Origin of the sequence: Alistipes sp. An54 (assembly GCF_002159375.1) — a bacterium.
Classification (GTDB): Bacteria; Bacteroidota; Bacteroidia; order Bacteroidales; family Rikenellaceae; genus Alistipes; species Alistipes megaguti.
The window spans coordinates 1-115,343 of sequence record NZ_NFIA01000006.1; the positions used below are offsets into that span (position 1 = coordinate 1).

110 protein-coding genes, 1 tRNA gene and 1 other RNA gene (1 of these 112 running past the window's edge) are annotated in these 115,343 nt (G+C 56.5%); 56 read left to right on the forward strand and 56 right to left on the reverse strand.

What is annotated here, in order from left to right:
* Positions 1-962, reverse strand: a 962-nt coding sequence (locus B5G09_RS06940) for a SusC/RagA family TonB-linked outer membrane protein (protein WP_241147603.1), incomplete at its 3' end; no start/stop codon positions are given.
* Between the two features lie 308 nt (positions 963-1,270).
* A complete protein-coding gene (locus B5G09_RS06945) occupies positions 1,271-2,236 on the reverse strand; it encodes a FecR family protein (RefSeq protein ID WP_087404757.1) in 966 nt (321 codons plus the stop codon).
* 238 nt (positions 2,237-2,474) lie between these two features.
* On the opposite strand from B5G09_RS06945, the gene B5G09_RS06950 reads away from it, so the two are divergent.
* Positions 2,475-3,056, forward strand: coding sequence for an RNA polymerase sigma-70 factor (locus B5G09_RS06950; RefSeq protein ID WP_087404610.1), 582 nt, complete (start codon positions 2,475-2,477; stop codon positions 3,054-3,056).
* Positions 3,057-3,063: 7 nt separating this feature from the next.
* Here B5G09_RS06950 and mobB read toward each other — a convergent pair whose 3' ends face one another.
* On the reverse strand, positions 3,064-4,299 hold the full coding sequence (gene mobB, locus B5G09_RS06955) for a conjugal transfer protein MobB (RefSeq protein ID WP_087404611.1): 1,236 nt from the start codon (positions 4,297-4,299) through the stop codon (positions 3,064-3,066).
* Positions 4,284-4,694 carry a mobilization protein gene (locus B5G09_RS06960; protein WP_087404758.1) on the reverse strand — a complete coding sequence of 137 codons (411 nt, stop codon included), beginning with the start codon at positions 4,692-4,694 and terminating at the stop codon, positions 4,284-4,286. Before B5G09_RS06960 ends, mobB begins: the two co-directional genes overlap by 16 nt.
* A gap of 1,180 nt (positions 4,695-5,874) precedes the next feature.
* Between B5G09_RS06960 and B5G09_RS06975 the strand changes: the two genes are divergently transcribed.
* The 21 genes from B5G09_RS06975 (at position 5,875) to traN (ending at position 27,563) form a co-directional block, all read left to right on the forward strand.
* A complete protein-coding gene (locus tag B5G09_RS06975) occupies positions 5,875-6,978 on the forward strand; it encodes a DUF3575 domain-containing protein (protein WP_087404613.1) in 1,104 nt (367 codons plus the stop codon).
* 16 nt (positions 6,979-6,994) lie between these two features.
* Complete coding sequence (locus B5G09_RS06980) at positions 6,995-7,882, forward strand: FimB/Mfa2 family fimbrial subunit (RefSeq protein WP_087404614.1); 888 nt, start codon at positions 6,995-6,997, stop codon at positions 7,880-7,882.
* Positions 7,883-7,902: 20 nt separating this feature from the next.
* On the forward strand, positions 7,903-8,787 hold the full coding sequence (locus tag B5G09_RS06985) for a fimbrillin family protein (RefSeq protein WP_087404615.1): 885 nt from the start codon (positions 7,903-7,905) through the stop codon (positions 8,785-8,787).
* A gap of 27 nt (positions 8,788-8,814) precedes the next feature.
* A complete protein-coding gene (locus B5G09_RS06990) occupies positions 8,815-10,419 on the forward strand; it encodes a fimbrillin family protein (protein ID WP_087404616.1) in 1,605 nt (534 codons plus the stop codon).
* Positions 10,420-10,441: 22 nt separating this feature from the next.
* Positions 10,442-12,229, forward strand: coding sequence for a fimbrillin family protein (locus B5G09_RS06995; protein WP_087309044.1), 1,788 nt, complete (start codon positions 10,442-10,444; stop codon positions 12,227-12,229).
* A 733-nt stretch (positions 12,230-12,962) separates the two neighbouring features.
* A complete protein-coding gene (locus B5G09_RS07000) occupies positions 12,963-13,724 on the forward strand; it encodes a ParA family protein (protein ID WP_087309042.1) in 762 nt (253 codons plus the stop codon).
* A 2-nt stretch (positions 13,725-13,726) separates the two neighbouring features.
* Positions 13,727-14,152: a DUF3408 domain-containing protein gene (locus B5G09_RS07005; protein WP_087404617.1), complete on the forward strand. Its 426-nt coding sequence runs from the start codon at positions 13,727-13,729 to the stop codon at positions 14,150-14,152.
* A 2-nt stretch (positions 14,153-14,154) separates the two neighbouring features.
* Positions 14,155-14,685, forward strand: coding sequence for a DUF3408 domain-containing protein (locus tag B5G09_RS07010; protein ID WP_087404618.1), 531 nt, complete (start codon positions 14,155-14,157; stop codon positions 14,683-14,685).
* A gap of 290 nt (positions 14,686-14,975) precedes the next feature.
* Positions 14,976-15,218, forward strand: a complete 243-nt coding sequence (locus B5G09_RS07015; RefSeq protein WP_087404619.1) for a hypothetical protein — start codon at positions 14,976-14,978, stop codon at positions 15,216-15,218.
* 158 nt (positions 15,219-15,376) lie between these two features.
* Entirely contained in the window at positions 15,377-15,673 is a 297-nt protein-coding gene (locus B5G09_RS07020) for a DUF4134 domain-containing protein (protein ID WP_087309038.1), read from the forward strand.
* A 1-nt stretch (position 15,674) separates the two neighbouring features.
* Positions 15,675-16,004, forward strand: coding sequence for a DUF4133 domain-containing protein (locus B5G09_RS07025; RefSeq protein ID WP_087404620.1), 330 nt, complete (start codon positions 15,675-15,677; stop codon positions 16,002-16,004).
* Positions 16,005-16,008: 4 nt separating this feature from the next.
* Positions 16,009-18,408, forward strand: a complete 2,400-nt coding sequence (locus B5G09_RS07030; protein WP_087404621.1) for a TraG family conjugative transposon ATPase — start codon at positions 16,009-16,011, stop codon at positions 18,406-18,408.
* A gap of 547 nt (positions 18,409-18,955) precedes the next feature.
* Entirely contained in the window at positions 18,956-20,779 is a 1,824-nt protein-coding gene (locus B5G09_RS07040) for a reverse transcriptase domain-containing protein (RefSeq protein WP_087404622.1), read from the forward strand.
* A 237-nt stretch (positions 20,780-21,016) separates the two neighbouring features.
* The gene (locus B5G09_RS07045) at positions 21,017-21,397 is read left to right on the forward strand and encodes a hypothetical protein (protein ID WP_087404623.1); all 381 of its coding nucleotides are present in this window, start codon (positions 21,017-21,019) and stop codon (positions 21,395-21,397) included.
* A complete protein-coding gene (locus B5G09_RS07050; RefSeq protein WP_087404624.1) occupies positions 21,394-21,846 on the forward strand; it encodes a hypothetical protein in 453 nt (150 codons plus the stop codon). Before B5G09_RS07045 ends, B5G09_RS07050 begins: the two co-directional genes overlap by 4 nt.
* Entirely contained in the window at positions 21,843-22,904 is a 1,062-nt protein-coding gene (locus B5G09_RS07055) for a hypothetical protein (protein ID WP_087404625.1), read from the forward strand. The genes B5G09_RS07050 and B5G09_RS07055 overlap by 4 nt, the downstream gene beginning before the upstream one ends.
* 25 nt (positions 22,905-22,929) lie before the next feature.
* Positions 22,930-23,559 (forward strand): DUF4141 domain-containing protein, encoded by a 630-nt coding sequence (locus B5G09_RS07060; RefSeq protein WP_087404626.1) that lies wholly within the window; start codon positions 22,930-22,932, stop codon positions 23,557-23,559.
* A 2-nt stretch (positions 23,560-23,561) separates the two neighbouring features.
* Complete coding sequence (gene traJ, locus B5G09_RS07065; RefSeq protein WP_087404627.1) at positions 23,562-24,617, forward strand: conjugative transposon protein TraJ; 1,056 nt, start codon at positions 23,562-23,564, stop codon at positions 24,615-24,617.
* 7 nt (positions 24,618-24,624) lie between these two features.
* Positions 24,625-25,248, forward strand: coding sequence for a conjugative transposon protein TraK (gene traK, locus B5G09_RS07070; protein ID WP_087404628.1), 624 nt, complete (start codon positions 24,625-24,627; stop codon positions 25,246-25,248).
* 210 nt (positions 25,249-25,458) lie between these two features.
* On the forward strand, positions 25,459-26,661 hold the full coding sequence (gene traM, locus B5G09_RS07080) for a conjugative transposon protein TraM (protein WP_087404630.1): 1,203 nt from the start codon (positions 25,459-25,461) through the stop codon (positions 26,659-26,661).
* Between the two features lie 11 nt (positions 26,662-26,672).
* A complete protein-coding gene (traN, locus tag B5G09_RS07085) occupies positions 26,673-27,563 on the forward strand; it encodes a conjugative transposon protein TraN (RefSeq protein ID WP_087404631.1) in 891 nt (296 codons plus the stop codon).
* A gap of 59 nt (positions 27,564-27,622) precedes the next feature.
* On the opposite strand, the gene B5G09_RS07090 is transcribed toward traN, so the two are convergent.
* The 7 genes from B5G09_RS07090 to B5G09_RS07120 all read right to left on the reverse strand — a co-directional run bounded on the left by B5G09_RS07090 (position 27,623) and on the right by B5G09_RS07120 (position 32,632).
* A complete protein-coding gene (locus tag B5G09_RS07090) occupies positions 27,623-27,940 on the reverse strand; it encodes a type II toxin-antitoxin system RelE/ParE family toxin (RefSeq protein WP_087309025.1) in 318 nt (105 codons plus the stop codon).
* Positions 27,933-28,178, reverse strand: a complete 246-nt coding sequence (locus B5G09_RS07095; RefSeq protein WP_087309024.1) for a type II toxin-antitoxin system ParD family antitoxin — start codon at positions 28,176-28,178, stop codon at positions 27,933-27,935. Before B5G09_RS07095 ends, B5G09_RS07090 begins: the two co-directional genes overlap by 8 nt.
* A 69-nt stretch (positions 28,179-28,247) precedes the next feature.
* Positions 28,248-28,592 carry a hypothetical protein gene (locus tag B5G09_RS13885; RefSeq protein WP_143256497.1) on the reverse strand — a complete coding sequence of 115 codons (345 nt, stop codon included), beginning with the start codon at positions 28,590-28,592 and terminating at the stop codon, positions 28,248-28,250.
* Between the two features lie 5 nt (positions 28,593-28,597).
* A complete protein-coding gene (locus tag B5G09_RS07105) occupies positions 28,598-28,888 on the reverse strand; it encodes a DUF4120 family protein (protein WP_087404759.1) in 291 nt (96 codons plus the stop codon).
* 11 nt (positions 28,889-28,899) lie between these two features.
* Positions 28,900-29,508, reverse strand: coding sequence for a hypothetical protein (locus B5G09_RS07110; protein WP_087404633.1), 609 nt, complete (start codon positions 29,506-29,508; stop codon positions 28,900-28,902).
* Between the two features lie 63 nt (positions 29,509-29,571).
* The gene (locus tag B5G09_RS07115; protein WP_087404634.1) at positions 29,572-30,564 is read right to left on the reverse strand and encodes a zincin-like metallopeptidase domain-containing protein; all 993 of its coding nucleotides are present in this window, start codon (positions 30,562-30,564) and stop codon (positions 29,572-29,574) included.
* A 76-nt stretch (positions 30,565-30,640) separates the two neighbouring features.
* Positions 30,641-32,632: a ParB/RepB/Spo0J family partition protein gene (locus B5G09_RS07120; protein WP_087404635.1), complete on the reverse strand. Its 1,992-nt coding sequence runs from the start codon at positions 32,630-32,632 to the stop codon at positions 30,641-30,643.
* Positions 32,633-32,702: 70 nt separating this feature from the next.
* Here B5G09_RS07120 and B5G09_RS07125 point away from each other — a divergent pair, with 70 nt between their 5' ends.
* Positions 32,703-32,927 carry a hypothetical protein gene (locus B5G09_RS07125; RefSeq protein ID WP_087404636.1) on the forward strand — a complete coding sequence of 75 codons (225 nt, stop codon included), beginning with the start codon at positions 32,703-32,705 and terminating at the stop codon, positions 32,925-32,927.
* Here the strand turns inward: B5G09_RS07125 and B5G09_RS07130 are convergent.
* The 4 genes from B5G09_RS07130 to B5G09_RS07150 all read right to left on the reverse strand — a co-directional run bounded on the left by B5G09_RS07130 (position 32,914) and on the right by B5G09_RS07150 (position 37,150).
* Positions 32,914-33,390 carry a hypothetical protein gene (locus B5G09_RS07130; protein ID WP_087404637.1) on the reverse strand — a complete coding sequence of 159 codons (477 nt, stop codon included), beginning with the start codon at positions 33,388-33,390 and terminating at the stop codon, positions 32,914-32,916. The genes B5G09_RS07125 and B5G09_RS07130 overlap by 14 nt on opposite strands.
* 541 nt (positions 33,391-33,931) lie before the next feature.
* Positions 33,932-34,849 (reverse strand): hypothetical protein, encoded by a 918-nt coding sequence (locus B5G09_RS13890; RefSeq protein WP_143256498.1) that lies wholly within the window; start codon positions 34,847-34,849, stop codon positions 33,932-33,934.
* A gap of 236 nt (positions 34,850-35,085) precedes the next feature.
* The gene (locus tag B5G09_RS07145) at positions 35,086-35,913 is read right to left on the reverse strand and encodes a restriction endonuclease (protein WP_087404639.1); all 828 of its coding nucleotides are present in this window, start codon (positions 35,911-35,913) and stop codon (positions 35,086-35,088) included.
* 112 nt (positions 35,914-36,025) lie between these two features.
* A complete protein-coding gene (locus tag B5G09_RS07150; RefSeq protein WP_087404640.1) occupies positions 36,026-37,150 on the reverse strand; it encodes an ATP-binding protein in 1,125 nt (374 codons plus the stop codon).
* Between the two features lie 183 nt (positions 37,151-37,333).
* Here B5G09_RS07150 and B5G09_RS07155 point away from each other — a divergent pair, with 183 nt between their 5' ends.
* From B5G09_RS07155 to B5G09_RS07165, 3 genes are all read left to right on the forward strand, one after another.
* Positions 37,334-37,702: a hypothetical protein gene (locus B5G09_RS07155; RefSeq protein ID WP_087404641.1), complete on the forward strand. Its 369-nt coding sequence runs from the start codon at positions 37,334-37,336 to the stop codon at positions 37,700-37,702.
* A 46-nt stretch (positions 37,703-37,748) separates the two neighbouring features.
* Positions 37,749-37,967, forward strand: a complete 219-nt coding sequence (tnpB, locus tag B5G09_RS07160) for an IS66 family insertion sequence element accessory protein TnpB (RefSeq protein WP_241147607.1) — start codon at positions 37,749-37,751, stop codon at positions 37,965-37,967.
* 165 nt (positions 37,968-38,132) lie between these two features.
* Positions 38,133-39,041 (forward strand): IS66 family transposase, encoded by a 909-nt coding sequence (locus tag B5G09_RS07165; protein WP_087404642.1) that lies wholly within the window; start codon positions 38,133-38,135, stop codon positions 39,039-39,041.
* Between the two features lie 271 nt (positions 39,042-39,312).
* On the opposite strand, the gene B5G09_RS07170 is transcribed toward B5G09_RS07165, so the two are convergent.
* The 8 genes from B5G09_RS07170 to B5G09_RS14090 all read right to left on the reverse strand — a co-directional run bounded on the left by B5G09_RS07170 (position 39,313) and on the right by B5G09_RS14090 (position 48,017).
* Positions 39,313-40,149, reverse strand: coding sequence for a TolC family protein (locus tag B5G09_RS07170; protein WP_087404643.1), 837 nt, complete (start codon positions 40,147-40,149; stop codon positions 39,313-39,315).
* Positions 40,128-40,676 carry a TolC family protein gene (locus B5G09_RS07175; protein WP_087404644.1) on the reverse strand — a complete coding sequence of 183 codons (549 nt, stop codon included), beginning with the start codon at positions 40,674-40,676 and terminating at the stop codon, positions 40,128-40,130. Before B5G09_RS07175 ends, B5G09_RS07170 begins: the two co-directional genes overlap by 22 nt.
* Before the next feature lie 4 nt (positions 40,677-40,680).
* Complete coding sequence (locus B5G09_RS07180) at positions 40,681-41,994, reverse strand: HlyD family efflux transporter periplasmic adaptor subunit (protein ID WP_162608251.1); 1,314 nt, start codon at positions 41,992-41,994, stop codon at positions 40,681-40,683.
* Between the two features lie 19 nt (positions 41,995-42,013).
* The gene (locus B5G09_RS07185) at positions 42,014-43,195 is read right to left on the reverse strand and encodes a TlpA disulfide reductase family protein (RefSeq protein ID WP_087404646.1); all 1,182 of its coding nucleotides are present in this window, start codon (positions 43,193-43,195) and stop codon (positions 42,014-42,016) included.
* Positions 43,196-43,260: 65 nt separating this feature from the next.
* Positions 43,261-44,265: an erythromycin esterase family protein gene (locus B5G09_RS07190; protein WP_087404647.1), complete on the reverse strand. Its 1,005-nt coding sequence runs from the start codon at positions 44,263-44,265 to the stop codon at positions 43,261-43,263.
* Between the two features lie 108 nt (positions 44,266-44,373).
* On the reverse strand, positions 44,374-45,633 hold the full coding sequence (locus B5G09_RS07195; protein WP_162608252.1) for an erythromycin esterase family protein: 1,260 nt from the start codon (positions 45,631-45,633) through the stop codon (positions 44,374-44,376).
* A 702-nt stretch (positions 45,634-46,335) separates the two neighbouring features.
* Positions 46,336-46,926, reverse strand: a complete 591-nt coding sequence (locus tag B5G09_RS14085) for a S41 family peptidase (protein WP_162608253.1) — start codon at positions 46,924-46,926, stop codon at positions 46,336-46,338.
* The gene (locus B5G09_RS14090) at positions 46,818-48,017 is read right to left on the reverse strand and encodes a hypothetical protein (RefSeq protein ID WP_162608254.1); all 1,200 of its coding nucleotides are present in this window, start codon (positions 48,015-48,017) and stop codon (positions 46,818-46,820) included. The genes B5G09_RS14085 and B5G09_RS14090 overlap by 109 nt, the downstream gene beginning before the upstream one ends.
* 517 nt (positions 48,018-48,534) lie before the next feature.
* Here B5G09_RS14090 and B5G09_RS07215 point away from each other — a divergent pair.
* The gene (locus tag B5G09_RS07215) at positions 48,535-49,200 is read left to right on the forward strand and encodes a TetR/AcrR family transcriptional regulator (protein WP_239403283.1); all 666 of its coding nucleotides are present in this window, start codon (positions 48,535-48,537) and stop codon (positions 49,198-49,200) included.
* A gap of 269 nt (positions 49,201-49,469) precedes the next feature.
* Here B5G09_RS07215 and B5G09_RS07220 read toward each other — a convergent pair whose 3' ends face one another.
* Positions 49,470-50,072, reverse strand: a complete 603-nt coding sequence (locus B5G09_RS07220) for a sigma-70 family RNA polymerase sigma factor (RefSeq protein ID WP_087311081.1) — start codon at positions 50,070-50,072, stop codon at positions 49,470-49,472.
* A gap of 235 nt (positions 50,073-50,307) precedes the next feature.
* Here B5G09_RS07220 and B5G09_RS07225 point away from each other — a divergent pair, with 235 nt between their 5' ends.
* From B5G09_RS07225 to B5G09_RS07250, 7 genes are all read left to right on the forward strand, one after another.
* Positions 50,308-51,246 (forward strand): FecR domain-containing protein, encoded by a 939-nt coding sequence (locus tag B5G09_RS07225; RefSeq protein ID WP_087404650.1) that lies wholly within the window; start codon positions 50,308-50,310, stop codon positions 51,244-51,246.
* Between the two features lie 320 nt (positions 51,247-51,566).
* Entirely contained in the window at positions 51,567-54,773 is a 3,207-nt protein-coding gene (locus B5G09_RS07230) for a TonB-dependent receptor (RefSeq protein ID WP_241147608.1), read from the forward strand.
* Between the two features lie 12 nt (positions 54,774-54,785).
* On the forward strand, positions 54,786-56,351 hold the full coding sequence (locus tag B5G09_RS07235; RefSeq protein ID WP_087404652.1) for a SusD/RagB family nutrient-binding outer membrane lipoprotein: 1,566 nt from the start codon (positions 54,786-54,788) through the stop codon (positions 56,349-56,351).
* Between the two features lie 7 nt (positions 56,352-56,358).
* Positions 56,359-57,294: a glycoside hydrolase family 18 gene (locus tag B5G09_RS07240; RefSeq protein WP_087404653.1), complete on the forward strand. Its 936-nt coding sequence runs from the start codon at positions 56,359-56,361 to the stop codon at positions 57,292-57,294.
* Between the two features lie 7 nt (positions 57,295-57,301).
* Complete coding sequence (locus tag B5G09_RS14335) at positions 57,302-57,634, forward strand: DUF1735 domain-containing protein (RefSeq protein WP_262481262.1); 333 nt, start codon at positions 57,302-57,304, stop codon at positions 57,632-57,634.
* On the forward strand, positions 57,631-58,614 hold the full coding sequence (locus B5G09_RS14340) for a DUF1735 and LamG domain-containing protein (protein WP_262481263.1): 984 nt from the start codon (positions 57,631-57,633) through the stop codon (positions 58,612-58,614). Before B5G09_RS14335 ends, B5G09_RS14340 begins: the two co-directional genes overlap by 4 nt.
* Positions 58,615-58,631: 17 nt before the next feature.
* A complete protein-coding gene (locus tag B5G09_RS07250; protein WP_206384424.1) occupies positions 58,632-60,227 on the forward strand; it encodes a DUF1735 domain-containing protein in 1,596 nt (531 codons plus the stop codon).
* Positions 60,228-60,470: 243 nt separating this feature from the next.
* Here B5G09_RS07250 and B5G09_RS07255 read toward each other — a convergent pair.
* The 4 genes from B5G09_RS07255 to B5G09_RS07270 form a co-directional block, all read right to left on the reverse strand.
* Positions 60,471-60,544: transfer RNA gene (locus B5G09_RS07255), tRNA-Asp, on the reverse strand.
* A 55-nt stretch (positions 60,545-60,599) separates the two neighbouring features.
* Entirely contained in the window at positions 60,600-61,136 is a 537-nt protein-coding gene (locus tag B5G09_RS07260; RefSeq protein WP_087404655.1) for an RsmD family RNA methyltransferase, read from the reverse strand.
* Positions 61,127-61,693 (reverse strand): hypothetical protein, encoded by a 567-nt coding sequence (locus tag B5G09_RS07265; protein ID WP_241147604.1) that lies wholly within the window; start codon positions 61,691-61,693, stop codon positions 61,127-61,129. Before B5G09_RS07265 ends, B5G09_RS07260 begins: the two co-directional genes overlap by 10 nt.
* 22 nt (positions 61,694-61,715) lie before the next feature.
* Positions 61,716-62,351, reverse strand: coding sequence for a hypothetical protein (locus tag B5G09_RS07270; RefSeq protein WP_087310386.1), 636 nt, complete (start codon positions 62,349-62,351; stop codon positions 61,716-61,718).
* A 46-nt stretch (positions 62,352-62,397) separates the two neighbouring features.
* Here B5G09_RS07270 and B5G09_RS07275 point away from each other — a divergent pair, with 46 nt between their 5' ends.
* From B5G09_RS07275 to mutS, 3 genes are all read left to right on the forward strand, one after another.
* Complete coding sequence (locus B5G09_RS07275) at positions 62,398-63,813, forward strand: AAA family ATPase (protein WP_087404657.1); 1,416 nt, start codon at positions 62,398-62,400, stop codon at positions 63,811-63,813.
* Positions 63,806-64,381, forward strand: a complete 576-nt coding sequence (locus B5G09_RS07280; protein ID WP_087404658.1) for a uracil-DNA glycosylase family protein — start codon at positions 63,806-63,808, stop codon at positions 64,379-64,381. The genes B5G09_RS07275 and B5G09_RS07280 overlap by 8 nt, the downstream gene beginning before the upstream one ends.
* Positions 64,382-64,659: 278 nt before the next feature.
* Complete coding sequence (mutS, locus tag B5G09_RS07285) at positions 64,660-67,293, forward strand: DNA mismatch repair protein MutS (protein ID WP_087404659.1); 2,634 nt, start codon at positions 64,660-64,662, stop codon at positions 67,291-67,293.
* Positions 67,294-67,441: 148 nt separating this feature from the next.
* Here the strand turns inward: mutS and B5G09_RS07290 are convergent, their stop codons facing one another.
* From B5G09_RS07290 to B5G09_RS07310, 5 genes are all read right to left on the reverse strand, one after another.
* Positions 67,442-68,074, reverse strand: coding sequence for a lysine exporter LysO family protein (locus B5G09_RS07290; RefSeq protein WP_087310380.1), 633 nt, complete (start codon positions 68,072-68,074; stop codon positions 67,442-67,444).
* Complete coding sequence (locus tag B5G09_RS07295) at positions 68,071-68,349, reverse strand: LysO family transporter (RefSeq protein ID WP_087404660.1); 279 nt, start codon at positions 68,347-68,349, stop codon at positions 68,071-68,073. Before B5G09_RS07295 ends, B5G09_RS07290 begins: the two co-directional genes overlap by 4 nt.
* A 478-nt stretch (positions 68,350-68,827) precedes the next feature.
* On the reverse strand, positions 68,828-69,451 hold the full coding sequence (gene udk / locus B5G09_RS07300; protein WP_087404661.1) for a uridine kinase: 624 nt from the start codon (positions 69,449-69,451) through the stop codon (positions 68,828-68,830).
* Between the two features lie 93 nt (positions 69,452-69,544).
* On the reverse strand, positions 69,545-71,500 hold the full coding sequence (gene gyrB, locus B5G09_RS07305; RefSeq protein ID WP_087310374.1) for a DNA topoisomerase (ATP-hydrolyzing) subunit B: 1,956 nt from the start codon (positions 71,498-71,500) through the stop codon (positions 69,545-69,547).
* Positions 71,501-71,581: 81 nt separating this feature from the next.
* Entirely contained in the window at positions 71,582-72,319 is a 738-nt protein-coding gene (locus B5G09_RS07310; RefSeq protein ID WP_087310372.1) for an ATP-binding cassette domain-containing protein, read from the reverse strand.
* A 130-nt stretch (positions 72,320-72,449) separates the two neighbouring features.
* Between B5G09_RS07310 and ssrA the strand changes: the two genes are divergently transcribed.
* The 4 genes from ssrA (at position 72,450) to B5G09_RS07325 (ending at position 74,849) form a co-directional block, all read left to right on the forward strand.
* Positions 72,450-72,852: a transfer-messenger RNA gene (gene ssrA, locus B5G09_RS07315) on the forward strand.
* A 32-nt stretch (positions 72,853-72,884) separates the two neighbouring features.
* Entirely contained in the window at positions 72,885-73,097 is a 213-nt protein-coding gene (locus tag B5G09_RS13895) for a hypothetical protein (protein WP_143256499.1), read from the forward strand.
* Positions 73,098-73,139: 42 nt separating this feature from the next.
* Positions 73,140-74,384 (forward strand): formate-dependent phosphoribosylglycinamide formyltransferase, encoded by a 1,245-nt coding sequence (purT, locus tag B5G09_RS07320; RefSeq protein ID WP_262481264.1) that lies wholly within the window; start codon positions 73,140-73,142, stop codon positions 74,382-74,384.
* A gap of 24 nt (positions 74,385-74,408) precedes the next feature.
* Entirely contained in the window at positions 74,409-74,849 is a 441-nt protein-coding gene (locus B5G09_RS07325; RefSeq protein WP_087404663.1) for a peptidylprolyl isomerase, read from the forward strand.
* Between the two features lie 73 nt (positions 74,850-74,922).
* On the opposite strand, the gene B5G09_RS07330 is transcribed toward B5G09_RS07325, so the two are convergent.
* The 6 genes from B5G09_RS07330 to feoB form a co-directional block, all read right to left on the reverse strand.
* Positions 74,923-75,462, reverse strand: coding sequence for a hypothetical protein (locus tag B5G09_RS07330; protein WP_206384425.1), 540 nt, complete (start codon positions 75,460-75,462; stop codon positions 74,923-74,925).
* Positions 75,463-75,928: 466 nt separating this feature from the next.
* Positions 75,929-77,116, reverse strand: a complete 1,188-nt coding sequence (locus tag B5G09_RS07335; RefSeq protein WP_087310363.1) for an aminotransferase class I/II-fold pyridoxal phosphate-dependent enzyme — start codon at positions 77,114-77,116, stop codon at positions 75,929-75,931.
* Positions 77,117-77,275: 159 nt separating this feature from the next.
* Positions 77,276-77,974, reverse strand: a complete 699-nt coding sequence (locus B5G09_RS07340) for an LrgB family protein (RefSeq protein WP_087404665.1) — start codon at positions 77,972-77,974, stop codon at positions 77,276-77,278.
* A complete protein-coding gene (locus B5G09_RS07345; protein ID WP_087310359.1) occupies positions 77,967-78,338 on the reverse strand; it encodes a CidA/LrgA family protein in 372 nt (123 codons plus the stop codon). Before B5G09_RS07345 ends, B5G09_RS07340 begins: the two co-directional genes overlap by 8 nt.
* Before the next feature lie 146 nt (positions 78,339-78,484).
* Positions 78,485-78,646, reverse strand: a complete 162-nt coding sequence (locus B5G09_RS13900; protein ID WP_122120888.1) for a FeoB-associated Cys-rich membrane protein — start codon at positions 78,644-78,646, stop codon at positions 78,485-78,487.
* 6 nt (positions 78,647-78,652) lie between these two features.
* The gene (gene feoB / locus B5G09_RS07350; RefSeq protein ID WP_087404666.1) at positions 78,653-81,223 is read right to left on the reverse strand and encodes a ferrous iron transport protein B; all 2,571 of its coding nucleotides are present in this window, start codon (positions 81,221-81,223) and stop codon (positions 78,653-78,655) included.
* A 335-nt stretch (positions 81,224-81,558) separates the two neighbouring features.
* Between feoB and B5G09_RS07355 the strand changes: the two genes are divergently transcribed.
* Entirely contained in the window at positions 81,559-81,732 is a 174-nt protein-coding gene (locus B5G09_RS07355) for a histone H1 (protein ID WP_087310355.1), read from the forward strand.
* 126 nt (positions 81,733-81,858) lie between these two features.
* On the opposite strand, the gene B5G09_RS07360 is transcribed toward B5G09_RS07355, so the two are convergent.
* The 3 genes from B5G09_RS07360 to B5G09_RS07370 are packed head-to-tail and all read right to left on the reverse strand — an operon-like array spanning position 81,859 to position 85,314.
* Complete coding sequence (locus B5G09_RS07360; RefSeq protein WP_087404667.1) at positions 81,859-83,571, reverse strand: phosphoethanolamine transferase; 1,713 nt, start codon at positions 83,569-83,571, stop codon at positions 81,859-81,861.
* An 18-nt stretch (positions 83,572-83,589) separates the two neighbouring features.
* Positions 83,590-84,792, reverse strand: a complete 1,203-nt coding sequence (locus B5G09_RS07365; RefSeq protein WP_087310351.1) for a BamA/TamA family outer membrane protein — start codon at positions 84,790-84,792, stop codon at positions 83,590-83,592.
* A gap of 3 nt (positions 84,793-84,795) precedes the next feature.
* On the reverse strand, positions 84,796-85,314 hold the full coding sequence (locus B5G09_RS07370; RefSeq protein WP_087404668.1) for a hypothetical protein: 519 nt from the start codon (positions 85,312-85,314) through the stop codon (positions 84,796-84,798).
* Between the two features lie 402 nt (positions 85,315-85,716).
* Here B5G09_RS07370 and B5G09_RS07375 point away from each other — a divergent pair, with 402 nt between their 5' ends.
* Positions 85,717-86,196, forward strand: coding sequence for a low molecular weight protein-tyrosine-phosphatase (locus B5G09_RS07375; RefSeq protein ID WP_087310409.1), 480 nt, complete (start codon positions 85,717-85,719; stop codon positions 86,194-86,196).
* Between the two features lie 58 nt (positions 86,197-86,254).
* On the opposite strand, the gene B5G09_RS07380 is transcribed toward B5G09_RS07375, so the two are convergent.
* Both B5G09_RS07380 and fabG read right to left on the reverse strand, forming a co-directional pair.
* Complete coding sequence (locus B5G09_RS07380) at positions 86,255-87,133, reverse strand: PorV/PorQ family protein (protein WP_087404669.1); 879 nt, start codon at positions 87,131-87,133, stop codon at positions 86,255-86,257.
* 337 nt (positions 87,134-87,470) lie between these two features.
* Positions 87,471-88,217, reverse strand: a complete 747-nt coding sequence (gene fabG / locus B5G09_RS07385; RefSeq protein WP_087404670.1) for a 3-oxoacyl-[acyl-carrier-protein] reductase — start codon at positions 88,215-88,217, stop codon at positions 87,471-87,473.
* A gap of 145 nt (positions 88,218-88,362) precedes the next feature.
* Between fabG and B5G09_RS07390 the strand changes: the two genes are divergently transcribed.
* From B5G09_RS07390 to B5G09_RS07400, 3 genes are read left to right on the forward strand one after another with little or no spacing between them, the layout of a single operon-like run.
* The gene (locus B5G09_RS07390; protein WP_087404671.1) at positions 88,363-89,007 is read left to right on the forward strand and encodes a hypothetical protein; all 645 of its coding nucleotides are present in this window, start codon (positions 88,363-88,365) and stop codon (positions 89,005-89,007) included.
* A 16-nt stretch (positions 89,008-89,023) separates the two neighbouring features.
* A complete protein-coding gene (glyA, locus tag B5G09_RS07395; protein ID WP_087310341.1) occupies positions 89,024-90,304 on the forward strand; it encodes a serine hydroxymethyltransferase in 1,281 nt (426 codons plus the stop codon).
* On the forward strand, positions 90,294-90,992 hold the full coding sequence (locus tag B5G09_RS07400) for a DUF2461 domain-containing protein (protein ID WP_343285479.1): 699 nt from the start codon (positions 90,294-90,296) through the stop codon (positions 90,990-90,992). Before glyA ends, B5G09_RS07400 begins: the two co-directional genes overlap by 11 nt.
* A gap of 277 nt (positions 90,993-91,269) precedes the next feature.
* On the opposite strand, the gene glmS is transcribed toward B5G09_RS07400, so the two are convergent.
* The 3 genes from glmS to glmM form a co-directional block, all read right to left on the reverse strand.
* A complete protein-coding gene (gene glmS, locus B5G09_RS07405) occupies positions 91,270-93,114 on the reverse strand; it encodes a glutamine--fructose-6-phosphate transaminase (isomerizing) (RefSeq protein ID WP_087404673.1) in 1,845 nt (614 codons plus the stop codon).
* Between the two features lie 285 nt (positions 93,115-93,399).
* Positions 93,400-94,767 carry a dipeptidase gene (locus B5G09_RS07410; protein ID WP_087404674.1) on the reverse strand — a complete coding sequence of 456 codons (1,368 nt, stop codon included), beginning with the start codon at positions 94,765-94,767 and terminating at the stop codon, positions 93,400-93,402.
* A gap of 63 nt (positions 94,768-94,830) precedes the next feature.
* The gene (gene glmM / locus B5G09_RS07415) at positions 94,831-96,225 is read right to left on the reverse strand and encodes a phosphoglucosamine mutase (RefSeq protein ID WP_087404675.1); all 1,395 of its coding nucleotides are present in this window, start codon (positions 96,223-96,225) and stop codon (positions 94,831-94,833) included.
* Positions 96,226-96,339: 114 nt separating this feature from the next.
* On the opposite strand from glmM, the gene B5G09_RS07420 reads away from it, so the two are divergent.
* The 8 genes from B5G09_RS07420 to B5G09_RS07455 all read left to right on the forward strand — a co-directional run bounded on the left by B5G09_RS07420 (position 96,340) and on the right by B5G09_RS07455 (position 103,505).
* Positions 96,340-97,218: a nucleoside phosphorylase gene (locus B5G09_RS07420; RefSeq protein ID WP_087404676.1), complete on the forward strand. Its 879-nt coding sequence runs from the start codon at positions 96,340-96,342 to the stop codon at positions 97,216-97,218.
* 78 nt (positions 97,219-97,296) lie between these two features.
* Positions 97,297-98,421 (forward strand): DNA polymerase III subunit beta, encoded by a 1,125-nt coding sequence (gene dnaN, locus B5G09_RS07425; protein ID WP_087404677.1) that lies wholly within the window; start codon positions 97,297-97,299, stop codon positions 98,419-98,421.
* An 11-nt stretch (positions 98,422-98,432) separates the two neighbouring features.
* Positions 98,433-99,206 (forward strand): 3'-5' exonuclease, encoded by a 774-nt coding sequence (locus tag B5G09_RS07430; protein WP_087404678.1) that lies wholly within the window; start codon positions 98,433-98,435, stop codon positions 99,204-99,206.
* 3 nt (positions 99,207-99,209) lie between these two features.
* Positions 99,210-101,012: a LysM peptidoglycan-binding domain-containing protein gene (locus B5G09_RS07435; protein WP_087404679.1), complete on the forward strand. Its 1,803-nt coding sequence runs from the start codon at positions 99,210-99,212 to the stop codon at positions 101,010-101,012.
* A gap of 2 nt (positions 101,013-101,014) precedes the next feature.
* Positions 101,015-101,665 (forward strand): redox-sensing transcriptional repressor Rex, encoded by a 651-nt coding sequence (locus B5G09_RS07440; protein WP_087310319.1) that lies wholly within the window; start codon positions 101,015-101,017, stop codon positions 101,663-101,665.
* A 1-nt stretch (position 101,666) separates the two neighbouring features.
* Positions 101,667-102,275, forward strand: a complete 609-nt coding sequence (locus B5G09_RS07445; RefSeq protein ID WP_087404680.1) for an FAD synthase — start codon at positions 101,667-101,669, stop codon at positions 102,273-102,275.
* A gap of 22 nt (positions 102,276-102,297) precedes the next feature.
* A complete protein-coding gene (locus tag B5G09_RS07450; RefSeq protein WP_087310315.1) occupies positions 102,298-102,720 on the forward strand; it encodes a thioesterase family protein in 423 nt (140 codons plus the stop codon).
* A 137-nt stretch (positions 102,721-102,857) separates the two neighbouring features.
* Complete coding sequence (locus B5G09_RS07455) at positions 102,858-103,505, forward strand: CatB-related O-acetyltransferase (RefSeq protein WP_087404681.1); 648 nt, start codon at positions 102,858-102,860, stop codon at positions 103,503-103,505.
* A gap of 108 nt (positions 103,506-103,613) precedes the next feature.
* On the opposite strand, the gene htpG is transcribed toward B5G09_RS07455, so the two are convergent.
* Positions 103,614-105,674, reverse strand: a complete 2,061-nt coding sequence (htpG, locus tag B5G09_RS07460) for a molecular chaperone HtpG (protein ID WP_087404682.1) — start codon at positions 105,672-105,674, stop codon at positions 103,614-103,616.
* 187 nt (positions 105,675-105,861) lie between these two features.
* On the opposite strand from htpG, the gene B5G09_RS07465 reads away from it, so the two are divergent.
* The gene (locus B5G09_RS07465) at positions 105,862-106,380 is read left to right on the forward strand and encodes a nitroreductase family protein (protein WP_087310309.1); all 519 of its coding nucleotides are present in this window, start codon (positions 105,862-105,864) and stop codon (positions 106,378-106,380) included.
* 96 nt (positions 106,381-106,476) lie between these two features.
* Here B5G09_RS07465 and B5G09_RS07470 read toward each other — a convergent pair whose 3' ends face one another.
* Genes B5G09_RS07470 through dnaE form a run of 3 tightly spaced genes read right to left on the reverse strand, consistent with a single transcriptional unit; the run spans position 106,477 to position 111,639 of the window.
* A complete protein-coding gene (locus B5G09_RS07470; RefSeq protein WP_087404683.1) occupies positions 106,477-107,481 on the reverse strand; it encodes an aldose 1-epimerase in 1,005 nt (334 codons plus the stop codon).
* A 4-nt stretch (positions 107,482-107,485) separates the two neighbouring features.
* The gene (trxA, locus tag B5G09_RS07475; protein WP_087310305.1) at positions 107,486-107,800 is read right to left on the reverse strand and encodes a thioredoxin; all 315 of its coding nucleotides are present in this window, start codon (positions 107,798-107,800) and stop codon (positions 107,486-107,488) included.
* Between the two features lie 20 nt (positions 107,801-107,820).
* The gene (gene dnaE / locus B5G09_RS07480) at positions 107,821-111,639 is read right to left on the reverse strand and encodes a DNA polymerase III subunit alpha (protein ID WP_087404684.1); all 3,819 of its coding nucleotides are present in this window, start codon (positions 111,637-111,639) and stop codon (positions 107,821-107,823) included.
* 117 nt (positions 111,640-111,756) lie between these two features.
* On the opposite strand from dnaE, the gene B5G09_RS07485 reads away from it, so the two are divergent.
* Positions 111,757-111,966, forward strand: coding sequence for a DUF2007 domain-containing protein (locus tag B5G09_RS07485; RefSeq protein ID WP_087310301.1), 210 nt, complete (start codon positions 111,757-111,759; stop codon positions 111,964-111,966).
* Positions 111,967-112,146: 180 nt separating this feature from the next.
* Here the strand turns inward: B5G09_RS07485 and B5G09_RS07490 are convergent, their stop codons facing one another.
* From B5G09_RS07490 to B5G09_RS07510, 5 genes are all read right to left on the reverse strand, one after another.
* A complete protein-coding gene (locus tag B5G09_RS07490) occupies positions 112,147-112,785 on the reverse strand; it encodes an energy transducer TonB (RefSeq protein WP_241147605.1) in 639 nt (212 codons plus the stop codon).
* Between the two features lie 135 nt (positions 112,786-112,920).
* Positions 112,921-113,670, reverse strand: a complete 750-nt coding sequence (locus B5G09_RS07495; RefSeq protein ID WP_087404686.1) for a shikimate dehydrogenase — start codon at positions 113,668-113,670, stop codon at positions 112,921-112,923.
* Complete coding sequence (locus tag B5G09_RS07500) at positions 113,670-114,611, reverse strand: DUF368 domain-containing protein (protein ID WP_087310296.1); 942 nt, start codon at positions 114,609-114,611, stop codon at positions 113,670-113,672. The genes B5G09_RS07495 and B5G09_RS07500 overlap by 1 nt, the downstream gene beginning before the upstream one ends.
* Before the next feature lie 252 nt (positions 114,612-114,863).
* Positions 114,864-115,160, reverse strand: a complete 297-nt coding sequence (locus B5G09_RS07505) for a DUF3276 family protein (RefSeq protein ID WP_087310294.1) — start codon at positions 115,158-115,160, stop codon at positions 114,864-114,866.
* A 94-nt stretch (positions 115,161-115,254) separates the two neighbouring features.
* Positions 115,255-115,343: the final stretch of a S41 family peptidase gene (locus B5G09_RS07510; protein ID WP_087404687.1), read on the reverse strand. Its footprint extends 1,516 nt past the window's final position; only the last 89 of its 1,605 coding nucleotides appear in the window; the start codon falls outside the window, past its right edge — the gene reads right to left on this strand; it ends in the stop codon at positions 115,255-115,257.

The following is a 115,343-nucleotide window of genomic DNA, read 5'->3' on the forward strand; positions in this document are numbered from 1 at the left end:
TCCGGCAGCACAAAGGGATTCAGGAACTCCGTGTTGCTCGTAAGGGTCACCTTCAGCGCTCCGGCCTCGCCCTTCTTCGTCGTGATCATCACGGCGCCGTTCGCCGCCTCCGAACCGTACAGGGCCGCAGCCGCAGCGCCCGTCAGCACCGAGATTGACTCGATATCCTCCGGGTTGATGTCGGCGATCGACTCCGTAGCACCGCGCGAATCGAACTCCGTGCCGCCTCCGCCGCCGAAGTTGTACATCGGAATACCGTCGATGACATACAGCGCGTTCGACGACTGCGAGATGGACTTGTTACCGCGCAGAACCACCTTCGTGGCACCGCCCACGCCCGACGACGAGGCGTTGATGGTCACGCCCGCCACCTTACCCGAGAGCGAATTCATGAAGTTGGCATCCTTGACCAGCGTGATGTCCGAAGCCTCGACCTGCTGGACATTGTACGAGAGGGCCTTCTCCTGACGCTTGATGCCGAGGGCCGTCACCACGACCGACTCAATCTCCGAGGTCGATTCCCGGAGCGTCACCGCGAACGACGTCCGCGTACCGACCGGCACCGCGGCCGTTTCGTAGCCCAGATAGCTCACCTCGAAGGTCTGCGCGGCGGCCGGAGCGGGAACCTCCAGCGTGAAGCGCCCCTCGGCATCGGTCGAAACACCCAGCGTGGTGCCCCGCACGATGACCGAGGCGCCGATAATCGGCTGCCCCTTGGCATCGGTCACGCGGCCCGAGACCGTCACCGGACGCTCTTTCGAGGTATTTGCACGCCGGAACAACAGAATATTGGTTCCTTCGACCGTATAGGAGATATCCGTTCCGCGGACCATCTCATCGAGGGCTTTCTTCAGGGGTTCGTTCTCAACATGGACCGAGACCGGGAGATTGGTATTCACATCGTCATCGATGCCGAACAGATAGCGGGTCTGACGTTCGATGGCACTGATGACCTGTTCCATTTTCACCCCATTTCCCCGAATGGTAACCCGCACATTCTGTGCATGAAGGGAGGATAGAGGGAACAGCAGGGCCGGAACGAACAAAAGAATAGACAGACGGATTTGCTGAATAATCTTTTTATTCATACTTTTGTGTGTTAAGGTTCAAGTAAAAATCGGTTAGTATTTTGATTGAACTGCGGCCTGCGGGTGGTGCAACACCTGCAGGTTTTTTATGTCAATCAAAAAATTGGAGGAATCTGGTTCTATATAAGTTTCATAGGCTGTTCAGTTTTGGCATTTGACATAAATGAATAAATTACGCTATCTTATTTGATAATGATCTTATTTTCGAGATCGTTGTATTCATAGGTAAAATCCGACGAGCGCTGCAGAATGCGAAGGATGTGGTCCAAGCCTTCCGAGGTGCGGATTTTCAGCCGTTTGTACCTGACATCGGGCAACTTAGTTCTTTGAATCTCGATTTCGACGTCGAAATACCTCCTTAATTTGTCAATAATCTGCTCAAAATTGTCGCCTCCGAACGAAATAATACCATCGGTCCAAAGATAGTCGTCCCGGTCATTCAGTTCTCCAAGGTACAAGTGCCCGTTCCGCAGGTTGACGATCGTGTTGGGCTCCATCAGAATTTCCTCATCGTTTATTTTGTTCCGAACAGCGACGCTGCCCTCAAACAATGCAGTCGAAAATTCCTGCGTATCCTTGTCTGCTATCACGTTGAAGTGCGTACCACGTACCTCGACATCGCAGGCATAGGTCTCAACAATGAAAGGTTGCGATGCATCGTGCGCAACCTCAAACATAGCTTCACCCTCCAGTCGGACGCGACGCTCTTTCCCGATGAAAAGCGCTGGATAGGAAATTTTACTTTTTGAGTTAAGCTCAACGGTAGTGCCATCATGCAACGTCAAACGGACATGTTGACCGACCGGAGATTCAATTGTAGTTGGGGTCCCGAGCATTTGTGTCAATTGGGACGTGAAGAATAGATAACATCCTCCAATAACGAGTAGCAGAGAAGCCGCAATTCCCATGGTTTGGCGGATTGCCCGTGAATGGGTGATTCGATACCATAGATTGGTATCAGCTTCGGGAACGGAGTCCGGTTCAGTCATAATACTGATGATGAACTTTTCATGAACCTCGTTCATGTATTTTTGGTGTTCCTCGGGATTGGCATCCAGCCAGGCGGCAATCCGGTCAGTTTCGTCGTTCGTGGTCTCACCGAGGAAAAACTTGAACAGCAAAGTGTCTGATATCTCAATCTTATTCATCATACCGATTCTTTTGCAAACTATCTTTTTAAGGCTTTAATTTATTAATCCCCTCTATTATTAAATATCCACGAGCAGGGTGAATTCGTACCCTATTACACAAATAAATATTTTTATTAAATTATAGATTTTTCTTAATTTTATAACACACTGATTACTATATAAATATATAAACATTTCACTTGGTCGTTTTTTAATATTTTTTTTCTATCTTTGCTCTACAAGCAGAGGGAGAAGTATGCAAGAAATTGTATCGGAGAAATTGACGCAAGAATCATTCGAACAATCTTTTCATCGGTATGAAAAGAAATTGTGTCGAATCGCATACTCTTACCTGCGCGATCAAGATGCAGCACGAGACGCTGTGAACGAAATTTTTACGGCTGCATGGCGCCATCGTGAGTATATCGAAATCAAAACATTCGAAGCATATTTATACCAGTCGGTAAAAAACGAGTGCCTGAAATATCGACGGAACAAGGAACTTAAAAAGGCAGTGTACGATAAAATTCTGATGAAGGAGCGGTGCGTAATGGATTACTATACGCGTACCATCGAATGCTGTAACCCAAACGAATTGTTCTGTGAAGAGATTATGGAGATATGCCGCAAACAAATTGCCCGTATGCCTGAACTACGGCGTCAGATTCTTACGGCGAACAAGTTCGAGGGTATGAGTTACAAGGAAATAGCGGATAGGAACGGAATCACAACAACACGAGTCGACAATGAACTGCGCAAGGCATTAAATACCTTACGGCTTTCCTTGAAAGATTACCTGACGATTCTTGTCTTTTTATTTCTAAACATAAAGCATTAAAAGAGCGTTACCTTCGTAACGCTCTTTTCTTTTTTCTTCTTTTAAGTTGCTGTTGTTGTTCTTCGTAGGCTTGCACGTCCGCCAATTCCGTAATTGCATCCAACGGATGAATAGATGGCCCCGGCCGAAAAGATTCTTTTGAGGAAGACCTCTCCTGTTCCGAGGATTCCCGAGAAACTTCCCTACCCGTCTCTTCGGTATGGAACTGCTGTTCGAAGGCGTTGGCCGCGAAGCTCCACCCCAACAGGGAGCCGTTGGCTACGATTCCCTGCTCATGGTCGATAAAGGTTACACCATAGACCCGTCCTGCAGCATTGAGGCGGAATACTGCATCAACGCCCTTGTCGTGCAGCCGCTCACAGAACTCCGCCCGGTTTGAGTACCGCGCCATGCCATCCGCAATCTTTTCCCGCAACCCGTCAAGTGCTCCGGGCTCTTTCAAGGCTGTTTTCGAACGCTCGTAGTAGCGTTGCAGAGCCTCATATCCGACATCTTTCCCAATCCGGCTCGACTTGAACGGCGTTCCGATGCCATAACCGTCGTCAGTCAGCGCGCCGTAAATCATTCCGGCATAATCACGTCCTTCGATGGTTCCGGTCCGTTCCTCGGCCGAGACATTGAAGGCTTCAAGCAGCGTCCGCCACTCGCCAAAAGAGGCGCACCGGTAATGCCGCAGGCACGACCTTACGGTGGAGGAGACCTGTTGCTTGACATCGCCCTTCTGATAATCCACCTTGCGCAATCCCTCCCGGTCCTGCAGCTCCTGGCCTTTGATGCTCGGGTGAAGTCCGTATTTTCGCTCGAGGTCCCGCAGGATCGACATCGAACGATCATACTCGTGCGAGTCGGAGATCTTCCGGCCCGTCGAATCGACCCTTAATGAGACAATGTGCAGATGTTCACGCGCAATGTCGCCGTGTTTGAAGACAATGTAGGGTTGTTCGCCGTAGCCCATCCGCTCCATGTATTCGTGGGCGATCTCGCCCAGTTGCTCATCGGTCAGACGGTCCTCGGGCGAGAGGTTTAGCGAGACGTGGAAAACCGTGTTGGTCGTTCGCCGGTTAGCCTGGAGAAAGGGTTCGAAGCTGGCCATGCACCGTTCGTGGCTCATGCGACCAGCGGTATCGAACGGATTAAGCATCCGATTCCAGAAGAGCACCTCGGCCTGCCCCCGGTTAACCTTCTCCTCGTTGTAGCGGACAGCTCCGCCGACGGTTGCTCCCGTCCTTATATTCGCAACCATCCTTCGGCCTGTTTGGTAAGATTCAGAATCTCGATACTCAACGCTTTCAACTCGCGGGTATGCTGTTCCAACGCAGCGATCTGGCGGGGAATCGAGACATTGGAGAAGTGGCTGTTGATGGCTTTGACTACCTGATTATAGTTGTTCCCGACGCGCTGAAACTGGAAGTAAAGGTCATTGAGTCGTGTCAGAAACTCCACCTTTGAAGGGTCACGGCGGATGACTTCGAAGCGCTCGGCAAAGAGTCGTTTGACGATGAACCGGCTGCGATTGTGCTCCAATCCGGCGGCTGCAAGCATCTGCCGGAAGCGGATCTCCTGCTCCTCGTTGAGACGGAACGAGTATTTGTAACTCGGAGTTTGAGATTGGGGGTTGTGTTTTCGCTGACGAGTCATTCGATGGAAGATTTGGGGTTCGACTTGGGAGAACACCGCCCGCCTCGCAGAGCGAGCGTTTTTGTCGGACAAACCGCCGGTTGTCGGACAAAAACACAGCTCGCTCCCGTCAGGCGACGGGTACAGTTCCGGCATTCGCAGAGGACAATTCCTCTCTCGAAAAAGCATCTCCGAAACAAAAAATCTCGGGCGGATTCTCTGCTGCAATATTACGAGGATCTTCAGGGATTAAAAAGCGTCCTTGTCGGCCATGCGAGGCCTCCGAAGGACATCGGGAATCAACCCCCGAAAACTGCATTACCTTGCGGGCAAACGTCCAACAATCCATCCATGAAACTGCTATTGTATTTGTTCATTGATCCTGCTTTTCAGGATTTCGGGAACAGCTTCCGTCATCTGTTCCTTCACGATGAAATGCTTCCCTTTGTTCGTGCCGGACCTTATTCCTGAATTCACGAACTCGGGAGTTCGTGCGTGAACGCACTCTTGAACATACTTGTTAAATCGCGCCTTCCTGAAGAAACAAACTATGGAAAACACACCTGTAAGCATTGCCGTATGCAATCAAAAAGGCGGCGTCGGAAAGAACATTATGTCTTGAAAATCATATCAATACCTTGCATATTCTCACCGTTTGGGAGGAATCCTTCGTTTGTATGATCTTTTTCGGGAATCTTCTACTGTGATGCTCCGGCACCCCGGGCAGAACATCTCCGAAATCGCTGAGGCCGCGGGCTTCGTCTCGCCCAGCCATTTCACACGGATCTTCAAGGCTCGGGAGGGCGTTTCACCCTCCAACTGGCGCAAGACACAGGGCGGAGAGAGCTCCCTTTCGTAACTCCGACCGGCCTCTGACGGCCTCGAATTTTTGCCTAAACAACAATTTTTCTTGCCTAAACAACAAAATCCGCGGCCGAGATTTTCCAGTTTCGTTTTTTCTGTTAATTTTGTTCTCGAACTCTTCGGTCCGAAGCCATGCTTCCCTTCAAGCAAAATCCCCTTGCTGTACGTTCGCCCTTCGGAAGCGAAAGGGTGACGTGCGTCCGGATCCGAATCTCCCCCCCCCCACAAAAAAATCATAACTGACGCCTCCGCGTCAACTCCGCCATGCCCGAATCCCCTCGATCCGGGCCGGGGGTGTTTTGTCCCTGCAGCAACCCGAACAAATCTTTTGAAAACCATGAATAGATTGCTGACCCTATTGTTTGCGTTGGGCCTCCTCGCGGGTCCGACCTTCGGCCAGACGGCAGACAACCCCTCCGACCCTGCCCCGGCCGAGTATACCTTCCGCTTCGTGGCGGGTGACGACATGTTCTACATCCCGTGGAACGGCAACGGCGAAGAGCTCGACCGCCTGCTCGCCTGCATCGCGCAAAACAAGGCCGCCATCACGGAGGGCTCGGTTCCCGTTCTGGTCGACGGCTACTGCACCTCGCAGCCCTCGGAGGCCGAAAACCTCGCCTTGGCCAAGACGCGTTCGAACCGCGTGAAAACGGAGATGATCCTGCGTGGCGGGCTCACCGAGGCCTGCTTCCGGACGCAGAACCATGCCGACAAAGGCAACTTCGTCACCGTGCGCCTCGTCATCCCCGCCACTCCGTCGGAGGCCGAGCTTGCAGCCCGCCGCGCTGCCGAGGAGGCCGAAGCCGAGCGTCTGGAGGCTGCGAAGCGCGCCGAAGAAGAGCGCCTTGCTGCCGAACGAGCCGCCGAAGAGGCACACCGGGCCGCCAACCAAACCGAGACGGTCCCGCCCGTGTTGGAGGAGGCCCGAGCCGAAGAGCCCGAGAAGACCGAGTGCTGCGCCATGGGCCTCTCCCTGCGTGCCAACCTGCTGCGCTGGGCCACCCTGACACCCGATTTAGGACTTGAATGGCGCATCTGCCCGTCGTGGGGCATTGCCGTAAACGGCTCGTGGACTTCATGGAGCTGGAGCGACAAAGACCGCCGCTATGCACTCTGGGAAGTGGCTCCGGAAGTGCGTTACTACATGGGCGAGAAGAAAGCCTGGTATCTGGGTGCGATGTTCAAGGCCGGACAGTTCAACTACAAGCTCTCCGAAACAGGCAAGCAGGGCGACCTGATGGGTGGCGGCATCACTGCCGGCTACCGGCTGCGGCTGAACAAGGCATTAGATCTTGATTTCAACCTCGGCTTGGGCTACCTGAATGCCGACTATGAGAAATATGAAGTCATCGACGGTGTGCGCGTGCGCCGTGGCAACGAGACAAAGGACTGGTGGGGCCCCATCAATGCCGGTGTGACATTGGTATGGAAGTTATTCTAACTCGGAGGAATCGAATATGAAAGCAAGACAATATATAAATATGATGGGAATGGCAGCCGCCGTGCTGCTCTCTTCCTGCGTGAAGGACACGCTTTATGACACGCCGCATCCCGACTACGGGAAGATTGCGGTGACAGCCGACTGGTCGGCCCGCGGTGAGGGCATCGACATACCTGCCACATGGACGGTCACCATGGGTGACTATACGGGTACGGAGACTTCCGCCACCCATGCCCCCGACCATCTGTTTGCTCCGGGAAGCTACACCCTTGCGGTGTGGAACCCGGCTGAAGGAATCACGGTAAGCGGTACCACCGCCACCATTGCCGCAGCCACGGGAAACCGGGCAGGCACGGATGCCTTTGTGAACAATGCTCCGGGATGGTTCTTCACCTATACGGAACAGGTGAGCATCGAAAAAGACAAGGACTATCCGCTGACCGCCGCGATGAAGCAGCAGGTACGCGAGCTGACGCTTGTCGTCGAGCCGACAGGTGATGCCGCCGGACGCATCACGGAGATTGTTGCCCATCTGACGGGTGCAGCCGGAACACTCGACTTCGCAACCGATACCTACGGAGCCGCTTCGAACGTCGTGCTGCCCTTCACCAAGATAACCGAAGGTGATGATGCCGGCAAGTGGAAAGCCACGGTGCGGCTGCTGGGTGTGACCGGCACGGAACAGCTGCTGACGGGCGAAATCCGCTATGCTGACGGCAACCCGACCCCCACCACGCTGAAAAGCGACCTTACGGAAGCTCTCGCGGCCTTCAACACCGGAAAGGGCGAATCGCTGACCCTCGGCGGAACGCTGGTTGAGACTCCCGAAGGCATGGAAGTGGACGGAGCCGGAATTACCGGCTGGGAAGAAGTGAAAGGTGATGATGTAAACGCCGATTTGTAACTAATAAAATGACAGATATAATGAAGACAAGATTTTTTGCACTTGCGGCGCTCGCCCTCGCACTGGCAGCCTGCAATAACGACAACGAGAACCTGAACGATGATTCCGTGGCCGCAGTGATTAACGCTGAAATCTCAGATGCCGTATCCACCCGCGCCAGCGGAACCGCCTGGGCGGAACGTGACGAGATAGGCATCTCCGAAAGCCGCTTCGGCTACACCAACGTGCCATACCGGTGGGAAAGCGGGAAGTTCACACCGACAGGAACCATTATCTTCTTCCAAGATGATGACCCGACCACCTTCTCCGCCTACTATCCTTACGATGCGGACGGTGGGACACTGACCGCCACCACCGATGCCACGGCGCAGCAGAACCAGCCCGCCATGGACTTCCTCTATGCCACCGGTGCCACTGCCAGTACGCACAATCCTGAAGTGAACTTTACCGACGACACTGATGCAGGCGGCAAGGACTGTTCCTTCCACCACTGCATGAGTCAGATTACGCTCACCTTCAAGGCAGGAAGCGGCGTGGACTTCAATACCGTCAAACCCACCGGCTACACACTCTCCGGACTGGTGCTGGAGGGCAGCTTCGACACCACCACCGGCACGGCAGAAACGGATGCGAACGCACAGACAGCCGACCTTACAATGGAACTGGACGGCGTACTCACCTCGTCGGTCATCCTCTTCCCGCAGTCAACGACAAGTATCGAACTGAGCGTGAACTACAACAGCCAGCCCTACACCGCCACGCTCACCATTCCCGAAGGCACACTGAAGGCAGGCAACAACTACACCTACACCGTCACCGTCCGCAACAAGGACTTAACCGTCAGCTCAGCCACTATCAGCGACTGGAACCCGGTGAACGGCGGCAATGTGAACGCAGACCTTTAAGTATATCATTCCTAAAAGACTAAGAATATGAACAACAGACTTCCATTGCATATACTGTCCGCAGCAACCGTCCTGCTTTTTGCAGCGACTGCCTGCACACAGGACGAACTGGCCGACGACAACCGTCTGCCCGAAGGCGAATATCCCGTAGTCATCCGTGCCACCGGACTGTCCGTAGAGGCAACTCCGCAGGCAGCCCCATCCACCCGTGCCACCGTGGACGGCGACTGGCAGGGCGTACAGACCGTGGCACTCAAGATGGGCGACGCGGTAAAGGAATACACCGTAACGGCTACGGATGCCGACGGATACAAGAGCGCCACGCTCTCATGCGAGAACGACCCGCACTACTGGACCAGCCGCGACCCGATTACCGTATCGGCATGGTGGCCCCTCGATGATACAGACATCACACGGATGCCTGCCGTGAAGGTGGCGGCTGACCAAAGCAAGTTGGCAGACTTCCAGAACAGCGACTTTATCTCTGCTGAAAACCAGACGGTAAAATTTGACGACCCGAAACTCACCTTTACCCACCGCACGGCACGCGTGGCAATCGAACTGAAACCCGGTACGGGATTCACGAGTGTGGACGGTGCCACGGTGAGCCTCGTGAGCTTGTCCGCCGATAACGGCAACCCGACCGCCATCCAGACCTACCACGCAAGCGGCAACAACTACGAGGCACTGACCGCCCCGCAGACCGTTGCGAAAGGCGAGCCGTTCATCCGCGTGGAACTTGGCGGCGGCAACTTCTACTTCCGCCCGCAGAACGACGTCGTGCTGGAGGCGGGCAACCGCTATACCTACACCGTCAAGGTGAACGCCACCGGCCTGACGCTGGCAGGCTGTGAAATCGGCAAATGGGACGACGGCGGCGGCGAGAGCGGCGCAGCCGAGGATTTGGGCTACAACTACGACACCACCACCAAGACCTACACGGTCTATAACGCAGACGGCCTGCTGGCATGGGCGGAAGCCGCAAAGAGTGATCTCAGCTTCAACTGCACCCTGACTGCCGACATCGACCTGACGGGCAAGAAGTGGACACCGATAGGTAAAGGCACCACTTCTGAATCCGGTTACCAAGGCACCTTCGACGGACAGGGACACCGCATCACGGGGCTGGCCATCACTACGGACAATCCGCAGGGTGAGAGTGCTGCGTTGTTCGGCGGTATCGGCGGCAACGGCGAGGTGAAGAACCTGCAACTGGTGGATGTGGACTACGATGTGCGGCAAAACGGTGTGGCCGGTGGCATAGCGTGGAGCAACTTCGGCACCCTCACCGCCTGCTCCGTAACGGGAGATATTTCTGCAACAGGAGGATATGTCGGCGGCATTGCGTCTTCCAACTTCGGTAGCATTATTGGCTGTTGGTTCGATGGAAATTTAACGTCAGGCATTGGTAATGGCGGAATCGCTGCTCTCAACTATAGCACCATCACCGCCTGCTATTATGGTCAGAATGGGTATCCCGGAGTAGCAATTAACGATGGCACCGATGATACGCATCGAATAGACTCCGGCGACTCCTGGCAGCCAGCCGTCGATGGCATGAACGCCGCCCTCACCGGCAACGACTGGGCACTCGGTACCGACGGTCTGCCCGTACTGCAAAAGAAACAATAACAACCCCTAAACAACACGCATCATGAAACGAACAACCATTCATATATCCGCAGCCCTCGCCCTGCTGCTCGGCTTTGCCGCCTGCACGCAGGACGAAGCGGGCTTCCTGCCGGAAGGGGCGGAAGGCACACCCGTCGTCTTCACCGCCACGGGGCTGAACCCCGCCGCGACAGCCACCGCCGGTACCCGTGCCCCGGTGGACGGGAACTGGGAGGGCGTGCAGAGCGTGGCAGTCCTGATGGACGGCACGGTGAAGGCGTACGACGTGACGCCCTCCACCTCCGACAACACCGGCGCCACGCTGACCTCCACCGACCCGCACTACTGGACCAACCACGATAACATCACCGTCACGGCGTGGTGGCCCTACACCGCTGGCGAGACAACCCCGCCTGCCGTGAAGGTAGCTGCCGACCAAAGTGCCCGGAAAGACTTCGAGGGCAGCGACCTCATCGTAGCCGAGGAACAGACGGTGAGCTACGGCAACCCCACACTCCGCTTCACCCACGGCACGGCACGGGTCACCGTCGTTCTGACGGACTATACCGAGGAGCAGATGTTCGTGCGGCTGACAGGCCTCTCCACCGAGAATGGAAACCCGGCTGTAATCGCCCCGTATGACAAGGGCGGTGACACCTACACCGCCCTCGTCGCCCCGCAGACGGTGGCAACGGGCACAGCCTTCATCACCTGCAAATTCACCAATGGCAAGGTCTTCGTCTATAAGATGAAGAACGATACCGACTGGCAGGCGGGCAAGGAATATACCTACACCGTCTCCCTCGCCGCGGCATACCCCGGCTATACAGACGACGGCAACGGCAACTACACCGTGACCTCCGCCGAGGGTCTGAAGAACATCGCCGAATTAGTGAACGGAGGTAAGACCGACATTAACATTACCCTCGACAAAAACATTGACCTCACAGGCAAAGAGTGGACGCCGATAGGCACTGAAAGCCAATCTTACACCGGCACCTTCGACGGCGGCAACCATACCATCACGGGGCTGACCATCAATCAGTCGGCAACGAGTAACGTAGGGCTGTTCGCCTCCATCGCCGAAGGCGGCACGGTGAAGAACCTGACGCTGAAGGATGTGAATATAACAGCCGATTCCAATGCAGGTGCCATAGCGGGAGAGAATAGGGGTACCATTGAGAATTGCTCGGTATCGGGCAGCGTGACAAGTTCGTCAAATAATAGCTATGTAGGCGGCATAACAGGATGGAATTACAGAGGAACCATCACTGACTGCCACTCTTCCGCCACGGTGGAAGGCAAGGCCTATGTCGGCGGTATAGCAGGACAAAGCGATGCCACTATCACCGCCTGCTACTCCACGGGCAGCGTCACCGCGACAAAGAACAATACTACGGGTTATTCCTTTGCCGGAGGCGTGGTGGGATACAATAACGGAGCTGTCCTTATCGCCTGCTATGCTACAGGCTCTGTCTCCGGAGGAGGCGACTTTGTAGGCGGCGTGGTGGGAAGCAATGAGAATGGCACCCTCACCGCCTGCTATCACGCTACGGGCAAGGTCTCCGGAGCATCAGGAAGCACAGGCGGCGTGGTGGGGCGAAATCTCCAGAACATCGGTTTTACCACTATCGTCACCGCCTGCTACTGGGGAGACAACGGCCAGGAACAAGGCATCGGTTACAATCAGGCAGGTACCGGCGAAACCACGATGGTTACGGACGGCGACTGGCAGAATGCCGTTACACAGATGAACGCCGCCCTGCAAAGTGCAGGCTCAGAGTGGCAGTACGAACTCACCGGAGCATTGCCAACATTGAAGAAACAGTAAACTGTCGGGCGGGAAAAGTTCCGCCCGTAACGAAAGATAACTGAAGTATAACCCCAAAAGAAAAGAACTCCCATTCCGGGCGGGAGTATTGTGCCCGGTAACATCATACAGACACCGCAGCCCGCTACCGTAAGGTCAGTGGGCTGCATTTCTTACACCTGCGCACCCCAATAGCGGCAGTTGCTTTTTTCTGAAAAAACGATTACTTTTAGGTCGTAAAAGAGCACAAGGCAAGTAAGATGTAATTCGATGCGATTGTGAAGACGCCTAATCGGTGGACAACGTTTTGCAATCGCGTATCCTGCTGATAATCTTTCCGGTGTGGGCGAATGTTCATTTCCCCTACGGACAATTCCTCTTCTGAAAAAGCATCTCCGAAACGAAAAATCACGGGTGGATTCTCCGCTGCAATATTACGAGGATCTTCAGGGATTAAAAAGTGCGGTTGTCGGCCATGAGAGGCCTCCGGAGGACATCGGGAATCAACCCCCGAAAACTGCATTACCTTGCAGGCAAACGTCCAACAATCCATCCATGAAACTGCTATTGTATTTGTTCATTGATCCTGTTTTTCAGGATTGCGGGAACAGCTTCCGTCATCTGTTCCTTCGCGATGAGATGCTTCCCTTTGTTCGTGCCGGACCTTATTCCTGAATTCACGAACTCGGGAGTTCGTGCGTGAACGCACTCTTGAACAAACTTGTTAAATCGCGCCTTCCTGAAGAAACAAACTATGGAAAACACACCTGTAAGCATTGCCGTATGCAATCAAAAAGGCGGAGTCGGAAAATCAACCTTCACCGTTCTGCTTGCCAGTCATCTCCACTATACCTTGCAGCGGGACGTGCTGGTGGTCGACTGCGACTATCCCCAATGGTCGATCTACAATCAACGCTCCCGCGAGTTGGAGATCCTCAATTTGAGCGATTATTACAAACTGATGGTCGCCCGTCAGTTCAAGGGAACCGATCGGAAATTCTGGCCTATCGTCAGCAGCACGCCTTCCGATGCCCTTGAGAAGACGGCGCGACAACTGCAAAGCGATTATCATCCGCAGATTATCCTCTACGATTTGCCCGGAACAGTCAATACCGAAGGGGTGCTGCAGATCCTCTCCTCGCTGGAAGCCCTTTTCATCCCGATCAAGGCAGACAAGGTCGTGCTGGAGAGTTCGCTCTCCTTTGCCCGTAGTCTTTATAACGGCATGGTTTGTAATGACCATCTCCGTCTGCGCAGCCTTCACCTCTTTTGGACGATGGTCGATCGCCGCGAGCGAACCCCGCTCTATGAACGCTATGAGGCGATCATCCGTCAGCTTCATCTGCCTGTTCTGAAGACACAGATTCCCTACCGGTCAAAATTCAACAAGGAACTTTTGGCTGACGGCACGGGAATCGGACGTTCGACGCTGCTAGCTCCGGAACGGACCTTTGCCCGCGAAGCGCAGATCGAGAACCTTGCGGTCGAGATTCTTTCGATTCTTCAAATTTCATGAATATGGCCCGCAAGAACAAAGTGGAAGTCGACGAAGAGGCCATGCGCCGAATGATCGCGGGGTTGGTTCCGCAAACCGTGGATGTAGTGCAACCGGAGCAACCCCCGGATGAACCGCCTGCGGAAACCTCGCCACCCACCTCCGAAGAGCGCACTACGGGGCATTCAACCGAATCGCGCCGACGGAGGACGGTGGTCGTCCCCGAATTCGAGCCGACCTTCATGTCGCTGTTGGATATACATATTCGGGGAGCCCTCTATGTCAGTCTCGAGACCAAGCGCAAGATTCTCGAGGTCGTCAAAAAGATCGGAGGCGAGCGCATGACCGCCACCTCCTATGTTGAACAAATTCTGCGGCAGCATCTCGACCTCTACAAGGAGGAGATCAACCGCATCTACAAGGAACGAAGTACCAAAGATCTTTTATAGCCATGAACACATTTCATTTTTCAACCGATTGGGCAACATCTCTGCTCATCCTTGCAAGTATCCTTCTTCTTATCCTGTGTTTCATTCTCTTCTTCGTTAGACGAAAACGGGAGAAGACCCAGCCGAAGGAAAATCCCGCGTCGGAATCAGTCGTTAGGGATCAAGAAGAGGCCCCGGGTTCCATCGAACAGAGCGAGAAGATTCCGGACGAAGAACCTGTCCAGATTGTTCTCACCGAGAAGGTCGCCCGAGTGGAAGAGATAATACCTTTGCCTCCTGTCTCCATAAAACGAGGCGCTGTCAAGCCCGATTTCCGAAAAACCTTCCTGCATCCTACGCCCTTCCAACGACGAGGCAGCGTCTATCTCAGTCTGGAGACCAAGCGACGGATTCACAGTGTCGTTCAACGGATTGGCAAAGGGAATCTGACCGTTACGGATTATGTCGAGAACATCATGAGACATCATCTTGATCTCTATCGGGACGACATCAACCGCATCAATCGAGCCCGGAATTTCAAGGATCTGGTGTAAAGATGGGCTTCCCGAGTTCCCTTCTCGAACGAATTGCTCGATGGTTTCGGCCGTGGCTTCCGCAGCGGTGGAGAAAGTCCGCAGAATCCCGGGCTGACGGGTCGAACGACAAGGTCGATTCGGAGCAGGCCGCCGAGCCTCGCCGGAGAGAAACACCGCTGCTGATAATTCCGAAACACTATGCTGTTACCGGCCATCCGCGGCCTCGGAAGGCCATCCCGGCACCTGCGGAATCAAAGCCCGAAGATGCTGCTACATTTGTTCCGCCCCCGGCTGAAAAGCCGGCCTCGATGCTGGGCTGGGGCGAGCTGATCCTCCAGGGTCCGATCCGTGAGAACGGCGAGACCGTAGAGCCGCGGGAGCCCCGGCCGCCGCTGCAACTTCCGTCCCTGCAGAGCAACGGCGAGCTGCACGATCCGGAGGTACAGGCGCTGCTCCGGAGCGCCGAAGCGGGGGAGCGTGTCCTTGCGCCGGATGTTACGGAGGAGGAGCGTCGCGAGATTGAGAATTTTGACCTGCGAAACTATGTATGACCCTCAAAAAAAGAATGCACAATGAACTGGAATCGGGATTACGGCTAACGTCCGAATGATTTGCTGCGGGAAGCAACCGTTTGCTTCCGTCCGGTCGCAGACTGCCTCAAAAGGCGGGCTGCGGCCTTTTTCACACCCATAACCAAACCGCAAAACCGATGAAAAAAAGCGCAATCTTCTTGATACTGATGCTCCCCGCATCGCTTGCCTCCTTCGCACAGGGCAACGGCATGGCCGGAATCAGCGAGGCGACCAACATGGTCACCTCCTATTTCGACCCGCTCACCAAACTGATCTTCGCCGTGGCCGCCGTGCTGGGACTGGTGGGCGGTGTCCGCGTCTACTCGAAGTTCAACAGCGGCGATCCCGACGCCTCGAAGTCCGCCACGGCGCTCTTCCTCTCGTGCGTCTTTCTGGTTATCGTCGGCACCGTCTTACGCTCCTTCTTCCTCTGACATGGCACAGTACACCATCCACAAGGGTGTCGACCGACCCGTCGAGTTCCAGGGGCTGACCTCGCACTATCTGATCCTCTTTGTTGCCGGGCTGCTGGGCATCTTCCTGCTCTTTGTCATCCTCTACGCCGGAGGGGTTCCGCAGGGCATCTGCATCCTCTTCGCCGTCGCGGGCGGCAGCGGCCTCACCTGGGCGACCTTCTATCTGAACCGCCACTTCGGACCTCACGGTCTGATGAAGCTCCTCGCCCTGCGGCAGCATCCGCGCCGCATCATCCACCGCCGGAGTGTGCGCCGCCTGCTCGAACGTCGAACCTTACCCAAACGCTGATACCATGCGAGGAACCCTGAAAACTTCGACCCTCGAGTCGAAATTCCCGCTGCTGGCCGTCGAAGGGAACTGCATCCTCTCGAAGTTCGCCGACGTGACGGCCGCCTTCCGCGTGACGCTCCCGGAGCTCTTCACCCTGACGGCCGAGGAATACGAGGCGCTGCACGCCACCTGGGTCAAGGCGCTGAAGGTCCTCCCGGACCACACCGTCGTCCACAAGCAGGACCTCTTCATCGAGGAACGTTACGAAACACCCGATCCCGAGGCAGAGCGCACGTTTCTCTCCCGGGCCTATGAACGTCACTTCAACGAACGCCCCTTTCTGCGCCACACCTGCCACCTCTTCATCACGAAGAGCACCCCCGACCGGCTGCGGCAGACGAGTGCCGCCTCCGTGCTGTGCCGGGGCTTCATCATCCCGCAGGAGATTCGCGACGGGGAGGCCGTGACCCGTTTTCTGGAGAGTGTCGCCCAGATGGAGCGCATCCTGAACGATTCGGGGCTGCTGCGGGTCGACCGCCTCACAGAGGCGGAGATCGTCGGCACGGATTCCGATGCGGGGCTGCTGGCCCGCTACTTTGCACTCTCGGACGAGCGGCAGGCAGCGGTCAACGAGGACATCCGCCTCGACCCGGGCATGATGCGCATCGGAGACAAGCTGCTCTCGATGCACACGCTCTCCGATCTGGATCTCCTGCCGCAGAGCGTCGCGACGGACTTCCGCTACGAGCGCCTTTCGACCGACCGTTCGGAGTGCCGGCTCTCGTTCGCGGCCCCCGCGGGGCTGCTGCTCGGATGCTCGCACATCTACAACCAGTATCTCTTTCTGGACAACCACGACGAGACCCTCAAGCGGCTCGAAGCCCGGACCCGCAATATGAACTCACTGGCGAACTACTCGCGCGGCAACGCCCTGAACAAGGAGTGGATCGACCTCTACCTGAACGAAGCCCATTCGCAGGGGCTGCGCTCCGTACGATGCCACTGCAACGTCGTGGTCTGGGCCGAGAGCGAGACGGAGCTCAAGCGGCTGCGCAACGACGTGGGGTCGCAGCTCGCCACGATGGGCTGCACGCCCCACCACAACACGGTGGACGTGCCGGTGCTCTTCTGGGCCGCCATCCCCGGCAACGAGGCCGACTTTCCCGCCGAGGAGAGCTTTCTGACCTTTCTCGAACAGGGGGTCTGCCTCTTCAACGGCGAAACGAACTACCGCTCGTCGCTCTCGCCCTTCGGCATCAAGATGGCCGACCGGCTCACGGGAGTGCCGCTCCATCTGGACATCTCGGATCTCCCGATGAAGCGCGGCATCACCACCAACCGCAACAAGTTCATCCTGGGGCCCTCGGGCAGCGGGAAGTCCTTCTTCACGAACCACATGGTCCGCCAGTATTACGAACAGGGGGCCCATATCCTGCTCGTCGATACGGGAAACTCCTACGAGGGGCTCTGCTCGCTGATCCACCGCACGACGCGGGGACGCGACGGCATCTACTTCACCTATACCGAGCAGGAGCCCATCGCCTTCAACCCCTTCTACGTCGAGGACGGGGTCTACGACATCGAGAAGCGCGAGTCGATCAAGACCCTGCTGCTGACGCTCTGGAAACGCGAATCCGAGGTGCCGACGCGCGCGGAGGAGGTGGCTCTGTCGAACGCCGTGAACCTCTACCTCTCGAAGCTCAAGACGGACGATTCGATCCAGCCCTCGTTCAACACCTTCTACGAGTTTCTCACCTCGGACTACCGGCGGCTGCTGGAACAGAAGCACGTCTGCGAAAAGGATTTCGACCTGGCGAATCTGCTCAACGTGCTGGAACCCTACTACCGGGGCGGCGAGTACGACTACCTGCTCAACTCCGACCGGCAGCTGGATCTGCTCTCGAAGCGCTTCATCGTCTTCGAGCTGGACAACATCTCTTCGAACCGCACGCTGCTTCCCGTGGTGACAATCATCATCATGGAGGTCTTCATCAACAAGATGCGACGGCTGAAGGGCATCCGCAAGATGATTCTGATCGAAGAGTGCTGGAAGGCCCTCACCTCGGCCAACATGTCGACCTACATCCGCTATCTCTACAAGACGGTGCGCAAGTATTTCGGCGAGGCGGTCGTCGTCACGCAGGAGGTCGACGACATCATCTCCTCACCGATCGTCAAGGAGTCGATCATCAACAATGCCGACTGCAAGATCCTCCTCGACCAGCGCAAGTTCATGAATCGCTTCGATGCGATCCAGACGCTGCTCGGACTTTCGGAGAAGGAGCGGGCGCAGATCCTCTCGATCAACCAGGCGAACGATCCCCGCCGCACCTACAAGGAGGTTTGGATCGGACTCGGAGGCGTGCAGTCGGCGGTCTACGCCACGGAGGTCTCGACCGAAGAGTATCTCGTGCGCCCGTAAGGGGATTTGACAAATGTCGCTGTGGCAAGTGACTGGGCGTGAGTTTATAGGCCCATTAACAACCGACTTATCTGAAAGGGAAACCGGACAGGGAGTGCAGCATGTCGGTAAAGCCATAAGTCAGCCAACTATCAGGCTGCGACTGAATGGCAAGTTAAAAAGATAGATATAAGGATAAAGCCTGCATTGGTTGAACGATAGTCCGAGCAGTCGTATCCTTGGGCGGTGACGGAAGATAGTTATATACGTCACACTGCGGTACTACACCGATGACAGATAGCGGATGTAGCATAAACTGACCGCAGGGCAACTGCCATAAGCAGTAAAGGACGAAAGTCGTATCCGACAATCTATCGCGCCAAACAGTTGTCAAGTTCCTAAACGGGGATTGCCTAAACCGGAACGCCGCAAGGCTATTAGGTGTAGACCTATGAATATCCGGCATGGCAACGGAGCTTCCATAGTAGTCTGAGCAGGGTAACGCCCTGTACATGGCAAAGGGAAGCAGCTAATTAAGTTTAACAATTTAACGGAAAATGTGTGAGACATGAGAAATCCAGAGAATGTGTTAAACAGTCTGTCTAAACACAGCAAGGACTCAAACTACAAGTTTGAGCGGCTGTACAGAGTGCTGTTTAATGAAGAAATGTTCTATGCTGCCTACCAGCGTATTTACAGCAAGGCGGGCAACATGACGGCAGGAGCCGATGGGCAAACCATCGACGGAATGAGCATCGACCGCATTAAGCAACTGGTTGATAGCCTTAAAAATGAGACTTATCAGCCAGCTCCGTCCAAAAGGGCGTACATCCCGAAGAAAAACGGGAAAAAACGTCCGCTTGGCATCCCCTCATTCAACGACAAATTGGTGCAGGAAGTGGTTAGAATGATACTGGAAGCTATCTACGAGGGCAGTTTTGAGCATACCTCGCACGGGTTTCGGCCCGGGCGTAGTTGCCATACCGCACTTATCAGCATACAGAAGTCATTCACGGCCGTGAAATGGTTCATTGAGGGCGACATCAAAGGGTTCTACGACAACATCGACCATGATGTGTTGATAGGCATCCTGCGGGAACGCATCGCCGACGAGAGATTTCTACGGCTTATCCGCAAATTCCTGAACGCCGGTTACGTCGAAGATTGGGTATTTCACAGAACGTACAGCGGCACGCCGCAGGGCGGTATTGTCAGTCCAATACTGGCGAATATCTACCTCGACAAACTCGACAAGTACATCCGTGAGTATATCAACCGGTTCAACAAGGGGGAGATACGGAAAGGCAACGCTCAGTACAAGCTCTACGAGCAGCGGAGATACCGGCTGGCTAAGAAGCTGAAAAATGAGAAAGATGAAAAGGTAAGAGAACAGATGACCGCTGAAATCAAGCGGCTACGGGAAGAAAGGAACAAGTTTCCCGCGCGTAATGAAATGGACAGCAGTATCAAACGCATAAAATACGTTCGGTACGCAGATGACTTTCTGATTGGAATAATCGGTAGTCTGGAAGACTGCAAAACGGTAAAAGAGGACATTAAAAACTATTTGAAAGAGGCTCTTAAACTGGAACTGTCAGATGAAAAGACACTGATAACCAACGCACAGAAACCCGCCAAGTTCCTCGGACTCGACATTTTTATCCGTAGGAGCAATGATTTACGCAAGGATAAAAACGGCAGAACGGTCAGGGCGTTCGGACACGTCCCGGTCTTGTATCTGAATTTTGAAACGATGCGAAAGAAACTCTTTGACTACAAGGCCGCAAGAATAGCGGTCGTGAACGGCAAAGAGGTATGGAAATCCATCGTCAGAACGTACATGATCGATTTGGACGACCTGGAAATAGTCAGTCAGTTCAACGCCGAAATCCGGGGATTCTACAACTACTACTCGATAGCCAATAACAGCCCGGCCATCAACTCTTTCTATCACATCATGTCATACAGTATGTACAAGACTTTCGCAAGAAAGTACAAGTCGTCTGTTAAGAAAATCCTGACCAAGTATAAAAAGGGAGGGACGTTCAAAGTGGCATATGAGAACAAGAAGGGTAAAATGCTCTACCAAACATTCTATCACGAAGGCTTCCAACGCAAAAAAAATGCAGGGGCTACCTCATGCGACACTATCCCGCGGACAGTTACAATAACTGGTGGTCGTAACAGCCTGATGGAAAGGCTGAAACTCCAAGTCTGCGAATTATGCGGTGCTACGGATAAACTCGAAATGCACCACGTCCGCAAACTTAAAGATCTGACAGGTAAGTCCGATTGGGAGAAGAGAATGATCGCCCGACGCCGGAAGACGCTGGCGGTCTGCTCAAAGTGTCATGCAAAGATAGACCCTGACCGACGGATCAGACTGAATTAATTAGTGGAGAGCCGGATACAGGGAGACTTGTAAGTCCGGTTCGGGGGCGAGTGCCCGGAAACCTATCATAGAAATATGACAAGGCGCTGGGTACTTAGCCTACTGCTACACCACCGAGGAGCGGGAAAAGATGGAGGTGATGGCCAGGGCCGAGAAGCTCGGCGGCGACATCCAGGCAGCCATCCGCGCGCTGGCCCGCGAGCGGGAAGACCAAAATCTCATTAAAAATTCCCAGCCATGAAACAGATCCTTTGGAGCTGTGCCGGGCTGCTGCTGGCGTTGCTGGCCCTGCTCGGCGGATTCCGGCTCTTCTACGATTTCGAATACCACAAGATCCGCCCGCTGTGCGGCGAATGGCGTTCAACGCGGAATGATACCCGACTCGAAATCGACCATCGGGACGATGGCTTCTGGATTCGCATCCATCGCTACGATTCGCGGACCGGGCGTGAATCCTTTGAGAGGCACCCGCTGAAGTATGCCTCGTGCATCCATTACACAACCTATGGCGGTGCGCGTGTCGATCTCTTCCACACCCCCGGTTCCGATCTGCTGCTGGTCGTCCCGGGAGGTATTTTCAAACGCGATTTGTCCAACCTTCAAAACAACTTACCATGAGTAGTACCCCAAACATCACCCCCGCGGAGGCGCTCACGGCGCTGCGGGCCGAAATCCGGCAGCGCACCCAACTTGTGCGGCTCATCACCTCATTGCAGGAGGAGATTGCCTACGACCGCATCTGCGGATCGTGGCTCTCGACGGAGAACAACCTCTCGGCCTCGATCCGCCGCATCTGCACCCGGACCTACCGGATGCTGATCTTCGACAACACGCTCTGCTACCGGCGGCTGGTGCAGGATACCGTCATCACGGCCGAGCGTCGCACGCTGCTCTTCGGCAGCCGCGACGATCCGCGCGACATGAACCCCATCGAGCTCGACCCCGAGAGCGACACGCTGCTGCTGGGCTGTTACGGACGCTTTGTCGCGGAGGAGCGGGCCTGCCGGCGTGCGGAGCAGGAGAGCATTTCCGAGGAGTGTTTCACGGATCATGAACCCGAGGCATGAAGTGGCGTGAAGTATTCGAAGGGCTCTTTCGCCCTGCAGCCGGGGAGGAGTTCCAACAATGGGAGCCGACCCTGCAGCGAACAAGGCAGCTATTAGAGGCTCGGGACTTCCGGACGCTGACCGATCTGGTCCGGGAGCATCGCCACTCGGAGCTGCTGACGCGGGGTATCGGGCTGGAGATGATGGCGCGTCTTCCGCAAATTCTCACCTCGCCCGACGCGGCGGCCCGCCACGAGGTGCTGCAACTGATGGATGCCCTGCGCAGGACGCCCGCCATGAAGCACACGGGCCGGAAGTTGGCCAACCTGCCCGGAAATACCTCCCATCCGATCCACGGCGTGCTGGCCCTGCACACGCTCCTCGTGGATGCCTATCCCGAGCGACACCCCGAGAGCCGGATGCGGCAGCCGACAACCGGGGAGGTGCAGGCGGCCATGCGTCTTGTCGACCGGCTCTTCCGCACGGGCATCTTCCGCGAACTGTGCCGCATGACGGAAGTCCCGACCCGGATGCAGCCATCTTTCTATGTGGCCCGGCTCTACGGCTGGGATGTCGACTGCGAGATTCTGCAGGCCATGCGGCACGAGCGGGATACGGCGACGCCCGGAGCCGATCCGCGGCGGATGCAGCAGCTCCGGGAGGAGATCTTCCGCACGGAGAACCACCTGGTCCGCGGCGCCGAGCGCACCATCGAGGGGATGACTGAGATGTCCGTTCCGCGGAGTTATGTCAAGCGTCTCGAAAGCGAACTGAACACGCTGGGCTGGCTGGCCCGCGCTCCGGAGCGCATCGACGATCCGCACACAAGCCGGCAGTTTCTCGACAAATACGAGATCCACCCGGGCCTGCCCCCGGAGGCACAGCGTGCCGAGGCGGAGGCGGCATTCCGGGATCTCGATGCACGGCTTGTCCGACTGACGGGCCGCGAAGCCCGGACGCACGAACTCGACCTCCGCGTCGCACAACCGGAACGGGAGCCGGGGCGCACCTCCTTTCGCCGGGAGTACCCCGCCGTGATGCAGCCCGCCGAAGCGGCACCCCGCAAATTGAGACATTGAACCACCCTCAAAAAACGACCGAACCATGAAACCACACATTATTCTGCTCTGCCTCGGGCTGCTCCTGACAGCCCGGGCCGCGCAGGCACAATGGGTCGTCACGGACCCTACGAACCTCGCACAGGGAATCATCAACTCCACCAAACAGATCGTCGAAGCGGCCCGCAACGGCTCGACCCTCCTGCAAAGTTTTCAAGAGACCGTAAAGATCTACGAACAGGGGAAGCGATATTACGAAGCGCTGAAGGCGGTAAACAACCTCGTCCGCTCGGCCCGCAAGGTCCAGCAGTGCATGTTGCTCGTCGGGGAGATCTCCGACATCTACGTCAACGGCTATCAGCGCATGGTGGTCGATGACAATTTTTCGGCCGCGGAACTGGCCGCCATCGCCACAGGATATGCCCGCATCATCGAGGAGTCGGCCGGGGAGCTCAAGGAGCTGCAGGATATTGTCAACCCCACGGATATGTCGCTGACGGACAAGGACCGTATCGACGTGGTGGAACGGGTCTACGGCGTGCTGCGCCACCATCGGGATCTGGCCCGCTACTACACGCGCAAGAACATCTCCATCTCGCTGCTGCGCGGCGCCCGACGCAACGACCTCGACCGCGTGATGGCTCTTTACGGAACCGACGAACAACGATACTGGTAGCGATGGTACAGGCACTTTCCATTTCGGAGAACATCCACACGATTCTCCGCGTTCTCTACGACGACATGATGGTTCTCTGCTATCCGATGGCCAAAGTTGCCACGGCCATAGCCGGAATCGGGGCCCTGATCTACATCGCCTACCGCATCTGGCAGGCGATGGCCCGGGCCGAACCCATTGACCTCTTCCCGCTGCTGCGACCCATGGCAATCGGCATCTGTATCATGTTCTTCCCGACCCTTGTGCTCGGGTCGCTCAACGGAATCCTCTCCCCGCTGGTGCAGGCCACCCACTCGCTGATGGTCGGCCAGACCTTCGATATGCAGGAGTGGCGGCAGGAGTGCGCACGCCTCGAACAGGAGAGCCGCGAGCGGCTTCCGGCAGAGAGTTACTACACCGAGGATGAGGAGAAGGAGCGCGAGCTACAGGCTCTGGGCATCGACGAGCAGTCGCAGCAGACCCTCGACCGGATGCAGAGCGAGCGGAAGTCGTGGAGCTTCAAGGGGCTGATCCTGAAGGCCCTTACCGCGATCATGGAGCTCTTCTTCGCCGCCGCGGGCGTGATCCTCGACGTGCTGCGGACCTTCTACCTGATCGTCCTCTCGCTGCTCGGGCCCATCGCCTTTGCCATCTCGATTTTCGATGGATTTCAGAACACTCTGGTGCAGTGGTTCTCCAAGTACATCTCCATCTACCTGTGGCTTCCCATCTCGGATCTCTTCTCGGCCATCATCGCCCGGCTGCAAACCCTCTCTCTGCAGCACGATGCCGAGATGATGGCGCAGGACTACAACTGGTATTTCGACATGTCGAACAGCGTCAACCTGATCTTCATCCTCGTGGCCATCTGCGGCTATCTCTGTATCCCCTCGATCGCCTCGTGGGTTGTGCAGGCCAACGGCTTCTCCTCCTACAACCGGACCATTTCGCGCGCTACGTCGCTCGTGAGCGGCGGTGCCGGCTGGATTACCGGGAAGGTCTGGGCCGGGACCAAAAGCACGGTCGGAGCCGCCGGAAAGGGGCTGGCAACCGCAGCTCGCCTGATCCTCAAAAAGTAATCGCATCATGGAATTCAAATCATTGCTGAACATCGAAACCTCCTTCCGGCAGCTGCGCCTCTATGCGCTCATCTTCGCCGGGATCTGCGCCGTGGTGACCATCACGGCCGTCAGCCTCTCGTATGCCTTTGCCGAGCGGCAGCGCGAAAAGATCTACGTCCTCGACAACGGGCGCTCGCTCATGGTAGCCCTCTCGCAGGACCTGGCCCAGAACCGTCCCGTCGAGGCCCGCGAGCATGTGCGGCGTTTCCACGAGCTCTTCTTCTCGCTCTCGCCCGACAAGGCGGCCATCGAGTCGAACATGGAGCGGGCCCTGCAGATGGCCGACAAGAGCGCGCTCTCCTACTACAAGCTCCTGCAGGAGAAGGGATTCTTCAACCGGCTGATTGCCGCCAACGTCTCGCAAATGGTCCATGTGGACAGCATCCGCTGCAACTTCGACCGCTATCCCTACGAAGCCACGACCTACGCCCGGCAGCGCATCATGCGCGAGAACACGATCACCGAGCGATCGCTCGTCACGACCTGCCGGCTGGTCAACGTCTCCCGCTCGGACAACAACCCGCAGGGGTTTCTGGTCGAGGATCTGATGATCGTTGAAAATAAGGACCTGCAGACCTATGACCGTTAAAGCGTCTATCCAAAGCCGCGTGCGCTGGCTGCGACGACGTATCCGGCGCTGGCACGACCGACTCTCGCCCCGAACCCGGCGGTGCATCCTCCTCGGGATGTTTCTGCTGATGGTCGGGCTTTATGGGTTGCTGCTCTTCGGCCCGGCACCGCGATTCGACTTCGGGAGGATAGCACCTCCCTCTTTGGAAAACCTGAAATTTCGATAATCATGGAAGAGAGACAAAAAAACACTTCGACGCCCGATTCTGCCGCGGCATTCGAGCGTCAGCGAAAAAGGAAAGTCATCCTGGTGGCCGCGGTCGGGAGTTGTCTGGGCATCGCGTTCATCTGGTTCCTCTTCAAACCCGCGCCCACGATCGGCGAAGGGCAGGCTGGGATCAACACCTCGCTGCCCGACGGCAAGGCCCCGAAGATCGAGGGCGACAAGCGCAAGGCCGCGGAGCGCGTGGCCAGCGAGGAGCAGTCCCGCAACCGGATGATGACCCTCGGGGACAACTCCTTCTCGCTGCTCGATGAGGAGCTTCGCAATACGGAGCCACAGTCTCCGGCCGATGATCCCGTGCGCCGGGCTGCCGAGGCAAACCGAGCCATGCAGCAGCAGGCCCGGCAATTCTACGCCGCACCGCCGCGCAATGCCGAGGTCGAAGAGCTCCGCGAGCAGGTGGCCTCCCTGCAGCAGCAACTCGCCATCGAGCGGCAGCAGCCCGACCCGATGGAGGTGGCCGAAGAGCAGTACCGCCTGGCACAGCGCTACCTCGGAGGCGGGGCAGGGGTTTCAAGCGAGGCCGACGCCGCGAAGTCCTCGGGACGTTTCAGCGTCATGCGTCCCGTCCGCGAAGGCGACGTCCGTGCTTCGACCCTCAATCCGCGGATTGACTCCGCGCGGGAGCGCAACATCGGGTTTCTGACGGCCGCGGGCGTTCTTCCGCCAAATGAGGCTCCGACCATCCGGGCCTGCGTCGCGCAGACACAGGTCGTGCGCGTAGGTTCGACAATCGCTCTCCGGCTGCTGGAACCGGTACGCATCGACGGCGAGGTGATCCCCCGCAATACGCCGCTCTACGGCGCCGTCTCCGTAACGACCGACCGGCTGCGGGTGACGGTAACCTCCATCGAATACCGGGGACACATCTTCCAGGTGCAGGCCGAGGCGTATGATCTCGACGGGCAGCCGGGAATTAACGTCCCCAACTCCCGTGAACGGACAGCCCTCAAAGAGGCGCTGGCATCCATGGGGCAGACGGCCGGGACGAGCGTGAACATTACCCACTCGGCCGGGCAACAGCTCCTCGCAGAGCTGGCACGGGGCGGGATTCAGGCATCCTCCCGTTACCTCTCCGAGAAGCTCCGCGAGGTGCGCATCACTCTCAAGGCCAACCACCAGATTCTGTTAATCTCCAAAGAAAACTAAACGACAACACCATGAAACGAGACCTCATTTATCTGACCCTTCTGGCGGCTCTGTTTGCCGCGGTCAAAGTCATGGCCCAAAACGACGGGACCTCGGCCAAGCAGGGGCCCACGCCCCGCACCATCGAGGTGGGATTTACGAAGACCGTGCATATCCTCTTCCCGGCGCCCGTAACCTACATCGACATCGGCTCGATGGCCATCATCGCCGGGAAGGCCGACGGCGCGGAGAATGTCGTGCGGGTAAAGGCCGCCGTGCGCGACTTTGCGGAGGAGACCAACATCACGGTAATTACCGAGGACGGCGGATTCTACACCTTCGATGCCCGGTATGCCGAGAACCCCTTCCCGTCGACCATCGAGATTGCGGCCGCGGAGAGTCCGGCGACACAGCCCGCGTCAGCCTCGGAACCTGCCCGTACGGACGAGGGGCGCGTGCTGCTCCGCGAGGTGGGACGTGAACGCCCTGCCACGGTGAAGCGCGTGTTGAGCGACATATACCGCCAGAACCGCGCAGACGTAAAGGGAATTCACACCCGGAAATACGGCGTGGAGCTCGAGGTGCGGGGAATCTACGTCCACAACGACGTGATCTACCTCCATGTGCAGATTGCCAACAACACGAACATCTCCTTCGAGGTGGACTGTCACCGCTTTGTCGTCGCGGATCGCAAGGCGGCCAAACGCACGGCTCAACAGCAGCGCATCATCGAACCGCTGCGGGTCTGCAACGACCCCTCAATCGTGCGCGGACACCAGCGCCAGCGCATTGTCTTCGCCCTTCCGAAATTGACTCTTGAGGAGGACAAGATTCTCCTGCTGGAGATCGCCGAGAAAGACGGGGCTCGCCACCAATATCTCGAAATTTCGAGCAAAGAGCTGCTCGGAGCAAAGGCATTGTAAGGAATGAATTATGCCATAGACAGGAAAAAGCCACTTCTTTCGGAAGTGGCTTTTCTCAATTATTCGACAGCGGGTTCAATCAGTCGATTGTTTATATCCATTCGTTCGTGAAGGATTCGGACAATGAAAATGGATTGTTCGTCAATCACGCGATAAAAGAGGATATGTTTATGGATTTTGAATCCGCATAAACCGGCCTCAATATGATCGTACTTTTTACTTCCGGGCAGAAACGGCTCGTTAGCAATGCGGCGGCTCGCGGCAATCAGTTGCTCATAGTAGCTGTCGGCCTGCTGTTCGGACCACTTTTCCTCTGTATAGTTCCATATAGCGGTCAAATCCTCGACTGCCATATTGGAAAAGCGCACTTTACCCATTGCGACGTTTGGATTTCAGGGTTTTCAAGTGTTGCTCCGGATCAAAGTCCACGGCCTCCCCGCTTTTTTCTCCGGCACGAATGGCGGCTTTAAGCTCTACCAGGCGGCTTTCGTTCTCTTCCAATAAACGGAGCCCCGCCCGAATGACTTCACTGGCATTGTTATACCTTCCTTCCGCAATCTTGGCCCGGATAAACTCTTCGAAATATCCACCCAATGCTACCGATGTTGTCTTCATAATAGGGTTCTTTTCTGCAAAGTTACCAATATTTGGTAATATTACAAATTTTATCCGCCGATGCGAAACTCAATCCGGCTTCCAGCCCAGCGCCTTGAACGCTGCGACATAGGTCAGAGGCAGCTTCTCCCGGCGTTCCAGACGCTCCCGCACGCGCTGACGCAGGTGTGTGGCTTCATCTTTCACAGCACCGAGAAACTCGGGTGTAAGAGCATTTCGGCTGCTGAAACAAGCCAGAAAGACAACATCTCCGACCCGTTCTACAACACCCATGTTATCCAGTCTCCGGCGTCCGTTCGGATCCGGATTCGCTACGAACCAACCGACATGTTCGTTTTCAAACACTACGCTCTCTTCGGTCTGAACGACACAATCGTCCCGATCCGGAGCATAATTCCAGACTTTTGTTTTCATGGTTTTCAAGTGTGAAGGGTCCATCCATTGATTTTTTCCAGCGTATAGCAACAGGAACGATCCGGCGAGCCATGATAGACCAGACCACCGACAACTCCGAGAGAACCGTCCGCATAGCGCTGCTTAAAAAGGAACGAGTAGGGAGCAAAATCCCGATAGAGTTCTATTTCGCTCACCTGACGAGCGTTTTGTCCCCATCGTTCAAGCCTGCCGAGGCACTCCTGCAAGGTGCAATCGCCGATGCTTTCGGCATACCGAACAACCGCATCATAATACTCCTGACACATGATTTTCATAGCGTGATCTGTTATCTGGTTCGACAATAAGTCATGGTTCCATAAGGTTTCCGGCGTTGGATCTCGATCAGCAGACCTCTTTGGACCAGCGAGGCGTAGGTCTCCCGGACGAAGTGCACGCACGGAGAATCGAACGAACAGCCCAGCGGTGCGCGGACGGTATGCACCATCAGTTGCCGCATCAGTTCCTCGAGAACCTCATCCCGAAGGTGGTATTTCGACGGGGCCGAGGTACGGAAGGCTTCAAGAAAAAGTTGCACGGAATAGTGTTGCCGGTAGTAGGTCAACTCCTCCTCAACGGTAAAGTCATAGAGTCGGTCGTAACGGTCCGTCGTCTGATATTGAAACGAGGTCCCTTGTCGCAGGATTCTTTCAACAAGAGCGATATGCGGCTCCTCGACCGGGCCAGAGAGTTCCGTCGGGTGGCAGTAGAGACAGGTCGTTCCCAACTGGAAGGAGGGACATCCCGGCGGGTTCTCCAAGATTGTAAAGCCGGCACGCGAGAAGAGCGCGCGAATCTCCGTGTAGAACCGGTCGTGTTGTTCGTGCGACATGCGTCCGTCGTTATAATCCGCCTCGATGCGGAAGTAGACATCATAGATTGGATGGGTGGTTTTCATGGTTTGAAAGATTAAGCCGCAGCCCGAAGACTGCGGCATGGTTCAACAAATGACAACAAGAATTTATGCAGCCGGAACTTCGGTCTCCTCGTCCGCGATCTCGTCAGATCCGGGTTCCAGATGGTCGAAGATCATCCGGGTGGCCCGGTTGACATCGACCAGAATATCGAACAGATAGGTAGGTTCCCGGCGCAATTGCGTAAGCCACCCTTTGAGATAGGCGGCATTCTCCTCGCGGGGCGTCGTGGCAAAGCCTGCCATGGCACCGCACAGTGCCGAGGTCAGCTCCGCAACCAACTCTTCGCGGGCATACTCTTCGTCGCCAAAGCTGGTCCCCATCGTGCGGTTCAGACGCTCGGCATGGCCCGTACTGTGGGCGATCTCGTGCAGCAGGGTCCCGTAAAAGGCCTCGCCCTTCGGGAACTGCTCCTTGAGCGGGCAGACAACCCGATCGTGCAAGCGCGTGTAGTAAGCCCGGTCGCCGTAACGGAGTTCGATCGGGCAGAGCCACACCTGCTGCTCGACCATCCGGTCGATCGGCTCGCAGACCATGCCGTCGGAGTAATCCTTCCGCTCGGCACGGGCCGTCAGCGCCGCATAGCGTTCCGGTTGCTTCTCTTGCATATCCGTCTGGTCGAGGTTGAAGACCGAATAGTAGCGAATGATGGGAATGACCTCGTACTGTTTGCGGGCCTCCTTCGGAAGCTGGCGGTACTCCTCGAGGTCGATCTTGCGGCGGGTCTCCTTGTGGCGGATGCAGATCTTCCAGAAGTAGACCGGGAACGACAGGGAGCCCTTGAGGATATTCAGCCCCTCCTCCTTGGCCTGCCGGAAGGTCATGAAGATCGGCGTTTGGTAGCCGGCAATCCCCGACAGGAAGAGCAGCATCAGGATATTCCCGGCCCGGTAGGGCGTGCCGCGCAGGTTGCGGGGAAGACCGTGCGCGAGGTCCGTGATCCACGGTTTCTGCCAGTCGGTTTCGAGGTGTTCGATACGCTGGATCATCAGCTCCGTCAGTCGGGGCGCTATGGCATCTATCAGATTATGGTTTTTCATGGCTGGATGGGATTAGAAACAGGTTGGAAATGAAAGACGGAGCAATCGTTTGATTGCTCCGTCGGTTTTACTTGGATCAGGCAGCTTGCGATTCTGCCGTCTCGTTCGGACTGAACTCCGGATCGGCCGGGATAATCAGCGGCTCGGCAGGCGGTGCCGGAATCTCCGTGTCGGGCGTCGCTTCCGGCTCCTCGGGAAGTTCTTCGGGAATGGATTCTGCATCCGACTCCCGGGATTCGGCCAAAGCCCGGACCTCCTCCTGCGCCTTCAGGTCGTCGATCTGCTCCTGCAGTTTCGTCCGGCGCCTCTCGTAGGTTGCCAGGTATTTCTCCTGCAGGGTCCGGCTTTGGGACTCGAAATTCAAATCGGCAAACCGGCACATCAGGCGTGTGTCCACCTCCTCGTCCGTACAGTTGTAATCCCGAGCCGTCGTGCGGAAGAAGTCGAGCAGGAAGATGCGGATCATTGCCGCCCGCTGTTCGGGTGTCAGTTGTCCGGCGGCCGCGAAACGCTCCTCCTCGGTAACGCGCCATTGATTTTGAGGCTCGATGCCGCACTGCTGTAGTCGGTCGTCCGCCATGTGTCGGATCACGGCGTAGTAGAACATCTGGTGTTCCTCTTCGGTCAGCGGGTTGCCCGAGACCTTCGATTCGCGGAACAGCGTCTTCATGTCGGCGGTGATATGCTCGTAGCAAAGCTGCCGGTTTCGGTGGTCCTGCCGCAGCAGGCTCTCCATCGGAGAGGCGGGAACCATCGTGACGTAGACCGTCCGTTCCCCTGCGGCATCCTCGACCGAAACTTCACGCTCCTCCTCCGGGATGTCCTCATAGCGGATCTCCACGTCGAACATTCCGATGATGGCATATTTGCGGACACGGCCCTCTGTAACGTCGAATTCGAGTTGCCGGGTCTGCTCCGTAAACCGGGCCAGCGCCGCTTCGTAGCGCTTCACGGCTTCCGCGTAGTTTTCTTCCGACGAGTAGCACTCCGCCTGCGGAGCTTCGGGCATTTCAGGGGCCGTATCGTAGTAATCGAGGTAGTAATCCAACTCTTCGATCCGGTATCCCTCCTCTTCAAGATGCTCGATTACCGAATCGGGGGTATCCCCCACCGTGGCAAGGACCGTCCGCGGATCCGCCTTCAACAGTTGCAGGGCCTGCTGCACGAGGTATTCGTCGTTCTTGCGCATCATGCAGCTCCGGTTCTGGCAGCCCGCGCAACCCTCCGCACATTCATCCTTGAAGAGAATCTGGTTGGCCGTATTATGGTGACAGGTGTGACATTCGGTCTTGTCGAAACGATAGGTGTCCAGGCGTGTCATGTAGCGATCGTAGAGCCGCCGGGCAATCTCCTTGATCCGGGCATTCTTCCACGACAGGCGGCATCCCTCCGAGAAATGCTCTTCGTAGACCTCCTGCTGGACCGCCATATCGTATTTCGCAATCTCGGTGGCGACACCAACCGAAATCTCCTCCCGATCGAGCTGCTCGGCGAGGGCGTCGATCAGATCACAGAGTTTCAATCGGGAGCGGATGTAGGCCTCGGACTTTCCGAACTTCCCGACCAGGCTCTCGATCGTATGACGTCCCGATTCCAGCGCCCGTTTGTAGGCCGCAGCCTCCTCGCGGGGTGTCACGTCCTCACGCTGGAGGTTCTCCGTAATGGCGGCATCCTCGGCTTCGGCATCCGACAACTCACGGACAAGTGCCGGAATGAATTTTAGCCCCGCCATCGCTGCGGCCCAATAACGCCGTTCGCCATAGACAATTTCAAAACCTTCATCTTTGGGCCGGACGCAGATAGGTTGCAGAACCCCGACCTGACGGATGCTGTCGGCAAGTTCCTGCAAGGTCTCCGAGCGGAAATCCTTGCGAGGATTGTAGGTGCTGCCGACGATCTTGTTCAGATCCAGCAACTGAACGGCCGGAGCGAGTTGTTGGTCCTCAGTCTCGGAAGAGAACGCAGTCTGCGGCAATTCCTGCACGTCGGGATTCGGATTCGAAGTCGCGGCTTTCGATGCTTTGGCCTTGCTCTTCTTCGTTTTCTGTTCTCCTTTGGAAGTCTGCATAACATCAAACAGTTTTTACCGTGTGTCTCACGTTTTTGTGGCCATGCAATCCAAACGGACTGCATAGTCAATGAATAAATTATGTTATGAGGACTTATTCCCGACGCGGTCGGTTGCCTCGGGAAGAGACACAGTCATGCGGCGACGTCGGAGCGGCGAAAAATACCGCAGCCCCGGCGAGGATGATTTTTCGTCCGAGGACGGCGGGCCGCCCGCGGCCTTCCGCATGACTATCTTCCCCGACGGCAACCGGGAAGAAAAGGAAATTACTCAAAAATTTTTCAGGATGTTTTGAAGAGAAACACAGTCTTTGTCTTCATCTTTGTATCCAAATCATACAAGACGTCGAACGAACTGCTTCGATCTTCAATGTTCATGGCATAAACGCACATCGAGGCGATTAGATAATTACGAGTCTGGGCGGTTTGCCACCCGGATCGGCTGGCATTGCGTACAGCAAAGATCAGGATGCGCTCTCCAACAAGAGCCTCCATAACCTCTGGCGGATAACGATGATATAACTTTCGCCCCAGGGCCCAGATCCCCGGGTGACGGACCTTCAGCAGGAGTTCAAAGACGGATTTTTCGAGCGAAGACTGAAAGCTGCTGATTATGACACGGTATGTTGCGCAACACGCGTTGGCCCAGCAGAGGACCTGCTCCTCGACAGCCGATGAAACGACGCACGAAACAAAGAATGCAACCTTTCGGCGGTCGAGCAGGGCGATATTCCCCGAGTAGTCGTATTCAAAAGCCATAAAAACGAGGAATGCCGTATTGACTTACCCCATACTCAAGCCTTCGCTGCCCCCCAATAGAGATAAGCAACACGGACAGCCCACGAAAAACGTGTATCATGCACACCCATATCGAAGTCGGTAAATCTGCAGACAAAGCAGGACAAGTTCTTTGAGCCTCCAAAGATAGAATGGGTCAAAAGTTATTTCCCTGTGATAAATATCACATCATAACACTTATTTTTTTGCAGCAAAAACAAGTAAAAAACAATATATATGACACTTACATATACCAATGTAACTCTGAAACAAAAGCCATCACGTAACGACCACATATCTTATGTGGATTACTACCCGGCCATCTCTAATTTTCTCACAATGAAGATGAGTCGCCAAGAAATCCTCAGTATCCAGATGAATCACTCAGAATCAAGCATATTTACACAGCTATATTATTTATCAAGGACGTCTTTGCCTATGTCTTCTATGATTGGGAAATCTCAATTATAGAACGCAAAAATCTCACATACTGAATCAAAGTGTAGAATTAAGGTGTACAAAATTAATATTGATTTATATTCAAAACCACTTCAAAGCGTAGCGCATTAGACACTTTAGCTAGCATTGCACCATTTTCTTTTGCAACAACTATAGTACATGCGTCCTTATGTTTCTTAATCAAATTTATAATTTTTTCTTGCAAAACATCAGCCTTTAATGGTTCCGTTATCTGAGATAATTCGTTCTGCGCTTCAGATATTGCTTTATTAAAAATTTTTTCATTCAAATCCTCCAATACTTTTCTAACTGATTCTTTTGTTTCATTTGTTGCTTGAATAAGATATATACATTTTTCAAAATCTCCATTCTTCTTATAAATTCCTGACGCATCAATACCTGGGAAAGGATACAATTTTATTGAGAATATTGAAGAACCAATGCTTGCATCAAATAGATTTCCGTTGCTATTTGATCCTAAATTAAAAGATTGATTTTGATAATATATATTTAATATAAACAATGCCCCTAATGAACGTATAAAGTGTTTTAGACTTCCCTTTTTTAATGACTTTGCTCTATTGTGTTTTACTGCTTGGTATGCCTTTTGCCAATCAGAAGAACTTGTACCTCTTTTATATGCTTTATGTAGTGGCGTTAAATATACATTATCAGTTTCTTCCAAATATAATATTGGACTTGAAATCATAACTACTTTTTTGCTTAAACTCCATTTAGATTCCAATAGGGCCAAACAATCTGTATCAAAGTATAAATCTTTATCGTCTGGTTTTGTACCACCTTCTCTAAAATACAGTTCCTTAGATATAGATTCTATTTCAACAGTTGTACGAATTAATAAATCCGCAATCTTCATTGAATAAACATCAAGTTGACTATCGTCTATATGAATAACCTCTGCCAAAGATAATAATTCACGCTCAAGTGACTTATATACATTCCAATACAAATTGTTTCCCATTACTATCATATTTTAGTATTTTCTCCAAAGTTACTAAACTTTATCAGATAGAATGATTGATAATGTACAATTTATCATTCCACATTTATAGATACATTTTCTCTCTTGCACACCATCTTCAAAAACTCACTCCAGAGATAATACGAATCCTTGATCGATTTTTATACACGTACCACCAATATAGCTACTAATCAAAGTTATCTCACAGTTATATTCCGGTGATATTTTCCACATAATTATCTTGGAATCATCTTGATGTCGCCATTTATGGCATCTTTCAGAATCGCCTTCACAAATCCTTTGGCATCAATTGATATGATTCTTTTATGATTCTTTTTCTCATATTCATATTTTACCTCATTGATCTTTATAAGCCCCCAGCGAGTATTGACATACGCTTCTTCATAATTGAAGATAATATCCGTATCGGAATTCTCAGGAAGCGTTGCCTCTATTTCATCCAAAGATGCTATTCGTTTACCTGAAGCATCTATAATATATCCATTATTGAGTTCAAGCGGGATATGAGTTGCTTTTTCCCATTGGGAATCCATCTCTAGACTCATTGCGTCTAGAAAATGTTTGTATCCAGCCACACTAAATCGGTCGGTTTCTTCATAATCCTTATCAACACGAAACAAACAACGACGGATAGACATGTCAAAATTTAACTCTATTTGCCCCACTATTGCCTCTCCCCAATTAGGTTTTCGCAATTCTTTAAGAGTGATGCCGTATGTCGACGCATATTCCTTTGCCCCCTTTTGATATCCGACTTTGGTGACCATAATACCTGCGACATTATTTAAATCCGACAAGACACCATAGAAATCTCTCACTTTGCCAATCTCGACATTGCTGTTATAGTTCTTGCACTCTATAGCAACCCTATGTAGGACACCTGCTATCTCATACTCCCAATAAACATCTATTTGATGCTCTTGGCCAGATTTGCCTTTCAGTTTTACATTATGTTGCACCCGGGTTGCCTTAAGGACATCGGCATTTACTAACTCTTGATATATCTCTTGGGTAAATTTCTCGTACTCAATATTTGCATTCATTTGACTTAGATTTCCAGAGTATGCAGAAAAACGACTATTCAATTTACGTTGGTAGTTCTATAATATTCTGTACCGAGAATCGAGTTATCTCATTTTTCATAATATCTTGTCTTTAGAATGGCTGCTGCCGCAACCACTCATTCATAAAACGATCGTAAATGATATACCCACGAGATGTCTGATAAACCAGCTCATTGTCGAGCAACTTTTTCAATGAAGCACTGACGCTACTTGCGGCACGGAGTCGATGTCGGCTGATAAAATTCCCCGCCAACACCTCTTTAACGCAACCTTCCCTAGCGATGGCTTTCAATAGACGTATGTGACCTGCAGAGTAAGCTTTCAGCAGATCCGCATACGAATAGCTTTGTTCGGAAACGATCTGTTCCGTCGCATATGCCACCAACTCCGGATCCACATTCCTATTGTAACCGTACAAACGATTAAGAAGGCACTGGATGTACCAGGTGTGTCCGTCAAATTTATCGTAAATCGTATCGAAAACCTCACGAGGGAGTTGCACGCCATGTTCAGCAAAGTGTCTGATGGCAAAACAAGCATACGCCTCACGATTAATGGGACCGATGGTCAGCAGTTGCGTACTCTGATAGAACGGCCTTTTAGACGACATGAATATCTCCTGCATCAAATGTTGCTTGCTACCCGCAAAGATGAAGTTCACATTGGGAAGGAACTGGATATAGGAGCGCAACAAAGCCTCAATTCCTTTCTCCGGATATTCAGCAATTTGTTGAAACTCGTCTATAGCAATATAACACCGTTTCTCCGATGATCCCAGATAATCGAATATCTCTTTCAACGTACTCTCTTCTTCTTGGGGTGCTACGTCAATTGTCACTTTGGGAATCCCAGTCAGTTCGTCAAAGGTGAATACCGGACGACAGCTGCGAATAAATTGCCCAATGCGGATTAACGCTTTCTGAGGTGCAGTATCCAGTTTGCCCAATACCGTATTGGCAAACAACCGCACAAAATCACCCATTGACTGCGTGGAATAAATATCCATATAAAGCGTGGTAATATCGGGGGCTTGCTCTTTCAAGCGATAAAAGGCATGACGAATCAAACCGGTTTTTCCCATACGACGCGGGGCTATCAATGTCACGTTACGTCCATTTTGGAGTGCATCGAGAATAACAGCCGTTTCCGTCTCACGGTCACAAAAGAATTCAGGGCTGTGATAGCCCGCTATCAGGAAAGGATTGTTCGGTTTCATATTATGCTATCCAATCATTACAAAATCATCGTAACGCAAATATCGTAATTAAATACAAAACAACCAAAGAATCCATTAAATAATGTATAACCAAATAAAAAAACGACTTTACTTTATCGTAAGCAACCGGTGAAGTGCGTATAGTGAATTTATTCCACGCGAGGTATCTTCGCACAAAAAAAGATGCTTACACGAGAAGAAATCGCAGAGATAGTTCAATACTGCAAGGAGCATGGAGTCCCCTACAAGAGCCGACTGAAAGAAATCGGGATACCCGAGTGGCGGTTTTATGAAAGCAAACGCAGATATGCCGAGGTTCAGGCCAGCGAGCGGGAATCAGGAGAGTTTCTTCAGCTGGTGCGTGGGAATAACAGTTTTCCGGAACCTGTGCTGACAAACAGGAAAGCAGGCAAAGGCAGGAAGTCGGGATACGAGTCCATGCCGATGAGCATAGAGATGCGCACGCAGACAGGGGCAGTATTGCGGATCCATGGCAATCTGGGCGCGACGATGATACAGGCAATAATCCAGACGTCGTCAAGCCATGTTTAGCCTGAATGACAGTATGCGGGACCTGCTTTACAACAAGCCGACCGACATGCGTAAGAGTTACCATACCCTGTGTGGGCTTGTGACCAACGAACTGGGCTGTGACCCGTGCAACGGTGATGTCTATATCTTCATGAACAAGGCCAGGAACAGGATCAAGCTTCTGCATTGGGAGCCGGGCGGTCTGGTCCTGTACTGCAAGCTTCTTGAATCCGGGACCTTCGGCATGCCTCCGGCATGGAGAAGGATACCGTCAGCGGGAGGATAGAATGGAGCGAGCTGGTCATGGTAGTAGAGGGCATGATCGAACAGCCGGACAGTCGCTGACAGCGACTGAAGAATCTGAAAAAGCTACGTAGACAAGTGAAAGGGAAAGTGCCACAGACTTGCGTATATGGCACTTTTTTCGTACCTTTAAGTATTAAAACAGAGGATGAAACAAGTAGTTATGACAGTCGAGGAACAGCTGGCGGCAGCACTTGCGCAGGTGGAAAATCTCCGTATGACCATCGTTGAAAAGGACTGCATAATCCAGGATCTCCAGAACAAGCTTCTGTACGACATCCTGCGGCGTCAGATCCTCTCAAGCGAATACGTCCAGATCGACGAGAGCGTGATACCGGTAATCGACAACGAGAAACACAAGGCCAGAAAGGATTGCGAGTGGTGCGTCAGGGACGCGGTCACGGGGGATGTCATGTTCTACTATGACAGGGGTAGCCGTGGCCATCACGTTGCCCAGGAAATCCTGGGTGGATACCGGGGAAACGTACAATGCGACGGCTATGAGGCATATGACCAGTTTGAAAAGATGCCCGGGATAACCGTGCACGGCTGCTGGGCGCATGTCCGGAGGAAGTTCGTCGACTCGCTGAAAGAGAACGAACGGCTTGCCATGGAGGGCAGACTCTTTATAAGAAAACTGTACAAGGTGGAGAACGATGCGGACGATAAAGGCTTGAGCGCGGAAGAGCGTATGGAACAACGCCGGAAGATATCCTATCCCACAATCCTGATGTTCGAGAAGTGGATCGAGGAGACCTATGCAAAGGTTCTTCCCAAGAGCAGGCTTGGAGAGGCCCTTGCCTATGCCTGCAGTCTTCTTCCCCGGCTGTCGCGCTATGTGAATGACGGCAGGATCAACATCGACAACAACCTCATCGAGAATGCCATCAGGCCGCTGGCACTCGGTAGGAAGAACTATCTCTTCTGCGGCAACGACGCCTCTGCATATCGGGCAGCCATCGTATACTCCCTCATAGGCACCTGCAGGGCCGCAGGGGTTGACCCGAGAACATGGATGGAGGATGTCCTCAGCAAACTGCCTTACTGGCAGTTTTGAGGAGAATATTCGAAATAGCTGTACATGAATTCCAGGCTATACATTATGAGGTGTTAAAAGTCGCTCATAGCAAACTACGTTTTTTTGTTTTATAACAGGTTACAATGAAAATTCAACTAAAAGGTGAATGATTTTTAGCAAAGTTATTAGGGTATTGTCGTAAAATAGTTTCCTAGCTTTTAATACCGAAATACCTGATTAAAAAATAAAATAAGATATGAATATGACTACGGGACTAGCAACCTAAATAATCTTTATTGTTTACGGACCTTTATTCTTCATTGTTGTAGTTTGTATAATAGCTTAATGTCTTTATTTTGAACAGATATTCGTACTTGGCCTGCAACAGTTGCGAACGGGCCTTGACCCGGGTGGTCACCGCCGCGTTGTAGTCCGTTACGGTCGCGGCTCCGAGGTCGTACTTCCGCCCCACCTGACGGGCCGCCTCCTCGGCCGAGGCGACGTACTCCTGCGCCCCAAGGTATCGCGCCCAGGCCGTACGGGCATCCAGGAGCGCCTGCGTCACCTCTTTCTCCACCTGTTTCTCGGCCGTTCGCAGCGCATACTCCGCACGCCGCAGGGCCAGTTTCTGACGTTGCACGTTCTTCCGTGTCGTGAACTTCCCGAAAATCGGAATGCTGAGCGACAGCGACACATAGCTGCTCGCATTGTCCCGGTACTGTTCGAAGAAGGGATACGCCTCGTAGCGATAGGTCCCGTCGTCCTGCTGAAACATCTTCTGCCGCGCATCCGAGTAGCTCGATCCGTAGCCCGCCGCGAGCGAAAGGGTCGGCCAGTAGGCGGTGCGTGCAAGTTGCAGATCGCGCCGGGCCAACTCAATCCCCACCCGTGCCGACTCCACCTCGGGCAGCTGCTGCGCGGCATCGAACCCGGCGTCATCCTCCGCAGAAGCTCCGCGAACCAGCCGGGCGGTATCGGGAGCCACGGTCCGGAAGGAGGCGTAGTCTTCGATCTCAAGCAACTGGCAGAGCTCCAGCCGGGCAATCTCGCAGGTGTTCCGGGCCGTCAGTACGTCGTTTCGGGCATCCGAAAGCTGGGAGCGGATCTGCAGCAGGTCGGCCATCGTCACCTTGCGGGCCTCGACCATCCGCTCCGTCTTCCCCCGGCCTGGACCTCCAGCTCGGAGACAACCTGCTCGGCATCGCGGATCGTCTCCTCGGCGCACAGCACCTCCAGGTAGCGGGCCGTGACGTTCAGCCGCACGCTGCGGCGCGTCGTCTCCACGGCAAGCAGCGACGAACGCAGGTCGAGTTTCGCCCGCTGGAGGTTGTAGTGGTTGCGCAGTCCGTCGAAAAGCGGCAGGCTAACCCCGACCGAGGCGTTGTTGCCCGATACGGTCTGATTCTCTACGAAGTCGTAGGTCGTGGGGTCCAGCACGCGTCCCGTCGAAAGCGAGTAATCCGCTGAAGCCGAAAGATCGGGAGCGTAGCTCCACTTTGATTCCGAGAGCGAGAGGCGCTTCTCCGCGGCCGTGAGTTCCTGCGTCTTGATCTCGATATTCTGCCTGTAAACATGTGCGATGCACTCTTCCAGCGTCCAGCGCCGCTCCTGAGCATGGCCGGAGGTGCCGAAGAGCAGCAGTGCGCCGATCGATAGGATGCGTATTCGTTTCATGCGGCTATCGGTTTTTGAAGAGGGAGACTATGGGCTGGATGAATTGTTCAATCAGGCGCATCTCCTTCGTGACGATCTCGCCCGTACCGTCCATCTTCTGGATGAGTGGAAGTTCACGTCTGTAGGTGGTCCGCAGGTCGGCGGGGAACTCCACCTCGACGGTATAGACGATGCTCGTACCGTTCTGGGTCTGCTGCTGCTCGGGAACCGCCGAGATCGAATGGACCGTGCCGTGCAGTACGCCGAACTCCATGTAGGGGAATCCGTTGAGTTTGACAAGAACCTGCTGTCCGGTGCGGACCTTTCCGAAGCTGGCCGAGGCGACCTGCATGCGCCCGACGACGGCCAGCTCCCCGTCAGGAACCACCGATGCGATCACCTCGCCCGTCGAGACGTGCTGGTTGCGGCTCCAATAGCGCTGCAGCGAGACATGCCCCTCGGCCGGCGACGTGATGACATACTGTTCGCGCCATTGGGCAATCTGCGCCAGCAGCTGTTGTCGTGACTGCTCCAGCGCCCGCTCATATTCTGCCCGTTCGTTCGTCGCGTCGAGCGTCAATTCGACAAGCTGCTGCCGCGTCTGGAGGATCGTCAGCTCGGTGGAGGTCAGCGTGGCATCGAAACCCGCCTGCGAATTGCGTTTCGAGAGGTAATTTTGTGCCGTGGTTTCGTAGTCCGCCTCGGAGATCACCGCCTCGCGAAGCAGCAGCGAATCGCGTTCCAGCGTGCGGCGTCCGTAGTCCAGATCGGCGGCAAGCAGCGCACGCTGCGTCAGCAGCCGGTCGTAGTACTCCTCATTTTTAGCAATCTGCGTCTCGAGCAGACGGCGCTTGTGCCCCGAATAGTCGATATCAAGGTAGTGGCGGTAGTCGCGGCACTGTCGCAGAAAGTCGGCCCACGAGGATTGGAGTTCCCCAAGTGCATAGCTCCCGTCGAGCCACGGCGAGCGCACCAGAAGCGGATACGACAGGGTGTCGGCCCCGCGGAGCGAACGCTCCAGGGTGGCGACGTCACCGTAGCGGGCTGCGGTCGTGAAAAGGGCGATCACTTCGCCTGCATGCACTGCATCGCCGTTCGAAACGCAGATCGTATCGAGCAGCCCGTCATAGCGTGCCGCAAGGTCCGAGGGCGGATTGATCGTCGTGATCGAAATCGGGGCCGTGACCGTCTGCGGGTATTTGATGAAATAGCAGCCCAATACGATCCCTGCAAGAATGCAGAAAACAACCGTCACGCCCCACCGTACAACCCACGACGGGGCGCGTCCCAAAATCGCCTGGGCCTCCTCGCTGTAAAAATGTTCCTCTCTGGTTGGCATTATAAATCTGTGACTAACGTTACATTCCTTCCAGTTGAGCCTCCTCCGTCGGAGTGATCCGCTGCCAGCGGGCAGAAATACGCCCATCACGGTCGATTAGGATCAGACACGGAATCTGCGTTACTTGATACAAATCCGCCAAGTTGGCCTTCTCTGGGAAATAGAGTGCTTCGTCATCGGCCGATTCGCAACTCAGAACCTGCGGGCAATAGTCTAGGTCGTGCTTTGCCAGAGCCTGCCGCCAGGCCGCCGAATCGTCGTCCACCGAAATTCCGATAACATGCAAGCCCTTATCGGCATATTTGCGGGCCAGTTTCCTGATTGCGGGAGCCTCCTTCAGACACGGCCCGCACCATGATGCCCAAAAGTCGAGCAGCACGACAGATTTCTTATAGTCCGACAATCGGATTGAACCGCCCGCCGCCTCGCGCCGTTCGAAATTGCAGGCACGGTCTCCCACCTCATATCCCGTCTCTCCCGGAGCATAGGAGAGCTGGATGCCGGCCAGCTCGCGCAGAATACGGTTCTCCGCCGTTTCGGAAATCCGATCGTAAAGGGCTCGAAGGTGGTCGGAACCATTCCGGCCGGTTCTGATGGAGAGATAGAGCAGATGTGGCGCAATCGTATAGTCTGGATGTCGCGCAACAAATGCCATGCGGAGCGAATCTTCGACAGCCAGTTCCAGTTTGAATTCCTGAACGGCCTGCAGAAATTGCCTCCACAGAGTATCCCGCACTTCAGCAGAAGCCTGCGCCCATTGCTTGTTGAGCTCCATTGCCCGGCGAGATTTCTCATAGGCTCGTCGGGGAACGGCTCCCAGCTGCTTCCGATAATCCTCGACTTCCTCCATCAGGGGAACTCCCGGGCATGTGAAATCATAGGGGTGCAACCGACTCATCTGCAGATGCATTGTGCCCGGCACAAGATATAAACCGACTTCATCCATGTTTTCGAAGGTGAGGTATGCGGGGGTAATTCCCGAAATATCCCCTTCGAAGTGGATTCTTCCGTCGACCACACGGGCTGAATCCGTCTGTTTGTACCAGGTACCCTCCCGATAGACTGGGTAGGTGAGCGAGGCGAGTTCAGCAGACCGAGCTTCAGTAATCCGGGCTTCCAATCGAAACCGGTTTTGATTCGGCGATGTGCAGGAAATCGCCAGTAACAGGGTAATAATACCGCATAAATAGTTCGCCTTCATATCAGAAGTGTGTTATAGTGGAGGATACGAGACCTCAGATCCCGTATCCTCTGGCAACTTGCAGATTACATGCAATGGCGTTCTAATCGGCTTTGGCATCTCATGGAAGCACAGATTCCACTTTTGCAATCTGACGGTTTGGAACATTTTTTGTTATTACAAGCAGTTAAATCACCAATGATGATTTCATCCTGCCGCTGCAGAATCCCCTCCAGGGTCGAGGCCATTCCCCGATCCCGCCACGAAGGGTCGCGATACTGGCTCAGGAAGGCGCGCAGCATCCCGATATTCCCTTCGACTTCGGCCCGCTCCGCTGCGGGCAGCGATGCAACCAGGGGATCGACGGCCAGTGTGTCCAGTTCGGGTTCGAGGCTCCGGGCAAGGTCGACATCCACCCGGTAGGCCGCGTCGTAGATCGAGCGCAGCTGCTCCGCCAGAGCGGCTGCCCGACGTGCCGCCGACCCCGTTCCGGGCAGCAGGCGCTGCAACGCGCCCATCAACGTCGCGGGCATCTGCAGATCGCCCCCCCCCGTGAAGGTCATCCGCGGCTCCGAGGCATTGTACCCCTTCATCCACTCGACCAGCGCGAGCATCTTCTCCGTCATCCAGGGCCAGACATACATGCCGCGGATGAGTTGTTTCGGATTTTCCTCGCCGCGGATCGTGTAGTCGTTCACCCGCAGGGCCTCGGGATGATTGGCCTCCAGCGCAAAGAGATCGAACCCCTGCCGCGAGGTCAGATAACGCACGATCCGATCCTTCATGGCGAAGATCTCGTCCGAACCGTGCGTACTCTCTCCCAGTCCGACGATCCGACTCGCTGCCGCAACCCGTCCGAGGGGTTCGAGTTCCGTGTAGTCGGCGTCGTCTGGATCGCACGTACGCAGCGGATGGAGATACCGCAGCAACTCCTGCCGGTCAAGCCTGCAGCCATACCCCGTGAGCGAGGGGTTGCGCAACGTCCACCGCATCGGCACGGAGTCGTTCCATGCATACTCGAAATCGAGGTTGTACTCCGTCGTGCCGACCGGATAATCCTTCCCACAACTGATACTGGTCCCGAGTATCAAAAAAGAAGTGCCCAGTAAAGATAATTTTAGGCTCTTTAAATTCCATTCTCTAAATTTTTATGCACCGAGTTTCTTGTCGGATCGTCTTATCCTCCCAATCGGTTTGAATTATTCAAAGTCCAGAAAAAATTCAGACGGCGATACATTGGATATAAATACAAGATAATCATATTGACCGACAATATCCTGATCCCAGAATTCATCTTCGAGTTTCATAGACCCGACATGTCGGAACTTCATCTGCTTGAGCCATTCGAGTGCCGGGGCCTGCTCCTCGCGCATCCGCTTCAGGTCAAGGATGAAGAGGGGCTCATCCAGCTGACGAAGTAGATACTCCAATGTGCCAGGGTAGGCCTCCTGGGCGTCGTGCTGCCACTTCCGCACGCCGGGCTTGATAATCGTATACCGCCCGTCGTAGAAGGTGAAGCCGAAGGTGACGTAATCCGCCCCGAGCTGCTGGTCGAGCCAGTAGCCCATTCGCTTGTCCGCTCGTGAGATATGTCCGTTGTGGGCCCAGAGCACCATGCGCTCGTCGGGATGCTGCTGCCGGAGCCAGAGCAGGTTCTCGGCCATGCACCGATCCCGCCAGAAGAGGTCATGCCCCTGCCCCAGATATTGCCGAATGAGGGTGATGCACTGGTGCAGTCCGGCCGCCGACGGGTCGATGCGGGTCTCGAGGCTGTCGAGTTCCTGCGTAATCTCCCCGGCCAGCTGCGGGTCGATGCGCGCCATGCCTCGTTCGTCATACCGCAGTACCTTATCCAGTTTGGAATCTATCCTGTCCAGCAGCTTCTGCGCTGCATCGTCCCCTTTCAGTCCCTGACGGAGCAACTCCCGGGTCTTCGCGGTTGATTGCATGTCAATGCCCGAAAATTCGATCCGGTGGCTGTCGATATTGCGCTGCCGCATCCATTCGACCAGCGACAGCACTTCGTTCACATCCCAGACCCACATGTCGAGTCCAAAAATCCCGACCTTGGCGTGCCCGACCCCCGAACGGATATAGTCATTCAAGACGGTGCCATTCGCCATTTCAGTCTCGAAGACGACCCGATCGAAGCCCAGCTGCCGGTTCAGATAACGAATTATCCGCTCCTTCAACCGGAAAATTTCGCTCGCTCCGTGCGAATTTTCCCCCAGGGCGACCACTGTACCCGTCCCGACCAGCCGGTCGAGCAACCGCAGTTCGACGGAATCCCCATCGGCCGGGTCGCACCCCCGCAGCGGATAGATATAGCGACGGAGCTCCCGCTTTTCGCGAGGGGTCAACCGGTATTTCAACTCCGGAATCACTGTATCGCGGAGCTTCCGGCCGTTGATTCGGACCTCAAGGTCGTCGAACCAGGCAGTGCCACTCCCTGTCAGCATGCCGCCGATGTAAATACCTGCTGCCGAGTCTGGAACTTGTCTGCGAAGCGTCATACGGTGCCACCCTGACTTGCTGTGCTTATGGTGGGCTGACCCGACGCAGAACTCCGAATCCCGGAATTGAACCGAGCCATTGTCGCTCTTCTGAGGAAGAGCGAGGAGGAGTTTGGACCGTTCTGCCGGGTCTCCCTCCGTACGAATCCAGCCACTCAGCTCGACTTCGTGTCCGGCGACGAGCGAGTCGGGCAGCATCTGATAGAAGCAGACAGGCCCCCGGCTGGCCGAATCGCTCCGTTCAAGTCGCAGCGAGGAGCGGCCACGGTACCGGCACAGGGTATCACGCCGGGAGACGTACTCCTCGGCAGACTGATCGCTATATTCCCATCGGGTCAACCTGTCCAGCCCGTCTGTATGCTCGAAATCGAGGTTATATGGGCCAGGATAGAGCGTACTGCAGCTGCAGAACAAGGCGCTTATGATTACAGCAGAATATCGAAAAATATACATTCTTTTTTTTGTGATAAATATAGAAAAAAACAACAAACAATCAATCGATTATCAATTATTTAATTGATATTTATTAAGTGTAAGCGTAGAACCTTGTACTTGTCAATGATAGTTTTACCCGCGTCGGTTTCGGCAACACTAGCCGTAGTTGATTTTTATCCTCAACTAAAGGTGGTGAGGATATCCACCTAAATATCAGCGAGTCAACTCCAGTGCCTGTTCGAGCACTTCGTCACGCCTGGCCTGCAACCCTTCGGCTGTCGGCAGCACCTCGACATCGAGGCGCACGCCCACGTTCTGGGTCGGAGTACCGTCCGGATAGAAGATGCCTATTCCCGAAAAATAGGTCATCAATCCTCCGGGCAACGGGAGACTGACGATATCCCCGTCGGCACCTGAGGTCGGCGAGCCGATGGTCAGCGTCTGCGGGCATCGCTGCAGCGCCATGGCTTGGAATTCGGGGTTGCTCTGCGTCAGCTCGTTTACCAGTAAGATCACTCGTCCTTTGTAGGGCTCGGTGCATTGTGCGGCACCCTCCTCGAAGCCATTGTCCAGCCACTGCTCCTGTCGGAAGAAGAGGCCGGGCAGGGCCAGTGTCTGATGCAACGTCTGCCAGGCAACGACCGGTTCGGTGCACAGCGATTGGGCGGCCAGCGCTATCAGCGCGCCGTCCACATTCAGCGGGTAGGTGCGCAGGTCGATGATGAGTGCCCGCGTGCGAGGCAGCGTCTGTCCGACCTCGGCGAGGTACTCGCGGGAGAATGTCCCGGCGTAGATGTAACCCACCGAATCGGCCAGCAGGCGGAAGGGCGGCTGCACGAACTGAGCCGGGTCGTAAAGGGGGGGGAGACGCTGCCATAGGGCACCGTTGCCACGCGGAGCGTGTCGTAGGCCCCGGCGCGGCGGCGGACCACCTCGGCGGTATCGCGACGTGTGCAGAGCCCATAATAACGGAGGGCCTGTCGCAGGCTCGCCTCGTTCGACCGCGAGGCATATTCCCGCAGCAGCTCCAGCCGTTCGGAGATAGGCTCCCCGTCGATGGCCACCACTTCGTCGCCCCGTTTGAGGGCTCTGTCGTCGGAGTGGCCGACGAAGAGGCGCCCGTCGGCCTGGAGCGGCCACACGGGCAGCATCCGCTGTCCGAAAAGCATCTCGATTGGCGCGTAGGCATGGCCGTCGTTGAGCTCGCGAATTAACCGCATGTAGAGGCGGGCAAAACATCTCCCGTCCGTTTCAATACCCATGAGAGGAATATAGGTGGTGAGCACTTCATTCCAGGGGTGCAGTGTTATCGCCCTGTACGGAGCATAATATTCGATGACGTTCCACAGCCGGAAGAGCAGCAGCAGGTTGAGCCCGCTATCCATCTGCGGAGTCGGATAGAAAGACTCGCCGCGCAACGACAAATATTGATAGTCCGGGCCTTGGTCCGGCTGCCCCAAGCGGAGATAGTAGTTTTCGCCGCGCTCGGCATAACGCAGGTCCTGCAGCAGATGCGACAGATCACACCCCAACAGGGTCGTATCCCGGGTCCACGTCAGGTCGACGGTCGATACCAGTTCGAGCGGTGCCAGGCTCTGTTCGTAATCGACCCGGTTGGGGGTGTAATCTCCCAGCGAGCGGACCCAGTCGAGCAGGTTCCGGTTGCGGGTCTCCCGGTCGGCATGCACGACCCGGGGCAGCAGGGCAAAGAGGGCGCTGTCGATATCGACGCGGCACAGCGTGTCGCAGAAGACCGGATGGTGGTACTTCACATAGCCCCAGACACGGCAGAGGGTTTCGAGATTTCCGACGGCACGGGGATCCTTCAGATCCTCCGCCGTGAGGTTGAATCCGGAGGAGGCAGGGGCAGGGACGGGTGTTTGCTGGGCCTGCATGACAGGTGTAACGCACAACAGACAAAGCAGGATACAGAAAATACGAAACTCTGGTCTCATTTTACTTATTGTTAAGTGATACAAGCAGATATACGATTGGTAAAAAACAATATTTCAAAAACGATCACAATATTGAAGTGCTCTTTTCAGAAATAAACATAAATGGCCGCCAAAAATTCTCTTCGGAGAATGCCGTTAAATTGGATATTCCATCGACCGAAGACTTTCATGCAACTCATTCTCTAATCCAATTCCTTCGGTTCAGGAAACTCATTTGTTCCAACTATTGCAAATGTATACAAAATATTTTAGATATAATTGTTTTGTTTAAAAATACCTGCATTGCGGTGAATTTTTTGTGTTGGATGGAGAAGATGGCTTTCCTGCATGTATATTAGGATAAATGTTATATATTTGTGTGGGAATGTTTACCGACATCCATAATACCTATCCAATCAGATACTGCGAAATGGCGGAAAGAGTAAGACGCACGAATGCTGAAATCGATCATACCGTAATGGCTGAACTCGAAAAACTGGTCATCAAAAGTGGTTTCGGCAACGTGCTTGTCACGGAATTGATGGCCAATGCCCGTTTGGATCCCCCGGTCTTTTATCGGCGCTATGGATCTATCGACAATCTTTATGACAAGTTGGCTCAGAGATACGACTTCTGGATCAATAACACGATCGACACGTCAGAGTTGAGCGCCCTTGGACCTAAATTGTTCTTTGCGAAAACCCTGAAGGCGCTTTATAGGGAGTTATGCAACAATGTGGTCATGCAGAAACTGTTGCTTTGGGAGATGTCGGCTGACAATGAGACGACCCGGAGAACGGCCCGGATTCGGGATCTGATGAACATGAATCTGGTCGAATATTACGACCTGCTGTTCAAACCCGCTCATATCAATATTCGGAGCACTATCGCCCTCTTGATCTCGGGAATCTATTACCTGATCCTGCATAGGGAACGGGCGCCTTTTTGCAAGATCGATTTTGATACGCCCGAAGGCGAGGCGGCCTTTTCGGAGGCGGTGGATGCTTTGGTTGACATGTTGTTTGGTCGGATTGAAATCCACGACGAAAAGCGGGCATGTTACGAACGCATGCTCAAAGACGGAATCAGCAAGAAAAAGGCCTGCCTATATTTGGGGGTAGATATCCATGAATTCGATAGCTGAAACAGTCTGTTTTAAGGATATGCCAGATCAGCGTACTTATATTACCCCTTGGAATATACTTATACTTTCTCCGTAAGTCGATATTATTATCGTGGAGCGAAGCCGGAAATAGTGATAAATTTTTTTATCCCGAGATCCAAGATCGACTGGATATGTGATAAGCATTAGGTTGAGACTTAAAACCCCAATACAAATTCTGTGTACGGAACTATTCTACTTTACATGATCTATCGCATTTACATGCAAATGAAATAGGTTCCCCCATTTTGTTATTGCCTGTTGACGAAATAGAGCAGAATCATGTATGCGGGGATGTAGTCTTTTAAAGCCGTTTTCAGCGATTCGAGGGCCTTTGTAATTTCCCAGGTTACCCGTCGGATCGGAATCTGGTATTTATCCGAGATCTCCTTATGTGTCATGAGGCCGAAACGGCTGTCGGAAAAAATTGCCCGACGGAGTTCGGGCATCTTGGCCAGTTCGCGGCGGATGATTTTTTCTACGTCATTTGAAAAAAGGCAGTTCTCGATTTCCGAACTTTCCAATGACCGAAGACTGATTTGTAACTGCCACTCCTTTCGATCCTGGATGTGATTGTGGATTTTGGAGTGGATGCTGTTCATTCGGATATACTCATAGCAGGCGTTTTTGATGATCTGCACGATGTACATTCGGTAATCGCCTTTTCGAGGCTCCAGCTTGTCTTTGTTTTCCCACAGTCTGAGGAAACAATCCGATACAATATCTTCGGCGGCCGCTTCATTTCGTACATAGGAATATGCCAGCAGTTTGTATGCCTCGATGTTGGCAAAAAAATGCTTGCCGAGTTCGTCGAACGTAAAATCGACTCCCATAGATGTTGCTGTCATACCCATAACTCGAAAACAAAGTTAAGATATTTTACAGAAAAACGAAATTTATTTGTTTGGCATCGATGTGGAGGATCATTTCGAATGAATAATTCATAACATGATGTTTGTCAGTGAGTTATTTTTAATAAACAAAATGAATAAATAACTAAAAAAATTTATTTGCAAAAAAATGCAAAATTTAGTGTAGTACCCCCTGCCCTTATTCATAATATATATAGAATGCTAACTGAAATACGACATGCAAGACGAGGTAATATATCGCTATTTGACCGGGAAATGCTCGCCGGAAGAGGAACAACAGGTTCAGGAATGGTATCAGCAGGATCCCGAGACCCATCAACGGGAGATCGATCGGGTTCGTCTCGTTTTTGAGAGCGTCCTGGTCCATCAGGTGATCGGCACGGTGGAGAGGCGCCCCAAACGTACCTGGACACTCCGCAAAGTGGTCCGGTATTCGGCGGGTATTGCTGCCGGTCTGCTTCTTTTTGCCGGTGGATTGTATTGGATGCGGTCTCATACCTATGGTGAAATCTCGTCGCAATACACTGCCCTTGAGATTCCGGCCGGTCAGCGCGTCAGCATGGATCTGGCCGACGGAACGCACGTGTGGCTGAATTCCGGTTCGAGAATTGAGTATCCCGTGGTTTTCGACCGCAAGGTGCGCCGCGTAAAACTCTCGGGCGAAGCCATGTTTGAGGTAACGCATGATGACGGACGACCGTTTGTTGTCGAGACGTTTGCTTCGAATATAGAAGTTCTGGGAACCAGGTTCAACGTAGTTGCTGATGAATCACGGTCGCAGTTCTCCACAACGTTGCTTGAGGGCTTGGTAAAGGTAACATCCGGTGATCAGCATGTGATCCTTCATCCTGATGAGGTTGCCAATCTTATTAACGGACATCTGATGGTTTTTCATAACACCGATCCTGTTGCCATGCAATGGACGGAAGGAATCTTGAGTATGAAGGGGATCTCTTTTGAAGATTTGATGGCAAAATTCGAGCGAATATACGATGTCAAGATCGTGTATGAATGCGAAAAGATCCCGACCATTGAATTTGCGAGCGGAAAGATTCGTGTTTCTGATGGCCTCGACCATGCGTTGCGAGTATTACAGCATGTCGCTGATTTTACCTATGAACGGGATGAGGAACATAACATCATTCGTATAAAATAACAAACATGCGATAGAGTAACATATTGTGTAATTCGGAAAAAAAAGAGTGCCTATGATAAAATGACAATGAACAAACCCCTTATCTGACATTCTCTTGAAAAAGAAAGCCTGCGGATATTGCCGATCCGCAGGCCGGTAACAGAGAATAAAACTAACCTTACTACATCTATTACCTTTAATTTCACAAAAGTATGAATAAAACGAGATTCTGCAAAATCCGGAATCTGTTTGAGGTCATTCTGCTGATGTGTCTGTCGCTTCAGATTCGAGGCGCGCAGGCACAGACCGCCCGTTTTACGATCCATCTGGAAAAGGTTCCGATGGAGCAGGTGGTCAATGAAATAGAGGCGCAATCGCGCTATCTGTTTCTATTCAATAAGGACATCGACAGCCGGCGTATTATCGTATCGGTTCACGCCGAGAATCAAACCATTACACAAATTCTTCCCGCGCTTTTCAAGGATACGGGGCTCGATTACACGATCGAGGGCATGTCGGTTCTTGTGACGAAAAAGTCGGAGAAGCCGGAAAACCCGGTAACGGTCTCGGGCCGCGTAACCGATCTTAAAGGGCTGCCGATCGTCGGCGCTTCGGTCATCGTTCAGGGGACGACCCTGGGAGTTTCGACCGATACCAATGGCCGCTTTTCGCTGGAGGTCCCGGCCCCGGCGTCATCCCGGGTGCTTGAGATCAGCTACCTGGGTTATGAGACGGCGCGTGTGGCAGTCGGCTCGCGCACCCGCTTCGACGTGACGCTGCGCGAGGCAGCTTCGGAGATCGAACAGGTCGTGGTGACGGCCCTTGGCATCAAACGGCAGGAGAAGGCCCTCTCGTACAACGTGCAGCAGGTCGCGCCGTCGGACATCACGCTGGTCAAGGATGCCAACTTCATGAATTCGCTCGCGGGCAAGGTGGCCGGTGTGACGATCAACGCCTCGTCGTCGGGTGTCGGCGGCGCCTCGAAGGTGGTCATGCGCGGAACGAAGTCGATTCTCCAGTCGTCGAATGCCCTGTATGTGATCGACGGTATCCCGATGAACAACGTCGGTGGCGGAGGCGGCACGGAGTTCGATTCGCGCGGTGCCACGGAGGCCATTGCCGATCTGAATCCCGAGGACATCGAGTCGATTTCGGTCCTGACCGGTGCTTCGGCCGCAGCGCTCTACGGCTCGAGTGCGGCGAACGGTGCGATCATGATCACGACGAAGAAGGGGCAGGCCGGACAGTTCCGGGTGACCTATTCGAGTCAGACGGAGTTCCTTGCACCCTTTGTGATGCCGGAGTTCCAGAACCGCTACGGCACGGGCAGCTACGGATCGGTGTCGGGATCTCCGGTCTACAGCTGGGGCCCGAAGCTCACCGATGCGGCCCGGACGGGCTATACGCCCGACGACTTCTTCGAGACGGGCCATGTCTATACGAATGCCGTGACCTTCTCGGGTGGTTCGGAAAAGAATCAGACCTACTTTTCGGCTGCTGCGGTGAATTCTGACGGCATTATTCCGAACAACTACTACGACCGCTACAACTTTACGTTCCGCAACTCGACGCAGTTTCTGAACGATCGGCTGCATCTGGATGTCAGCGCGAGCTATATCGTGCAGAAGGACCGCAACATGATCAACCAGGGCGTCTATTCGAACCCGGTTGTCTCGGCCTATCTCTTTCCGCGCGGGGATGATTTTGATGCTGTCAGAATCTTCGAGCGTTGGGATCCGGCGCGCAAGATCAGCGTTCAGTACTGGCCGCAGGGCGAAGGCGGTGACCTGCGCATGCAGAATCCCTACTGGATTGCCTACCGCAACCCGCGTGATACGGACAAGAAACGTTACATGGCTTCGGCCACGCTGTCGTACGACATCCTGCCGTGGCTGAATGTCAGCGGCCGTGCACGGATCGACAACACCAACTCGGTCTATACGCAGAAGCTCTACGCCTCGTCGAATACGACGATCACCGAAGGCAGTTCGCAGGGCCACTATACGGAGATCACGAACGCCGATGAGCAGATCTATGCCGACGTGATTGCCAATGTGAACAAGACTTTTGGCGAGGAGTGGTCTCTGGTTGCCAATGTCGGCGCCTCGATCAACGACGTGCGCAGCCGCGAACTCTCTTATCGGGGACCGATCCGCGATTCGGGTGTTCCGAACCTCTTTACGGTCTTCGACCTCGACCGCGAGAAGTCGCGCGCCCAGAAGTGGGGCTGGCAGGAGCAGACGCAGTCGCTCTTTGGCTCGATCGAGGTAGGGTGGCGGTCGATGCTCTATCTGACCGTCACGGGCCGCAACGACTGGGCCTCGCAGCTGGCCGGATCGCCTCAGAAGTCGTTCTTCTATCCTTCGGTGGGACTTTCGTGGATTCCTTCGGCGACCTTCGACCTGCCGGATGTGTTCACCTATCTGAAGCTCCGGGCGTCGTTCTCGTCGGTGGGTATTCCCTTCCCGCGTTTCCTGACGACCCCGACCTATGCCTATGACGAGACAACGCAGCAGTGGCTGCCGACCACGTTCCGCGAAATCGGACAGCTCTATCCCGAGCGGACGAAGACCTGGGAGGTGGGCCTCGATACCCGGCTGTGGGACGACGTGCGGCTGAGTGCCTCGTGGTATCTGGCCGATACGAGCAATCAGACCTTCCAGCCGACGGTCTCCACCTCGTCGGGTTATTCGAGCATGTACGTCCAGACGGGTTGCGTGCGCAACACGGGTGTGGAGGCATCGCTGGGTTACGGCCACACGTGGAGCGAATTTTCGTGGGATACGAACGTCACCTTCACCTGGAACCGCAACGAGATTCTCGACCTGATGGACGGCATGTGCGACCCGATGACCGGCGAGCCGCTGAAGGACCGCCTTGAAATCAAGGGTCTCGGCAAGGCAAAGTATATTCTGAAAAAGGGAGGTACGATGGGTGACCTCTATACGACGTCGAATCTGAAATACGACGAGAACGGCTATATCCAGGTTGACCGCAACGGCAACTTCGTGACGACGGACGTCGGCGAGGAGATCTATCTCGGCTCGGTGCTTCCGGACTACAATCTGGCATGGCGCAACGATTTCTCATGGAAGGGAGCGCATCTGGGAGTTCTCTTCACGGGTCGTATCGGCGGCATCTGCTACTCGGCGACGCAGGCCAATCTGGATCTGTTCGGCGTATCGGAGACCTCGGCCGCAGCGCGCGATGCCGGCGGTGTTCTGATCAACGGCCGTGAGATGGTGGATCCGCAGCGCTGGTATGCTGCCATTGCCTCGCAGTCGGGACTGCCGCACTATTACACCTACTCGGCCACGAACTTCCGTCTGCAGGAGCTTTCGGTGGGCTACACGCTGCCGCGCCGCTGGTTCCGCGATGTCTGCTCGATCGACATTTCGTTCGTCGGGCGCAACCTCTGGATGATCTACTGCAAGGCGCCGTTCGACCCCGAGGCGATTGCCTCGACGGGCAACAACTACCAGGGTATCGACTACTTCATGGTGCCGTCGCTGCGCAGCCTGGGCTTCAGCCTTCGTGTTACCTTCTAAAACCGAAAACGTATGAAACGAATCCAACCTATCATCAGCGCGCTTTTCGGAGCTTTGCTCTTGCTGTCGTGGGGCTGCACGGGGGATTTCGACGAGATCAACCGCAACCCGAGCGAGGCGACGAACGAAGAGCTCCAGCGCGAAAACTACAAGATCGGCACCAACATCCGTGGGCTTCAGAACCTGGTCATTCCGGTGCAGGAGCACCGCTACCAGTTCAATGAATCGCTCACGGGCAACGCCTTTGCGGGCTACATGGCCGAAACGCCCGACGGCTGGAAGGAGAAGTTCTCGACCTTCAATCCTTCGGCCGACTGGCTGAAATGGCCCTTCGTGATCGTGATGCAGGAGGCCTATCCCTACTACCGGGGTGTCATCAACAACACGGACGACGAGGTGGCTATCGCCCTGGCGAAGCTGTTCCGCGTGGCGATCATGCACCGCATGACCGATACCTACGGACCGATTCCCTACTCGAAGGTCGTTGAAGATTCGGCCGAGTCGCTGACCGTTGCCTACGACACGCAGGAGGAGGTCTACATGAAGATGTTCGAGGAGCTGGACGAGGTGCTGGCGGTGCTTCACGCCAACGAACAGCTCTCGGCCGACGCCTTCCGCAAATTCGACTACGTTTACTACGGCGACATCCTGAAATGGATCAAATACACCAATTCGCTCAAGCTGCGCATGGCGATGCGCCTGTCGTATGTGAAGCCGGAGGTCTCGAAGTCGAAAGGCGCCGAGGCGATTGCCGACGGGGTGATCACGGCCAACGCGGACAATGCGCAGATGCACGCTCCGGAGAACCGCACGGCGCTGATCTACAACGACTGGGGCGACCATCGCGTGGCGGCCGACATCATCAGCTACATGAACGGTTACAACGACCCGCGCCGTGCTGCGATGTTCACGCAGGGAACGTGGAACAAGAAGAGCGACTATTACGGTATTCGCGTGGGTATTGACCCGACGAATAAGGCGACCATGGTGGAGACCTTTTCGAATCAGGTGATCAGTAGTTCTTCGCCCTATCTGTGGTTCAATGCCGCGGAGGCGACGTTCCTGCGCGCCGAATGGGAACTGCGTTGGGGCAGTCCGGATGCGGCGAAAGAGCTCTACGAGGATGCCATTGTGCTGTCGTTCGAGGAACGGGGCGCATCGGGCGCCGAGAGCTATGTGACAAGCACGGCGAAGCCCGCGAAATACATCGACCCGATGTCGGAATACTCGGCCGATGCCCCGGCGAGCGACATTTCGATAGCCTGGGAGGCTGGCGACACGGATGCGGTCCGCGAGCGCAATCTCGAAAGGATTATTACGCAGAAGTGGATCGCCATCTTCCCGTTGGGAATCGAGGCCTGGTCGGAGTACCGGCGCACGGGTTACCCGCGTCTGCTGCCCGTCGTGGAGAACAAGTCGGGCGGCACGGTGGATTCGCGCTATGGCATGCGGCGCATACCGTACCCGGTCGAGGAGTACACGGAAAATCCGGTGCATCTGCAGACTGCGATCGACATGCTTGGCGGCCGTGACAACGGCGGCGTGCATGTCTGGTGGGATGTCAAACCTTTACAATAACGGAATTATGAAAAAAATCGGAATATATCTCTCTTTTGCGGTGCTGTCGCTCTCGGTGGGGTGCAGTGACTGGACGCAGATGGAACCTGTCGACCAGCAGCCCGTGCGGCCTTCGGAGCAGAATCCGGAACTGTGGGCAGAGTACACGGCGGCGCTGCGGGCTTACAAGGCGGGCAAGCATACGCTCGTTGTGGCGAGTTTCGAAAACGGCTCCACAAATCCCACGAGCGAGAAGGACTGCCTGCGCAGCCTTCCGGATTCGCTGGATGCCGTCTCGCTGACCAATGCCGACAACTTCTCGGCCTATGACGCAGAGGATCTGGCGGTCCTGAAGGAGAAGGGCACGCGCGTGCTCTACTTCGTGGACTATGCCACACGCAGCAACGAGTGGGCGGACCTCGGAGCGTTGGGATCCTACCTTGATCAGGTGGTAGCCCGGACTCAGGAACTGGGGCTCGACGGGCTCTCCTTCTCCGGACTGCCGACCTATGGCGACGAGGCCTCGCAACAGGCCCGGCAGGCGGTAGCGTCCCTGTTTCTGGAAAAGTTCGGAGCGGTGGCCGGTCCGGGCAAGTCGCTGACGCTCTTCTTTGAAGGCGATCCGCAGTTTCTGACGGCCGACCAGCGGGCGCAAGTTGATTACATGGTGCTGGATACCAAGACGACGGACAATGCCAGCGATCTGAAGCTGCAGATCCTGCGGGCCCTGGAGATGGAGAATGTCTCTGAGGATCGGCTGCTGCTGGGCGCGATGACCGAATACGAGTTCCTTGATGAGGACAAGACGGCCTCGGATGCCATCTCGGCCTTGGCCCTGCGCATTCCGGAACTTGGCCCGCTTGGCGGATTGTGTATCTATGATGCGAACACGGACTATTTCGGCAGCGAAATTATCTACGCTTCGACGCGGGCCGCCATCCAGTTGTTGAACCCTGCAAAATAAGCCAGCCATGAAACGAGTGCAAAAATATGCTTTTGTGCTGCTTGCGACGGCGGTAGCCGCTGCGGGCTGCAAGAATGACGAATATGACAATCGCTCGCCATTTGACAACGTGGTTTACCTCGATGTCGCCGAGGCGGACGCCACGCAGCTGACGATCTTCAAGAAGACGCTCCCGACGCTCGAACGCGATTTCTCGGTGGTGATGAGCTACCCGTCGTCGCAGGATGTGGAGGTTACGGTCGAGGTTGAACCGGCTCTTGTGGCCGATTACAATGCCTGCAACGGAACGTCGTGGACCATGCTCGACGCCTCCTATTACGAACTGCGGAGAATACCGTGACGATTCCGGCCGGAAAGACCACGTCGGATCGGCTGTCTCTGATGCTCAGGAATCTCGACGGTTCGGGCGACGTGGCCGAACTCCCGATCGACGAAACCTATCTGCTTCCGGTTACGATCCGCAGCGCGAGCGGCGGGGTGTCGCTGCTGGGGAGCTCCGCAACGGCCTATTACGTCGTGAAACGTTCGTCGGCCATTACCTCGGCAGCATCGCTGCGCGACAACTGGATCAACTTCCCGACCCTGGACAAGGCGGGCGCGCAGAGCGACCTGTTCAACAACCTCACGGCCGTAACCTACGAGGCCATTATCCGCGTCGACGACTTCTCGAAACACTCCGAGATTTCGACCGTCATGGGTGTCGAGAACTACCTCCTGCTTCGTATCGGTGATGCAGCATTCCCTCGCCAGCAGTTGCAGTTCGACGGTACGGGTGATGCTGCTGCAACGCCGGGCTTCGGCAAGTTCCCCAAGAAGGACGAATCGAAACTTCTGAACGCCGGCGAGTGGTACCACGTCGCCGCAACGTACAGCTACGCCACGCGCGAGGTCTGCATCTACGTCAACGGCAAGCTGCAGAGCCGCGGTACGGACCTCGGCAATCCCGCCTCGACGCCTTTCAACCTGGCGGGCCGGGCTTTCTACGACCTCTACCTGCAGGATCCTGTCAAGTATGAACAGTACAAGGGCTGGGGCAATTTCCGGCAGTTCTTCCTCGGCAAGTCCTACGACGATACGCGCCAGCTGAACGGCGACATTACCGAAGTGCGTGTATGGAACGTGGCCCGTACCGAGCAGGAGATCTGGGAGAACATGTACGATGTCGATCCGCAGACGCCGGGGTTGATCGGCTATTGGAAATTCGACGAGGGCGAAGGCAACGTCATCCATGACTGGACCGGCAACGGCAACGATGGCGTAGCTGAATTCGATCTCGAATGGCCCTCTGGTATTGAGGTGCCGCAACTCAATAAGGAATAATCATGAAAGGGAACATTATGAAACATACAGGATTTATTCGATTGTTTCGGGGCGCTGCGTTTGGATGCGCAGCAACCCTGCTCCTCGCAGGCTGTACGGAGGAACCCATATCGTATGGAGCCGGACAGAAACCCGATGGTGAGGCGCTTGAAACGGTTTCCGGAACCTTGCGGAGCCGCAGGTCGCTGCGCGACCGCATTCCGGTGCGCCTGGTCGAAGGCTATGAGGACGATGTAGCCGATCAGATCTACTACAGGCTCAATACGACGACTTCGCAGCCGGTGACGGTAACCGTGTCGCCCGACCTGTCGCTCGTTGATACTTATAATGATGCTAATCAGACGAATCTTCAGCCCTTGCCGGCAAAGAATGTGTCGATAGGGAATGGTGGAGCGCTGACTGTGACAGCAGGGACTACGGTTTCTGATCCGCTCGAAGTTACCTTCTCGGCTGATGGTCTGGCCCCGGGAACTTATCTGTTGCCTCTTGCCGTGCAGGACGCTGATGAAGTACTTTATTATGGGGTAACTGTTCGGGAATTCGACGAAAACATCTATCAGGATGGCGATGACCTTTATAATATAGAATTGGATACCGAGTGGACAACTGTGTTTTATCTCAACACAAGCGAGGTGCAGGCGCATTATGCTGACTACGTAGCTTGGGAAAAACAGGATATGACCACTTTCGAATCGGTCTACAGGGCTTCGTTGGGCAATATCATCGTATTGCGGATTGCGCAGGTAGACTACGATGCCGCGTCGCAGCGGGTGATTTTTGCCCCCTCCTCCGATCTCTTCTATACATTGGAGCACTCGGATAAGTATATTGCTCAAATGAAGGACAAAGGTCGGAAAATCTGTGTCTGCATTGAGGGTGCCGGAAAGGGAATAGGCTTTTGTAATATGACTGATGCGCAAATTGCTGACTTTGTGTCGCAAGTGAAGGTCTTTGTCGAGACTTATGATCTTGATGGCATTAATCTTTGGGATCGAGGCGCTGGTTACGGCAAGGAGGGTATGCCCGCCATGAATACCACCTCCTACCCGAAACTGATCAAGGCGATGCGCAAGGCTCTCGGCAAGGATCGGTTGTTGACCGTCGTGGATTATGAGGAACCGACCGAATATTTCCATGATACGGAGGCGACGGGTGGAATCGTAGTCGGCGACTATATCGATTACGCTTGGCATGGATATGTATCTGAAGATGAGCCGATTGCCTTTATCAACCCCTATAATGCAGGAACCTCTTACACTCAGAATTATACCCGCAAACCATTTGCCGGTTTGCCCGAGGCAAAATATGGGAATGTAAACGTGCCGTTTTATAGCGAGAAAAGCGACTTGTTCATGGATATGGATATGGATATGTGGTCGATGAATGCTATTATGTGGAATATTGAGCGAACCAACAATATTATTGTTTTCGGCGATCTTGTATTACCACAGGTGAATTTCGCAGAACTCGGATGTATATCGATGATCCAGAATTTTCTCTCATACCTTGCTTATGATGAAAATTTCGATGCGGCTTATAGCTACAATGTGATGATGCGTATTTATAATATTTACCACAGAAGTGGGTATAATACTTTTGCAAAAGACTGGTAAGAAAACATATACAGGGGAAGCACCAAAATGATGTTTGACCGGCATAGCTGATAAAAATCATTCGATAGTCGGGGCGGTTTTTCCCGCCCCGATTGTTCACTATTTTATTCTTTTCGATAAAGTAGCGTCCATTTGGGGTGATTGAACCTTGAAATTCGATTCGAAAAGGAAATAGGGCAGCTTGTTTTTTGGGTGTAAAAAAGGGTGTAAATCTCGTAACTACTTGATTTACACCCTTGTTTGCGGTGCGTAGGGGACTCGAACCCCTGACCCCGTGCGTGACAGGCACGTATTCTAACCAGCTGAACTAACGCACCCCTTTCGGTATTGCGAGTGCAAAGGTAGCACTTTTTTTGGAATCGGCAAATTTTTTCAGACCTTTTTGAAAAAAGAAAATTGCACGCTTCCGTAACTTCTTAATTGCCAGAAGTGCTTGTAAGTCGAAAAATCCAGTTTCTTGGAATGCTCAAAAATCAGCAGTCCGTCCGGCGTCAACAGATCACGCTCGAAGACCTCCCGAATGACCTCCTCGCTGCCGGGCAGATCGTACGGAGCGTCCGAGAAGATGATGTCGAACTGCTTGGGACAACTCTTCAGATAGAGGAAGACATTGGCCTTGACGGGATGGAGGTTGTCGATGCCTAATTGTTGAGCCGTTTGTCGGATAAAGTTGTAGTGGACGGGGTTGATCTCCACCGACGTGACGCTCCGCGCCCCTCTCGAGGCGAATTCATAACTGATCGAGCCGGTCCCGGCGAAGAGATCCAGCACGTCACACTCTTCGAAATCGACCAGATTGTTCAGCACGTTGAAGAGGTTCTCCTTGGCGAAGTCGGTCGTAGGCCGGGCCCGGAGGTTGCGCGGGGGATTGATGGTCCGCCCTCTGTATTTACCGCTTACTATTCGCATAATACCTTTTCGAAAACTTTACCGATCCATTTCCGGACTTTTTTCGGTTCATCGCCGGCAATCCGCAGTTCATATTCCGCCAGCGGGAACTCCGCACCGAGCCGCTGGATGAAATAGCCGATTTCGGCTTCTGTCGAACCGACAATTACCTCGGCCAGCTGCAGCACTCCGTCGCGATAGACTTTGACGTAGAGGAGTGTTCCCCGCCGGCAGATCCATGCACATCTGCGGGTCTCGTCGGGCTGATGCTCGAGCGGAGAGGTGAAGCGGGCCTGCGGGAACTTTTCGGCGATCAGTTGCCGGGTCTTCTTCTCCATAGCCGCCACGGCGACCGTCCCGTTCCTGGCCGGACAGACGACGACACACTCCGTCTCGGCGAGCGGCATGCCGTTAGCTGCGAGGAACTCTGCCGCCCGTTCATTTTGGAACAGGTTTTCCGGCACGAGCATGGTTTTGGGGAGGAGAAGTTCCACCTCGACCGGCTTGTCCGACGGGGTCATCTGCTCGAGTTCCGGGAGTGAAAAAGAGTGTCCATCCAACGACTGCTGAATGGACACTCCGAATTTTGATGAAGGGTTGTTACTCCCAGTTACCTGCCTCATTGTTACCATTGTCCATGGAACCGAATTTGAGTCCGGCATAACGGTTGTAGTTGTTCTCCTCGTCGTCGATCAGGTTGATAACCTCCTGACGATAGGCAACCGTATCGAGGAACATCTTGTAGGGGGCACGGCACTCCACGACAGGGATCACGACCTTGGACTCGGTGGTGATGATACCGGCCTCCAGAATGAACTGCGCCTTGTTGTCGGTACCGGGGATATAGCGGAAGTTGAGTACATCTTCGCGCGAGAGTTTCTTGGGGGCGAAGATGGTGTCGATAACGGCGATCTTGAATTTCTCGACATTCTTGCGACCGGCCTTCTTCAGCATGGCCATGGCGACGGAGTCATCCTCGTCGACGATTTTGCGTTCGAGTTCGAGGGTGTCGTTCAGCACGAAGGACTCCAGGGTGTCGAAGCTGGCGGTAAAGCGCTGATACTTGGTTTTGAAAGCGCGCTCAGCGGTACGGATGTCCTGAAGGCGGTCGATAACCTGCGCTTTTTTGGCCTTGGTATCCGCCTCGAACTTGATCGGGGTGGAGATCTGAACATAGATGACGTAGATCAGAGCGATGATGGCTACGGCAAGAATGATTTGAAAGAGTTTTTTCATTTTATAAAATATTTGTTGTTAATTTTGCACAGTAAAATACCGACACATGTTCAGCACACGTATTGCGACCCAAATTTACGGTAAAATTTGTTTCGAAACAACTTCCGGGCAAAAAAAAATTATAGAAAAGTTGTCGGAATACCTGTCAGAGAGTGATACGTCGAAGATTTTCGTCCTGAACGGTTACGCCGGAACGGGCAAGACGACGCTGGTTGCGGCGTTGGTCGGGGCGCTCAAGGAGCTGGGAATCAAGACGGTGTTGCTGGCTCCGACGGGTCGGGCGGCGAAAGTGCTGGCGCAATACTCTCAGGAGAAGGCACTTACCATCCATAAGCGCATCTACCGCCAGCGGACGAATGCCGATTACGAATCGAAATTTTCCCTGAGTCCCAACCTGGAAAAGGGGGCCGTCTTTATTGTTGACGAGGCCTCGATGCTGTCGGATACGGCCTCGTCTGGGGCGCTTTTTGGCAGCGGGTCGCTGCTGTCGGACCTGGTGGATTACGTCCGTTCGGGACGCGGCTGCCGACTGATCCTGGTGGGTGACAGTGCGCAGTTGCCGCCCGTGGGGAGCGACTTCAGCCCGGCACTGGACCCCACGACGATGTCGGCCTACGGCGAGGTGGTCTACGGGACGATGGATGAAGTGGTGCGCCAGGAGTCCGAATCGGGAATCCTCTTCAACGCGACGCTTGTGCGCTGCATGCTGGAGAACGGCATCTGCACGACGCCGCATTTCGAGATGAACTATCCGGATATCGAGGCGGTCGAGGGCGGGGAGTTTCTCGAGAAGCTGCAGGATTGCTACGAGCGCTATGGGCGGGACGAGACGATCGTCATCACGCGTTCGAACAAGCGGGCGAACCGTTATAATGAAGGTATCCGCCGCAACGTGCTCTACGCCGAGGAGGAGATCGAGAGCAACGACATGCTGATGGTGGTCAAGAACAACTACTACTTTCCGGAGCACACGGAGAATTGCCCGATGAACTTCATTGCCAACGGGGACATTGCGCGACTGAAACGGCTGCGGCGGTTCGAGGATTTCTACGGATTCCGCTTTGCGGAGGCGCTGCTGTCGTTTCCGGACTACGACGATACGGAACTCGAATGCAAGATTCTGCTCGATACGCTCACGTCGGAGTCGCCGTCGCTGACACGCGAGGAGTCGACGCGACTGTTTTACGAGGTGGAGAAGGACTACACGGATATCCGCAGCAAGTTGAAACGCTTCCGCGAAATCCGTGAGAATCCGCACTATAACGCGCTTCAGGTCAAGTTTTCCTACGCCGTGACGTGCCACAAGGCGCAGGGTGGTCAGTGGCGGGCGGTATTCGTGGATCGGTGCCTGTTCGGCGACGAGCCGATGACGCGCGACCTGCTGCGATGGCTCTATACGGCCCTGACGCGTGCCACCGAGAAACTCTATCTGGTCAACTTCGATTCCACGTTTTATGAATAGCGAACAACACCTCTTGAAGCCCTTTCTTCCGGAGCAGGCCCGGCTGTTGATGTTGGGGAGTTTTCCGCCGCAGCGCAAGCGGTGGTCGATGGAGTTCTACTACCCGAACTTCCAGAATGACATGTGGCGTATCGTCGGTTATCTGGCCCTGGGCGACCGACACGCCTTCGAGATTCCGGGTGAGCGGCGCTTCGACCAACCGAAGATCGAGTCCTTCTGCCGCGAACGGGGGATCGCCATGTACGATACGTCGGAGGAAGTAATCCGTCTGAATAACAACGCATCTGACGCATCACTTCAAGTGGTTCGCGAGGTTGACCTGGCGGCGCTTTTGCAGCGAATTCCGTCGTGCCGGACGATTGTGGTCACGGGCGGCAAGGCGGCCGAGACGCTGTGCCGCATCACGGGGTGTGAGCTGCCGGCTGTCGGGGCGTGGAGCGCGGCGCGGTATGCCGATCGGGATCTGCACATCTGGCGCATGCCGTCGACCTCCCGAGCCTTCCCGCGCCCGATCGAGTGGAAGGCCGAATTTTACCGGAAACCCTTCGCCGAATCGGGCATTCTCTGACCGGCGCCCGCTTCCGGCAAACCCTTCGGACCATCCCCAGCCTGTCCTCTTGCACCCAGACCGCCGCTTGTGCCTTGGCTGCCCGCCTGCACCCGGATCGTTCGTCCGTGCACTCTGCCCCGCCGACCCGTCCGATACCGAAAAATTCGACCGGCCACATTGCACGACCGCCGAAAAAAAGCTATCTTTGTCTCGTCTTTTTAGCGATTTTTACCTTGGCTACCGAAAAGAATAACGAAAAGAAAACCGACACGAAAAAATATGTCGAAACCCCCTTGATGAAGCAGTATTACTCGATCAAGGCGGTGCATCCCGATGCCGTGCTGCTCTTCCGGGTGGGGGATTTCTACGAGACCTTCGGGGAAGATGCAATCAAGGCGAGCGGCATTCTGGGTATCACCCTGACGCGCCGGGCCAACGGAGCCGCCTCGTATGTCGAACTGGCCGGCTTTCCCTACCATGCGATCGACAGCTATCTGCCGAAACTGGTCCGTGCGGGCGAGCGAGTGGCGATTTGCGAGCAGCTCGAAGACCCGAAGCTGGTCAAGGGACTGGTCAAACGGGGCGTGATCGAGCTGGTGACACCGGGTATTGTTCTGGGCGACAACATTCTGGCCAACAAGGAGAACAACTTCATAGCGGCGGTCTATTTCGGCCGGCAGAAGACGGGCGTCGCCTTTCTTGACCTCTCGACGGGCGAGTTCTACGTAGCCGAGGGAACAGATGCCTACGTGGATAAACTGCTTTCGAATCTTCAGCCGAAAGAGGTTGTGTATCAACGGGGTTGCGAAGATCGCTTCACGTCAAGTTTCGGGTCGAGGCTCTATACCTACCGTCTCGACGAATGGGTCTTCTCGGAGGATGTCAACCGCGAGAAACTCTGCAAGCAGTTCGGCACTCCGTCGCTCAAGGGCTTCGGTATCGACCACTTCACGGCGGGCATCTCCGCTGCCGGCGCCATTCTCTACTATCTGGATTTTACCGAGCATCACGAAACGGGCCATATCACCTCGATTTCGCGGATCGACCAGGATGATTACGTCTGGGTGGACAAGTTCACAATCCGCAATCTGGAGCTTTTCTCCTCGAACGGCGCGCGTGAAAAGGGCAGCTTTGCCGATGTGATTGACCGCACGCTGACGCCGATGGGCGGTCGTCTGCTGAAGCGCTGGATCGCCATGCCGATCAAGGATCCCGGGCAGATCAACCTCCGGCTGGATGTGGTCGAGCGCTTCACGAAGGATGCGGAGCTGGCCGATGCCATTCGCGAACAGGTTTCGCTGGTGGGCGACCTCGAACGTATTGCGGGACGTATTTCGGCCCAGCGGGTGACGCCGCGCGAATTGGTCCAGCTGAAGAACTCGCTCACGGCGATCGAGACGCTGAAGGCGGCCCTCGAATCGACGGACGACGAGCGGCTACAGTCGCTGGCCTCGCAGATCGACCTGCTGACGGAGGTTCGCGACCGGATTGCGCACGAGATCTATCCCGATCCGCAGAACAACCAGATCCAGAAGGGCGGGGTGATTGCCGACGGGGTGAATCCCGAGTTGGACGATCTGCGTCGGATCGCCCTTCACGGCAAGGACTATCTGGCCCATATCCAGCAGCGGGAGAGTGAGCAGACGGGGATTCCCTCGCTGAAAATCAGCTACAACAACGTTTTCGGCTACTACATCGAGGTCCGCAATGCCCACAAGGACAAGGTTCCGTCGACGTGGATCCGCAAGCAGACGCTGGCCAACGCCGAGCGTTACATCACCGAGGAGCTGAAGGAGTACGAGGAGAAGATTCTGGGTGCGGAGGAGAAGATGCTGCAGCTCGAGCAGCAGATCTACGCCGAGCTGATGGCCTTCATCTGCCACTCGTTGAGCCCGATGCTGCGCGATGCGGCCATCGTGGCGCGGATCGACTGCCTGCAGTCGTTTGCCCGGCTGGCCGTCGAGCGGCGCTACGTGCGCCCGGTGCTCGACGAAGGCAAGCGGATCGACATCCGCCAGGGCCGCCACCCGGTGATCGAGACGCTGATGCCCGTCGGAGAGGAGTATATCCCCAACGACGTGATGCTCGACGATGAGAAGCAGCAGATCATGATGATCACCGGCCCGAACATGTCGGGTAAGTCGGCCCTGCTGCGTCAGACGGCACTCATCATCCTGATGGCGCAAATGGGATCGTTCGTGCCGGCCCAATCGGCCCATATCGGCGTGGTGGACAAGATCTTCACGCGTGTAGGGGCCTCGGACAACATTTCGCAGGGCGAATCGACGTTCATGGTCGAGATGTTGGAGTCGGCCAGCATTCTGAACAACATTTCGGATCGGAGCATCGTGCTGCTGGACGAGATTGGTCGCGGTACGAGCACCTATGACGGCATCTCGATAGCCTGGGCGATGGTCGAGTACCTGCACAACCATCCGACGGCCCGGGCCAAGACGCTCTTTGCGACGCACTACCACGAGTTGAACGAAATGGAGCAGATGTGTCCGCGGGTGAAGAACTACCACGTGGCGGTGACGGAGGTGGGCAACCAGATTGTCTTCCTGCGCAAGTTGGAGCGTGGCGGTACGGAGCACTCGTTCGGTATCCACGTGGCGCGCATGGCGGGCATGCCGGCATCGGTGGTTGCGCGGGCCGACGAGATCCTGCGCAACCTCGAACTGGTCTACGGCAACAACGAGATCGTTCCGAGCCGCAGTTTGAAGGATCGGGGGAAGAAGTCGGCGGCGCAGGCGGTGAAGGAGGCAGCCGAGAGTGGAGTGCCGCAGAACATGCAGCTTTCGATGTTCCAGCTGGACGATCCGGTACTGGTGCAGATCCGCGACCAGATCAAGGGGATTGACATCAATGCGCTGACGCCGCTCGAGGCCTTGAACAAGCTCAACGAGATCAAGAAGATCACGGGTCTCTGATTGGCCGACGGACTTCCGGGCGGTGCTGGTTCCGTTTGGCCGGTTCCGGACTTTCGTTGCGGCCATACCAACGAGAGCCTATACCGGCACGAGACCGGATCGACGCATGACATCCGGTACTGTGTGCTCGGCAATCCAATCCCGCCGATCACCCCTGACAAAAGAGGGTGATCAGCAGCGGGACGCTGATTTCGAGGGCGATTCCGTGTAGAATGGCCAGCGGTACGAGTTGCGAGCTTCCGCCCGAGTAGCGGACAATCCCGGGCAGACAGACATCCATCGAGTTGATCCCGGCTGCCGAGATCGGAGCAATGCGTCCGCACCAGCGGGCGAAGAGCGGGAGACAGAACAACACGCACATTTCGCGTGCGACGTTTGCCAGCAGGGCGACTGTGGCCAACTCCGCGGCACCGTCGGCGCCGAGCGAAGCCACTCCGACATTGGCGATCAGCACCGAGGAGAGCGAGTAATATCCAAACCCGCTTCCGACAGCCAGACACTCCGTCAGCGAACGGCTTCCCGGAATCAGCGCGGCACAGGCGGCGAAGAGAAGCGATCCGGCAATCGTGAACAGGGGCAGGAGCAGCATCCGGGGTCTGATCGAGCGAACGACCTCCTTGAGGTTGTCACTGCCGCCGAGGCCGATTCCCACCTGGAGAATCAGAATCGAGAGGAGCACCATCGAAAGATCGGGGCGATGCATCCATTGGGGCTCGAGACCGGAGATTCCGAGCAGTATTCCTGCCGCAAAGCATCCGAAGATCAACAGATTGGCTTTCATCGGCGACCTCCTTTCCCAAAGAGGAAACGCTGAGCGGCCCATCCGGCCACAAGGCTTCCGGCCGTAGCCAGTGCGGCGATCAGCAGGGCCTGTCCGCCGTATTGGCCGAGGCTGTGGATCAGCTCATGGTTTGATCCGATCGAGCAACCGAAGACGAAGAGCAGGGTAGCGATGGTCGCCTGTACCCCGATTTCGGTTTTATGAACGAGCGGGCGTCGGCGCAACAGATAGCCGACCCCGATTCCTGCGAAGAGGAGAAACAGAATTCGAAACATGGGTGAAATCGTCGTTTATGCCCGCAGATACGCACAACCATCACGGCGAGGCGTAGACCCGCGAGGCAAAATGATTAAATATGCAGGATGAATCGAATCCGGAGTGCAGAATGCTCCGGAACGGACGGAGCGGTTCTCCGCCGCTTACTGTCTCCGGCGCTCAGATAAAGCCGCTGAACCAATGTACATGCACGGTCTGCAAGGCCCGAATGGGACCTCGCTGCGCATTTTTGAGGATATGTCTGCCGCGCATGTTCATATTCATGTATTGGTTTCGGGTGCAAAGATAGAACGGTTACACCGTATTTCCAAATTTCTCTTTTATCCCCTCTGTTTCGTTTGGACGCATGTATATGGAAATGCAATGTGCCGACTCTTTCGAATCGGCACATTGCGTGTTATGGCTCTCGCCTCTTTCCTCTCCTCCCTTTGCTCCTCACCCCTTCTTCTTAGCCCCTCCCCTTCGCCGGCCCCGGGGCTATTTGTTGCGCTCGATGAGCGAACGAATGTTCTGGATCAGCATGGTGACAGCCACGGAGTTGAAGCCACCCTCGGGAATGATGACGTCGGCATACTTTTTCGAGGGTTCGACGAACTCGTCGTGCATGGGTTTCACCGTGGAGGTGTATTGCGTGATGACGGACTGCATCGTACGGCCGCGCTCGCAGACGTCGCGCAGAATACGCCGGGCCAGCCGGATGTCGGCATCCGTGTCGACATAGACCTTGATGTCCATCAGATCGCGCAGTTCCTTGTTTTCGAAGATCAAGATACCGTCGACGATGATTACCTTCGAGGGTTTGACGCAGACGGTTTCGGGCATGCGGTCGTGCTCGACGAACGAGTAGACGGGATGTTCGATCGGAACGTTGTTTTTCAGGGCCTTGATGTGCTCGACCAACATCTCGGTATCGAAGGCCTGGGGATGGTCGTAATTGAGTTTCGTTCGCTCCTCGTAGGTGAGTTCGGGATGGGCCTTGTAGTAGTAGTCGTGGCAGAGCGTGGCGACATCGTCCCCGACGAACGCCTCCTGAAGCCGTTTGACGAGGGTTGATTTTCCCGAGCCGGTACCACCGGCGACACCGATAACCGTAACTTTCATACCGCGGGTGTTTTTAATCGGTTGACTGTTGTTTCGTTCTATCGAAAAAGGACTGTCCGTACTCGTCGGACAGTCCTTTTCCATGGAGTTTGCTTACGCGTCGATATTGGCGTAGTGGGCGTTCTTCTCGATGAATTCGCGGCGGGGCGGCACGTCGTCACCCATCAGCATCGAGAAGATGCGGTCGGCCTCGGCGGCATTTTCGATGTTGACCTGGCGCAGGATGCGTGTGTCGGGATTCATCGTGGTCTCCCACAGCTGGTGGGCGTTCATCTCACCGAGACCTTTGTAACGCTGTACGTGGGCTCCCTTGCCGAATTCGGCGGTGATCTCGTCGCGCTCCTTCTCGGTCCAGCAGTAACGCTCCTGCTTGCCCTTCTTGACCAGATAGAGGGGCGGGGTAGCGATGTATACGTGGCCGTTTTCGATCAGCTCCTTCATCTTGCGGAAGAAGAACGTCAGCATCAGCGTGGCGATGTGGCTTCCGTCGACATCGGCATCGGTCATGATGATGATCTTGTTGTAGCGCAGCCCTTCGAGGTTCAGGGCCTTGGAGTCCTCCTCGGTTCCGATCTTGACACCCAGGGCGAGGAACATGTTCTTGATCTCCTCGTTCTCCCACATCTTGTGCTCCTGGGCCTTTTCGATGTTCAGGATCTTGCCTCGCAGCGGCATGATAGCCTGGAAGTTACGGTCACGGCCCGACTTGGCGGTACCGCCTGCGGAGTCACCCTCGACGAAGAAGATCTCGGCTTCCGAGCGGTCGCGGCTCGTACAGTCGGCCAGCTTTCCGGGCAGACCTGCTCCCGAGAGGACGGTCTTGCGCTGAACGAGTTCGCGGGCGTGACGGGCGGCGTGACGGGCCGTAGCGGCCAGAATCACCTTCTGCACGATGGCCTTGGCATCCTTGGGATTCTCTTCGAGATAATCGCCCAGAGCGGCAGCCATGGCCTGATCGACGGCGGCAGCCACCTCGTCATTGCCGAGTTTGGTTTTGGTCTGCCCTTCGAACTGAGGCTCGGCCACCTTGACCGAAACCACGGCGGTAAGACCTTCGCGGAAGTCGTCGCCGTTGATGTCGAACTTCAACTTGGAGAGCATGCCCGAATCCTCGGCGTACTTCTTGAGCGTTCGGGTCAGGGCCCGGCGGAATCCGGTCAGATGGGTACCGCCCTCGATGGTGTTGATGTTGTTGACGTACGAGTGGACGTTCTCCGAGAAGGAGTCGTTGTACTGCATGGCCACCTCGACCGGGACACCGTTCTTTTCGGTATCGAGATAGATGATCTGGTCGATGATCGGGGTTCCGCGCGTGGCGTCGAGATACTTCACGAACTCCTTGAGGCCCTCCTCCGAATAGAAGTGATCCTCACGGAGTTTCCCCTCCTCGTCGGGACGGCGGTCATAGAGGTTCAGATGGATTCCCTTGTTCAGGAACGCCAGCTCGCGGAGCCGGTTTGCGAGGATATCGTACTTGTATTCGGTGGTATGGGTAAAGATTTCTGCGTCGGGCTTGAAGGTGATGGTCGTACCGCGGTCGGAGCATTCGCCGATGATCTCGACTTCGGAGGTAGGTTTCCCCTTGGAGTAGGTCTGGCGGAAGATCTTTCCTTCGCGGTGGACTTCGGCGATCAGCAGCGTGGAGAGGGCATTGACGCAGGATACGCCGACGCCGTGCAGACCTCCGGAGACCTTGTAGCTGCCCTTGTCGAACTTACCTCCGGCATGCAGGACGGTCAGTACGACTTCGAGTGCGGACTTGCCCTCCTTTTCGTGGAATCCGGTGGGGATACCGCGGCCATTGTCCTTGACGGTGATGGAGTTGTCCTCGTTGATGGTGACATCGATATCGGTGCAGTATCCGGCGAGGGCCTCGTCGATGGAGTTGTCTACGACCTCGTAGACGAGGTGGTGGAGACCCTTTTCGCCGATATCGCCGATATACATGGCGGGACGTTTCCGCACGGCCTCCAGACCTTCGAGGACCTGGATGTTGGATGCGGAATATTCTTCTTCCTGTTTCTTAATGATTTCTGGTTCGGTACTCATCTCAAACTTTCAAATATCGTACAAATGTACGAAAAGTTTTCGGATAATCCAATATGCCGGGGAGGCTTTCGGGCGGGAAAATCAGGCGAGTTCGGCTTCGAGATCGACCTCGCGGATCTTGCCCTGCGAGAAGAGGATGGCCCGTGCGGGATAGTTCTCGATCAGCGAGGTGTTGTGGGTGGACATCACCACGGCGCAGCCGTCCTCGGCGATCCGGCGGAAGAGTTTCATGATGCCGTCGGCCGTCACGGGGTCAAGGTTTCCGGTGGGTTCGTCGGCCAGCAGCACCTGCGGGCGGTTCAGCAGGGCGCGTGCGATGACCAGGCGCTGCTGTTCGCCGCCCGAGAGTTCGAAGGGCATCTTGTAGCTTTTGGCGCCCAGCTCGACCAGCCCGAGAACCTTGTCGATGCGTTCGCGGATCTCGTGTTCGTACTTCCAGCCGGTGGCCTTCATCACGTAGTAGAGATTCATGAAGACGTTGCGGTCCGTAAGGAGCTGATAGTCCTGGAAGACGATTCCGATCTTGCGGCGCAGATAGGGGATGTCGCGGCGGCGGAGCTTCCGCAGGTCGAATCCGGCGATATGGCCTTCACCCGTAAGGAGCTGCATGTCGGCATAGAGGGTCTTCAGGAGCGAGCTTTTGCCGCTTCCGACGCGTCCGATCAGATAGACGAACTCGCCGGGACGGATGGCGAGGTTGACCTCCGAGAGGACCATTTCGCCCTGGCGGAGGAGTTTCTTTTCGGAGACGCTTCCGAAGGGGTCGTCGGCGTGGTAGATGGCCACGTCGCGGAGCTCAACGACATAGGAATTGTCCATGACAGTTTTCGGTTTACCGAGGCCAAAGATACGAAAAAATCTCCGGAACGGGGGAGCCGGAGGGTGAAAAACGGGAAAAATGTATTATCTTTGCCGCGTCTACGGTCGACAGCCGACTGCAAGCAAATTCGGGGGTGCCCGGTTTTGACAGCAGGCAGAGTTTGATTGTAAGCACGCCGAGCGCTGTGTGGCGGCTCGTAAATCCCGACGCTCGAACTACAAATGGCAATAACAGCTACGCACTCGCTGCCTAATTTTCAAGGAAAATTAGCTTAATCGCCGAGGCCAAGGCGTCTTGGCGACGAGTATCCCGGAGAGGTGTTCCGCTCTTTAATGCCTTTCCATACGGGGTATCATTCATTTAGAGATAGTGCACCGGCGGTCCCGACCGGCGTGCGAAGATCAAGGGACTGGGCCCTGTGCTGGGTTGTTGCCTGCCAGGTACGGGGAGAAGGATCAAACGGCGACTAAGCGTGTAGAAAGCTTTCGGGTTCCCTGTTTGGACGCGGGTTCGACTCCCGCCACCTCCACAAGCGAAATTGGCATCTGCTTAAATATTAAGTAGATGCCAATTTGTGTTTCAGCAGCCGTTTCACTTTTTGACAGCCGTCGACCGACACGTGAAAGCAATTCTCAACCGCGCTTCCGCACCTGTTTTTTGCATGGCAAGCTGCTGCACACGCTCTACGAGCCGCGTGAGGTGACGAAGTTTTTGACTCGTTTCTATGCGCCCCAGCAACTGAATGACTCGCTGGCAGCACGTGGTGATAACGATTGAACGGCGCTCGCGCCCGATACCCGAATAGCCTTTTCTCAGCGAATGCCGCCCGCAGCGTGCCGTATCAACGGAAAAAATTCTATCTTTGTAGTCGAAAAATCCAAAACCACCACACAGATGAAAAAGATACTGCTTCTGGGCTCGGGCGAACTGGGCAAGGAGTTCGTGATTGCGGCCCAGCGTCTGGGCCAGACGGTCGTTGCGTGCGACAAGTATGCCGGAGCACCGGCCATGCAGGTGGCCGATGCCTGCGAAGTCTTCGACATGCTGGATGGCGAGGCCCTTTCGGCCGCCGTTGCCAAACACCGCCCGGACATCATCGTCCCGGAGATCGAGGCGATCCGCACCGAACGCCTCTACGACTTCGAGCGCGAGGGGATCCAGGTCGTCCCGAGTGCCCGTGCCGTCAACTTCACGATGAACCGCAAGGCGATCCGCGACCTGGCTGCCAAGGAGCTGGGACTGAAGACGGCCCGCTACTTCTACGCCAGGACGCTCCAGGAGCTTCGCGAGGCGGCCGACCGGATCGGCTACCCGTGCGTGGTCAAGCCGCTGATGTCGTCGTCGGGCAAGGGCCAGTCGGTGGTCCGTTCGGCCGACGAGGTGGAGGCTGCCTGGCACTACGGTTGCGAGGGCTCGCGGGGCGATATCCGCGAACTGATCGTCGAGGAGTTCATCCGCTTCGACAGCGAGATCACGCTGCTGACCGTCACGCAGAAGAACGGCCCGACGCTCTTCTGCCCGCCGATCGGTCACGTGCAGAAGGGCGGCGACTACCGCGAGAGTTTCCAGGCGCCTGAGATTGCCCCCGAACACCTGGCCGAAGCACAGCGTATGGCTGCCGCCGTCACGGGAGCACTGACCGGCGCCGGCCTTTGGGGCGTGGAGTTCTTCCTGAGCCACGAGAATGGCGTCTACTTCTCGGAGCTCTCGCCGCGCCCGCACGATACGGGTATGGTGACGCTGGCCGGGACGCAGAATCTCAACGAGTTCGAACTCCACCTGCGGGCCGTGCTGGGGCTTCCGATCCCGGAGATCACCTTCGAACGGATGGGCGCCAGCGCCGTGATCCTCTCGCCCGTGGCCACGCAGACGCCGCACTATGAGTGCGTAGCGGAGGCACTGGCCGACAATCCGCGTACCGACATCCGTATTTTCGGCAAACCGACGGCGCGTGTCAACCGCCGCATGGGTGTCGTCGTGGGCTACGAACCGCTGGGCCGCGACCTTGACGCGCTGCGCGACCGGGTGAAGGCTGCCGCCGCCAAAGTCAAGGTAACCGAATAAAAACCGGAACAACTGAAGATACCCATGAAGACCTACGCCATTATTGAGACCGAAAAGGGGACGATGAAGGCCGAGCTCTACGCCGACGAGACGCCGGGTACGGTGGCCAACTTCGTCGACCTGGCCGAACACGGCTTCTACGACGGACTGACGTTCCACCGTGTCATTCCGGACTTCGTGATCCAGGGCGGCTGCCCGCGTGGAGACGGAACCGGAGGGCCGGGCTATACGATCAAGTGCGAGACCTCGGCGCCGCGCCAGCGCCACGACCGGGGCGTGCTGTCGATGGCCCACGCCGGGAAGGACACGGGCGGATCGCAGTTCTTCATCTGCATGAACCGCGAGAATACGAAACACCTCGACGGGGTTCACACCTGCTTCGGACAGGTGGTCGAGGGGCTGGACGTGATCGACGACATCCGCCGCGGAGACCGCATCCTCTCGATCCGCATCGTCCGGGAGTAAGATCTCGATATCAACGGCAGGCCCTTGACATAAAATATCAAGGGCCTGCTTCATATCTTGGTATTTCAGATACCTATTCTTCTTTGGGGACCAGCATAAAGAAGCTGCTGATCTCCTGCTGATCCAAAACCTGACGAACGTTAAACCGCTTGACCTGAGGCTCATATCCGGACTTCACGACCTTGATTTCAATTTGCACATCGCGCGAATTTTCGTAGGTCAAGCCCAGGATATTAAACGATCGGGTCTCTTCATAAGGCGTCGTCATCAGATAGGTTTCATTGGTATTCTTTACGACAGCCGGGATACTTGAAAGCACACGATAAAACACCCGAGCGCCCTGCGGATCGGAATCGATCGCCCAGCGGATGATTGTTTTTTCGAGAGCCGTTTGCCCTGGAGTATCCCTGCTGACATGTTTCCGCGCTTCACCTTTCGGGATCGACGTATCGGAATAGAGTTTTGCGGCTTCCGCCGATTCTCTCAATGCCGCAGCCTGCATGGCCTGAATCAGCGCCTGATTGCTTCGTTTGAGCGTTTTTTTCGAAGCGCCGCAAGAGGAGAGTGTCAAAGCGGCTGAAAGAATGGCGATTGTTGAGATGAGATGTTTCAAGTTCATGTTAGTCAATAAAATGTGCCTGTCCCTGGCGTAAATTCTATGGGTGTGGAAGACACATAAAAAACGTGGGACAATATTTTTGTTTTGGTCGCTAAGGTCTTCCACAACCCGTACCCCCAATAACAGAATAAAGCCCACGTGAAACACGTGAGCGTCAAACTTTATTCCTAGGGGTCTTGTAAAGTGGAAGTTTAAGCGACCGGAATAAAAATAACGCTTTTTATATGTCGTGTGCCATGATGGCACGAAAATTTCAATTACGGATTCTTTATGGTCTCTTCATAGGCTATGGAGTTTGAAAGGTTCAACATACGGACAAAAATAGGAAAAAACTTTGAAAAATCCATAGATTAGTCCCTTTTTCTTAGGTCTGAGCGGAAGCAAAAGGGAGAGGAGTCAAGCAAAGCCGCCACTCCCGAACAAGGAGTGGCGGCTTTGTAACGAATGCAGACCGTTGGGGTTATTTTCCGAAAGCGGCCTTGATCTTGTCCGTTGCCTTCTTGAGCAGCTCCTCGGGGCAGCAGAGCGTGATGCGGATGTAGCGCAGACCTTCGGAACCGAAGATACCGCCCGGTGTGAGGAAGACATCGGTCTTCTCCATCACCTCGTCCGAGAACGAGAAGCTGTCGCCCTTGTAATCCTCGGGGAGTTCGGCCCAGACGAACAGACCGGCCTGATGCTCGCGGTAGGAGCACCCCAGCGCGTTGAGCAGTTCGTAGGCCTGACGCTCACGCCCGTAGTAAATCTCGTTGAGCTGCTTGTACCAATCCTCACCGAGGGCGAGCGCCGTGGCGGCAGCCGCCTGAATGGGGTAGAACATACCGGAGTCCATGTTGCTGCGGAAGGTCATGACATCCTTGATCCACTCGGCCTTTCCGACCAGCACGCCGACGCGCCATCCGGCCATCGAGTGCCCCTTCGACAGGGAGTTGAGCTCCAGGGCAACCTCCTTGGCCCCCTCGACGGCCATGATCGAGAGCGGACCGGCCGAGTTGCGGATGAAACTGTAGGGGTTGTCGTGAATGATCAGAATATTGTGCTTGGCGCCGAAGTCGATGATCTTGCGGAAGAGTTCCATCGAACCGACCTGTCCGGTCGGCATGTTGGGATAGTTGACGAGCATCATCTTCACGCCGTCGAGCCCGGCCTTTTCGATAGCCTCGAAATCGGGGTAGAAGTTCGTCTCCTTGTTGAGCGAGTAGGGGACCATGACACCTCCGGCGAGCTTCACGCCGGCCGAGTAGGTCGGATAGCCGGGGTTCGGGACGAGGACCTTGTCGCCGGGATTGAGGAACGTCATGCAGATGTGCATGATACCCTCCTTCGAGCCGATCAGGGGGTAGACCTCCGACTTGAAGTCGAGATCGACATGATACCATTTCTTGTACCAGTCGGCAAAAGCCTTACGCAGAATGGGTTCGCCCTGATAGGACATGTACTTGTGTACGTCGGGGCGCTGGGCCTCCCTGGCCAGGCAGTCGATGACGGACTGATGAGGCGGAAGGTCGGGGCTTCCCATGGCCAGTTTTACGATCTGGCGGCCCGTAGCCGCTTCAATCTCAGCTATTTCGCGCAGACGACGCGAGAAATAGTACTCTCCGATACCGTCCATGCGGTGTGAACGGGCGATGTTGACTGCTTTTGCCATATTGTGTTAGATTTGGGATTATGCTGTCGACAAAGATAGGCAATTCGTGGGAATATTAAAAAATTATAGGAACAAAAACGGCGAAAACGCCTTTTCGTGGGCCGTGCAGGCCCCTCATCAGGCGTTTCACGCGAATCTGTTTTGCGCGCTGAGGCTCTTTCAATAGAGGTAGCGCTCCATCAGCGGCACGAGCAGGGCCGTAGCCAGCCCCATCAGCGCCATGGCCAGTCCGCTCAAGGCGCCTTCGACGACCCCGATTTCGATGGCCCGTGCGGTACCGATTCCGTGTGCGGCGGCACCGAGGGCGAAACCGCGGGCTTCGGGATCCCGGACGCCGCAGTGGCGGAGAATCCACTCGCCGAAGATGCTGCCGAAGATTCCGACGCAGAAGACCACCACGGAGGTGATCGAGACGTTTCCGCCCAGCGGTCCGGCCACCGATACGGCAATGGGGACGGTGACCGATTTGGGCGCGAGCGAGTTCAGGATCTGGCGTTCGACGCCGAATGCCTCGGCGATGTAGACGACGCTCAGCCCGCCGACCACACAGCCGGCGAGTGTGGCCACGGCTACGGGCATCAGACTGCTGCGGAGCCGTTCCAGCTGTTCGTAGAGCAGGTAGCCCAGAGCGACGACCGACAGGCCGAGGGCGAAATTGAGGATGCCGGTTGCCTCCTGATACCGGGGGTAGTCGATGCCCGCGCAGCGCAGGAAGACGATCACGGAGACGAACGTCAGCAGCACGGGATGGAGCAGCGGCATGTGCGAACGCCGGTAGATGAGCGTTCCGAGGCAATAGAGACCCACGGTGAGGGTGAGCAGGAAGAGGTCCGATCGGAGGAACTGGAAATCAAGCATGGTGGCGTTGTTGTTTGATGTGACGCAGCCGGACTCTGCGGTTCAGGCTTTGGAAGGTTTTTCCGGTGACGAAGAGCACAAGGATCGTCGAGATGATTCCCGAGACGAGGATTGCCCAGAGGTTTTCGAGAATGACGCGGTACGAATCCATGAGGCCCACGCCGTAGGGGACGAAAAAGAGGGCCATGGCTCCGAGCAGGAAGCGGGCCGCCGGGCGGATGGTTTCGGCCTTGACCCAGTGCATGCAGAGCGAGACGAAGAGGAGGATCAGTCCGATGATGTTTCCGGAGATGTATCCGCCGGTCAGGAGGCTCAGGGCATTTCCGATGAGCCAGAAGAGGAGAATGAAGAAGAGTCCGGTCATAAAATCACATTTACGTTCACACACGGTTATCGGCGGGGGCAAACCCGACAAACGGCGAAGCCGACTTCCTCGGGAGGTCGGCTTCGCTGTGGGATTCCGCCGTTTTCGGGCGGCAAATATAGCGCAAGAGGCGTGTATACGCAAATTTATTTTCGTCGGATCTCCCGGAGCGGGCATTTTGTCTGGCTGCAGGAGGCGCAGCCGCCCCTTCGACGGCCGCACAGCAGCCGCCAGAACCAGACGACCGCTGCAGCGACGGCCGCCGCCACAATTCCCCAGACGATATAGTCCTGTACACCGTTCTCCATGGTCTGTCAGCAGAAGAGCCGTGCGATGTGGTAGACGATCCAGGCCATCACCCAGGCGACGGCCGTGTTGTAGAGGATCGACGCGGCGGCCCATTTCCATCCGGCTTCGGTGCCGATGGCCACGACGGTGGCGATGCACGGCACGTAGAGCAGGATGAAAACCAGGAAGGCCAGGGCGGCCGCCGTCGAGAAGTCGCCGCTCTCAAGCAGCCGTTGCGAAAGGGAATCCAGCTGCTCTTCGTCGGACGCATCCGCCGTTTTGCCGGCATTGTCGACCGTCGATCCGGCCGTTGATCCGACCGCAGCGTCTTCGACGAGGATCTGGGTCGGGGCATCCGCACCGCCGATGATGCCGATGGTCTGCGGCGGAAGCTGCGCACCGGGCGTCTGTGCCGACGGAGCGTCGGCCTCGGTCTGCGGTTCGGCATAGAGGACGCTGAGTGTCGAGACGACGATCTCCTTGGCCGGGAGTCCCGAGAGCAGCGCCACGCTGGCCTTCCAGTTGAATCCCAGCGGGCGGAAGACCGGTTCGCATCCCTTTCCGATGCGTCCCAGATAGGAGTTTTCGTAATGGGTTTCGCTGCTGCCCCCCTTTTCCGAACGGGGATAGTAGCTCAGGGCCCAGACGATGACCGATGCGATGAGGATCATGCCGCCCATCTTCTTGAGATACTGCGCACACTTGTCCCACATGTGCGAGAGGGTGGTCTTCCAGGTCGGGAGACGATAGGGGGGCAGCTCCATGACGAACGGCGTCTCGTCGACGGGGAAGAGGAAGCGCCGCATCAGCCGGGCGGTGATGATTGCCACGACGATGCCCAGCAGATAGAGTCCCAGCATGACGGCGCCGGCGTTGGCCGAGAAGAAGACCCCGGTCATGAGGATGTAGATTGGAATTCGCGCACTGCAGGACATGAATGGCGTTATCAGGATGGTAATCAGCCGACTGCTTTTGCTTTCGATGGTCCGGCAGGCCATGATGGCGGGGACGTTGCAGCCGAATCCCATGATCAGCGGGATGAACGATTTTCCGTGAACGCCGATGCGGTGCATGACGCGGTCCATGATGAAGGCCGCGCGGGCCAGATAACCCGAATCCTCCATGAAGGCGATGAAAAGGTAGAGGATCATGATGTTCGGGAGGAAGACGATGACCGACCCGACGCCGCCGATGATACCGTCGACGATCAGGTCACGCAACGCTCCGGCGGGCATCAGTGCATTGACGCCGCGGCCGATCCAACCGACCAGCGCTTCGATCCACGACTGGGGATAGGCTCCGATGCTGAACGTGCACCAGAACATCAGCCCCATCAGGGCAAAGAAGATCGGGAATCCCCAGAGTTTGTGGGTGACGAAGGTGTCGATCAGCGCCGTTGCGGTCACCTCTTCGCGTTTGCCGGGGGTGTAGGTCTCCTTCAGGGCGCCCTGGATGAAGCCGTATTTCTGGTTGGCGAAGGCCGTTTCGACATCTTCGCCCAGCGCTTCGGAGATCCGCTTGGCCTCGCGGTCACGGATTTCGGTCCAGACCGGGTAGCGTTCGCAACTGCGCAGCGACTCCTCGGCCTGCTTGTCGCTTTCGAGCATCTTCATGGCCCAGTATCGGGGCGGGAAGGCCTTGGGCAGTTCGTCGCGGTGGAGGCTCATGTCGCTGTTGAGCTTGCGCAGACTCTCGTCGATGACCGGCCCCATGTTGATATGAATGTGGCGCACGCGCTCGTCCCGGTTTTCGTAAACATTGATTACCGTATCGAGCAGATCGTTGATACCCTTGTTGTTGCGGGCCTCTACCGGAACCATCGGTACACCCAGCATGCGGCCCAGACTGTCGTAATCGAGCGTCGAACCGCTGGCTTTGAGCTCATCGTACATGTTCAGTGCCACGACCATCCGCGGGTTGATGTCGATCAGTTCGGTGGTGAGGTAGAGGTTGCGCTCGATGTTCGAGGCAACGACCGAGTTGATCACCACGTCGGGAGTCTGCGTGGCGAGGTGGTGACGGACGAACCGCTCTTCGGGGGTGTAGGCCGACAGGGCGTAGGTGCCGGGCAGATCGGTGATCTCGAAGTGGTAACCCTTGTATTCGCAGTGTCCGCTCTTGGCACCGACCGTCACGCCGCTGTAGTTTCCGACGTGTTCGTGACCACCCGAGATAGCGTTGAAGAGCGAGGTTTTGCCGCTGTTGGGGTTTCCGACCAGTGCCACGGTAATCGTGCGGCTCTGGCGGTCCAGCACCTCTTTGCGCGAAGCGCACTCGTCGTCATCGCTGACCGTTGCGGGATCGTTCGGATTGCCGTCTGCGGTCGCCTGGCGGATCCGCTCGGCCCGGCGGGCGAGGTATTCGTCGGCTTCACTGTCCGAGAGGACTTCGACCATTTCGGCTTCGCTGCGCCGCAGCGAGATATCGTAACCCATGATCCGGTATTCGATGGGATCCTTGAGCGGGGCATTGAGAATCACCTCGACCCGCTCGCCGCGGACGAATCCCATCTCCATGATGCGGCGCCGGAAACCGCCGTGGCCCATGACCTTGACGATCGTGGCGGATTCACCGCTTTTCAATTCGGAAAGACGCATTTTTCACGTAGAGTTTTTCGGCTGCAAAAATACGATATTATTCCGAGACGGTCAATCCCCGATCATAGGTATCTTTTGTCCTGGGGGGGCAGGTTTTGCGGAGCGTCCGTTTCCGGAGATTTCGGACAAGTTCCGTTTTTCCGGGCGGATCGGGCTAATATTCGGCCGTTTTTGCGCTGTCGGGGAGTCAAAACGGGGGCAGGCCCCTGTCAAAAGGCTGTTTTTCCTTGAAAAAAACGCGTTTTTCGGGCTTCAGAGGCTGGGGTTTAGAATATTTTTATATCTTTGCGATGATAACAACCCAAAAACTCTAAAACAATTAAAATTCTAAAACCATGAAAGAGTTAGTAGAAAAGATCAATGCCGAGTTCGAAGTATTTGCTGCCAATGCAGCCGCTCAGGTTGAGAAGAACAACAAGGCTGCCGGTACGCGTGCCCGCAAGTCGGCTCTTGAGCTTTCGAAGCTGATGAAGGAGTTCCGCAAGGTATCCGTAGAGGCTTCGAAATAATTCGCATTTCGGATTGTGAAAAAGGTCGCGGCTCGAAGTCGCGGCCTTTTTTGTTTGAACATTCCGGCGCTTTTGGCACCTCCGGACACGCTTCGGGAGTTTCCTTTTGAGTCAGTTGCCCCGCCGTCACATTTTGATGCCGTAACGACGGAAGACCTCGAAATCGAGCTCCTTGAGGCCCGTTTTGGGATAGGGAACCGCTTCGTTGTGGTCGTTCAGATAGAAGCGTGGCGCTGTCCGGTCGTAATCCGGACTGACAAGCGAAACCTGTGTCGAGAGGTAACGGCCCTCGATCGAAGCCATGTCGGCCATCGTGTGGAAGAGGGCATGGGTATTGGCCGGTGCGGTTTCGTTGGCTCGGGCCGCCTCGACCTTTTCGGGGAACGTGCGGCAGTACTCCTCCGAGAACCAGGCCAGCGACGCCACACAGAGTTGATAGGCCGTGGTGGTGGGCGAGGCGTGGAGGAAGCGTTCGCGCGAATCGTCGATCAGATCCTCGCCGTGGTCCGCACAGTAGAGCAGGGCCGAGGAGGTATTTTCGAGCGATTCGAGGAATCCGATTGTCTCGGCGAGGAAATAGTCCGTATAGAGGATCGAGTTGTCGTAGGCATTGACCAGCGTCTGACGGTGCTTCAGAGCAATGGCGACGTCATCGTCGGGCAGGAAGCGGGCGAATTCGCGCGGATAGCGCTGATGATAGCTGAAGTGCGAGCCGTAGCAATGGAGGATGAAGAGGATCTTCCGTTCATCGGTCCGTTCGAGCACCCGCCTCATCTCGTCGAGCAGCTGCATGTCGTGGCGCGGCGAGCGGATATAGATCAGATGGTTGGCATCGTGGGCCAGATTGTCGATCATGGCACCCTGAGGCGACTGGTTGGAGATGAACCAGGTGTCGAATCCGATCTCGTTGAAGAGGGCGGGAAGCCCCTTGCGGCGATAGAGCTCCTCGTGTTCGTCGGTGGCCACCGACGAGAGGATCAAGGGGACGCTTTTGTGGGTGGTGTTGCTCTGGGTGAGCATGTCGCGGAAGACCACCACGTCGTTGCGCTTCGACAGGCGCGGATTAGTCTCACGTTCATATCCATACAACTGCCAGTTCATGGCGCGGGCCGCCTCCCCGATGATGTAGACGTAGACCTCGCGGCCGGGAGCCTGGACCGTACGCCGGGCCTCGAAGGAGAAACCCTCGGAACTTTTTTCGAAGTTGTGCGACTTGCGGAACTCCGAGCCGCTCAACCCGAGGTTGTAGATGACATTCAGCGGGAAGATTTCGTCGCGCAGGACGTGCTTCGATTCGCTGACGTGGTAGGCGGGCCAGAGCGCCAGCAGACCCAGCGAGAAGAGGGCGCCGCCGGTCAACCCGATGCTCATACGGGAGGTATGGGAGATGTAGCGCTTGTGGGCGATTTCGCGTGCTGCCAGCCAGAGCAGCGGAATGTAGATCACGCAGACCAGCACGACCGACGGATAGATGTTGCTCAGCAACTCGTTGGCCTCGCCGGGATTGGTCGTCAGAACGTTGGTGAACATGTCCGTGGCGATGATCGAGTTGCCGAACAGGTAGAGCAGCACGATCTGGAAGGCGCAGAAGAAGATGAACGGGAATCCGAGCCAGATCATCACTCCCGAGCGGCGGAGCGCCACGCTCCACATCATGTAGAATCCGAGCGGCAGGAGTATCAGTGCTTCATCACTCCAGATGGAGTATTCTTCCGTATTGATCAACACGCAGTTGGGAATGATCAACGCCACGAAGAAGTAGACCGTCAGCAGCGTGGTGAAACGGCTGCGGGTCTTGACGATCCGATGCACCTCTTTCCGATTCTTCTCAACACTCATAGTCCGTTCGTCTTACACTTAAAAAGCTTCGTTGATGCTCAGCAGGAAACTGTTCGTCTCCTTGCCGAATCCGTAGTCGAGTCGCACGTTGACCCGTTTTTTGAGTTCCCAGCGCAGGCCGAGACCGTAGTTGGGTAGCGTCTGGTTCCACTGGAAATCGCGGAACGTATGGAAGACGTTGCCGGCTCCGCCCCAGACGACGCCTCCGATGCGTCGCCAGATCCGCTGCCGGAGTTCCACCTGAAAGGTGATCATGTTGTTGTCCGTGAAGCGGCCGAGGTAGTATCCGCGCATGCGCTGGTTGTCACCCAGTCGGGCGAGCATGGGCCAGGGGGTGCCGTCGGAGTTGAATTCGGCAAAGAGATCAACGGCCAGGATGCAGTCTTTCCACACGCGCTGATAGGCATCGGCCGTGAAGGTTGTCTGCCAGAGTGCCCGGCCGCAATTGCCCAGCGCCTTGGGGAAACAGGTCTCCCGGAAGCTGACATAGACCCCTTTGAAGGGGTTGGGAATGAAATCGCGGCTGTCGTATTCAACTAGGGCTCCGATTCCCGTAGCGACATATTGCGAATTTTCGCCGTCGAGGTATTCGGGTTTCGAGAAACGGATGCCTCGCGTGTAGTCGAAGTTGACCAGTCCGCCGACGAAGGTGTTCGGCAACACCTTGTGCAGATAGCGGGCGTCGATCATGATCCGTTTTTCGGAGTAGGTGCTCACCTCGTTGTGGAGCGCGTTATCGTATCCGATACCCCAGAAATCGCGGGGCGCTGAAGCGAAAGTAACGTTGTAGCTCAGGCGCTGTTTATTCTTGGAAAAGATGTTGTTACCGAACATACCGACGGAGTAGAACCCCGTGATCGAGACATTCGCGAAGACGGAAACGTTCGACGGTGAAGTGATCGAATCGGTACGGTCCAGCCGATAGAGGCCCGCGGCGAGGGCTGCGATTCCGAGACTGGTTGTTTTCGAATAGCTCGGGCCTCCGGCAAAGGTGAAGTCGATTTTTTTCTCGAAGGTCCGGTCGGTGGTCGATTCGCCGAAATAGTCCACGATCCGTTTCAGGAAGGACTTTTTTCGGGGTGTGTCCTGCGGCAGCGGGGTGTAGGTATAGCGAATGGTGTCTCCCTGTGCGAGGCTCCATTCGGATTCCTGTGCGACCCCGGGGCTGAGGGCTCCCGTGAAGACGGTCAGGAGTGCCAGCAAGGCGGATCGGCGCAGCATGCGTTAACGATACTTCTCGATGGTTTGGTAAAAGGCCTCTTTATCGGCTTCGGAGAGGACGCCCTTGCGCATGAATACCAGCTCACCCTCCTTGGAGACGATCAGCAGCACGAACTGGTTGTTGCAGTCGCCCAGGCCCCAGGCCTTGCTCAGGATGCGGCCTTCGTCGGCCAGGACCGTGGCACCGTTCTTTTCGGTGCGTTTTCTGGCCATGCTGCGGGCCATGCCGTTGGGGATCATGGGGGCATCCATGAGGTTCATGATACCGAATCCGTAGAGGTTGTCACCCGAGGCGCGGTGGTTGCGTTCGAGTTCGTAGGTAAAGTCTTCGTTCTGCTTGTGCCGGTCGGGATCGACGTAGAATATCATGAGGTTTTTCTCTCCGAAGTGGGGCAATTTGGCGGGTTTGCCGTTCAGGTCGAGGATCTCGACATTCTGCACCTTGCGGGGCAGCTGCTGAGCGGAAACCGTCGAGAGGGTCAGCACTGCGGCTGCCAGCATCACCATTCCTTTCATCTTCATAGGTTCTGGATATTTTCGGTTTCGTTGCAATAAATCGGGGGCAAAGTTACGACAAAATCCTTGAACATCGAGGGGTGCAACGCTTCTATTATTGTTCTAATGGTCATTTTTTTCAGTCGGATCGGTTACCAAAGGGGCCCGGACGAAGGGCCTGCAGCCGGCCGGGAGCAGCAGGAGGAAGATCCCGGACGGGTGAAATCGGCCGTTTGGGGTGTGCTGCCGCAGCCCGGCAAACCATTGCCGGATCGACAAGCCTCCGCCGGACCGGCACGACGGGCCATCTTCTGGTCAAAAGCACCTTTCCAAACCGGCCGCCAACTGCAAAATACGTTCCGGGAATTTTGTCCGAAAATTCCGGTGGCGGATTTGGAGACCATCGGCCGAAACTTTATCTTTGCGGCGATGAAAACACGTGTACTTTTTGTCTGTTTGGGCAACATTTGCCGCTCTCCGGCCGCCGAGGGCATTCTGCGGGACCGGATCGAACGGGCGGGGCTTGCGGATGCAATCGAAGTGGATTCGGCCGGCACGTACGGCGGTCATCGGGGTGACCTGCCCGATCCTCGGATGCGCAGCGCCGCAGCCCGCCGGGGGTATGCATTGACCCACCGGGCCCGTCAGATTCGGGAGGAGGATTTCGACCGTTTCGACCGGATCATCGTCATGGACGACATGAATTACGAAACGCTTCACCGGATGGCTCCGTCGCGGGCCGCGGCGCAGAAGATCTACCGCATGACCGATTTCTGCCGTCATCATCCCGACTGGAGCTACGTTCCCGACCCCTATTACGAAGGTCACGACGGGTTCGAGCTGGTGCTGAACCTGTTGGAGGACGGTTGCGAGGGTTTGCTGGAGGATATTCGGCGTCGGAAGGATTGAGCATTCATCCTGGCACAGGATCCGCTCCTCCCTGTATCACCGGCCCGGCGGCACCGTCTCAGAAGTCGAAGCCGAAACTCAGACTGTAGGTGTTGCGCAGCAGAGTCTCCTTCTTGGCGAAAAGGTAGGCGAAGTCGAGACGCAGATGCAGGATGCGCACCCCGACGCCGGCCGACCAGTAGCTGGGGTAGTAATAGCGCTGTTCGCCGTAGTGATAGCCGCCCCGGAACTGGACAAGCTGCATGAGGTTGTACTCCACGCCGAGTGACATCTGGTAGCCCCGGACATCCTTCGGGTAGAAATAGTAGCCCAGATCGGCGCCGACCGTGATTTCGTGGGCATCGCTGAGGAACGTATCGAGGGCTGCACCGGCCGTGAGATCGACGGGCAGCGAGTGGTCGGTATCAGAGAGATACGCACCGAGATTGGCCAGTTTGGCGCCGGCCCGCAGCGTGGAGTAGCTGCCGATCTCCAGCGGCAGTTGATAGGCGACGCTCACGTCGGCGGCCAGGGCATCGGCCGAAGCGTCGGGACGTCGCAGATGCAGATAGCGTCCCACGATACCGACGGCCCACCGTTCGTTGATCCGCCGCGTGTATCCCAGATCGACGGCCATGTCGTTGTTGCCGTTTCCGCGCAGATATTGCCGCCAGCCGGCCTGCACGGTATTGGAGACGTTGATGCGGCAGCTTCCCGAGACGGCATAGTAGTCGAATTGCCCCTGCCCGTAATAGGAAGAGGATACCTGCGAAGAGGTCATCGAGAAGGCGACCAGCGCCGGGTTGTTGTAGATGGCATGCGAACTGGAGAGCGTGGTCATCATCACGCCGCCCATGCCGATAGCCTTGGCATCGGGACTCGGGAGGGTGGCCTCCTGGGCCGAAACGGCGCCATGCAGAGCCGCAACGGCCGCCAAAAGGATCACGAATCGTTTCATACTGCAACTGAGTGGTCTGGCGGAAACCCGGCACGACGCTCGGCCGGCTTCCGCATTGGACAAATATACGAAAAGGCGAGCGCAACGCCAAAAAACAGCTTGCTGATTTTTTGCATAGCCGAGGCGCATCCTATACTCTCCAAATATAGCGAAAAATTTGCCAGCGCCAACCCTTGGGAGTAAAATTGGCAACCTGTGGGACAAAAACGCAACCATTTGTCCGATCTTCGGATCCGGACACGAAAAACGGAGCGCCTCCAGGGAAACGCTCCGTAAAAAGTCCGTAAGAAAGGGTTAGCCCCCAAAAAAGGGTTAGTCCCCCCCCTCCACCGGTGGTTTAGCAGTTCATGGCACCGCAGCAGTGGATCACCTGGCCGCTGACATACGACGAGAGATCCGACGCGAGGAACAGGGCCACCTTGGCGACCTCCTCGGGCGTACCGCCGCGACGCAGCGGAATCTGCTTGTACCACTCCTCCTTGACCGAGTCGGGGAGCTTGTCGGTCATGTCGGTCATGATGAAACCCGGGGCGATGCAGTTGGCACGGATGCCGCGCGAACCCATCTCCTTGGCGATCGACTTGGCCAGACCGATCATACCGGCCTTCGAGGCGGAGTAGTTGCACTGCCCGGCATTGCCGCTCACGCCGACGACGGACGACATGTTGATGATCGAGCCGCTCTTCTGACGGGCCATGATCGGCGTCACGGCGTGGATGAAGTTGAATGCCGACTTGAGGTTGACCGTCAGCACGGCATCCCACTGCGCCTCGGACATGCGCATCATCAGCCCGTCCTTCGTGATTCCGGCGTTGTTGACCAGGATGTCGATGCGGCCGAAGTCCTCCAGGATCTGCTTGATGACCTGATGGGTCTCTTCGAAGTTGGCGGCGTTCGAGGCATAGCCTTTGGCCTTGACGCCGAGGGCGGCGACTTCGGCTTCGGTAGCCTTTCCGTTTTCGTCGATCACCAGATCGGTGAAGGCGACGTCGGCACCTTCCGAAGCGAATTTCAGAGCGATGGCCTTGCCGATACCGCGTGCGGCACCGGTGATGACGGCCACTTTTCCTTCGAGCAATTTCATAATCGTATTATTTTAAAGGTAATATCAACCAATTTTGCAGCGCAAAGATAGGAAAAATATCCGAAACCCGTTCTTAATGACACGTTCGGGAGATGAATTTCGTCAAAATTGCTTATCTTTACCGTCCGAAAAGCATGCCTGCCCGATGAAGCGCTTCATACTGCCGTTGATGATCCTCACAGCCGCCGTTGCGTCGGCCGCCGAACCGTGGATCTGCACTACGGCCGGCCGGCGCCTGATCTACGAAGAGTCGATCGGCGGTGTACGGACGGGCTCGCTCGACAAACTGGTCGCGTCGGACGACAACGGCGAAATTACCCTGACCTACACCAAAGCGAATAATCCGATCGTCGAACGCTGGCAGATCTATCCCGATTCGACGGTTCTGCAGATCGAAGTCCCGGCAGAGATGCAGGCCCTGCTCGATACGCTGCAGGTGCGGGATGTGGATTTTCGAACCCGGAATCTGGCCTTGCCCGCCGAGATGAAACCGGGCGATCTCTTCCCGGGCTTCGGATTCTCGGTCTCGGGAACGCGCGGGGACGAACGCACGATCGTCTCCGTGCGTTCGGACAGCGTGCGCGTTGCCGCGTGCGGACCGATCCGCACGCCGGCCGGAAAGTTCGACGCCGTGCGCCTCGAGTTCCGCACCCTCACGACTCTGGGTGACCAGGAGGTTGCGGGCCGCATGATCCAGTGGATGGCCCCGGGCATCGGCCTCGTGCGGCAGGAGATCCCCGTTTGCGAAGGGGCGGCCAGCGTCGTGGAACTGAAAAAAATCACTCAATAACCCTTGATAAAAGAACATGAAAAGAGATTCCCGGATTTTCGATCTGATTTCCGAAGAGCGGAGCCGTCAGATGCACGGCATCGAGCTGATCGCCTCGGAGAACTTCGTCAGCGATGAGGTGATGGAGGCCATGGGCTCGGTGCTCACGAACAAGTATGCCGAAGGTTACCCCGGAGCACGTTACTACGGAGGTTGCGAGGTGGTTGACAAGGTGGAGTCGCTGGCCATCGAGCGTCTTTGCGAACTCTACGGTGCGGAGTGGGCCAACGTTCAGCCGCACTCGGGCGCCCAGGCCAACATGGCGGTCTTCTTCGCCTGCATGCAGCCGGGCGACACCTTCATGGGGCTGGACCTCGCACACGGTGGCCACCTTTCGCACGGTTCGCCGGTCAACATGTCGGGCAAGTACTTCAAGGCCGTCGGCTACCGGCTGGACGAGGCTACGGGCCGCATCGACTACGATGCCATGGAGCAGCTGGCCATGGAGTGCCGTCCGAAACTGATCGTGGGCGGCGCTTCGGCCTATTCGCGCGAGTGGGACTACAAGCGCATGCGTGAGATCGCCGACAAGGTGGGCGCGCTGCTGATGGTCGACATGGCCCACACGGCGGGTCTGATCGCCGCCGGGCTGTTGGACAATCCGGTGAAATACGCCCATATCGTCACCTCGACGACCCACAAGACGCTGCGCGGTCCGCGCGGAGGTATCATCCTCATGGGCAAGGACTTCGAGAATCCGTGGGGGCTCACCACGCCGAAGGGCGCCGTGAAGATGATGTCGCAGATTCTCAATGCATCGGTCTTCCCCGGCATCCAGGGCGGGCCGCTGGAGCACGTCATTGCAGCCAAGGCCGTGGCCTTCGGTGAAGCGTTGCAGCCCGAGTACAAGGAGTACCAGCTCCAGGTCAAGAAGAATGCCGCCGCCATGGCCGAAGCCTTCATGAAGCGTGGATACAAGATCGTCTCGGGCGGTACGGACAACCACCTGATGCTGGTCGACCTGCGCACGAAGTTCCCCGATCTGACGGGCAAGCTGGCCGAGAAGTGCCTCGTTGCGGCCGACATCACGACCAACAAGAACATGGTTCCGTTCGATTCGCGCTCGCCGTTCCAGACCTCGGGACTGCGCTTCGGTACGCCGGCCATCACCACGCGCGGCCTGAAGGAGGATCAGATGGACTACATTGTCGGGCTGATCGACCGGGTGCTGAACGATCCGGAGAACGAGGCCAACATCGCCGCCGTCCGCAAGGAGGTCAACGCGCTGATGGCCAACTATCCGCTCTTTGCCTGGTAGCATGCCGACGGAGGAGATACTGGATTTCCTGCGGCGGCTGTATGAGAACAACGACCGCGAGTGGTTCGATGCCCACCGGGCGGAGTGGACGCACGTCAAGGGGTTGTGGGCCGACTTCACGGCGGAGCTCATCGAGGGCATCGCGTCGTTCGACGACTCGGTGCGCGGTCTGCGGCCGCAGGACTGCACCTACCGCATCGCCCGCGATACGCGTTTCTCGCCCGACAAGCGTCCCTACAAGACCTGGATCGGCGCCTTTGTCGCTCCGAAGGGCAAGAAGTCTGGCTATGCGGGTTACTACTTCCAGCTCGAACCGGTGACGGACGAGGGGAAGGGTTGCAACCACCTGCTGGGGTCGGGTGCGGTCTGCCTTGAACCGGCTGTGCTGCGGTCGATCCGCGAAGAGGTGGTGGACCACGGGGCCGAGATGCAGCGGTCGATCCACGCGGCCCGTGGGTTCCGGCTCGATCCGACGAACCGCCTCAAGCGGGTCCCGACGGGCTTTCCGTCCGATTCGGAACATGCGGATCTGCTCAAACAGAAGGACTTTTGCCTGGTGAAGCAGGTTGACGAAGCGTTTGTGCATGCGGAGGATCTGGCGGCGCGTGTCGTCGCGGAGTTCCGCCGCACGCAGCCCTTTATCGCGCAGTTGAACCGGGCCATCCAGTACACCTACGAAGAGATGTGACCGGCGGATTCCCCGGAGGGGGGGGGCAGCCGGACGGAGCCGGCGCTCTCTGACAAGAACCCGGAATTCGGCAATCCGGCAATGAAAAAAGGTGGAAGTTTTCGCTTCCACCTTTTTTGTAATCCGTCTATGAGTTGACTGGTTGTTCCAAGCCTTGCAGTTTTCGGATCCGCCGTTTTGCTGAACTGTTGCGGAGAACGTTCCCCGATGATCCGGCCTTTCGTGTTACCGTTTCCTCTTGGGAGTTTCGATGTTTGGTCTGTTCCCGCGCCAACGCCTACTCGACAGTCACCGACTTGGCCAGGTTGCGGGGTTGGTCGACATTGCGCCCCTTGTAGACGGCGATGTAGTAGGCCAGCAGCTGCAGCGGTACCGAGACGACCACCGGCATGAGACACTCGGTGATGACCGGCACCTCGATGACGTAGTCGGCCGAACGACTCACCTGCCGGTCTCCGCGGGCACAGACGGCGATGATCTTGCCGCCGCGGGCTTTGATCTCCTCGATGTTCGAAGCGGTCTTCTCGTAGGTGTGGTCGGGCGTTGCGATGGCCACGGTCGGCATCTCGGCGTCGATCAGCGCGATGGGACCGTGCTTCATCTCGGCGGCGGGGTAGCCCTCGGCGTGGATGTAGGAGATCTCCTTGAGTTTCAGCGCCCCTTCGAGGGCCGTGGGGTAGTTGTATCCGCGCCCCAGGTAGATGAAGTTGCGGGCATAGGTGAAGATTTTCGAGAGGTCGGCGATCTGCGGCGCCACCTTGAGCACCTCCTCGAGTGTCTCGGGCAGGTGAAGCAGTGCCGAAGACACCTCGTGGTAATACGCCTCCGAGACGCTTCCCTTCTCGCGGCCGATGGCCAGCGCAAGCATGGCCATGACGGTCACCTGCCCGGTGAAGGCCTTCGTCGAGGCGACGCCTATCTCGGGCCCGACGTGGATGTAGGCCCCCGAGTCGGTGGCGCGGGCGATCGACGAACCGACGACGTTGCAGATGCCAAAGACGAAGGCGCCGGCCTTGCGGGCCAGCTCGACGGCGGCCAGTGTGTCGGCCGTTTCGCCCGATTGCGATACGGCGATGACGATATCGTCCTGCCGGATGATCGGGTTGCGGTAGCGGAACTCCGAGGCGTACTCCACCTCGACCGGAATGCGGCAGATCGACTCGATCAGGTGCTCGCCGATGAGCGAGGCGTGCCACGAGGTGCCGCAGGCTACGAAGATGATCCGCTGCGCCTGGAGAAAGCGGTCGCGGTGGTCGATCACCCCGGAGAGCTTCACCTCGCAGGTTTCGGGGCTGATCCGCCCGCGGATGCAGTCGACGAGCGTGTGCGGCTGTTCGTAGATCTCCTTGAGCATGAAGTGGGGATAGCCGCCCTTCTCGAGCTGTGAGATCGAGAGCTGCAGTTTGCGGATGTCGATCCGGGCGTCGTGGTTGTCCAGCGTGACAACCTTCAACGGGGCGTTGCGGTTGATGACGGCGATCTCGCCGTCGTTCACGTAGACGAAATCCTCGGTATACTCGATGATCGAGGCGGCATCCGACGAGAGGAAATACTCGCCACTCCCGATTCCGATGACCATCGGGCTACTCTGCCGTGCGGCGATGATCTCGTCGGGATTCCCCTTTTCGATCACGGCGATGGCGTAGGCGCCGACAACCTGCCGCAGGGCCTGTTGCACGGCCTCCAGCAACGTGCAATGGTTCGTCGTGCGGACATACTCGATCAGGTTGACCAGCACCTCGGAGTCGGTGCTGCTGCGGAACGTATAGCCGTTCTCGACGAGCGCCTCCTTCAACACGCGGTAGTTCTCGATGATGCCGTTGTGGATCAGCGCGATCTCACCCGATTCGGAGCAGTGGGGATGGGCGTTGACGTCGTTCGGCACACCGTGGGTGGCCCAGCGGGTGTGGGCAATACCGATCGAACCCGAGAGATCCTTGCCCTGCAGGAAATGCTCCAGATCGGAGACCTTTCCCCGGCATTTGTAGACGTTCAGTTGGCCCTGCTCATCGACCAGCGCCACGCCCGCGCTGTCGTAACCCCGGTATTCGAGGCGATGCAAACCTTTGAGGAGAATCGGGCAGGCTTCGCGCCGTCCGACATAACCGACAATTCCGCACATGTTTCCCGGTTTTTAAAGCCACAAGATAAGAAAATTTTTTAATAACAGATATGCAACAGGGGGCGGGAAATGTTTTTTTTTTCCCCCCCCCCCTGTTTGTGACCGAATCGGCGATCCTCACGTCGACGACTGCAGGCCTATCGGACGAATTTCCGCATGGTCTCGACCATGTGTGAATTGCCGGCCGCGATCGATACGCCACGGTTGTCGCGCAGCGATTCGACCACGCCTCCGGCCTGCCGGGCCAACCCGACGGCAAACTCCAGATACTCCCCGTATATTGCTCTAACGGCTTTCGGCGAAATACTTGTAGAAGAGCGGAATGGTCTCCACGCCGCGCTCAAACTGCTCGAGGCCGTAGCTCTCGTTGGGCGAGTGGATGGCATCCTCGGCCAGTCCGAAGCCGATGAGCAGCGACTTGATGCCGAGAATCGACTCGAACCCGCTGATGACCGGGATCGACCCTCCGGAATAGAAGGGCAGCGGCTTCTTGCCGAAGGTCTCCGTGACGGCACGTTCGGCAGCCTTGTAGGCAGGCATGTCGGTCGGGGCGACGTAGGGCATGCCGCCGTGGAGCGCCCGGACGACGACCTTCACGCTCTTGGGGGCAATCCGCCGGAAGTGGCGTTCGAAAAGCTTCGAGATCTTGCGGTAGTCCTGATTCGGGACCAGCCGCATCGAGATCTTGGCCGAAGCCTTCGACGGGATGACGGTCTTGGTTCCCTCGCCCGTGTAGCCGCCCCAGATGCCGTTGACATCGAGCGACGGACGCACACCCGTGCGTTCGAGCGTCGTGTACCCGGCCTCGCCCTCGACATCGCCGATCTCGAGCGACTTCTTGTAGGCCGCCAGGCTGAACGGCGCGCGGTTGAAGGCGCGGCGCTCCGCGGGGGTCAGCTCGCGCACGTCGTCGTAGAAGCCCGGGATCGTCACCCGTCCCTGTTCGTCGATCAGACTGGCTACCAGCCGCGTCAGCACGTTGGCCGGATTGGCCACCGCACCGCCGAACAGTCCCGAGTGCAGATCCTTGTTCGGACCCGTGACCTCGACCTCCATGTAGGCCAGGCCGCGCAGTCCGCAGGTGATCGACGGGGTCTGCATCGAGAGCATCGAGGTGTCCGAGACGAGGATGATGTCGGCCTTGAGCAGCCGCTTGTTCTGCCGGCAGAAGTCGTAGAGGCTGGCCGAACCGATCTCCTCCTCGCCCTCGAGCATGAACTTCACGTTGCAGGGCAGCGTGCCGGTGGCGCACATCGCCTCGAAGGCCTTGGCGTGCATCCACAACTGGCCCTTGTCGTCGTCGGCGCCGCGACCCCAGATGCGGCCGTCGCGGATGACCGGCTCGAAGGGGTCGGTGTGCCACTCCTCGCGCGGATCGACCGGCATGACGTCGTAGTGGCCGTAGACCAGCACGGTCCTGGCCTTCGGGTCGATGATCTTCTCGGCATAGACGACCGGATTGCCCGCCGTGGGCATCACCTCGGCACGGTCGGCTCCGGCCTTGACCAGCGCCGCGGCCAGGAACTCGGCGCAGCGCTGCATGTCGGGCCTGTGCTCCGACTGGGCGCTGATCGACGGGATGCGCAGCAGGTCGAACAACTCATTGATGAAGCGCTCTCTGTTGGCTTCGATATACTCCTTTACTTGATCCATCTTCCAGACTTGTTTGCGGCAGACCCGGCCATCCTTCCCGGACGTGACGGACCTGCCATCTCCTTACTGTAAATTGCAGATCTGCTTGATTTCGGCGATGAAACGCTGAGCCAGCTCGTCGGCCTCCTTCATCGACCGCGCCTCGGTATAGACACGGATGATGGGCTCGGTGTTCGACTTGCGCAGGTGGACCCAGTTGTCCGGGAAATCGATCTTCACGCCGTCGATATCGTTCACTTTCTCATTGGCATAACGGGCCTTTATCTCACGTAGCACTTTATCCACGTCGATGGCCGGCGTCAGCTCGATCTTGTTCTTCGAGGCGTAGTAGGAGGGGTAGGTGGCGCGCAGCTGGGTCATGGTCATTCCGCGCTTGGCGAGCCACGTGAGGAAGAGGGCCGTACCGACCAGAGCGTCACGCCCGTAGTGGAGCTCGGGATAGATCACTCCGCCGTTGCCCTCGCCGCCGATGACGGCTCCGACCTCCTTCATCTTCGTCGTGACGTTGACCTCGCCGACGGCCGAAGCGTAGTACTTGCCGCCGTGACGCTCCGTCACGTCGCGCAGCGCCCGCGACGAGGAGAGATTCGAAACCGTTACGCCGCCCGGATGCTCCGTGAGAATGTAGTCGGCCACGGCCACCAGCGTATACTCCTCGACAAACATCGAACCGTCCTCCGAAACGAAGGCCAGCCGGTCGACGTCGGGGTCGACCACCACGCCCAAATCGGCCTTCTCACGGACGATGACCTTCGAAATTTCGGTCAGGTTCTCGGGCAGCGGTTCAGGGTTGTGGGCAAATTCGCCCGTGGGTTCGCAGTTGAGCTCGACCACCTCGCAGCCCAATTCGCGCAGCAGCTTCGGCATGACGATGCCGCCCACGGAGTTCACAGCGTCGATGACCACCTTGAAGCGGCGTTTGCGCACGGCCTCGACATCGACCAGCGGCAGGGCCAGCACCTGGCGGATGTGCTCGTCGTTGAAGTCCTCGCGTGCGAGGAGGTGTCCGATCCGGTCGATCGGCGGGAACTCGAACGACTCGTCCTCGGCCAGTTCGAGCACCTCCTGCCCCTCGGCCGCCGAGAGGAATTCGCCGTGGGCGTTGAGCAGCTTGAGGGCGTTCCACTGGCGGGGGTTGTGCGAGGCGGTGAGGATGATGCCTCCGTCGGCCTTGCGCGTGATGACGGCCATTTCGGTGCCGGGCGTGGTGCAGAGCCCCACGTTGATGACGTCGGCGCCGCAGGCCAGCAGCGTTCCTTCGACCAGATCCATCACCAGTTCGCCCGACAGACGGGCGTCGCGGCCGATGACGATGGTGAGCCGTTTGCCGGGATTGCGGCGGGAGATCAGACGGGTGTAGGCCGTCGTGAACTTCACGATATCGAGCGGTGTGAGATTCTCGCCCGTAGGGCCTCCGATGGTTCCGCGGATGCCCGAAATGGATTTGATGAGCGTCATGTTTCTATGGTTTTTACAGGTATTTTACAAGAAGAAAATTCGCGGTGAAGTTTTGATATTCGAGGTAAATATATTACTTTTATGCCAATTATGAAAATTTAAAACCAACAAAATATGAGGACTATCCCCGCTTCCGAATTGATTATCAACGACGACGGTTCGATTTTTCATCTCCACCTGCGTCCCGAGCAGCTGGCCCCGACGGTCATTCTGGTCGGTGATCCGGGTCGGGTGGCCCTCGTGGCCGAGCATTTCGACACGAAGGAGTGCGAAGTCTCCAACCGCGAATTCCGTACCGTGACGGGTTCCTACCGGGGAAAACGCATGACCGTCCTTTCGACGGGCATCGGCATCGGCAACATCGACATCTGTGTCACGGAGCTCGATGCCCTGGCCAACATCGACTTCGCCACGCGGCAGGAGAAGCCCGAAAAACAGCAGCTGACCCTCGTGCGGCTCGGGACCTCGGGCGCCATCCAGCCCGATATCCGCGTCGGGGAGTTCGTCTTCTCACGCACGTCATGCGGCTTCGACGGCCTGCTGAGCTACTACAAGGGACGCGATGCGGTCTGCGATCTGGAGCTGGAGGAGGCTTTCGTCCGCCACACGGGCTGGTACGAAAAGATGCCGCGTCCCTACTTCGTCAACGCCGACAAGACCCTTTTCGAGCATTTCCGCGATACGACGCGTGAGGGGATCACCATCGCCGCCCCGGGCTTCTACGCCCCGCAGGGCCGCTGGGTGCGTCTCGAACCCCACGATATCCACCTGAACGAGAAGATCGAATCGTTCGACTTCCGGGGCCGCCGCATCACCAATTTCGAGATGGAGGGGTCGGCGCTGGCCGGACTCTCGGCCCTGATGGGTCACCGCGCCGCCACGATCTGCACGATCATCGCACAGCGCATCGCCCACGAAGCCGACACCGACTACAAACCCTTCGTCAAACGGATGATCGCCATGGCACTCGACAAACTGGCGGCGCTGGACTGACCCGGACGAACCGACACCCGACGCCCCCGATAAAAATATAACGACAACACGAATCTCTTTAATAACAGAAATACAACTATGAAATTTTCCGTATCAAGTTCGGCGCTGCTCTCTCTTCTGGCGACGACCGGCAAAGTGATCAGCAACAAGAATACGCTTCCCATTCTGGACTACTTCCTCATGGAGCTCAACGGTACGACACTGAAGGTGACCACGTCGGATCTCGAGACGACGCTCGTCGGCCAGATCGAGGTCGACAGCGTCGAAAGCGAAGGCACGATCGCCGCTCCGGCCAAACTGATGCTCGATTCGCTGAAGGAGTTCCCCGAACTGCCGCTGACGATCGAGGTCAACGACAAGAACTGGGAGATCAAGATCAACTGGAAGAGCGGATCGCTCTCGATTCCGGGCGCCAGCGCCGTGAGCTACCCGTCCGTTCCGCAGCTGAGCGCCGAGCGCAAGGAGCTCCGCATGGATGTCGACATGCTGGTCAACGGCATCAACAAGACGATCTTTGCCACGGCCGACGATGAGCTTCGCCCCGTAATGAACGGTATCTACATCAACCTGGCCCCCGGCACGCTGACCTTCGTCGGAACGGATGCCCACAAACTGGTCAAGTATGAATCGGAGACCGAGAACGAAGTGACGGCCTCGTTCATCCTGCCCAAAAAACCGGCCAACCTGCTCAAGTCGGTGTTGCTGAAGGAGGACGACGCCATTGATATGGCCTTCGATTCGAAGAACGCCATGTTCACGCTCAAGAGCCACACGCTGGTATGCCGCCTGATCGAGGGCAACTACCCGAACTACAACGCCGTGATCCCGGCCAACAACCCCAACAAGGTGCTGGTCGACCGCATCGAGCTGGTCAACGGTATCAAACGCGTTGCGGTCTGCTCGAACCCCACAACCAACCTCATCCGCATGGATATCGCCGACAACAGGATCAACCTCACGGCGCAGGATATCGACTTTTCGGTATCGGCCAACGAGACGATTTCGTGCAGCTACGACGGACAGCCCATTTCGATCGGCTTCAAGTCGACGTTCCTGGTCGAGATCCTCTCGAACATGGACACGCCGACGGTGGTGCTCGAACTGGCCGACTCGACGCGTGCCGGCGTCTTCAAACCGGTCTATGACGACAAGCAGACCAGCTCGACGCTGATGCTGCTCATGCCGATGATGATCAACGCATAAGGCCCTCCGAAATGAAGTTGAACCTCAAGCGTCCGATCATTTTCTTCGATCTGGAGACCACCGGGGTCGATACGGCCCGGGATCGGATCGTGGAGATCTCGATGATCAAGGTGATGCCCGACGGCGAGGAGATCACGAAGACCCGGCGGCTGAACCCCGGGATGCACATTCCCGAAGAGGCGACGGCCGTCCACGGCATCACGGACGACGACGTGAAGGATTGTCCGACCTTTGCCCAGGTGGCCAAGTCGCTCGAACAGTTCATCCGCGGCTGTGATTTCGGCGGTTTCAATTCGAACCGGTTCGATCTTCCGGTGCTGGTCGAGGAGTTCCTGCGGGCCGGGGTGGATGTGGATTTCAAACGCCGCAAGTTCATCGACGTGCAGAACATCTTCCACAAGAAGGAGCAGCGTACGCTGGTTGCGGCCTACAAGTTCTACTGCGACCGCGATCTGGACGATGCCCACTCGGCCGAGGCCGACACGAAGGCCACCTACGAGGTGCTCAAGGCGCAGCTGGACCGCTATCCGGATCTGGAAAACGACGTCGACAAACTGGCCGAATTCTCCAGCCGGGGCGAATCGGCCGACTATGCCGGGCGGATTCTCTACAACGAGAAAGGCGAGGAGATCTTCGGATTCGGCAAGTACAAGGGACGCTCCGTGGCGGAGGTTTTCCGCATGGAGCCGAGCTACTATGCCTGGATGATGAACGGCGATTTCCCGCTCTATACGAAAAAGGTGATCACCGAGATCCGCATGCGGGACAAACTGCAGAACAGATAGACGATGAAACGACTCTGTGCCACCCTGCTGATGATTGCGTGGGGGCTTTCGGCCCTGGCGGGCGGGAAGTCCACGACGATCGTCTACATCAACGGGGCTAAATACTACATCCATACGGTGCAGGCCGGGGAGACGCTCTACGGACTCTCGAAGACCTACGGCGTGGGCGAACAGGTGATCGTGGAGAACAACCCCTCGATAGTCCGCGGGCTGAAGACCAATCAGAACATCAAGATTCCCTACGTGGCCGAGGCGCCGGAGATCATGTCGGAGCGCAAACTGCGCAAGACGTTCAATTTCCACCAGGTCGCGCCGGGCGAGACGCTCTTCGCCCTGTCGCGTCAGTACGAGATTCCGGTCAAGACGCTGATGGCCGACAATCCGAACCTCGATCCGCTGCACATGCGTCCCGGCGAACGGGTGCTGATCCGCCGCAAACAGATCGGCTCGGAAACGGCGGCCGGAACCCAGCAGCAGTGGGAGGCCTACCAAAAGTCGTTGAACAGCGTGGCCGAAACGGGTACGTCGTATCATATCGTCCATGCCGGCGAGACCTTCTATTCGTTGTCGCGCCGGTTTGGGATCACGGAAGAGCAGTTGAGTGCGCTCAACGGCGGACTGAAGCCGGCCGATCTGAAGGCCGGAGCGATGATCGTTGTCCCGGGAGAGGATCAAAAAGAGCCCGCGGCAACCGAGGATACGCTGCGTCGTGATTCGCTGCCGCCCTTCGGCGACGTGGAACCGATCGAGTTCCGGGCGTTGCGGCGCAGCGAAGCGCTCAATGTGGCGGTGCTTCTGCCGCTGGCCGTCAACGGCGAGCCCAACGGTAACTACCTGGAATTTTACCAGGGTTTCCTGCTGGGTCTGGACAGCGTGAAGCAGAAGTCGGGCATCTCGGTCAATGTTGATCTCTACAACACGGCCCGTGACAGCGCCCGTATCGTTTCGATTCTCGAAGACAAGGCATTCCGGCGCACCCATCTGATTGTGGGGCCCGTCTACGAAGAGGGACTCTATCCGGTGGTCCGTTATGCCGAGAAGCACCAGATTCCGGTCGTTTCGCCGCTGGCCAACATCGAACGGATGAACAGCGACGTGCTTTTCCAGCTGGCACCCGATCCGGACCGCAAGTACGAGAAGGTGCGCGATCTGGTGGCCGCCGACAAACAGGTGACGTTGATCTATACGCAGACCGTCGACCGGGAGTTCGAGCGCGAGATCCTTGCGCTGCTGGGCAACCGGCCCTACGAGCGCTATAATTATCGGTATCAGCAGGGGGCCCAAGGCTCGAGCGATCTGACTCCGCTGCTGGAGAACGATGCGGACAACGTCTTCGTGATTCTTTCGGACAACGAGGTGGATGTGGACCGCATTCTTGCCGGGCTGGCCTCGGCCGACACGAGCATCACCTCGCGCGGACGCACGGCTCCGAAGTTCACCGTCCTGGGCAATGCCCGCTGGAACCGTTACAACAACCTCGACCGGGCAATCTTCTTCAAGGATCGCGTGGTCTTCATCTCAACCTACCATGCCAAACGCGACTCGGAGGTGGTCAAGGCTTTCGACGACGCCTATCTGCGATCGTTCGGCATGCTGCCGACGTTGTTCTCCTATCGCGGTTACGACACGGCGATGATCTTCGCGCCGGCCATGTACGGCGATATCGAGTATGACCTGGAGGATCACCGCTACACGCCGCTGCAGACCACGTATCTGTTCACCCGGCCGGCCGGCCGCGCCAACCACGTCAACTACAACTGGACGCGGGTGAACTACCACAATGATTTCACGATAACCATCGAATAGTCATGGCAACACTGACGAATACGATTCCCGAGAAAACCATCGAGCGGTTGAGCGAGTACCGGCGGACGCTGCTTTCGTGCCACCGACAGGGAATCACGCACGTCTTTTCGCATGTTCTGGCGGGCATCCACGGCATTACGGCCGTACAGGTGCGCCGCGATCTGATGCTGATCGGATTCTCGAGCGATACGAAAAAGGGGTATGACGTACAGGTGCTGATCGAATACATCAGCAACATCCTCGACAGCCCCACACCGATGAATATCGCCGTGCTGGGTATGGGCCACCTGGGTCAGGCCATCACGAAGTACTTCAACGGCAAGGGGTTGAAGCTGAAGATCACGACGGCGTTCGATGTCGATCCCGAGAAGGTGGGCAAGATCATCGACGGCATTCCGTGTTACCACATGGATACGTTCGAGAAGGAGGTCGAGGACAAGGACATCTCGATCGTGATCGTATCGTCACCCACGAAGGTGGCCCCGACGCTCGTTCTGCCGATCATCAACGCCGGTATCAAGGGCGTACTGAACTTCACCTCCACACCGTTGAACTTCCCGCAGGGAATTGTGGTCGAGAATTACGACATCACGACGCTGCTCGAAAAGGTCGCCTACTTCGTCAAGGAGAACGACGCCAACGCCAATTCGTAGAATGCGCGTATTTTACGGATTTGAACATCTTCCGCATTTCGACCATCCGGCGGTCACCGTCGGGTCGTATGACGGTGTGCATCTCGGCCACCGGGCGCTGATCGAGCGACTTGTCGGCGAGGCCCGTGCTGCCGGAGGTGAGAGCATCGTGATGACCTTCGAACCGCATCCGCGCATCGCGCTGGGGCGGGCCGAAGGGCTCCGGCTGCTGACGACCCTCGATGAAAAGATTGCCCTGCTGGAGGGGTTGGGGGTTGACAACCTGATCGTCATACCGTTCGACCGGACGTTCAGCGCCCTCACGGGCCGGGAGTTCGTCGACCGATACCTGATCGGCCGCCTCGGCGCCGAAACGCTTGTGGCGGGTTTCAACCACCGCTTCGGCCACGACGGACTGGCGTGTGACGATCCGCAGGTGTGCGAACGCCTGCGGGTGGTTCGCGTGGGGCCGTGTACGGTCGACGGCGTACGGGTCAGTTCGACCGCCATCCGGCAACGGTTCGAATCGGGAGATCTTGCCGGTGCCGAGCATCTGCTGGGACATCCGCTTTCGAAGAGCCTCCGGCAGGATCGGCCTGTTGCGGAGAACGATTCTCTTGAAAACAAGTGACAAACCAAAAAATCCGATAATCATGCTGAGCCACGATTGCAAAATCAGGGTCTGGTACAAGCATACCGACCAGATGGCCATCTGCCACCATTCGAACTACATCTGCTACTACGAGGCGGCGCGGAGCGAACTGCTGCGCCATCTGGGCATGTCGTTTGCCGAGGTTGAGCGCCGCGGCATCATGATGCCGATCCTCGAAGTGCAGTCCAAGTACCGCAAGCCGGCCTATTTCGACGAACTGCTGACGGTGCGGATCATCCTTCGGGAGATCCCCTCGACACGCATCAACTTCTTCTACGAGATCTACAACGAGAAGGGCGAACTGATCAACACGGGCATGACGCAGCTGGGCTTTATCCACAGCGATACGCGTCGTCCGTGCCGCTGCCCGGAGTGGTTTCTCGATCTGCTCCGCCCGCACTGGACGGAGGAGCCGGCCGAGTAAGGATCCGGAAAATGATGTTTTCACGATGAAGCGCTGTATCTGAATCCGATTTTCCGGCGCGTCGAGACTGGTCAACGGTTCCGACCGGATGGCTGTATCTGATTCTGAACGAATAAACGCTTTAAAAGACGGAAAACATGATGAACAAAATCTATCCACGGACAGGCGACCGGCAGACGGTCTATCTGAATGCCGTCGTCGACGATCCGCAAATTGAAATCGGCGACTATACGATCTATAACGATTTCAGATCCGACCCGCGCCTTTTCGCCACCAACAATATTCTCTACCATTATCCCGTCCACCACGAGCGGCTCATCATCGGGCGTTTCTGTTCGATTGCCTGCGGAGCAAAGTTCCTTTTCAACTGTGCCAACCACACGCTGCGGTCGCTTTCCACCTACACCTTCCAGCTCTTCTACGAAGAGTGGCAGGGCGACCGGACGCGGGTTGCCGAAGCCTGGGACTGCAAGGGAGACATTATCGTAGGCAACGACGTGTGGATCGGTTACGAGGCTGCCATCTTGGCCGGCGTTCGGATCGGCGACGGTGCTGTGATCGGAACGCGAGCCGTTGTCACCCGCGACGTGGCTCCATATACGATTGTCGGGGGCGTCCCGGCCCGCCCCATCCGCAGCCGCTTTGCTCCCGAGGTGATTGAACTTCTGCTGCGTATCCGCTGGTGGGAGTGGTCGGACGAACGCATCCTCCGAGCTATCCCGGCGATCCAGGCGGGTGACTGGGTACAATTGGAACAGTTTGCCTGCGGGAAAGCGGACAACTGACCCGCGTCATCTTTCATATATAAAAAAAAACGGGCCGGACTTCCACGACGGAAAGTCCGGCCCGTTGCCGTTTCCCGGAACGAATCCCGCGCAGGGTACTCCGTCCGATTACTTTTCGATCAACGAAATCGACCGCTGGATGAAGTCGGTCAGGTTCTTGCCCTTCAGCATGCCGTTGGTCAACAGGGCCAGGTCGATGATCTGCTTGACGAGCTTGTTGCCGGCACCGATCTCGCGCAGCCGCTGGTTGCGCTCGTCACGCAGCGTGACAACCTTCTTCGACAGCTCCTCGCGCATGGATTTCTCCTCGGGCGTCAGATCGGCCTCCTTCTTGTCCTTGGTGACCTCCTCGAAACGCTTCTCCTCGGCTACGGCAGCGTCGATCTTCTTGGTCGTGGTCTTCAGCTTGTCGCCGTAGGCCTTCTCGACATCCTCGAGAATCCGGATCACGATGGGGTGGTTGCCGTTCACCGCGATGGTGAAGTTGTCGGGCATCTGGCCGTAGAACTGACTCATGCCGCCACCGCCCATGCGGGCCATCTCCTTCATACGGCGCATGAACTCGTTCTGTGTGATGACGACGGGCGCCTCGTCGGGCTCCATCGCCTCGAACGAGATGTTGTAGTGAATCTTCTCATCCTTGGGCATCTGGCTCTCGAAGACCGGCGTCAGCAACTCCTGCTGAGCCTCCGTCAGCGACATCTTGATGCTGTCCTCCTTCTGGATCAGCTTGTCGATCACGTCGCTGTCGACCCGTACGAAACGGCTCTCCTTGTTCTTCGACTCATACCAGTTGATGTAGTGGCTGTCCAGCTGGCCGTCCATGATCAGCACGTCGTAGCCCTTGGCCTTGGCGGCCTCGAGCGAGGTGTACTTCTCCTCGGGATCGTCCACGTACAGGAAGACGACCGTCTTGTTCTTGTCGGTCTGATTCTCCTTGACCTTCTCGAGATACTCCTTCGGCGTGAAGTACTTGCCTTCGACGTTCTTCCAGAGCATGAAGTTCCCGGCCTTTTCGGCAAACTTCTCGTCGGTCAGAATGCCGTACTGGATGAAGATCTTCAGATCGTCCCACTTCGACTCGTAATCGGGGCGCATCGTGTTGAAGAGCTCCTGCAGACGGTCGGCCACCTTGCGGGTGATGTAGCTCGAGATCTTCTTCACGTTCGAATCGCTCTGCAGATAGCTGCGCGAAACGTTCAGCGGAATGTCCGGCGAGTCGATCACGCCGTGCAGCAGCGTCAGATACTCCGGCACGATTCCCTCGACCTGATCCGTCACGTAGACCTGGTTGCAGTACAGCTGGATCTTGTTACGCTGGATGTCGAAGTTGTTGTGGATTTTCGGGAAGTAGAGAATACCGGTCAGGTGGAACGGGTAGTCGATGTTCAGATGGATCGAGAAGAGGGGCTCGTCACTCAGCGGGTACAACTCGCGGTAAAACTCCTTGTACTGCTCCTCGGTGATCTCCGCCGGCTTGCGGGTCCAGAGCGGGTCGACGTCGTTGATGATGTTGTCCTTGTCCGTATCGACATACTTGCCGTCCTTCCACTCCTTGACCTTGCCGAAGGCAATGGGCACGGGCAGGAAGCGGCAGTATTTCTTCAGCAGTTCCGAGACCTTCGACTCCTCGGCATACTCCTTCGTATCCTCGGAGAGATGCAGCACGATGGTCGTGCCGCGGTCACGCGCCTCATCGGTCTCCTCCATCTCGAACTCGGGGGTTCCGCAGCAGCTCCAGTGCACGGCCTTGGCCCCCTCCTGCCACGAGCGGGTGAAGATCTCGACCTTGTCAGCCACCATGAAGGCCGAGTAGAAGCCCAGTCCGAAGTGACCGATAATGGCCTGGTCCTTGTATTTGGCCATAAACTCCTCGGCACCCGAGAAGGCAATCTGGTTGATATACTTGTCCAGCTCCTCGGCCGTCATGCCGATACCGCGGTCGGTAACCGTAAGGGTCCGGGCCTTCGGGTCCACCGAGACGTGGATCGTCAGATCGCCCAGATCGCCCTTCATCTCGCCTTTGGCCGAGAGGGTCTTCAGCTTCTGGGTGGCATCCACGGCGTTGGAAATCAGCTCACGCAGAAAGATCTCGTGATCCGAATAGAGGAATTTCTTGATGACGGGGAAGATGTTTTCCGTCGTAACTCCGATTTTTCCGTTTTTCATAGTACAGGTATTGTTTTTTCGTTTTTTTTCTGCTCCGGAGATCCACAAAGGGTGTGCCACTCGTGTGGGACTGCCACTTTGTCAGTCGCAACTGACAACTTCCGTCACAGCCGACCGGACCGGATTCGCAGTTGTTGCGCGTCCGCGTGATTTTTCGTACCTTTGTTCGAACAAAAAACCGAACACGATGGATTTTCTCACATTGGCCAAGAGACGGTATGCCTGCCGTCAATACCAGGACCGGAAGGTCGAGCCGGAAAAATTGCAGGAGATTCTCGAGGCGGGGCGCGTCGCACCGACGGGTGCCAATCGCCAGCCGCAGCGCCTCGTTGTCATCCAGTCGAAGGAGGGGATGGAGCGCCTGGCCCGCTGCACGCGGGACTTCGGGGCTCCGCTGGCCATCCTCGTCTGTGCGGCGACCGACGAGGCGTGGACCCGCAAGTACGACGGCAAGATGATCGCCGACATCGACGCCTCGATCGTCACGGACCACATGATGCTCTGCGCCGCCTCGCTCGGACTCGACTCGCTCTGGATCTGCATGTTCAAGCCCGAAGCCGTGCGCGAGGAGTTCCACCTGCCGGACAACGTCGTTCCGGTGAATATTCTGCTCATCGGCTACGGAGCCGGCGAACCCGCCTCGCCCGACCGTCACGACAAACTCCGCAAACCACTCTCCGAGACCGTATTCATGGAGTCGTTCTAAAGCGACGCGGGAGGTTGAAAAACAACCTCCCGCCTTGCTTTATATGACGCATCTTGTTCTGCTGTCAGGCAGAACATTTCGCATCTGAAAACGCAATTATTCGCCCGCCTGCCGCACGTAAAGCCGGTATTTGGCGCTCCACGACTCGCCCGGAGCCACCGCGCAGAAACCTTCGGCCTCGGGATCGGCCGCATTCGGGGCGTTGGTCGTCCACGACTGCGGTTCGGGACAGCAGTAGGGCACCTGCCCGCCGTTGTTCCAGATCGTCCAGTAGGTCGTCCGGTCGTCCACCTCGTAGAAGACCCGAACTCCCGTGCGGAGATTCTCGACCAGGGCTCCGCGGTAGGGTTTGCCATCGACCTCGATCTCGCGCAGCGTGAAGCCCGCCTCGATCGGCTCGCAGCCCGTCACGCGCAGCCCGCCCTCACGCAACCGTGCGAACTGGGCGTTGAGCGGCAGTTTACGGCCCGTCGGAAGATTCCGCGCATCGAGCTCAGCCTGTTCGCCGACGACCACCCGCATCACGTAGTCGCCATGCTCGCCCCCGGCAAACGGAATACGCAGAGGCGTGTGGAATCCCACACCCAGGGGCATCCGCTCGCGGCTGCGGTTCGTGAAGACCACCTCCTGCTCCAGCCCGCGGGCCGAGAGGCGGAAAATGATCTTGCACTTGAACTCGTGCGGAAAATCGCGGAAAATCACGTCGCAACCCGCATTCGAGTAGTAGCGGCATTCGACCGTCACCTCATCGTCGGTCTCCACGGCCTTCGAGACCTGGAACGGTTGGCTCTTGAGAAATCCGTGGTGGAAGTTGTGCTCCTTTTCGTTGGTGATCGGGAGCCGGTAAGTGCGGCCGTCGAAGGTAAACCGTCCGTCGGCGATGCGGTTGGGCGGGAAGAGGATCGGCAGACCGTAGACCTGCGGACGACGCCGGAAGGTCTCGATCTCCTCCGCCGTCGGAGTATGCAGCACCTCGACGCCCCGGCGCGTATCGGCCAGCCGGATGAGGTTGGCACCCATCTCGGGGATCAGCAGCGCCACATAGTCGCCCTTGGAGAACTCCACGGCCCGCAGACCGCAGTAATCCACGCAGTGAATCATCGGCTTAGAGCAACTTTTCGATCTTGGCCTTGAGGGCATCCTTCGAGCAGGCGCCGACCTGTTTGTCCACGACCTGGCCCCCCTTGAGGAAGATGATCGTCGGGATGTTCCGCACGCCGTACTTCATCGTAATATCGTCGTTCTGCTCGACATCGCATTTGCCGATAACGACCTTGCCCTCGTATTCGCCGGCCAGTTCGTCGACGATGGGAGCGATCATGCGGCACGGACCGCACCACTCAGCCCAGAAGTCGATTACGACGGGTTTGTCTCCGCCTACGAGTGTTTCAAAATTCTCCTTGTTGATTGCAAGTGCCATTTTTTTGTGTTTTTAAGTTGTTATGCAATGGAATAATGTATCTGATTTTCATCCAAATAGTCGGTCAGTTCGGCCGTGAGGCTCACCTTGTGGCTCTTCGAGAAGAGACTCAACGAGACCTGTGCATTCCGGTCGTAGACGTTCACCTTCAGACGTGTCTGGCCCTTTGCCTCGAGGATGCGGGCCGACAGATCGCGGATCAGCGTTTCGGTGACCTCCTCGATCGGCAGCTGGATCGACATCTCCTTGATCATCGTATCGCGCACCTCCGAGAGTTGAACCATCGAGATGATCTTGAATTCCAGCTCCTTGTCGTTGTAGGGGCGGGGCTGCACCTTGCCGCGGATGAAGAGGAAATAATCCGGGAAGAGATACTTGCGGAAGTTCTCGTAGTCCTTGCCGAAGAGAGCGAATTCGTGTGAACCGTTGTAGTCCTCCAGCTTGAAGCGGCCCCAGGGCTTTCCGGTCTTGGTCATCAGGTTCTGCACGCTGATCACCATGCCGGCCACGGCAATCTCCTGCCCCTTGAGCGCATCGAGATTCTCGAGCTCCGTAAGCTGGGTCTTGCACATGTGGTCGATAATGATCTTGTAGTCGTCGAGCGGATGGGCCGAGAGGTAGAGTCCGACCATTTCGCGCTCCTTGGCCAGTTTTTCGAGTTGGCTCCAGTCGGCGCAGCTCGGGGTTACCGGGCGCTGGATATCCACATGACCACCACCGCCGAAGAGGCTTTGTTGAGCATTGTTCTGCTCGTTCTGGAACCGCTGGCCGTAACGCATGAGCAGTTCGATGAAGGTGGCGCCGCTCGAATCGCGGGTATCCACGCCGAAGAACTTGCCGCGGGCGAAGTCCGTGATCGAATCGAAGGCGCCGGCATAGGCCAGATTCTCGAGACATTTGCGGTTGACGAGCGAATAGTTGACCCGCTCGACGAAGTCGTAGATATCCTTGAACGGGCCGCGGGCCTTGCGTTCGACGATGATGCTCTCCACGGCGGCCGAGCCGACCCCCTTCACGGCGGCCAGACCGAAGCGCACGTCGCCGGCCAGATTGGCCGAGAAGGCCTGCACCGACTCGTTGATATCCGGACCGAGCACACTGATTCCCATCCGCTTGCACTCGTTCATGTAGAGCGTCAACTGCTCGATGTTCGTCAGGTTTCGGCTCAGGACCGCAGCCATGTACTCCGACGGATAGTTGGCCTTGAGATAGGCCGTCTGGAAGGCCACCCACGAGTAGCACGTGGCGTGCGACTTGTTGAAGGCATAGGAGGCGAACTTCTCCCAGTCGGCCCAGATCTTTTCGAGCACCTTCTCGTCGTGGCCGTTCTTCTTGCCGCCCTCGATGAATTTGGGCTTCAGGTGGTCCAGCTTGTCCTTGAGCTTCTTACCCATGGCCTTGCGCAGCGTGTCGGATTCGCCGCGGGTAAAGTTGGCCAGCAGACGCGACAGCAGCATGACCTGCTCCTGGTAGACCGTGATGCCGTACGTATCCTTCAGGTATTTCTCCATGATCGGGATATCGTAGACGATCGGGCTCCGGCCGTGTTTGCGGGCGATGAAGTCCGGGATATAGTCCATCGGGCCGGGACGGTAGAGGGCGTTCATGGCGATCAGATCCTCGAAGGTCGAGGGCTGCAGTTCGCGCAGGTACTTCTGCATGCCGGCCGACTCGAACTGGAACGTACCAACGGTACGGCCTTCGCAGTAGAGCTTGTAGGTAGCCGGATCGTTGATGATCGAGAAGTCGTCGATGTCGATCTTCTTGCCTTTGGTCTGGAAGACGTTCTCCACGGCGTCCTTGATGATCGAGAGGGTCTTCAGACCGAGGAAGTCCATCTTGATCAGACCCGTATCCTCGATCACCGAACCTTCGTACTGCGTGACGAGCATCTTTTCGCCGGTCTCCTTGTCGTCGGCCGTCGAGACGGGCACCCAGTCGGTGATGTCGTCGCGGCAGATGATCGTACCACAGGCGTGCACGCCCGTATTGCGGACGTTCCCCTCGAGCATCTTGGCATAGCGGATCGTATCGCGCAGCACGGGGTTATCCGACTGTTCGGCGGCCTTCAGCTCCGGGACGAGTTCGATGGCCTGGGCCAGGCTCTTGACGGGTTTGCCTTCGGGTGTTTTGTCGGGGACGAGTTTGCAGAGACGGTCCGACTCCGAGAGGACGAGTTTCTGCACGCGGGCCACATCCTTGATCGAGAGTTTGGTGGCCATCGTGCCGTAGGTGATGATGTGGGCGACCTTCTCCTTGCCGTATTTCTGGGTTACCCAGTTCAACACGCGGCCGCGGCCGTCGTCATCGAAGTCGACGTCGATATCGGGCAGCGAGATACGGTCCGGGTTCAGGAAACGCTCGAACAGCAGGTCATAGGCGATCGGGTCGATCTGCGTGATGCCCAGACAGTAGGCCACGGCCGAACCGGCGGCCGAGCCACGCCCCGGTCCCACCGAGACGTCGAGCTCCTCGCGGGCGGCGCGGATGAAGTCCTGCACGATGAGGAAGTAGCCCGGGAAACCCATCGTCTTCATGACGTGCAGTTCGAAACGCAGCCGCTCCTCCTGCTCCTCGGTCAGATGTTCGCCGTAGCGGCGGTGGGCACCCTCCATGGTGAGTTTCGTCAGGTAGTCGGCCTCGAACTTGATGCGGTACAGCTTGTCGTAACCGCCCAGCTTCTCGATCTTCTTGCGACCCTCCTCCTCCGACATGACGACATTGCCGTTCTCGTCGCGCGTGAATTCGTCGTAGAGGTCCTGCTCCGTAAAGCGTTTGCGATACTCCTCCTCGGTGCCGAATTCGGCCGGGATCTGGAAGTTGGGCATGATCGGCGCATGGTCAATCGAGTAGGTTTCGACCTGGTTGCAGATGTCGACCGTCGTGGCCATCGCCTCGGGATCCGACTCGCCGAAGATCGAGGCCATCTCGGCCGTCGTCTTCAACCACTCCTGCTTGGAGTAGAGCATGCGCTTCGGGTCGTCGAGGTCCTTGCCCGTCGAAAGGCAGATCAGCCGGTCGTGAGCCTCGGCGTTGTCCTCGTCGACGAAGTGCACATCGTTCGTGCAGATCATCCGCACGTTGTATTTGGCGGCCAGCTCGCGCAGGTGTTTGTTGACATTCAACTGCATGGGGTAGGCCTCGTGATTGGCCCGCTCGACGGTAGCCTTGTGCAGCTGCAGCTCGAGGTAGTAGTCCTCGCCGAAGAGGTTCTTGTACCAGCGGATCGCCTCTTCGGCCTTCTCCATGTCGTTGGCCGTGATGGCGCGCGGCACCTCGCCGGCCAGACACGCCGTACAGCAGATCAGCCCCTCGTGGTACTTCTCGATCTCGGTGCGGTCCGTACGGGGGCGCATGTAGAAGCCCTCGGTCCAAGCCTTCGAGACGATCTTGATCAGGTTGTGATACCCCTTGAGGTTTTTGGCCAGCAGAATGAGGTGATAACCGCTCTGGTCGGGCTTTCCCTCCTTGTCGTGGAGCGAGCGGCGGGCGACGTAGACCTCGCAGCCGATGATGGGCTTGAAGGCCATCTTGCGGTGCAGCTCCTCGAGCTGTTTTTCGCACTTGGCGATCTCGGCCTGGGGATCATCGACCGTCTCCGATCCGTCGCGCAGGGCGGCGATACGGGCTTCGCATTCCGCGGCCTTGTCCTTGAATTTGCCCTTGACCTTCTTGACGTAGTTGTAGAACTCCTTGATGCCGAACATGTTGCCGTGATCGGTCACGGCAATGCCGGGCTGACCGTCGGCGATGGCCTTGTCGACCAACTTGGGGATGCTGGCCTGGCCGTCGAGGATCGAGTATTGCGTATGTACGTGAAGATGTACGAATTGGGACATTTTCCGGAAATTTTAGCGTTGTAAAGATAACGATATTTACAGAGAAATCCCGGGGCTGTTCTTGTATTTTATCAACAAATTGCTTAACTTTAACTACCGAACCAAAAAAGAGAGATTATGCAAGACGACTCGTTGGTTGTATTGGCGGAATACAACACCGTTACCGAAGCCGAGATTGCCAAGTCGATGCTCGACAGCGCGGGGATCTGGTCGACGATCCGCAACGAATACATGTCGGCCATCTATCCCATCGGCACCATGCCTGCGCAGGTTGTCGTCCGCAAGGAGGATCTGGAGAGCGCCCAAATGCTGCTGCAGCACAGATAGTGCGAACTGCGAAGTGATGAAAAAAGGCTTCACCTGCATAGGTGAAGCCTTTTTCATGCCGTGCAATGCCCCGGGACGGTTCTGCCGGACGTACCGGCCGTTCCATTCTCTCGGGACGATTGCTTTGCTTCTCTTCAACCGGCCGTTCCGTTTCTCTCCGGATGTCTTTCCGCCGTCGGCTCAGTTCGAGGTGTCGTTGATGAAATTGCCTCGGAACGTGTAGGCCGTGCGCTGGGGCACGCCGTCGACCTTGCGGGGCGTCCATTTGCCTTCACTGCTCCGGATGGCCCGAATAACCCGTTTCGTCAGCCGCTCGTCGGGCGAGCGGAGCACCTTGTCGATTGTCACCCGGCCGTCCGCCTCGACATAAAACCGGATATGAACCCGACCTCCGGTTGTCGGGAACCGATAGGAGTGATACCCCGTGCGGTCGGCCACCCAGCGAAAGAAGTTCTCGCCGGGAACTTCGCCCATGAAGAGCAGCGGATCGGGATTCACCTGCTCTTCGATACGTTGCAGCGGCAGACGGAACCAAAGCCGCTGCACATAGTTCACGGCAAGACCGTCGGCGCGGCGTGCAGGGCTCCACGTCCCGGTCATCCGTCCGACGGCCCGCTCCACGACCTGCCGCGTACGGGGTGTGACGGGTTCCAGATCCACCCGGTCGCGCCCTTCGCATGTGTTGTCCAGGAAGCGGAGTTCCACGATGCGGCCGAGGGTGTCGATCCGCAGGGCGACCGCCACCTCGGCCGAGAGCGAATCCGCGGGGATGCGCTCCTCGACGGCCACATCCCCGGCCATGGCAGCCAATCGGGCCATATAGACCTTGACGACCGCGCCGTCAAAACGCGGAGGTGTTACATGCTGTGCGAAAACTCTCGTCCCTCCAAGAGTGAGACAGTATAGCACTACAATATGTAACACTTTAATTTTCATTATTTTAATATATTTCAATTAAAGTAATTCCTCGCCGTTCCAGATGCGCCACGAAGCCTCGGCCTGTTCGACGAACATCGTGCGTCCGTTCAGCACGTGCGCGCCGCGCTGCCGTCCGTAATCGAGGAACCGTGTCACCTCGGGATTGTAGACCAGATCCAGCAGGTAGTGTTCCGGCGTAATGTAGGCGTAGGGGATGCGCGGCGCCTCGTCGACGTTGGGGTAGGTCCCTACGGGCGATGCATTGACAATCAGCCGGCTGCGCCCGACCACCTCACACGGCAGGTTATCGTAGGTGTAGTTCCCCTTGGCCGCATCGCGCGAAACCAGCGCAAAGGGGATTCCCCGCTCGGCCAACGCATATTGCACGGCCTGCGACGCTCCGCCCGTGCCGAGGATCAGCGCCTCCTCGGGTTCGGCCAGCCCCAGCAACTCGCTCAGCGCTTCGCGCAGCCCGATGATGTCCGTATTGAATCCCTCGAGGCCCTTATCCGGCGTGCGGCGGATGCAGTTCACCGCCCCGATGGCCCGTGCCTCGGGCGATACGGCGTTCAGATAGCGGATCACCTCGCGTTTGTAGGGAATCGTGACGTTGAGTCCGCAAAGGTCCGGATGCTGCTCCAGCAGACCGGGCAGCGCCTCGATCGAAGGCAGTTCATACAGAGCATACGCATGATCCGAGAGCCCTTCGCGGGCAAATTTTTCGGTAAAGTAGGCCGCCGAAGCCGAATGACCCAGCGGGCGGCCGATCAGTCCGAAACGTCTCATTATTTCTCGTTTTTCTTGGCAACGATGCGGGCCAGTACCTCGATGCCGTAGATCACGAGGAATCCCACGATGCAGAGGATGATGGCTTCGGAGAGCAGGGCAGGCTTGTCGTACAGGGTCTCGAAGGTCGCGGGCGAGATGTTGCTCTCGATGAGCGGCTGCACCTGGCCATGGCTGTCGACGTAGGTTTCAACGACCTGCTTCCAGGGCCAGACCTTGTTGAGCGATCCGACCATGAAACCCATCAGCAGGGCGACCGTCAGATCGTGCCAGTTTCTGAGCAGCCACGAGAGCAGGTGCGAGAAGGCCAGAATGCCGGCCAGGGCCCCGACCACAAAGATCACGATGATCGGAATATCCAGATTGGCGACCGCCTCCATGATGAACTGGTATTTGCCCAGCAGCAGCAGGACGAAGGCGCCGGAAATTCCCGGGAGGATCATGGCGCAGATGGCAATGGCGCCCGAGAGCATCACGAACCACCAGTCGTCGGGGGTCTGCGTCGGCGAGGCGACGGTGATCCACCACGCCACGGCGGCCCCGACCAGGAACGAAAGAACGGTCCGCCAGCTCCAGCGGCCGATCTGCCGGGCCACGAGCAGGGCCGAGGCTATGATCAGTCCGAAGAAGAACGACCAGATGGCGATCGGGTGGTATTCGAGCAGATAGATCATCAGCCGGGCCAGCGAGAAGATGGCCACGGCGATACCCAGCAGCACGGACAGCAGGAAGCCGCCGTTGATGTGGCGCCAGAATTCGCCGAAACGTCCCCGGAACAGCAGCTTCACGGCCGTAAGATTGATGCTGCGGATCGAATTGAGGAGCTCTTCGTAGATGCCCGAGATGAAGGCGATCGTACCGCCCGAGACGCCGGGCACCACGTCGGCCATTCCCATGGCACACCCCTTGAGGGCAAGAATGAGGTTACGAGAAAATTTCATATACGAGAAAATTTCATAATGGCAGTTTAACCGTTTATCATCCGCACCTGCGGAAGCGGACCACGCGGCTGTGCCATGCCGTCCACCCTCCGGCGGGCGAACGTCGCCCGGGGCCGGATTCATCGGGAGGCAAAGATACGAAAAATATGGACAAAACAAAAGGAAGGGGTCATACGCGCCCGGCGCTTCGGCAAAAACAGAGGCTCTTCGGCCCATTGGCCGAAGAGCCTCTGTTCCGTGGGGCCACGGGACTCATTTCGCCGGTTCGGGAATCCCTTTGCTACGGCGAATGAAGTCGACGACCTCACCGAGACCTTCCGAAAATTTGGTAAAATCCTCCTTGTAGAGGAAGATCTTGTGACGGTCGTAGGAGGACGAACCGTCGGGTGCCGTAATCTTACGGCTTTCGGTAATGGTCAGGAACCAATCGTCGCCGCGTGTAGCCCTGACATCGAAGAAATAGGTGCGACGGCCGGCCTTAACGGCCTTGGAGAGAATCTGATCTCCATAATCCTCGTTTTCGCGTCGCGGTTGGGTTGGGGTTAACATGGGACTTTGTTTTTAGTTAGCTCCGACGGTCTTGCTCGTCGGATTCGTATATACGAATATACGAAAAAGTTTACAAAGCACCAAACTTCCGCCTCTATTTTTTGGGATCGAGCAAGGGTTTGCCCCGTTGATCCCACGCCTGGAGAAGGGCTACGGCCTGCCGATAGGCGGGGCTCAGGCGGG

Bases quoted from the DNA above. Each gene is read 5' to 3' on its own strand.
- B5G09_RS13890 (WP_143256498.1), bottom strand. From the start codon at position 34,849: ATGGGAAACAATTTGTATTGGAATGTATATAAGTCACTTGAGCGTGAA.
- B5G09_RS07365 (WP_087310351.1), bottom strand. From the start codon at position 84,792: ATGCTGCGCCGATCCGCCTTGCTGGCACTCCTGACCGTCTTCACGGGA.
- B5G09_RS14090 (WP_162608254.1), bottom strand. From the start codon at position 48,017: ATGCAGGCCCAGCAAACACCCGTCCCTGCCCCTGCCTCCTCCGGATTC.
- B5G09_RS07050 (WP_087404624.1), top strand. From the start codon at position 21,394: ATGAGTAGTACCCCAAACATCACCCCCGCGGAGGCGCTCACGGCGCTG.
- B5G09_RS07000 (WP_087309042.1), top strand. From the start codon at position 12,963: ATGGAAAACACACCTGTAAGCATTGCCGTATGCAATCAAAAAGGCGGA.
- B5G09_RS07290 (WP_087310380.1), bottom strand. From the start codon at position 68,074: ATGAAAGCCAATCTGTTGATCTTCGGATGCTTTGCGGCAGGAATACTG.
- htpG (WP_087404682.1), bottom strand. From the start codon at position 105,674: ATGAAAAACGGAAAAATCGGAGTTACGACGGAAAACATCTTCCCCGTC.
- B5G09_RS07020 (WP_087309038.1), top strand. From the start codon at position 15,377: ATGAAAAAAAGCGCAATCTTCTTGATACTGATGCTCCCCGCATCGCTT.
- B5G09_RS06985 (WP_087404615.1), top strand. From the start codon at position 7,903: ATGAAGACAAGATTTTTTGCACTTGCGGCGCTCGCCCTCGCACTGGCA.
- B5G09_RS07175 (WP_087404644.1), bottom strand. From the start codon at position 40,676: ATGAAACGAATACGCATCCTATCGATCGGCGCACTGCTGCTCTTCGGC.
- B5G09_RS07450 (WP_087310315.1), top strand. From the start codon at position 102,298: ATGCTGAGCCACGATTGCAAAATCAGGGTCTGGTACAAGCATACCGAC.
- B5G09_RS07170 (WP_087404643.1), bottom strand. From the start codon at position 40,149: ATGGTCGAGGCCCGCAAGGTGACGATGGCCGACCTGCTGCAGATCCGC.
- B5G09_RS07270 (WP_087310386.1), bottom strand. From the start codon at position 62,351: ATGAAAAAACTCTTTCAAATCATTCTTGCCGTAGCCATCATCGCTCTG.
- glmS (WP_087404673.1), bottom strand. From the start codon at position 93,114: ATGTGCGGAATTGTCGGTTATGTCGGACGGCGCGAAGCCTGCCCGATT.
- B5G09_RS07410 (WP_087404674.1), bottom strand. From the start codon at position 94,767: ATGGATCAAGTAAAGGAGTATATCGAAGCCAACAGAGAGCGCTTCATC.
- B5G09_RS07340 (WP_087404665.1), bottom strand. From the start codon at position 77,974: ATGCTTGATTTCCAGTTCCTCCGATCGGACCTCTTCCTGCTCACCCTC.
- B5G09_RS07045 (WP_087404623.1), top strand. From the start codon at position 21,017: ATGAAACAGATCCTTTGGAGCTGTGCCGGGCTGCTGCTGGCGTTGCTG.
- B5G09_RS07180 (WP_162608251.1), bottom strand. From the start codon at position 41,994: ATGCCAACCAGAGAGGAACATTTTTACAGCGAGGAGGCCCAGGCGATT.
- B5G09_RS07095 (WP_087309024.1), bottom strand. From the start codon at position 28,178: ATGAAGACAACATCGGTAGCATTGGGTGGATATTTCGAAGAGTTTATC.
- B5G09_RS07115 (WP_087404634.1), bottom strand. From the start codon at position 30,564: ATGAAAAACCATAATCTGATAGATGCCATAGCGCCCCGACTGACGGAG.
- B5G09_RS07375 (WP_087310409.1), top strand. From the start codon at position 85,717: ATGAAAACACGTGTACTTTTTGTCTGTTTGGGCAACATTTGCCGCTCT.
- traN (WP_087404631.1), top strand. From the start codon at position 26,673: ATGAAACGAGACCTCATTTATCTGACCCTTCTGGCGGCTCTGTTTGCC.
- feoB (WP_087404666.1), bottom strand. From the start codon at position 81,223: ATGCGTCTTTCCGAATTGAAAAGCGGTGAATCCGCCACGATCGTCAAG.
- B5G09_RS07185 (WP_087404646.1), bottom strand. From the start codon at position 43,195: ATGAAGGCGAACTATTTATGCGGTATTATTACCCTGTTACTGGCGATT.
- B5G09_RS07420 (WP_087404676.1), top strand. From the start codon at position 96,340: ATGAGGACTATCCCCGCTTCCGAATTGATTATCAACGACGACGGTTCG.
- B5G09_RS06975 (WP_087404613.1), top strand. From the start codon at position 5,875: ATGAATAGATTGCTGACCCTATTGTTTGCGTTGGGCCTCCTCGCGGGT.
- B5G09_RS07155 (WP_087404641.1), top strand. From the start codon at position 37,334: ATGCTTACACGAGAAGAAATCGCAGAGATAGTTCAATACTGCAAGGAG.
- mutS (WP_087404659.1), top strand. From the start codon at position 64,660: ATGAAGCAGTATTACTCGATCAAGGCGGTGCATCCCGATGCCGTGCTG.
- B5G09_RS07055 (WP_087404625.1), top strand. From the start codon at position 21,843: ATGAAGTGGCGTGAAGTATTCGAAGGGCTCTTTCGCCCTGCAGCCGGG.
- B5G09_RS14335 (WP_262481262.1), top strand. From the start codon at position 57,302: ATGAAACGAGTGCAAAAATATGCTTTTGTGCTGCTTGCGACGGCGGTA.
- B5G09_RS07325 (WP_087404663.1), top strand. From the start codon at position 74,409: ATGAAGACCTACGCCATTATTGAGACCGAAAAGGGGACGATGAAGGCC.
- B5G09_RS07445 (WP_087404680.1), top strand. From the start codon at position 101,667: ATGCGCGTATTTTACGGATTTGAACATCTTCCGCATTTCGACCATCCG.
- B5G09_RS07125 (WP_087404636.1), top strand. From the start codon at position 32,703: ATGAATAAATTATGTTATGAGGACTTATTCCCGACGCGGTCGGTTGCC.
- B5G09_RS07495 (WP_087404686.1), bottom strand. From the start codon at position 113,670: ATGAGACGTTTCGGACTGATCGGCCGCCCGCTGGGTCATTCGGCTTCG.
- glyA (WP_087310341.1), top strand. From the start codon at position 89,024: ATGAAAAGAGATTCCCGGATTTTCGATCTGATTTCCGAAGAGCGGAGC.
- B5G09_RS07295 (WP_087404660.1), bottom strand. From the start codon at position 68,349: ATGTTTCGAATTCTGTTTCTCCTCTTCGCAGGAATCGGGGTCGGCTAT.
- B5G09_RS07120 (WP_087404635.1), bottom strand. From the start codon at position 32,632: ATGCAGACTTCCAAAGGAGAACAGAAAACGAAGAAGAGCAAGGCCAAA.
- B5G09_RS06995 (WP_087309044.1), top strand. From the start codon at position 10,442: ATGAAACGAACAACCATTCATATATCCGCAGCCCTCGCCCTGCTGCTC.
- B5G09_RS07165 (WP_087404642.1), top strand. From the start codon at position 38,133: ATGAAACAAGTAGTTATGACAGTCGAGGAACAGCTGGCGGCAGCACTT.
- B5G09_RS13885 (WP_143256497.1), bottom strand. From the start codon at position 28,592: ATGAAAACAAAAGTCTGGAATTATGCTCCGGATCGGGACGATTGTGTC.
- B5G09_RS07150 (WP_087404640.1), bottom strand. From the start codon at position 37,150: ATGAAACCGAACAATCCTTTCCTGATAGCGGGCTATCACAGCCCTGAA.
- B5G09_RS07440 (WP_087310319.1), top strand. From the start codon at position 101,015: ATGGCAACACTGACGAATACGATTCCCGAGAAAACCATCGAGCGGTTG.
- B5G09_RS07505 (WP_087310294.1), bottom strand. From the start codon at position 115,160: ATGTTAACCCCAACCCAACCGCGACGCGAAAACGAGGATTATGGAGAT.
- B5G09_RS07225 (WP_087404650.1), top strand. From the start codon at position 50,308: ATGCAAGACGAGGTAATATATCGCTATTTGACCGGGAAATGCTCGCCG.
- B5G09_RS07275 (WP_087404657.1), top strand. From the start codon at position 62,398: ATGTTCAGCACACGTATTGCGACCCAAATTTACGGTAAAATTTGTTTC.
- B5G09_RS07025 (WP_087404620.1), top strand. From the start codon at position 15,675: ATGGCACAGTACACCATCCACAAGGGTGTCGACCGACCCGTCGAGTTC.
- B5G09_RS07110 (WP_087404633.1), bottom strand. From the start codon at position 29,508: ATGAAAACCACCCATCCAATCTATGATGTCTACTTCCGCATCGAGGCG.
- dnaN (WP_087404677.1), top strand. From the start codon at position 97,297: ATGAAATTTTCCGTATCAAGTTCGGCGCTGCTCTCTCTTCTGGCGACG.
- B5G09_RS07310 (WP_087310372.1), bottom strand. From the start codon at position 72,319: ATGGACAATTCCTATGTCGTTGAGCTCCGCGACGTGGCCATCTACCAC.
- B5G09_RS07235 (WP_087404652.1), top strand. From the start codon at position 54,786: ATGAAACGAATCCAACCTATCATCAGCGCGCTTTTCGGAGCTTTGCTC.
- dnaE (WP_087404684.1), bottom strand. From the start codon at position 111,639: ATGTCCCAATTCGTACATCTTCACGTACATACGCAATACTCGATCCTC.
- B5G09_RS07370 (WP_087404668.1), bottom strand. From the start codon at position 85,314: ATGAAGATGAAAGGAATGGTGATGCTGGCAGCCGCAGTGCTGACCCTC.
- B5G09_RS07105 (WP_087404759.1), bottom strand. From the start codon at position 28,888: ATGAAAATCATGTGTCAGGAGTATTATGATGCGGTTGTTCGGTATGCC.
- B5G09_RS07015 (WP_087404619.1), top strand. From the start codon at position 14,976: ATGCTGGGCTGGGGCGAGCTGATCCTCCAGGGTCCGATCCGTGAGAAC.
- B5G09_RS13895 (WP_143256499.1), top strand. From the start codon at position 72,885: ATGCCAATTTGTGTTTCAGCAGCCGTTTCACTTTTTGACAGCCGTCGA.
- B5G09_RS07465 (WP_087310309.1), top strand. From the start codon at position 105,862: ATGGATTTTCTCACATTGGCCAAGAGACGGTATGCCTGCCGTCAATAC.
- B5G09_RS06980 (WP_087404614.1), top strand. From the start codon at position 6,995: ATGAAAGCAAGACAATATATAAATATGATGGGAATGGCAGCCGCCGTG.
- traM (WP_087404630.1), top strand. From the start codon at position 25,459: ATGGAAGAGAGACAAAAAAACACTTCGACGCCCGATTCTGCCGCGGCA.
- B5G09_RS06990 (WP_087404616.1), top strand. From the start codon at position 8,815: ATGAACAACAGACTTCCATTGCATATACTGTCCGCAGCAACCGTCCTG.
- B5G09_RS07010 (WP_087404618.1), top strand. From the start codon at position 14,155: ATGAACACATTTCATTTTTCAACCGATTGGGCAACATCTCTGCTCATC.
- B5G09_RS13900 (WP_122120888.1), bottom strand. From the start codon at position 78,646: ATGGAGAACGGTGTACAGGACTATATCGTCTGGGGAATTGTGGCGGCG.
- B5G09_RS07390 (WP_087404671.1), top strand. From the start codon at position 88,363: ATGAAGCGCTTCATACTGCCGTTGATGATCCTCACAGCCGCCGTTGCG.
- fabG (WP_087404670.1), bottom strand. From the start codon at position 88,217: ATGAAATTGCTCGAAGGAAAAGTGGCCGTCATCACCGGTGCCGCACGC.
- mobB (WP_087404611.1), bottom strand. From the start codon at position 4,299: ATGGTTGCGAATATAAGGACGGGAGCAACCGTCGGCGGAGCTGTCCGC.
- B5G09_RS07195 (WP_162608252.1), bottom strand. From the start codon at position 45,633: ATGCTGACAGGGAGTGGCACTGCCTGGTTCGACGACCTTGAGGTCCGA.
- B5G09_RS07345 (WP_087310359.1), bottom strand. From the start codon at position 78,338: ATGACCGGACTCTTCTTCATTCTCCTCTTCTGGCTCATCGGAAATGCC.
- B5G09_RS07360 (WP_087404667.1), bottom strand. From the start codon at position 83,571: ATGAGTGTTGAGAAGAATCGGAAAGAGGTGCATCGGATCGTCAAGACC.
- trxA (WP_087310305.1), bottom strand. From the start codon at position 107,800: ATGGCACTTGCAATCAACAAGGAGAATTTTGAAACACTCGTAGGCGGA.
- B5G09_RS07490 (WP_241147605.1), bottom strand. From the start codon at position 112,785: ATGGCCCGATTGGCTGCCATGGCCGGGGATGTGGCCGTCGAGGAGCGC.
- B5G09_RS07335 (WP_087310363.1), bottom strand. From the start codon at position 77,116: ATGGCAAAAGCAGTCAACATCGCCCGTTCACACCGCATGGACGGTATC.
- B5G09_RS07280 (WP_087404658.1), top strand. From the start codon at position 63,806: ATGAATAGCGAACAACACCTCTTGAAGCCCTTTCTTCCGGAGCAGGCC.
- udk (WP_087404661.1), bottom strand. From the start codon at position 69,451: ATGAAAGTTACGGTTATCGGTGTCGCCGGTGGTACCGGCTCGGGAAAA.
- tnpB (WP_241147607.1), top strand. From the start codon at position 37,749: ATGCGTAAGAGTTACCATACCCTGTGTGGGCTTGTGACCAACGAACTG.
- B5G09_RS07455 (WP_087404681.1), top strand. From the start codon at position 102,858: ATGATGAACAAAATCTATCCACGGACAGGCGACCGGCAGACGGTCTAT.
- B5G09_RS07485 (WP_087310301.1), top strand. From the start codon at position 111,757: ATGCAAGACGACTCGTTGGTTGTATTGGCGGAATACAACACCGTTACC.
- B5G09_RS07355 (WP_087310355.1), top strand. From the start codon at position 81,559: ATGAAAGAGTTAGTAGAAAAGATCAATGCCGAGTTCGAAGTATTTGCT.
- B5G09_RS07380 (WP_087404669.1), bottom strand. From the start codon at position 87,133: ATGAAACGATTCGTGATCCTTTTGGCGGCCGTTGCGGCTCTGCATGGC.
- B5G09_RS07500 (WP_087310296.1), bottom strand. From the start codon at position 114,611: ATGAAATTTTCTCGTAACCTCATTCTTGCCCTCAAGGGGTGTGCCATG.
- B5G09_RS07470 (WP_087404683.1), bottom strand. From the start codon at position 107,481: ATGATTCACTGCGTGGATTACTGCGGTCTGCGGGCCGTGGAGTTCTCC.
- B5G09_RS07030 (WP_087404621.1), top strand. From the start codon at position 16,009: ATGCGAGGAACCCTGAAAACTTCGACCCTCGAGTCGAAATTCCCGCTG.
- glmM (WP_087404675.1), bottom strand. From the start codon at position 96,225: ATGACGCTCATCAAATCCATTTCGGGCATCCGCGGAACCATCGGAGGC.
- B5G09_RS07250 (WP_206384424.1), top strand. From the start codon at position 58,632: ATGAAACATACAGGATTTATTCGATTGTTTCGGGGCGCTGCGTTTGGA.
- B5G09_RS07230 (WP_241147608.1), top strand. From the start codon at position 51,567: ATGGAGCAGGTGGTCAATGAAATAGAGGCGCAATCGCGCTATCTGTTT.
- B5G09_RS07145 (WP_087404639.1), bottom strand. From the start codon at position 35,913: ATGAATGCAAATATTGAGTACGAGAAATTTACCCAAGAGATATATCAA.
- B5G09_RS07215 (WP_239403283.1), top strand. From the start codon at position 48,535: ATGGCTGAACTCGAAAAACTGGTCATCAAAAGTGGTTTCGGCAACGTG.
- B5G09_RS07240 (WP_087404653.1), top strand. From the start codon at position 56,359: ATGAAAAAAATCGGAATATATCTCTCTTTTGCGGTGCTGTCGCTCTCG.
- gyrB (WP_087310374.1), bottom strand. From the start codon at position 71,500: ATGAGTACCGAACCAGAAATCATTAAGAAACAGGAAGAAGAATATTCC.
- B5G09_RS06945 (WP_087404757.1), bottom strand. From the start codon at position 2,236: ATGAATAAGATTGAGATATCAGACACTTTGCTGTTCAAGTTTTTCCTC.
- B5G09_RS07005 (WP_087404617.1), top strand. From the start codon at position 13,727: ATGGCCCGCAAGAACAAAGTGGAAGTCGACGAAGAGGCCATGCGCCGA.
- B5G09_RS07430 (WP_087404678.1), top strand. From the start codon at position 98,433: ATGAAGTTGAACCTCAAGCGTCCGATCATTTTCTTCGATCTGGAGACC.
- B5G09_RS07435 (WP_087404679.1), top strand. From the start codon at position 99,210: ATGAAACGACTCTGTGCCACCCTGCTGATGATTGCGTGGGGGCTTTCG.
- B5G09_RS07130 (WP_087404637.1), bottom strand. From the start codon at position 33,390: ATGGCTTTTGAATACGACTACTCGGGGAATATCGCCCTGCTCGACCGC.
- traK (WP_087404628.1), top strand. From the start codon at position 24,625: ATGGAATTCAAATCATTGCTGAACATCGAAACCTCCTTCCGGCAGCTG.
- B5G09_RS06950 (WP_087404610.1), top strand. From the start codon at position 2,475: ATGCAAGAAATTGTATCGGAGAAATTGACGCAAGAATCATTCGAACAA.
- B5G09_RS07260 (WP_087404655.1), bottom strand. From the start codon at position 61,136: ATGCGAATAGTAAGCGGTAAATACAGAGGGCGGACCATCAATCCCCCG.
- B5G09_RS07220 (WP_087311081.1), bottom strand. From the start codon at position 50,072: ATGGGTATGACAGCAACATCTATGGGAGTCGATTTTACGTTCGACGAA.
- traJ (WP_087404627.1), top strand. From the start codon at position 23,562: ATGGTACAGGCACTTTCCATTTCGGAGAACATCCACACGATTCTCCGC.
- B5G09_RS07040 (WP_087404622.1), top strand. From the start codon at position 18,956: ATGAGAAATCCAGAGAATGTGTTAAACAGTCTGTCTAAACACAGCAAG.
- B5G09_RS07090 (WP_087309025.1), bottom strand. From the start codon at position 27,940: ATGGGTAAAGTGCGCTTTTCCAATATGGCAGTCGAGGATTTGACCGCT.
- B5G09_RS06960 (WP_087404758.1), bottom strand. From the start codon at position 4,694: ATGACTCGTCAGCGAAAACACAACCCCCAATCTCAAACTCCGAGTTAC.
- B5G09_RS07060 (WP_087404626.1), top strand. From the start codon at position 22,930: ATGAAACCACACATTATTCTGCTCTGCCTCGGGCTGCTCCTGACAGCC.
- purT (WP_262481264.1), top strand. From the start codon at position 73,140: ATGCCGCCCGCAGCGTGCCGTATCAACGGAAAAAATTCTATCTTTGTA.